The sequence below is a fragment of the Muricoprocola aceti genome, assembly GCF_025567005.1.
Lineage (GTDB): Bacteria > Bacillota > Clostridia > Lachnospirales > Lachnospiraceae > Marvinbryantia > Marvinbryantia aceti.
In genome coordinates, this window is the sequence record NZ_JAOQKE010000009.1 from 2,972 (window position 1) to 95,001 (window position 92,030).

Consider the following 92,030-nt stretch of genomic DNA (forward strand, 5'->3'; position numbering starts at 1 on the left):
AGCGACCTGCTCATAGCCGTCAAGGTCTGTCTTTGGCACACTGACACGCACCAGGTCTTCCGGTTCCCACTGGGTATTATCCAGAAGATCCATCAGAGAAATATCCGTCAGATTCAATAGTTCTCCCCGGCCTTTCAGCGCCTGGCTTACCTGCTCTGCCTGACTGCTTTCCACATTCAGACTGCTTGCTTCCACCTGCACATACCATGGTAGGATCTCTTCTTCATTATCACGCAGATCAATGTCTGCTGCTTTATCATAATGGTTCGTCTCTTTGAAACTCTCTACCGCCTTTTCATAATCTTTATAATGGCTGCTTGCTTCTACTTCTTTTTTCTGTGCGTCCGTCAGTTCCGAATAAGTCCGGTAAATATCCAGAATCTGTTCTTTCTGCGCATCCGTATAGTCCTCCGCATCATCTGGCAGTTTCTCAGAAGCCTTTGTCTTACGGAACAGACTGTTCAGTTCTGTAATCAGGCTGGTGACTTCTTTTTCCGTCTTTGTGCCACCCTTTTTTTCTGTCGTTTTTGTGGCATTCTTGTCTGTTTCTTTTTCCGATTCTTTTTCTTTTGTATCCGCTGTAGTCTTGCCAGATGCTGTTTTACCAGCTGCTGTACCGCCTTTCTTACCGGAAGATCCTGATACCAGATTTACCTTTTTGGTGCTTCCTGTGGTCTTTTTGTTTGTCGTATTAGTCTTATTATCGCTTCCGGAACCACTGCCGGAACCGCTTTCACTGCCGGAACCGCTGGATTTTTCCAGCTCCTGCAGCTTCTTCATGGATGCTTCCAGCTTACTGTAATTGGTCACCAGGGATTTCTGTACTGTTGTCAGGCTGTCATACATGGCTTTTGCCGCTTCAATCTGGTTCTTGTCCGCCAGCTTGATATTGTCCGGGATTGCTGCAATCAGCTTCTGCACCGTTTCTGCTTTTTCTTTATCTGATGGGAGCTCCACATCTGTCATATCATAGAGACGGGTTTTTCCACCGGTAAACCGCTCATAGGCTGTCAGTGCATAATAAGCCTGTTCGGTAGCCATCTGGTTGGCATCCCCGTCCAGCACATGGCGGAAGGAGCCGTCCGCATTGGCGTACGTCAGGAGTGCATCTACTACAGACTTACCATTCTTGACAAAACGACTGTCAGTATTCGGGTCAATCCCCATGGCTGTCAAGGCTACAATTACCTGAGAACAGCTCTCTGAGGTCTCGGAACCATAAGTGGCATAAGAGCCATTGCTCTTCTGCATAGCAGAAAGCTTATTCAGCCCTCTGTCTACTGCCGCTTTTACCTGAGCATTGGTACTGTAATATGGTGCCAGTGCCTGAATGGCCATAGCAGTCACATCCGGATCTGCACTCCGTCCGGACAGATCCCATCCTCCTCCGGATACCTCCTGATCCAGAATATTCTGGATCAGCTTGTCTCTGGAATTCTGTGTTTTTCCTGATGCTGCCTGAGGGATCTCATAATCATGACTGTCAAAGGCGATCAATGCCCAGGTCGCTCCATTTACTCTCTGCCATACCGTCTGGTCATAATCTGACAGCGGCTGAAGCAGGTTGTAGCCGCCCACGTTGGTAACATCTATCCCCAGAGAAGTCAGAGCCAGTACCACTCTGGAATAGTCTGTATAACGCTTGTCATGAAGCTTTCCGTTGTTCTCTTTCAGCGTACTGATGACATTGGCCAGATATTTATTCAGCACATCATCCGTCAGTTTTCCACTTCTGGCCAATCCCAGGATCTGCCAGTCCCCGTTGATAGAGCCTACCGTAGGAGTAGACTTCTCTGCCGATGCTGACAGATTCTTTCCTGCTGCATTATATGCCGTATCCACCTGTCCGGCACTGGCTGACAGGGCAGCGATCTCAGCCGATTCCTCCGGTTCAGTCAGATTCTCTGTCGTTTCTTCTGTCGCTGCTTCGGTTTCTGCCTCTGGGGCTTCCTCTGTCATGGCTTCTGTGGCAAATTCCACCAATAACAGCTCTGATCTACCTTCTCCGGTAAGGAGAATTTCGGCATAAGTAATATCCTCTGCCAGATCTCCATAAACAGCCAGCTGTTCCCGGGTAATCTCTTCCATGGAAAGTGTGAATTTTTCCAGATCTATGGTATAGGTATTTCCCTGCGTCGTATATGCATCTTGGATCGGATCATCCGGGCAAAGATACCAATGTTTGTCTGATTCTGTCAGATAGCCACCCCATTTTGTAAAGCTCAGTTCTTCGTTCTCTTTCTGATCCGGCACAGTAATCTGCAGGGTTTTGCAGTTTGCCGGTACCATTACTTTCCAGACCCCCTGCCGATACTCCACCGGATAGGTCTCTGTTCCTGCTGTGAGGGTCTTTGGTAGATGGAAAGGTTCTTTTTTCAGGGCATTTCCTGCCTGATCTTTTACGAGCAGTTCCTCCAGATTCTCATCTGATTCTTCCTGTTCCTCTTCCCTCGTTGTTTCTTCTGTATCAGATTCTCCCGTTTTCGAATCTGCCGTCTTTTTCTGGGATGCATCTGTTTCTGATGTATGGCTTTCCGTCGTTTCGGTCTGCGTCTCTCCTGTAGATATCTTACTTTCTGTTGCTTCTGCCTGGCTCTCGCCATCGTATGAGCCTGCATGATCGGTCTGCGCTTCTGTCTGACTTTCCGTCTCAGGTGCCGTGCTTTCCGTTTCCTGCACCTGTGCAGTCTCTGGCTGTGTCTCATTCTCTCCAGTCTGTTCTTTGTCACTCTCTGCCGGCTTCTCATTGTCAGCAGACTGTGCTTCTGCTTTTGCATCAACTGTACTTTCCGCATAAGTATCTGGCTGTGTTGCTTCTGCATTTACCGGCTCACACTGTGCATACAGTGTTCCGGTGCACAGTGTTGCCGTCATAAACAAGATGGATAATCGTTTCATTCTGTCTTTCATTACTTTTCCCCTTCTTCATCCAACGTCTGATTTCAATAAGTCGGTCCGCCTACATCGGCTCCCAGTCCGTTGCAGGTATAGCACCATACAATATCGTCTCCGTTCTCCAGGGTATAGCTGGAGCATCCGTAATTCGGGAACCAGCCGTTTACCTTGTACATCCATCCGGATTCATTTCCACAGTCAAATTCATACAGATTGTTGATTCCTTCTACATAATAGCTGCTGTACAACGGCGTCCAGGAATATTCCAGCTGGATTCCGGCATACTCGCATACACGGTTCAGTACATCGAATACGGTTTCCCCATCCTCGAATTCCACACTGCTGGTAGCCAGGATCACACCGTTCGATGGCACATAGGCTTCTTTTCCGGCATCCAGATTATCCAGGTTGTCCAGAATCGTGTCACAGCGGATGGTGATGGTACAGATATTGGAGCTTTCACCAGAACTGCTGTCTCCCGCCTCCTCCGGCGTGTACTCTTCCATACTGTTCTGATCATCTGCTTCACTGCCGTCCGTCTCTGCTTCAGACTGTGCTTCGCTTTCCTGTTCGTTCTTATCAGATTTCATATCTTTTTTATTGTCTGCCGGAATCTTTTCTGCATTTAAAGCATTTTCCAGAGCAGTCTGTTTCTCTGCTGCACGGTCATCCAGTACCTTCTGCAATTCTTCCGGTGTGAAACACAAATCTTTGCTGCTGGCACAGCTCTGTGCCTGACTGATCAGGAATTCATTCAGTGATGCTGGCTGCATTTTCTGAATCTGACAAGAAGAAGTACCGTCACTGCTATTCGTTACAGAAAGATACTCTCCTGCTTCTACTCGTTCCTGGGTACCATCCGCCAATAATATACTGATATCTCCCGCATAAAGATTCAGGCTACTGCTGCCGGACTGTACACTAACAGAGAAAACTGCACCTGACAGTTGTGCCGTATTTCCAGCAAACGCCACATCAAAAGTACCTTTTTGCTGCTGCATGTCGCCAAATACTTCTCCGGCAGATACCTGCAGTTCATTTTTGTCTGCATCGCAGGCGGTCAGTGTCACTTCTGACTTCTCATTTAAAATCAGTTTTTCCTGATCCTTCCAGATCAGTTCAGCCTGCGCTCCCTTCTTGGTCTCAATCAGATCCCCAGTCTGCAGACGAGAATCCGCATTCAATGTGTAACCAATACCATTTCGCTGAATGTTTACTACGCCCTTTGTCTGTCCGCTGGTTACACAGATATCCTCCGGCTTATCAAACCATCCCTGAATCTTTCCCACTGTCAGCACTCCGCTTGCTGCAATGACCAGGATCAGAAGTACCATGATGATATTCAGCAACCTCTTTTTCCCTTTTGTTTCCATGTTTTTCCTCCTTCGCTCTTTACCTGTATTCACAGATTATAAATAAAAAAGGTAACGGAAAAAAGATCCCCTCTCGGGGACTTCCGTTACCTGATAGATGTCATTTTGCGTATACACCGCTACCTTATTTACTTATAGAACGCATCCACCCGCCGACTCTACGGCAGCACATTTTCCTGTACGGCACCTGCATCCGTTTGCGGAATACGATTCCTGTTGCTCTTTGTCATTTCTTTTATTATAAAGTGCCGTCAAATATTTGTCAACGAGCTATTCCTTCAATGCTCTGCACTGCTCCACCAATTCCTGATTATGTCCTATGTTGATATTTAATGTCAAAACTTTTAGCTCCAGATCAGGCTCCCCGGTCAGATTCTCAAATGCAGCCGACAGATATTCCGTCCGGCTGTCCTCCATCTCTCCTGTTCCGTTATAAAATACCAGAAATTTCGGAGCCGGAATCTTCTGAAGTTTTGATGAGTACAGCGACTTTTTATCTACCAGCTTCTAATATTCACTGGCTATATAGAACAAATCTCGCAGCGGCATATTCGCACTATAGGTAGACTGATGTTCATACAAGAACAAATTCGTGTCAATAATAAATGCCAAATCATTCTTCATTCCCATATAAACTGCATTTTCCAGTGTCACAATCTGTAACTGTTCTGGATCTGTGTATGTCTTACCGGAAACTGCATTGTACAATGACAACAAATGTTCCTTATCCGAAAACAATATCCGAAATACAGTGTCCTTGTACTTCCGATTGGCTCTCACCCGGTTCACTTTAACCTGTTTTGTCTTCAGCTTATATCGCATTCTCTTCTTTTTTGCCATAGGCTCCTCCTCTTCTTTGCGCACAGGAGATCTATGGCCGTATCTGAGTGTTACCACCATTTCCTTAGCTCCTGCTTCTTCCTAAATTGTCAATTGAATAGAACGAAAAGCATAAGATCTCTGAAATGGCGTTGATACTCTGACAGTGCAATGCACTGAGAATGATAAAATATGCTTTTGTGAACTTATACTATCATATATCGGTGCGTTTATCAAGTATCTTTTTATGTGTTTATTTGCATCTTTTTGTTTCTATATGTTCTATAACTTTATGTTGCTTTTTCAAATATGTTTCATAAAATGATGTCGGGATCAAAAGCCATAAACACTGTCACCAATAGCAAAAAGACCATAGGATCTCATTTCTGAAATCCTACAGTCTTTTCTAAAAGCTTTATTGCCAAAAGGGACGGTCATAAAGCCACAAAACACCGTCACCAATGGCTTATTTTGTTACGAGCACCGTCACGGTGTATTTCTTCTTACCGGATTTGACTGTGATCTTTGCCTTTCCTGTCTTCTTGCCTTTGATCACGCCCTTGCTGCTTACGGTCGCAATCTTCTTGTTGGAAGATTTATAAGTAAACTTCTGGGTGGATGTGATCGGGGTTCTGGATGGCTTCAGGGTCAGCTTCTTGCCTTTCTTCAGTGTAACCTTCTTCTGAAGTCCGGTGATCTTGCTGGTAGCTACCGTCTTCTTTTGTACCTTGACGGTGACTTTTTTCTGAAGGCCGCTTGCCAGGGTAATGGTCAGGGTTGCTTTGCCGGTCTTCTTACCTGCTTTCAGCACACCACTCTTGGTTACAGTGAAGATCTTGGTGTTGCTGGACTTGTAGGACTGTACGCTGTCACCGTTTGCCAGACCGGTTACTTTAAATGCACTGGTCTTCTGCTTTACTTTCAGAGGTACAGTGGTTGCATTGACCTTGATGGTAGCCTTCAAAGCACTGCCGTAATCTCTGGTTTCTTTTGCTCCACAGCTGCAGGTACGCTCCTGTTTTTCCGGGGCAAATACCGTTGCATCAGAGATCTTTGTCCATTCGCCATATGCATGAACATGAGATGGTGTCTCCGGCTTCGCATTTTTCTCCAGTTCTGCGATCTTGCTTTCTGCATCCGTCAGCTTCTTCAATGTTTCTGCCGGTACCAGTGCTTTCTGTGCATCTGTCAGCTGATTGTATTCTGCTCTTGCTGCTTCCACTGCTGCCTTGTCTGCCAGAGTCAGATTGTCTGTTCCAGCAAGGGCGTTAATAGATGCAATTGCATTGTCTGCTGCCTGCTGGTCGTACATCTTACTTTCTTCCCTGGTGTAGTCATCGGTATAATGGAAGATAATGACATCACCATCATTCAGGGTCTGTTCGGCTATACCTACCTCTGGATGTGTGCCATTGATTACATCCATCCATCCGGCTCTTGATCCGTTATCCATTTCGCTTAATGTAAGACCATTCATGGTGATACCTTTGACATAGATTGTTCCATACTGATTATCAGCATCTGCAACCAATTCAAATCCATAGTCTTCTGCTGCTTCTTTCAGCACATCATATACTGTCGTATCTGAATTTACGCAATATACAGTTTCCGGAACCCATACAGTCAGATTATTATCAGCCAGTGTATGAATTTCACCGTCTTTGTCACTTTCATGTTTCTTATCACCTAACAGGCTGAATGTTACTTTGATACCTTTCCCGGCTATTTTTTCTGCATCTGCACCAAATGGATCGTCAGTACGCTGATAATTGGTTTTCCATTGGCACCATTTTACCGTCGGGCAGCCGGAAGTATCATTTTCTGTATTAAAGCAGATGGTTCCTTCCGGTATCGTTGGATTTGCATAATTCGTATCTAAATATGCAACAAATCCAATCCCCTTTTCTGCTCCACAATTTTCTGAATATTTGTTACCGCCGATATCATCCAGCTTATTTAAACTTCTATAATATCCGATAATACCACCGACATAAGTTCCTTCTGTTGCTTTTACGGTTCCGGTAAAAGTATTATTTTTAAATGTATACGCATTCCATGCCTGAGCAACGATGGAATCACCACCAAGAATACCGCCCACTTTGTCTTTTCCGATGATCACACCATCAGAGCTGCAGTTATTTACAGAAATATGGATTCCATTCGGAGCAGAATCATCCGAATATCCTCCTCCAACAATTCCTCCTGCATGCTCTCCCGATGCTGTTATGGTTCCCATAAACCGGCTTCCAGATACACTGCATTCTCCCGTAGCATTATCTCTGGTTCCGATGATGCCACCCACATAATTCTTTCCATAGACATCTGCATAGCTGACACAGTTTTCTACTGTTCCGTTCAATCTTCCTGCAATCGATCCGATCATATCCTGCTCTTTGTCATATCCTATTACAACACCTTTTTCTATTGTACAATTGCGAATCGTTGCTGTGAAAGTGCCACTTGCTCCTGCATATTGGTTTGTTGTAAGGTTTGCTCCAATCAATCCAGATTTTAAAGTACTGGATCCTTCTTTCAGTGTTACATGATCAATGATAATTGCACTGCCTTTTAAACCAACACCCTCAAAATTATTTACCAGTCCATACCCGGTAATTTTCTTGCCATAGATATTCAGATTTTTCACTTCCGCCCCTTTTACATATCCCAAAAGCGGCAGTCCGTTCTCCGGAATGATAATGGTCTGATTGTTACCGTCAATGCTTCCACTGAACGCATTCAGATTCTTTCCGCTGTTAATATTATTGCTTCCGTCTTTGGTAACACCAATTGGTTTCCAGTCTTCTGGAAGTGTAATATCTACCATCTGTTTCAGGTACTGGCCTTCAAAGCTCTGTCCGTCAGCAACCATATTGTAAACTGTCTGGTAATCTTCTGCGGTTGCAATCTGCCACGGATCTTCCTGTGTACCGGAACCTTTTAATGTCTGTGTATCTGGACTGCTCTTCAGTTTTAACAGATAAATAATCGGTTCTTTTTCTCCATTCTGCACAATGATACGAACCAGTTTCTGTGTATCTGTGCTTAACCGGAACTCAGCAGATGCTGTTCCTGATGCAACTCTCTGATTGTTGATATAAATGTTATCATCGTCTGAGGTACCGTTCACCAGAATGGTAGCTGCATCCATTCCAGGTACATCTATTTCATAAACCTGTTTTCCATCCTCAAATGATATGGTAGCTTCTTTTGAACCATTTGCGAAGGTTACACCTGTCGGTGCTGCCGTCTTTCCAACAGCTGCGCTCTGCTCTGTTGCACGAACTACTTTTCCTACTTCTGTAGATTTTTCATTTGCTGATCCTGCAATAATATTAGAAGCTGTCACAATCTTTACGTAATGGAAAGATTTGCCACTGACATTTACCGGATTGCCGGCTGTATCTACCGCCCATTCCAGGTCAAATCCACTGCTTGCATTACTGTAATCAGAGTTGTCCAGATATGGGTTGGCTCTTCCGTTGACCAGAGTATCCACATATCCAAAACGAGCCCCCTTCGAAAAAGAGGTAAATTCTCCGTTACCGGTAATCGTTCCGTCAATACACGGGATTACAATTCCGCGTAATGTAAAAGAATTCAAAGTTGGCAGAGTATTCATGGTATAAATATCAGCCTTCGGCCATTCAAAGGTTCTCTTGCTGTTATTTCCCTGATTATCTGTCCAGGTCGTTCCTCCTGTCTCTGTTTTTGCATAATGTACTTCATAGTTCCACAGTGTGCTGTCTTCATAATGTTCTGATCCAGCCAGTGCATACCAGGTTGATCCATCTTCGGATACCCATACCTGTCCCGGCTCCATCGAACCTACGCCAGAACCTGTGGTGGTATCTTTAAATGCATTACCGTCTACATAGAAGTCCACACCATATGCATGGCTCGGATCATCTGTCAATCCATTCTTATAATAGAAAGTAACATATCCGCCAAAATTACCAAGAGACAATAACCCATTTCCTGTCAGAGTCTGTTCCGGATTTACTCCGTAGCCTCCGCTATTTCCATTGGTATACTGGCTGTTTACAGACAAATAATCTACTACCTTATCCGGTACCAGTTCTGACTCTCTCGCTCTGTATCCGATAGAGTAGGTCTTTTCTGTCATATGATTGCTTGCTGCAATGACAATGTTCTGAGATTCATTAGTCAGTTCTAATGTATAATAACCATCCTCATCTGGTGTCTGTGTTTCGTTATTTACGGTAACAGTCGCACCTTCCGAAACTGTGTAGGTCAGCTTTGGTACATCTGCTCCCGGTGCAGTAATGATGCGGTAATCTGTTCTTGCAGAATCAAATTCCGGATACCAGTCTCCTCGGTCTGTTGTGGCAGTTAACATATCACACGCTTCACTGATCACTGGAATCTGTTCTACCCAGACGGTATAGGTGGTAGCTTTATCACCGTCATATCCATCCTTTTCTTCTGCAATATTTTTCACATAAGTTGCATCATCAAGAATCTGGATCGTTACCTTTGTAACCAGATTACCCTCTGTCTGATCATCCTTGTTGAAGGTAATGCTGTTTGTTGCGACACCTGCTGTACCACTCTGTCCAAGATCCGTCCAGCTTGTACCGTCATCCGTAGAATAACGGATGTGCGTATAAGCCGTGGTTCCCTTTAATATCAGTTTAAAGGATTCCAGTGCATTCATGGCATAGGTACGATAATAATAACTTGATGCAGAGACACCAGAATACTGACCAAGGCTTCCATCTTCATTGGCCACATACATGGTGCCTTCTTTTTTTCCGTCATACAGATCTTTCCATAATTCACGGCCTTCCGGAGTAAAAGTAATACCGGCATTTCCTATTGTCTTGACTGTGTCCCTTGGACGGGTTACTTCAAATGTATAAACCGTCTGCTTACTGCTGTCTGTTCTGTCTGTCAGTGTTATCGTAATGGTGCTGGTTTCAAATGGAATACCTGGTAAAATTGTCTGTGCACCAGAGTTAATCTCGATTTCCTGTTTTTCACCATTATCGTCTGTATAAGATGCTACTGCCAGATCATGCTCTGCATTGTATTCGGTTGTTTTATCTAACGTAAGGCTGTTTTTAGATGCTGCTCTTATTTTGATACCTGTATAGTTCAGGGTATCTGGTTTAAATGTTGTTGTTGTCCAGCCGTCAATTCCATTTGGTCCCCAGCCTGAAGCAAAATTTATTCTTTCAAAATATGGTTTATCCGCATTGGTTACTACTAATTTGATACCACCGGTATAAGTGCCATCATTTGCAGAAATAATGACGGATCCCACCCCCTGTGCAGTTACCACACCATTTTCATCTACCGTTGCTACAGAATCGTCTGCACTGCTCCATGCAAATGCTGCATTTTCGGTGGAAGAAAATGCATGAAGCTGCATGGTCGGATTCGGGTTGGCTGTGCTGGTTTCCAGATATGTTTTGGTAAGCTTTCCATATGCATCTTCTACAGCAATACCATTGATGGTCAGTGTTGCACTATCTGTCTGTCCATTTCCATCTGCAATGCCGTCTCCATTCAGATCCAGATCAAAGGAAGCTTCAATGGTTCCAGGATGTTTTGCCTTAAAAGATAAACTACTCGGCTTAATCGTTAAGTCGCTGGACAGATCAGCAATGCCATTTTCTGACATTTTGTAAGTCCAGATCGTATATCCATTTACACCGCCCTGTGTGCTTATTTCTGATACAGTCTGTCCATCATTAGACAGGGTAACTGATTTATTTTTCTGATACTGATTTATGGTGTAATCTTTGATCTGAATGCATTTTTCTTCCGATTGAATACTGGAATCAAAGAGAGACACAGCTTTCAGATAACTGTTACTATTGCCTGTGACGGTATATAATCCGGTTGCTGAATCCAGTGTTCCACCATAAAGTCCTGCATCTTTCCAGACTACCGGTGTCTCTTCCCCATTCTCATCTACTGCTTTCAGTTGTAAAGTATCTCCTGTTTTTACCACATAGTCTTTACCATCCAGTGCTTTCACCCAGTCATCTGGTATCGTATATGGATAGTCACACTTAAGTGTCACAGATGCCGGTGCTTTCTTATCTGAAACCGTCACTTTGATTATCTGACTGGTAATGCTGTCCAGTCCCGTACAGGATGCGGCTGCATAATAATATGTGGTTCCAAGCGCAGAAACATCTGGCTTATAAACAGCATCCGTTGCCCCGTCAATAACCGTAGCCCCATCTGTGCTGTTTTCTGTATTTTTATACCACTGATAAGTAATTACATCCTCGTTCTTCAGTGGTCTGTTTTTATATTCCGCTTCTACACTTAAAGCCGCATTTTCTGCATTCTGTGTAAAATAAACAGCGTTATTTAAATTCGTCTTCCATGCCAGGCTCTTATTGCTGACATCCGGATTCATTGGAAGTTCTACCATATAGGTCTTATCGTTCTCTCCCTCTTTGGATGCCGTGATAGTCAGTTTATTAAACTTGTCTGGCTGCAGAGAACCAACCTGTACCACTTTCTGATCCCACCAGTTGCCCTCTGTTTTTTCTGTATAGAGCATGGTCCACTCACCATTTGCCAGCGTGGCAGACTCGGAATCTTCACATTTTGCTGTCATGGTAACACCTTCCGGAGCAGAAGCCTTTACCCATACAAAACGCTGATTTCTATCACTCTGATAATCAAGAATATCTGTGGAATAATCCGTTACTTTTCCATCAAATGCCGGTGTAAACGCCTGTACGTTCTTACTGTCTTCGGTATTTCCACCAATGGCAATCTCCAGAGAACTGAGCGTTATAGCCTCGCTGACCGGAGCTGTATCTACCTGTACTTTTGCCAGTGACATGATGGTTTCACTGCCTTTGGCTGTCAGCCAGTAAGTTCCCTGCCAGTCTTTTGGAATCTGTACACTGATTTTTCCACTTGCATCGGATACGGCTTCAACTGCTGTACAGGAGCCGGTTTTCACATCTACCAGCTGAAGAGCTGCCGATGCAATTCCTGCCGTATGTTCCTTAATGACAGACTCTTCTTCCATTCCATAGTTAAAAGGGCTGTATCCTTTGACATAAAGTTCCAATGCAGTTCCTGCTGTAACTGTCTGACCATCCAGTTTGTTCCCGCTGGCATCCTCCAGCCAGATATAATTGTCACTCCAGCTGGTTGTATCCTGATATACATAAAAATCAATCTCATCCCCATCGGTCACTTTGACCTGATTTACAGCACCGCCAACTCCACCTGTATGAGGCATTACTCCATTAACCAGAATACCTACATCACCTGTTTTTGTTCCCCATATGGTGCTGATAAAATTACCAGATAAACTTAAATAGTCGGATGCATCTTCTTTATTAAAATTCGTTCCAAATATATCCTGATGTGCTGCTACCAGGACATCCAACGTGGAAACCCCTTCATTTACCGGCACCTCGTCCGTATAACCATAGCTCTCCGCCAGATCGCTGGATACATTCGCATCCATCTGTGGTGCCATTAAAAATGCGCCATCTGCCTGTGCTGCATAAGACACTTTTGCTGACACCGATGTCACATCTGCTGCTTCTCCGCCTTCATCAGACAATGTCATTATTGGTTCTGCCTCTTCACTGTCACCAATAATTACTTCCTCTTCCGGGTCGCTATCATACTCCCCTGTTTCATCAGAAATGAGTTCTTCGTCAGTTGAAATGTCCTCATCCTGAACTTCTTCTACGTTTTCTTCTGTCAGATCATCGCTTTCACTCAAATCCTCTACACCCTCTGAAGAAATCTGGACTTCGCCCTGATCTACATTCTGCCGAACTTCCACATCCGTGGCCAATGCACTTATTGGTGTGGATATCAGCATCGTTGCAGACATCAGGATACTCATGATCTTGTTTGCAAGTTTCTTTCTTCGCATATTTTCCCTTCCTTTCTTTGATGATAAAGTGATTATTTTGTGGACGTTTTACATATTGCTGAAATAGGCCACCGCTTATGATACATAAATCATACGGAAGAATAAAAAAACTGAGCAATCAGAGACCCATATCTCTATGGATCCCCGATTACTCAGTAGATGCTCTTTGCATATCATTTTCTACTCTATATAGAAAGAATACAGCTCCCGACTCTACGATAGTGCATTCTGTGCAGGAGTCCCACCTGCTGACCGATTATTCTTTCTATGTACTCTATTGTTCACTCACGGTTGCATATTATAGGCATATATGCCCGTCCGCTTTATCTGTTAAAAATTATACAGAGTATGGGACATTTTGTCAATTGACGATTTGGACAATCTTATTTCTCTGTTATCCATTCTCTGATAACGTTCACTTCCATACCTACGATCTTTGCTATTTTTTCTATCTCCATTCCTTCTTCCAGAAGAGCCTCAGCGACATCATGTGCTTTCTGCACTTCGCCTTCTTTCCTGCCTTCTATTCTTCCTTTTTCCAGACTTGTTCTCATGGAACTCTGCCAGTCCATCTGATAGCGTTCTCTGGCCTCGCACTGCAGGCGAATCTTTTCGTCTTCTGATAATTCCCGTAAGGTTACAACTGCTTTTTTTATGGATTCTGACTGTTCTGCCATTGCAAGAACCTCCTTCCATGTCTTTGCTTTGAATACACAGGCCCAGTAGTATAATGAACTGTTTCGTTCTTCTTTCGGTACCTGATCCAGACAAGATAAGTCTAACACGTGAAGGGCGATTTTTCCAGTGAATTCATAGCCTGTTCTGCGGTTTTTCAATGCATATTCATTATAAAATGCTGCATCTTCCGGTACCGGGGATTTCATCATAATCCCGATATGGATGGACGGCTTTGTCTGCGTATAATCCAGACCTTTTTTCATATCTGTAAACATTCTGCACAGATAGAACACAGAACGATCTGTCCAGTTCTCTACCGAGCCCATCTGCATTTCCAGATTGATCTGTTTGTTGCCATTTAATAACACCCGAATGTCAAGAATACAGGTCTTCTCATCAATCGCATCTCCCAGTATGATGGGATTACAGATCACACAGGACAGAATCTCTTCCTCTGGTATGTACAACAACGCACTGAGCAATCCTTTCAATGCCTCTTCGGAAGTCTGGAATACTGCCCGGAACATATAATCATTGATCAGGCCATACTCTACTTCTTCCTCCCCATTAATCTCCTGCAAAATCTCATTCTCCTGCTTCTGCCGCAATTCTTCTTTCTCTGTCATAAGCAAATGCTCCTTCTTATATTATTTTTAGTAAACTGTTCAGTGCCTTCACAGTGGGTTCTGAATAGTTACCATTTTTACATTTTGTGGAATAAATGCCGAATGGCAAGATCTTTGGAATTCCTCGAAATGTGATTTTACCTTAACACAGGAGAATTACTTTTTCAAACAGAATCGTTCGACAAATTTTGCATGATTTCGCCAGAAGGAACAGAAAAAGCCAAATAGAATCCCCAGGCTGGAAGCGTGGATTCCTGCCCGGGGATACTTAACAATAAATATAGATATATCGTAACTATTCAGAACCCACTGTCCTGCAAGGTATTTTGGATAGTTACCTAAAAGCCAGAAAACACCGTCCCCAATGGTTAAGGAATCTGGATTTAACGTCGAATATCTGGATTAGATTCTATCTGATACAGCCGCTGCGCTCTGCCGCATGCGGCTTTTCAGTTCTTTTGCAGCCGCACTTAAGGGATGCTGTCGGTCATATACCATACAGACACTCCTTTGTGGCACATTTTCCCGCAGGGACAATTCTACGATCTCCCCTTTTTCGATGGCCTCTCTGGCCATGGCTTCCGGCAGGAATGCCATCCCAAGTTCATTTTTCACCAGTGGCAGAATCTGGTCAGTAGTGGCCACCTCTGTATCCGGTGACAATTCCAGTCCATACTTTTCAAATATCTGCTGATAGAACCTCCAGGTCTGGGTCTCCCGTCCCAGGCAAATAAAAGGATAATTCTGTACTTCTGCCAACGACAGTTCCTGACTTCCCAGCGCAGTGAACGTCTTTCCTCCCACCAGAATCTCCCGGAATGGATACAGATCCACCTTCTTTAACGGTGCCTCTGCATCTGTCGGTGTAGTCACCACTGCAAAATCGATTTCCCCATTTTTTACAGACTGAACCGCCTGTGGGGTAGAGTGATTGTAGATCTTCAGACGAATCCCCGGATATTCCATATGGAACGTGCGCAGCTTTTCCAGCAGGTAAATATTCAGTGCCGTTTCACTGGCTCCGATGGCGATGCTTCCATGCTCCAGCCCGCTGCTGTCACGCAGTTCTTCTTCTGCGTTCTGCAGCTGCTCCATGGCTGCTGAGACTCGAATATACAATTTTTCTCCTTCCGGTGTCAGCCGTACCCCGCGGTTAGTCCGAATGAACAGGGTACAGTGTATCTCCTGTTCCAGCAGATTCATGGCACGGGTGACATTGGGCTGACTATTTCCCAGCGCACGGGCTGCCCTGGTAAAGTTCTGATATTTCGCCACATAATAAAAGATTCGATAATATTCCAAGTTTACATTCATAAAAGTCTCCTGTTATATCATTTCCTGATATCTAATATATCAATAATACTTTTTACACATCTCTATATTCCAAGTATAATAGCACTCGGTAAAAAAACAAAGAACAACTTTTTATAAAGGAGCGAAAAAATGTTAACAGCAGTAACAGGTATCAACTGGGGAGACGAAGGTAAGGGTCGTGTCATCGACCTTCTTGCAGAAACGGCGGACGTAGTAGTTCGCTACCAGGGTGGCAATAATGCCGGTCATACGGTCGTCACCGATCAGGGCAAGTTCATTCTGAACCTTCTTCCTTCCGGTATTTTACATAAAAATGTAGTTTGTGTTCTGGGGGATGGCATGGTCGTCGATCTGGAACATCTGACCGGTGAGATCGCCCAGATCAGGGAAAAAGGCGTCTCTGTCGGACCGGAGAATCTGAAGCTGTCCACCAGAGCTACGATCTCCATGCCATGGCATCGAATCCAGGATGTACTGGAAGAAGACCGTCTGGCAAAGAGTGGATCGGCCTTCGGTTCTACCAGACGAGGCATTGCCTACGCCTACAGTGATAAATATCGCAAGAAAACCCTGCGTCTTGGTGATCTGCTTCATCTGGAGGAAGAATCTGTTCAGTCCCGTCTGAAAGTGATGCTGGATGCCAAAAATATGGAGCTGGCCGGATGCTATCATCAGGAACGGATGTCCTTCCCGGCGCTTCTGCTCTGGTGCAGAAAACAGGCGGAAGCTTTCGCTCCTTATATCTGCGATACCGGAAGCTATCTGGCCGCATCTCTGGCAGCCGGCAAGAGGGTCGTACTGGAAGCACAGCTGGGTGCTATGCGTGATATCGATTACGGTATTTTTCCATATACCTCCAGCTCTTCCACGATTTCTGCCTACGGTCCGATCGGTGCAGGCATCCCAGGGCATCACCTGGATCATGTGGTCGGCGTTCTGAAAGCTTACTCCACCTGCGTAGGCGCCGGTCCGTTTGCTGCCGAAAAAGCCATGCCCGAAGACTGGATGGAACATCTGCGTAAAGAAGGCGGAGAATATGGTGCTGCCACCGGACGTCCACGCCGTGTGGGACCGTTTGATGCTGTAGCCAGTCTCTATGGCCTGAAATGCCAGAATGCCGACAAGATTGCTCTGACCAAACTGGATGTATTGAGCACTCTGTCCGAGATTCCGATCATCACCGGATACCGCTATGAAAACAAGCAGATGGATGCCTTTGATCCATTTGAGAATCTGGATGCAGTCACACCGATTGTCCAGACCGTACCTGGATGGCAGAAAGATATCTCCGGCATCCGCCGCTATGAAGATCTGCCTTATGGGGCAAGAAAATATATCGAAACACTGGAAAAACTTCTGCACGCAGAGATTCAGTTTATTTCTGTGGGTGCGAAGCGGGAAGAATATCTGCTGAGAGGAGCCTGGTTATGAGACATCTGATAGATCCACTGGATTTTACACTGGAAGAAACCAATGATATTCTGGACTTTGCAGACCGGATCGGTCAAAACCGTTCTGCTTATGCACATATTGCAGATGGCAAAAAGCTGGCTACCCTGTTTTATGAGCCAAGTACCCGTACCAGGCTGTCCTTCGAATCTGCTATGCTGAGCCTGGGCGGTCAGACTCTGGGATTTGCCGGAGCAGAACAGTCCAGCGCTACAAAGGGCGAAACCGTTGCCGATACGGCACGGGTAATCAGCTGCTATGCAGATATTATCGCCATGCGCCACCCAAAGGAAGGTGCACCTCTTCGTGCCTCTATGTATGCCACCGTCCCTGTGATCAATGCAGGAGACGGTGGACACAACCATCCTTCCCAGACACTGATCGACCTGCTGACGATCCGCCAGCGAAAAGGACGTCTGGATCATCTGACCGTAGGCTTCTGTGGTGATCTGAAGTTTGGACGTACTGTACATTCTCTGGTAAACAGTCTGGTGCGTTATCCGGGCAATCAATTTTACTTTATTTCACCGGAAGAACTGCGCGTTCCAGGCTATCTCATTGATGATACCCTGAAGCCGTCCCAGACGCCATATCACGAGGTAACCAGCCTGGAAGAGACTCTTCCAAAGCTGGATGTACTGTATATGACCCGTGTGCAGAAGGAACGCTTCTTTAATGAAGAAGATTATATTCGTCTGAAAGGAACCTATATCCTGACCAGAGAAAAGCTGCAGGCCGCCAAACCGGATATGCCGGTGCTTCATCCACTTCCAAGGGTGGATGAAATCACTGCGGATGTGGATAACGACAGCCGTGCCGCTTATTTCCAGCAGGTACAGAACGGTGTCTATATCCGTATGGCTCTGATTGCATCTCTGTTAGGTCTGGAGGATCCTCTGACCGGAAAGAAGGTATTGCCATGTTAAAAGTAGAATCGATTCAAAATGGTGTGGTCATAGACCACATCACAGAAGGACAGGGAATGAACATCTATCAGCTGCTGCATCTGGAAGACCAAAAACAGTCCGTTGCCTTGCTCCAGTCTGTCCGCAGCCAGAAATACGGGCATAAAGACCTGATCAAAATAGAAGGCGATACCATGCCGGAACGTCTGGATATCCTAGGCTATCTGGATGATAAGATTACCCTGATCGTGATCCAGGATGGACAGGTGGTGCGCAAGTATCATCCGGTGCCACCAGCTTATTTAAAAAATGTCATCAAATGTAAAAATCCAAGATGCATCACCAGTATTGAGACCAACTGTGACCATATCTTCAGGCTGTCACCATCTGGTACGTATCGTTGTATTTACTGTAATCAGAAGATATCGGTCCATTAAAAGGTACAAAAAACGGGGCGTCAAATCATACGATCTGACGCTCCGCTATGTTCTGCAATTCCTGGTTCATTATGATACATCCATCTTTCTGTTGATATTACGTTTTCTGGCTGCCATACGAAATGCTTCTTCCATTTTTGGTGTCATTTCCGGTGAATCTTCATCAAAGACGATTTTTCTTTTTGCTGCTGCATGAATGGATCTAATCTGTTCCTGTGTTGGTTTTTGGTCTCTATCCAATATAACAGTTTTCATCATAATAAAACATCCTCCGCTCTTATGATATGAGACTCTGATTACTTTTATCATATCACATATCATGTAATTTTGACATTATTTTTATTATGATTCATCAGTTCCCATCTTGAGTTATATACCTGCAGGTGTTATACTTTTATTAGTATAATTGAACAGAAGTCGGATGCAAGTTTCGATCTTACGCCCTCCAGTTTTACGAAAGGAGGGTGATGCCCTATGAACACGATGGAAATTCTTACTCTGTTGTTAGTAATATTTACGGCATTGACTTACTTAGATAACCACAAAAAGAAATAAGCATCCCACTGTCCCAAAAGTTAGATGCTTAAGTCTTCTTGATTTTTCATTTTCCGAGGGCAACCGGATCTCTGCGTCCGGTCATCTTCTAATTAGATTATACAACGGGACTCTTGTTTCTACAAGAGTCCTTTTTTATATTTTTCCTGTTGCTTTTTCCTCTTATTTCCTGTAGAATGGAAACAATGAATTGAATATTATTTAACAATGATAACCGGTTTTAAGTTCCACCGCACACATTTTGCGGATGGCTAAGAGGGAATCGGGTGTGAACCCCGAACAGTCGTGCTGCTGTATACGTGCAGCCGTATTTCGTATCCATTGCTCGTAACAGAGTGAGAAGGGAGATGCGGCGTTACTGCGTGAGTCAGAATACCTGCTTAGAGCTGCTGCCATCAACTACACGCAATAGGAGATCGGGAGGTAGTTTTATTTTTTGTGCCCTTTTTCTAAGAAGGTGCAGTAGATGGACTCCCTCTCAGATTATTTTCCTGCTGCGGTATGTTGTGTGATTGATTTTACCATACTCCGTTGTGGGAAGATGATTCTCCATCACAAAGGAGTATTTTTTATGCCAAATTACACAACTAGTTTTTCAAATGATCGGATTATTACCAGAAAAAATGCCTGTCGGTATATTCATACGAATACGCTGATTCCATCTTATGTCAGAGGGATTGCATCGGAGGCTTTTCAGAGTAAAAGTATGATTAAGACGATACAGTTTCCGGCTGAACTTTCTCATATTGGAGCGAGAGCCTTTCGTAACTGCAATGGTCTGACGGATCTCCGTCTGCCGAATCAGATGCGAGGAATCGGCTCCGGCGCTTTTGCTGACTGCTCTTCTATGAGGCGGGTCACGCTGCCGGCTTCGATATCGGAACTTCCGAAGGATTTGTTTTCTGAAAATACGAAGCTGAAGTCTGTGGAATTCCATGGACAGGATCAGTTGCATACGATTCGTAAGAATGCCTTTTTCCGATGTCAGTCTCTGACTTCTCTGGTACTGCCAGAGAGTGTGACTACGATTGATGATCGTGCTTTTTATCGTTGTAAATCTCTGGATCACATTTCCCTTCCGGGGGGGGGTGAAAGAAATTGGCAGCGAAGCGTTTTATTTCTGTGGAATTCACAGTCTAGAACTTCCAGATTCTCTGGAAGTTCTAGACCAGAGTGCATTTTTTAAGTGCAATAATCTGGAATATGTGCGCCTTCCGCAAAATGTCCGTTATATCGGAAAATGGGTTTTCCACGGATGTAACCGGCTGAAGGTGCTGGAGATCCGCCACGATCCTGAATTTGTCGGGGACTGGATCATTAACCGTTCTGCGGCGATCCGCTGTTATCGTGGTTCTAAGATGGACCGATACTGTCAGAATAATGGTTTTAACGTAGAATACCTGGATTAGGAGCTATGATGAAGATTACAATGAATTTTTCTATTTCTGATGATGATACCGGTCGCTATCGCAACTCTGCGGATCTGCGGGGATTCTACCGGCAGTTTTGGCTGTCCGGGCTGGAAGTGATGCCGCTGTGTGAGGACAGTCAGGGACTGATCAAACCGGATATGACGGTGGGCGTTCATGCCTGCTGTCTTACGGACTGGATGCATCTGGATCAGGAATGGCTGCTTTCGCATTATCGGAAGGATCTGGAGTATGCAAAAGCGACGCAGGCGGAATATGTGGTTTTTCATGTTACGCAGGCTGGCTATGCGGAATCGCTGACTTATCAGAAAACGCACAGTGATGAAGAAGTCGTAGATACCGCTGCTGCTTTTATCAACCGACTTCTGGATGGATGCGATGATGAATTCTATTTTTTGATGGAGAATCTGTGGTATCCGGGATTGACATTTGAAGATCCGGCGATTACCAGACATCTCCTGGATCAGATCCACTATTCGAAGAAGGGACTAATGCTGGATACCGGACATTTTATGAATACGAATCCGGATCTGAGAACGCCTGAGGATGCTCTGGTTTTTCTGAATCGGATGCTGGATGCACATGAAGATTTGATTCCGATGATAAAGGGGATTCATCTGAACCAGTCTCTGAGTGGTTCTTATGTAAGAGAATTTCAAAAACATCTGCAGACTCCGGCAGAAGATCCAAATGAACTGGCAACGCAGGCATTTCTGCATATTTTTCAGGTGGATCAGCACCGACCGTTTGTCACAGACGGTGTCCGGGAGCTGGTTCGTCGGATTGATCCGCTTTTTGTCACGCTGGAGTATATCTCGCAGGATCGGGAGGAACATACCCGGCTTTTGCGCGAGGGTGTGGCTGCGCTGGATTAAAGTTTGATGAATTTTTTCTTAAAAAACCCGCCTAGCTCTTGCCAGAACGGGTTTTTCGTGCTATAAAGATACTCGATATCCCGTAGGTCATATCACTTATGAATAGAGGTGTATCTTATGTCATATATGCGAACTTTTTATCGAAAATATAAGCATCTGTTTCCACTTGCCATATTTTTGATTTTTTATTTAACTGTATTTGTTTATGTTGAGAACCGGCCGGCTTACCATATGCATCTGCTGGCATCCAGGTTCGACCATCTGATTCCGTTCTGCGAGCTGTTTGTGGTTCCTTATATTATGTGGTTTTTCTATATCACGTTCGGTGTTCTGTTTTTCGGAATCGTGGAGAAGGACCGGGATCAGTGCTATCAGCTTTCCACGAATCTGATGATCGGGATGGCGCTGTTCCTGCTGATTTCCCTGATCTGGCCGAATGGACACACACTGCGGCCGGCAGTTCTTCCAAGGGACAATGTCTTTACCAGACTGGTGATCATGATTTACTCCTCGGATACTTCTACGAATGTATTTCCGAGTATTCATGTATTTAATACGATTGCCATGCATACTGCGGTACGACATTCCACCACTTTGAAGAAGCATCCGTGGGCGGTACGGATCTCCGGCATCATTGCCGTATCTATTGTACTTTCTACGATGTTCATTAAACAGCACACCGTGATCGATGTGGTCGGTGCGATGGGATTGAATCTCGTGACTTGGTATGTGCTGTATCGACAGCCACAGTTTTTGACAAATTTACGGGAGAAACTGGTACGGGAGAAATAAATGGGCACAGATGTGCTGAACTGGGTGATATCTTTCTTAGGTATCACCCAGTTTTATTGTGTTTGGGCGTGATGAAACATCGGTATTGACAACTTGCTCTAATTTTATTTCATCATTATGTTGCATCAATTATTCTTGTGTTGTATTATGATATTATATTTAACCGGGTAGTCGGGGACGTGCCATCATCTGATCTGAGCCTTACAGAGAGGGTGATTATTATGAGTACATACGAAGAATTGCAAATTATTCTTACTACTGCTTTACTGATCGTTGCAATTTTAAGTTATACAAATAAGAAATAGCCGTCCTGTCACCGGAAATGTTAGGAACGGCTATCTCTTATGATAACTAAGTATTAATTTTTCCGGGTCAGGTGACCAGCACTCACCTTCCGACTGCCTTGTTAAGTATAATATAGACGCTTTTCTGATTTTTGTCAAGGCACTACCCGTCCTGCCCTACATTTCTCTTCCTTTTTTTACGCATGCTTTGGATGCTTCGATGACGGCACTGCGCATGCCTTTTTCTTCCAGCACCCGCACAGCTTCAATGGTGGTTCCTCCCGGGGAGCAGACCATGTCTTTTAACTCTCCCGGATGTTTGCCGGTCTCCAATACCATTTTTGCGCTTCCAAGTACGGACTGTGCTGCAAATTTGTATGCCTGTGCTCTTGGCATTCCATCTGCCACTGCCGCATCTGCCATGGCTTCGATAAACATGAAGACATAGGCTGGTGAGCTTCCGGATACGCCTACCACTACATCAATAAGAGATTCCGGTACCACTTCTGCTTTTCCGAAGCTTTCACAGATCTCTTTGACCTGCTGCAGCTCTTCGTCTGTGACCAATTCATTCTTGCACATTCCCATCATGCCTTCCTTAACCATGGCCGGCGTATTTGGCATGGTGCGGATGATCTTGACCTCTGAGCCCAGACGCTCTGACAGCCAGGTCAGTGTCTTGCCCGGTGCAATCGTTACAATGACCTGGTTTTTCTGAATATCATCTTTGATCTCGCTGATGACTTCTTCGTAGTACTGTGGCTTCACAGCCAAAAAAACCACATCTGCAAAATCTACTACTTCCACATTTGTCTTTGCTGCAGCAATCCCCAACTCGCTGCTGATCTTCTCTCTGGTCTGATCCGATTTGGCAGAAGCAATCATCTGCTCTGCAGTCACTTTTCCACTGTCTAATATTCCTTTGATCATGGCTGTTGCCATATTTCCACATCCGATAAAACCGATTTTCATACTGTCTGACTCCTTTCTCCATGTCGCATTGCCTTTAGAATAAACTCTTATCTACTCTCCCGTCAGCTTCACCACAGTCATATCATGATGAACTGCCGGCAAAAATGTCTCCACAATATCTTTTGTCCGTATCTTCAGACTGGAAGTGTTCACACATGGATGGCATCCGATGTATTCCCCCTTCAGTACATCCTCATCAATCAACAACCGCACATGATTGTCAGTATCGTTCATCAGCCCCATGACACTGACTGCGCCCGGATGAATATCCAGATATTCTACCATGAATTCTTCCGATGCGAAGGACAATCTGGCACTGCCGATCTGAGCTGGCAGTTCTTTTGTCTTAAATGGCTTGTTTCCCGGCATCATCAACAGATAGAAGTCTGTCTTCTGCCGGTTGCATAAAAATAAGTTCTTACATATCAGTACATTCAGCACTTCATCGATCTCATTGCAGGCTTCCATGGTATCTGCATGTTCATGATCCGTTCTTTCATATTCGATTCCCAGCTTGTCCAGGCAGTCATAGACCCGTATCTCCCGTTCTTGGCGTCCATCTGTATTTTCTGGTCTTCCTTTATATAATTCCATCTATGTATCCTCTTTTTCTACTCTATATCTGTGTTATTTTGTTTTAAGCTGTTACCTTCTCTGCGTCTGTTTTTACCAGTCTTTTTCTCAGCACCATTGGCTTTCTGCCTGCTGCTATCCTGCATCTTTTGCTCTTTTTCTTTCATCTCTTCTTCCTGAGCTTTCTCCATGGCTTCCAGTTCCCGCCGCAGGATCCGCTCATCCAACTTCTGTTCCAGATGCTCTCCTGGAGATAGTCTTGCTGGCTTTGTTTCCGTCACTTCTTCTCCGATTCTGTTCTCATCTTCCAGAAGTTCTGCTTTATGATGCCGCTGAAGGCCACGTCTGACCAGCTTGCGAATCAGATCATAGATCACAGCAAATACCGGCACACCAATAAGCACGCCCACGAATCCGAAGAATCCACCAAATACCGTAATGGAAAACAGTACCCAGAATCCGGATAATCCCACGCTGCCAGCCAGCAGCTTTGGTCCCAGTACATTTCCATCAAACTGCTGCAGAATGATGATAAAGATCAGGAAAATCACTGCTCCGATTGGATCGGACATCAAAATCATCAAGGTCGTCGGAACGGCACCGATAAAAGGTCCAAAGTATGGGATGATGTTGGTCACACCAATAATCAGGCTGATCAGTATTCCATTAGAAAATCCTCTGGTAAATGCCATGATCAGACAAAAGCCGTAGCAGATCAATCCCACAATCGCACTGTCCAGGATCTTTCCACTTAAAAATCCATCAAAGGTCTTATCTGCAAATCTCAGTTCGTTCATAAATGAATCTGCATATTTGGGATTTAAAATGCTGTAAACCACTGCTTTTCCCTGACGCGCAAACTTCTTACGGGCACAAAGGGCATACACACATACGATAAATCCAATACCCAGATTGGATACAATTCCAACCAGAGAATTCAAAGTGTTCGCCACAATATTCTGCAAATATGGAAGCAGATCTGTGTTCGCCCAGTCCACCATCTTCGTACTGAGATCTTCCGCAATCGGTCTGACGTAATTCTGAACGACTCCTTCACTATTTAAATAAGAAGAAACCCAGTCAAAAAAATGGTTCACCTGCTCAGGTACCATACCCGCCAGTACCGTAATACTGGATACCACCTGCGGGATCACCGTGCGAAGCAAGGTATATAAGATCAAAAATACCAGAATCAATACTGTCAGTACAGAAATCCCTGTTTTATGTTTTTTCCACTTCTCCGGGAGAAACGCTTCCCAGAACTTATCAAAGAAGTTGCACGGTGTCTTAAGCAGGTAGGCCATAACTCCTCCATAAATAAACGGCATCAAAATATTGATCACCGATCTGATACTTCTCTTAAAGGAATAAAAGCGCAAAAGAAAGAAGTAAAATGCGATGGCCAGTGCCAACGCAAGGAACAACTCCAGCGCCTGTTTCCATGTTTTCTTCCATTCGTCCCAGTTCATGAATGATGTAGTCCTCCCCAGTGTGGTTAGTATGTTTTTGTATCATCATACTCTGTTTTATTGGAAAAAGCAATGTGAAGATTTTTGTTCAAAAGCCACATAAAAACTGCTAATTTTTTAGTAACTATTTCCGTCTTAAATACGCTTGACAGATACCCATATCGGTATTATATTAACATATGAACAGATATTCATATGTTTTTAACTTTTAAATTTAATGACTTCTATTATAATAAGGAGGATTTTATCATGAGTGAACACGAACACCTTCACGAGGAAGATCATTGTGGCTGCGGATGTGGCCACGATCACGAACATGAGCATAGCCACGAAGGGCATGAACATCACCATCACGACCATGATGACGAATGCGGCTGTGGACATGAACATCATCACGATCACGGCGATTCCTGCGGTTGCGGACATGATCACCACGATCATGACCATCATGAACACGAAGCTCACGAACATCATGCAGCCGGACCGGAAAAGCAGGTTTTCATTCTGGAGAATCTGGGATGCGCCAACTGTGCTGCTAAGATGGAACGCCGCATTAATGAATTAGATGATGTAGCAGATGCTACTATCACATTTTCCACCAAGCAGCTTCGCATTACCGGAAAACGTCTGGATTCCCTGCTTCCTCAGATTCAGGAAATTTGTGCTTCTATCGAATCTGAAGTGAAGGTTGTTCCGAAGGATCCGGCTCCAAAGGCAGCTGCTAAGGCAGAAAATAGAAAAGATGAAAAGGCCGAACAGAAAAAGACGCTTACCATGATCGCTGCCGGTGCTGTTTTATTTGTTATTGGCGAAGTCATGGAACATATGGGCGTAAACGGTTATGCACCGGCAATTGTCAATGTCATTGCTTACCTGATTCTTGGTCTGGAAATCGTAATTACCGCTGTAAAGAACCTGACACACGGACAGGTATTTGATGAGAACTTCCTGATGAGTATCGCTACTCTGGGTGCTTTCGCTGTCGGTGATTTCTCTGAGGCAGTCGGCGTTATGCTGTTCTACCGCATCGGTGAATTCTTCGAAGATGTTGCAGTAGAACGAAGCCGTACACAGATCATGGACGCTGTAGACCTTCGTCCGGAAACTGTCAATCTGGTATCTGGCAATGATATCCGCGTGATCCCGGCTGAAGAGACAGAAGTCGGTGACGTACTTCTGGTTCGTCCTGGTGACCGTATTCCTCTGGACGGAACTATTCTGGAGGGCGACAGCCGTCTGGATACGTCTGCTATCACAGGCGAACCGGTTCCGGTTACTGTGAAAAAAGGTGACGAAATTGTTTCCGGTTGTGTCAATGTCTCCGGTCAGCTGAAGATCCGTGTTGACAAACCGTTATCCGAATCCATGGTTACCCGTATTTTGGATTCTGTGGAAAATGCCGCTGCAAGTAAGCCAAAGATCGACCGTTTTATTACCAGATTCGCCAGAGTCTACACACCATTTGTCGTTATTCTGGCACTGGCAACTGCGATCATTCCGTCACTGGTATCTGGCAACTGGTACTACTGGGTACACACCGCACTGACCTTCCTGGTTATCAGCTGTCCTTGCGCTCTGGTACTTAGCGTTCCGCTGGCATTCTTCTCCGGAATCGGTGCAGGTTCCAAGAAAGGTATCCTGTTCAAGGGTGGCATTTCCCTGGAACAGCTTCACAATGTAAAAGCCGTTGTTATGGATAAAACAGGTACCATCACAGAAGGTAACTTCGTAGTACAGGAAGTGGTATCCGCCGGATCCCTTTCTTCTGATGAATTATTAGCTCTGGCAGCCGGATGCGAGCAGATCTCTACTCATCCGATTGCCACCAGTATTGTAACTGCCGCACAGGAAAAAGGACTTTCCCTTGTGAAACCGGCCAAACTGGAAGAGATCGCAGGTCACGGTATTTCTGCTGAGACTGGTAAAGGTACTCTTCTGGTTGGCAACCGCAAGCTGATGGATCAGTTCCATATCGATCTGTCTGCTTACCAGAAAAAAAGCTTTGGCAGTGAAGTTCTGATTGCCTTAAATGGCAAGTTTGAAGGTCACATCGTGATCTCCGATACCATCAAGACAGAAGCAAAATCTGCCATCGCCGCACTGAAGAAACTTGGTATTACCACAGCGATGTTGACCGGTGATACACAGGAAAGTGCAGATGCTGTTGCTGCTGAGACTGGAATTGATGAAGTGCATGCAAAACTTCTTCCTCAGGACAAATTAACGGAACTTCAGAAAATCCGTGCACAGCACACCAGCGTCATGTTCGTTGGTGACGGTATCAATGATGCCCCGGTTCTGGCCGGTGCCGATGTAGGAGCCGCTATGGGAAGTGGTGCAGATGCAGCCATCGAAGCTGCAGATGTGGTCTTCATGAACTCCAATATGGATGCCATTCCACAGGCGATCCGTATTGCCAACGCAACCAGCGCCATCTCCTGGCAGAATGTAGTATTCGCCCTGGCCATCAAAGCCATCGTTATGATCCTTGGCCTGACAGGACACGCATCCATGTGGTTCGCAGTATTCGCAGATACCGGCGTGGCTATGCTATGTATCCTGAACTCTGTTCGAATTTTGTATAAAAAATAAATGCAAAGCATAAAAGAATACCGCCGACACTTCCAGCCTGAAGTATCGACGGTATTACTCTGTAAAGAGGTTTTCTGTTATGCGATTGCTGCACCCAGTTCTTTCAGAGAAGCAGTTGCTTCATCATCTGGTGCATCGTTGCAAATTACGCTGTCACATGCCAGTGTAATTCCAGCGCCTTTTGCATCTTCTTCCCAGTTTCTCATCCATTCGCCATCGCCCCATCCGTAAGAACCGAACAGTGCTACTTTCTTGCCAGCGAGCTTGCTCTTGCATGCATCGTATAGTGGCTCGAATTCGTCTTCTTCCAGAACTTCATCTCCCATAGCCGGGCATCCCAGTGCAATTCCATCATACTGATCTACCATATCTGCATTGAAATCTGCACAGTTGATCATTTCTGCATCCGCACCTGCTCCCTTTGCGCCTTCCAGAACTGCCTCTGCCATTGTCTCTGTATTTCCTGAACTGCTCCAGAATACAACTGCTACTTTACTCATTTTAAAATCCTCCTGCTATTTTTCATTTTTAATCAGATTGTGAGAGTGTAACTCACAGAATCATTTATATGAGAAAAAAGCCATTTGACTTTCTTCGGACCACATCAGGCTGCCACAGTCAGTTTCATGACACTGCGTCCCTGCTGCCACAGCCGCATATACACATCTTTGCACTTTTTGTATTTTGCGAAAGTGCGTACCGCTTCACATTCATTGCAATATACCTTCCAGCACCCAGTGCATTTACAATTGTGTCCGGCATTCTTGATAAAGCCAATCACATCACCCAGCGGATATCCCAGGAAAATGCCAATCTCATGAGGGAATTCTTCCCGCGCCTGAAGCTTATTCTGCAGAAGCTTCAGAGCATCTTCCGGTTCCAGACTGGTGTAACCATACTTCTTCATAAATTGCGCAACCCCTGGTTTCTTCAGATCTCGTTCCAGGAAAGACTTCCGACACACGTAGATCAATGCCGCCTTCTCGCTCCTTCGCAGCTCCATCACAAAAATTCCTTTCTTCCTCATGGATGCATTCCAGTGATCGATCTGCTCCTGCACTTCCTCTTCGGAAGAAAATGCATACGTAAACAAATTCGCTGTTTTAATCGAAGCAAGCGTAGGCGAACAATGCTCCACCAGATACCGTTCCAACATACCCCAATACTCCTTCTCCGTAATAAAAATTCTCTTCCTGATTTCCGAGTAAGTTTTTTATCACTTTCGTTAGATATTTCTAACTTCAAGAATTACTATAATTCATATGCCAATTCCTGTCAAGATAATTTTTTTCATCATCTACAAATTTGTTTCTTCTTTTCCGGGGACATTGCACTCATCCATCAGACAGTTTATAATAAAGATATGATTAAGAATTCACCAAAGGAGCCTATTTTATGCAATCATCTACTGATTTACAGCAATTATTACGTTCTATTGATCATAAAAGTTATCCAGCCTATAAGTCTCTGAAAGGGGTATATCGTTTCCCGGCTTATACGCTTTCTATTGACCATGTGCAGGGCGATCCATTTGCATCTCCTTCACACATCACTGTTCAGATTCCGCTGAAACATGCAGGCTTTCCAGAGCGCTGTCTGGTCAGCCATCTGACCCGCACAGCTCTGGCTGATTATCTGACCCGTCAGTTTGCCGGACAGGTAAATCGCTTTTCTTTTCGTGCCAAGGGATCCGGCAAGAGTGGACTGATCTCTGTCAGCCAGTGTGGTCCGGAGATTTTGCAGCGGACTGCCTGCCAGATAGATGCACAGAACGGATCTCTTACCGCCCGCTTCTTCATCGGCTTTCCTGCCAACGGCCGCACTATCAATGCAAAAGAGCTGGAAAAGATCTTCTTTGATTTTCTGCCTGTCTGTGTGGAAAAATCCTTTTATTATCGGAACCTGAATGCTTCTGAAGTGGCTCAGACAATTGACCTGTGTGAAGATCAGGATGCGATCCGTAAAGAAATGAAAAAAAGAAATCTGGCAGCCTTTGTTGCTGATGGGGCAATCCTGCCAAGAGAAAGCGGCGTATCCTCTCGCCCAATGAAAGGAGCAAAGGCGTTTTCCTCCCCGGAATCACTGCGTATTTCCATGCAACTGCCGCATAAAGGCACTATCACTGGCATGGGCATTCCTGAAGGAATTACTCTGATTGTTGGCGGTGGATATCACGGGAAATCGACTTTACTGAATGCACTGGATCTCGGTGTTTACAACCATATTGCCGGAGATGGCCGGGAATATGTTCTGACAGATGATACCGCTCTGAAGCTTCGTTCCGAAGACGGCCGCTTTATCAAAGATGTGGATATTTCTATGTTCATCAATGACTTGCCAAATGGCAAAGACACCCATAGTTTTTCCACAGAAGATGCCAGTGGCAGCACCTCCCAGGCGGCAGGTATCGTAGAAGGCATCGAATCTGGAAGTCATGTATTTCTTCTGGATGAAGACACCTCCGCTACCAACTTCATGGTGCGGGATGCCTTTATGCAGCGCCTGATCGCTCCAGATAAAGAGCCGATTACCCCATTCCTGGAGCGTGCCCGGGATCTTTATACACAGGCCGGTATCTCTACCATTCTGGTAGCCGGAAGCTCAGGTGCATTTTTCCACGTTGCAGATACCGTGATCCAGATGGACAGCTATGTACCAGTAGACATCACTTCCCAGGCAAAGATGCTTTGTCAGGAATTTCCGCTTCCAGAGACTTCTGTGCGTCCTTTCCAGATGCCTGCCAGCCATCGGATTATGACCACAGATCCAAAGGCCGTCGGCAAAAAACGTGACTATCGCATGGGTGCTGTACGAGGAGAAGAAAGTCTGAAGGTAAAATTACAGGGCAAAGATGGATTTGCACTTGGAAAACAGAACGTGGATCTTCGCTATATTGAGCAGTTGATTGACAGTGAGCAAACCGCCACTTTAGGGCTGCTCCTGAAATATGCCGTAGAAAAACTTATGGATTCTAAAAAGACACTGCCGGAGATCGTCCAATATCTCCAGTCTCAGATCCATAAAAAAGGCCTGGAAGCTTTCACAGACGGAAAGTATCTTCCAGGCGGCTATGCCATTCCAAGGGTGCAGGAAATCTATTCCTGCTTCAACCGATATCGCAGAGCGTGATTACATCAGTGGACTGAACATGCGCAAAATGCATTCCCATCCCCGAAGTGCCAGCGAACGCTTCTTGCTGTATTTCTCTGTCACTTCCCGGCAGATCGGGAACATCTTTTCAAAGTCATGCCGCACTTCCGCTACAGCCCTGCATCCGGCAAACCAGCATGCATTTTCAAAATGCAGATACAGGCTGCGGAAGTCCAGATTGATGGTTCCTACTACGGCCACTTCATCATCACAGACCATCTGCTTAGAATGGATGAAACCAGGTGTATATTCATAGATCCTCACCCCTTCTGCTGCCAGTCCTGCATAATAGCTTCTGGTCACCTTATAGATCAGAGGTTTGTCTGGAATCCCCGGCGTAATAATTCTTACATCTACCCCGCTTTTCGCTGCCAGCGTCAACGTACGCTGCATCTCATCACTGATGATCAAGTATGGTGTGGTGATATACACATATTTTTTTGCCCCTTTGATCATATTCAGGTAGACATTCTCTCCGGTACGTTCCCCATCCAGCGGGCTGTCTGCATACGGCTGCACAAATCCAGCTTCAGCAGAACGATAGGCAGACTTCAGCAGGTAAGGGATCGGATCTTCCTGCTCCCTTTGCGTTGCATTCCACATCTCCAGGAAGATCAGTGTCAGACTGCGTACACCATCCCCGGTCAGCTTGATTCCGGAATCTTTCCATTCTCCATAGGGATGAGTCAGGTTAAAATATTCATTGGCCAGATTATATCCACCGGTAAATCCCACTTTTCCATCAATCACTGTGATCTTACGGTGATCCCGGTTATTCATGAATACATTCAGAATTGGAATCAATGGATTAAACACCTTGCACTGGATTCCTTTTCGTCTCAGCTTTTCCATAAATTCTTTGCTGATAAAGCCAATGCTGCCCATATCATCATAAAAAACCCGCACATCCAGTCCTGCGGCCGCTTTTTCTTCCAGAATCTCCTCAATTCCTTTCCAGGCAACTGAATCTTCGATGGCATGATATTCCATAAAAATAAACTTTTTGGCTTTTCGCAGCTCCTCTTTTTGTGCTTCCAGCGCCCTTGTTGTATCTCCATAGAATTCCACATCCGTATTCTGGTAAACCGGATAACCGGCGCCCCTTCGCAGATATCCGGACTGTCTGGCCAGTGTGCCGTCAGCCATTTCCAGCTTATCCACAATTTGCTCATCCTGTGGCAACAAATGTACATAAGCTGCATGCACTTTATCAAACCACTTCCGCATACTTCCCAGCGCTCCGGTCCGGCCAAACATCAGATACAGACAGGCTCCCATGATCGGAAACATCAGAATCAGAATAATCCAGGATATCTTGTAGGCAGAATTGATCTGAAGCCCATATACACGGAATACCAGCAGCAATCCCAGAATACTCGCCAGAGTAGAAATCGCTGCATAATAATTGGTCAGCCACACTGCCAGCCCAATGATCCATGCTACCTGCAGCAAGATACTGATCACCACCATAATCAGCCTCCTGACACTGTTTTTTGTATTTTCTTCTGCTTCCTTTGTCTGTCCCTTTCTGTCCTTCATATTACTCCTCTTTACTTTCTTCTCCGCTCTCAATCGGTGATAAAACAGAAAACATTGCTTCCATCATATCGTTGTAAAAGACATATCGGCCTCTTCCACTTCTCTTAGCCGTATAAAGTGCCTTATCTGCCCGTTTAAAAAGCATCTCGTATTCTCTGTCGCAGTCTTTGGTCGTGCTGACTCCCATACTGAGGGAAATCGGAAAATGTTCATAAGTTCCGCTGAGATTTTCAAAAATACGCTCCACCACAGATTCAATCTCCTGGTGATATTCCACCACCACCATGAATTCATCTCCACCGATCCTCACTGCCAGATCTTCTTTACGCAGTATACTGCGCAGCTTTTCCGCAATATAGATCAGCACCTTGTCACCAAACTGATGCCCATAGGTATCATTGGCCAGTTTAAAATAATCCAGATCAAAAATGAGAAATGCGAACTCACTTTCCCTGTTGTAGTACATACGCTGTTTCACTTTTTCCCGCGCTGTAGCATGATTCAACAGACCGGTCAGCGGATCCAGTGAAGCTTTTCGCTCCAGCCTTCTCAGCTGCGCAGAATAAACTTCACTTTGTCCGCTCATATCCTGATAGGTATCTGGCCACATGACACAAAAATCTACACCATGCTCTTTCAACAATTCTGCTGCTTCTCTTTCGTTCTCAGCCTCCAGAATCTGAAATCCATTCCGAAGGATATCTCTTAGTATTATCCGTTTTTCTTCGGACTTTTCCACAATCAATACCCTTGGTTTTTCACCTTTCATTTTGACATCCCCCGTTTCTGTTATCCAATCATCCTTTGCTGTCGTTCCTCAGATGTCTGCAGAGCCAGAAAACTCCGTCCCCAATGGCTTAGTCATTTACGATTTTTCTTGCCACGTATACACCGCTGGCTGAAGCATGTGACAGGGAGTGTGTCACACCGCTGCCGTCACCGATTACATACAGGCCTTTATGTTTGCTCTCCAGGTTCTCATCCAGTTCTACTTCCATGTTGTAGAACTTGACTTCTACACCGTAGAGCAGTGTATCATCGTTTGCTGTACCCGGTGCGATCTTATCCAATGCATAAATCATCTCTATAATACCATCCAGAATACGTTTCGGTAATACCAGGCTCAGATCGCCAGGTGTGGCAGACAGAGTCGGTGTCACCAGGCCTTCCTCGATTCTCTTGGTATTGCTTCGTCTTCCTCTTACCAGGTCACCGAATCTCTGTACAATAACACCGCCGCCCAGCATATTGGACAGTCTGGCAATACTTTCACCATATCCATTGCTGTCTTTGAACGGTTCCGAGAAATGTTTGGCAACCAAAAGTGCAAAGTTGGTGTTTTCGGTTCGTTTCTCCGGATCTTCAAAACTGTGTCCATTTACCGTTACGATTCCATTCGTATTTTCATTTACTACGATTCCATATGGATTCATACAGAAGGTACGCACATTATCCTCGAACTTCTCTGTACGATATACAATCTTGCTCTCGTACAGTTCATCCGTCAGATCTGAGAAGATCACTGCCGGAAGTTCTACACGGACACCGATGTCCACACGGTTGGATTTGGTCGGGATATCCAGCTCCTTACATACGGTCTCCATCCACTTACTTCCGCTTCTTCCTACAGAAATAATACATTTCTCACAGTCGTAGCTTTCTCCTTCTGTCACCACACGATATCCACCATCGATCACCTCCACGCTGGTCACCGGCGTATGAAAATGAAAATCGACTTTGTCCTTCAACTCTGCATACAGGTTCTCCAGCACCACATAGTTGATATCAGTTCCCAGATGACGCACAGAAGCATCCAGAAGCTTTAACTTATTCTGCATACAGACCTTCTTCAGTCCGGTTCCTGCAGTCGAGTACATCTTTGTTCCTTCTCCGCCGTGAGTGACATTGATCTCATCTACGTACTTCATCAGATCCATAGCTTCTTTTCTGCCGATATACTCATACAGTGTACCGCCAAAATCATTGGTAATATTGTATTTTCCATCAGAAAATGCTCCTGCTCCGCCAAATCCACTCATGATGGCACAGGTCTTACACTTGATACAGCTTTTCACCTTGTCCCCATCAATCGGACAATGACGTTTCTCCAGGGAATATCCTGACTCAAATACCCCAATCTTCAGATTTGGATTTAACTTTACCAGCTCATAGGAAGAAAAGATTCCTCCTGGACCGGCGCCTACAATAATCACATCATATTTCATACTTTGTTTCTCCTTTTCTTACCCTGTATGATTTGAAAATCCGCCGGCCTGATGCAAACAATGAACTGTTCTCTTTTGTCATCATGCCGGCGGACCGTTTTCTTACTGTGCACTCAACAGTGCCAGATCACTATTTTATCTTTGTCCCTTATCGTACGGGATACCTTCTGCCTTCGGTGCCCTGGACTTCTGGGATGTAAAGGCCAGCACAACCAGGGAAATAATATATGGCAGCATATTATAAACCGTACTTGGGATATGCAGTGCAACCAGAGCACCAAATCCAGTGTACACATTGGATAATGCACGGAACAGTCCAAACAGCAGCGCTGCTAGTCCGATATTCACCGGCTTCCACTGTCCGAAAATCATAACCGCCAAAGCCAGGAATCCGAAGCCTGCCACGCCATTCTCGAACTTCCACTCACTTACACCTGCTGTGATATAAACGATTCCGCCCAGTCCACCTAACAGACCGGAAATCAGAACGCCGGCATAACGCATCTTCTGCACATTGATACCTACAGAATCAGCTGCCTGTGGATGCTCACCACAAGCCATAAGACGCAGACCAAATCTTGTCTTATATAATACCACATAAGAAATGATCAGTGCCAGCAATGCTACCAACATGAACCAGTTGAATTCAAATCCGCCGATTCTTACCAGCAGTGCCTTTTTGGTTGCGATATAAGAAACGGTAGAAGACACATTATTCGGGTCGGAAGCCATGTTGATGGCTCTGACTACCACCACTGCTGCTGCAGTTCCCAGCAGATTCAGTGCCGTACCAACCAGTGTCTGGTCTGCCTTGAAGTTGATCGCTGCCACAGCCAGAAGCAGGGAATATATCATTCCACATGCGATACTGGCCAGCATCACCAGCAAAATAATCAGGATCGCCGGTGTATCCGGGGAAAGAAATCTCAGCATTAAAGCACCACCCAGGGCTCCCATAACCATGATACCTTCCAGCCCGATGTTGATGACCCCACTGTGTTCGGAGAAGCATCCGCCCAGAGCTACCAGAATCAAAACGGAAGCAAATATTAATGTATATTGGATTAAAAGTAACATTATGCTTCGCCTCCTTTCTCTTCTTTCATGACACGTTTTTCTTCTCTCTTATCCAGCATGTGATTCATCCACAGCTTGAAGAAAAATACGAAGCCACACAGGTAAATAATCAGTGCAGAAATAAAGTCTGATATCTGAGAGCAATACATGGATTTGTCCACATAGGCTCCTCCACTGGTAATATGCTGAATAAAATAGGATGAAAAGATTGCTCCGATCGGATGCAGACCACCCAGGAAGGCGGCTGCGATTCCGTTAAATCCCATTCCAGGAATACTGGTCTGTGTCACTGCCCACTGTTCTACGCCTGTCAGATAATAGAAGGCAGCGCCCAGTCCGGACAGGGCACCTGCGATGACCATGGTAAGGATAATGTTGTATTTTTCCTTCATACCACAATACTTGGCTGCCTGCTTGTTCAATCCGGTTGCTTTCAGTTCATAACCCAGCTTCGTCTTTTCCAGAAGTATCCACACCAGAATCGCCACAAGAACTGATAACGGAAGGGCGATGGATACGTATTTATTATTTGCAAATAATTTTTCCAGCCCCAATGTCGGCAGTGCTGCCGCTGCATTGGTCGATCCCAGTGCCAGGGAATATGGGCTGGATGGATCCTTTACAGTGGATAACAGCATATTCACCACATACAGTGCGATCCAGTTCAGCATAATACAGGAAATAACTTCGTTCACATTGCAATATGCTTTCAGAATACCAGAGATCGCTGCCAGCGCTGCTGCAACCACAACTGCTGCCAGTACACACACATACCATGGCATCTTAAAACCAAGGGCAAAATACAGACAGGCTCCTGCACCTGCCACATACTGTCCTGCCGCTCCGATATTAAACAGCCCAACCTTGTAGGCAAATAATACGGACAGGGAACACAGCAGCAATGGGCACGCTTTTACCAGGGTACTTCCAAAGTACTGTGTCGCCTTCACAGCTGACGGATAATACATAAAGTTCTTCAGAATGGCAACAATGGCTCCTGCTGCACCTGCCGGATTGATGATGAGCAGCACCACATATCCGATCAGCAATCCAATAATAATGCAGACTATCGATGCCAGCAGGGACTGTACTGCTCCATTTCTTAAAAGGCTTCCTTTGGACTTCTTCTCGTTATTCATCCCCTAGGCCTCCTTTCTCTTAGCGCCTGCCATGTACAGACCCAGTTCTTCTACAGTTACTTTCTTCGGATCGAATTCTCCAACGATCTCACCTTCATACATGACCAGAATGCGGTCAGAAACATTCATAACTTCATCCAGCTCCAGGCTGACCAGAAGCACACCTTTTCCGGCGTCTCTCTGTGCCACCAGCTGACTGTGGATATATTCAATCGCACCCACATCCAGTCCACGGGTCGGCTGTACTGCCACCAGCAGTTCCGGATTCTTATCAATCTCACGGGCAATGATCGCTTTCTGCTGATTACCACCGGACATGGATCTGGCGATCGTCACCGGTCCCTGACCGGAACGTACATCATACTGATCAATCAGCCGCTTTGCATAAGAACGGATGGCTCCCTTCTTCAGGAATCCTCCCTTTCCGGTAAATTCCGGTTCAAAGTATCTCTGCAATACCATATTGTATTCCAGGCTGTAATCCAGCACCAGACCATGCTTGTGACGGTCTTCCGGGATATGGCTCATTCCCTTCAGAGAACGTTCCCGGATGGAGGCATGGGTGATATCCTCTCCATTTAAGGTAATCTTGCCCTCTTTTAACGGCTCCAGCCCGGTCAGTCCATAGACAAACTCCGTCTGGCCGTTTCCATCAATACCGGCGATACAGACAATCTCCCCACGATGCACCTGAAGAGATACGTTATTTACCGCATTGTTCTTATGACGCCTGGACGCTACCGTCATGTTCTGTACATCCAGCACCACATCTCCCGGCTTGCATTCTTCCTTCTTTACTGCAAAGTTGACATCACGGCCAACCATCATCGCAGACAACTTCTCCGGTGTGGTATCCTTTGTCTCTACGGTACCCACATATTTTCCCTTGCGGAGTACGGTACAACGGTCAGCAACCTGCATAATCTCTGACAGCTTGTGCGTGATAAACAGAATACTCTTGCCCTCTGCCGACAGATTCTTCATGATCTTCATCAGTTCCTGAATCTCCTGCGGAGTCAGTACTGCAGTCGGTTCATCAAAAATCAGGATCTCATTGTCACGATACAGCATCTTCAGGATCTCGGTTCTCTGCTGCATACCAACCGTGATATCCTCAATCAAAGCATCTGGCTCTACCTGAAGTCCATACTTCTCAGATAAGGCCATAACCTTCTTTCGCGCCTCTTCCTTCTGCAGAAATCCGTGCTTCGTAGTCTCTACACCAAGAATAATATTATCCAGAACACTGAAACATTCCACCAGCTTAAAGTGCTGATGCACCATTCCAATTCCCAGATCATTGGCATCATTCGGATCCTTGATCTCTACCTTCTTTCCATCCTTGCGGATCTCTCCCTCTTCTGGCTGATAAAGACCAAATAATACACTCATCAGGGTAGACTTTCCTGCGCCATTCTCTCCCAGCAGCGCATGAATCTCGCCTTTTTTTAACTGCAGTGTAATATTGTCATTGGCAATAATGCCCGGAAAACACTTGGTAATATTCAGCATCTCAATGGCATAATTTTCCAATTTCCCTGCCTCCTTCCGTATATGTTTTTACGCATAAATCTAAAGCAAGTATAACATAAAACAGGGCATCCGACAATGCCAGATGCCCTGTGAAACTTTTACATTTTTGTTACTTACCATCTCTGAAAAGGCAGGCTGCTTCTTTTATTCTTTTTGCTTCTTCTTCTGCCTCCTTTATTATCTGCGCCTTGAGTTCTTCTGCTTCTTTCATTTTTTGCGCCTTGAGTTCTTCTGCTTCTTTCACTGTCTGTGCCTTGATCTCTTCATATTCTTCTTTAAATAAATTTTTTATCGTTTCATACATAATCGTTCCCCCTTTCACTTTTTCATAAACTTCTTGATTTGCTGCAACACTTACATGCAGCACAGAATCAATCAGTTCTCTGCCACCCGGTTCTGTAAGAACCTCCATCTTTTTCAGGAAATTTCTTGCATCTTCTTCTATCAGCTTCTGAGATAGCACCCGCAGACTCTCATGCTTCTGCTGGTTTAACTGATTCGTTACAATAATCTGTGTCCGAAATGGAACTTTTCCCTTTATGTAATATATTCCATCCTGATATAGTTCTACTACCATACCAAAAGTTCTGATATCCTGAAACAATTCTCTTGGATATCGCTCCCGGAACATGGAAATTGTTATCTCCTCTGCCTTAATATCATCTGCCTGTCTGCCTTTCGTTGCTTTATATAAACAGGCATATGCTATTGTTTTATAAAAATCATCAATCGACATGCTATCATTTGGACTTTTATATTCGATTATATTATGTTCTGTGAACTACTCGGCAACTAAGTTGCCAGAGCATCTGAAATATGGCGGGATACCGCCTTTTTTCAGGGTGCGTCCATGACACCAATACTGCTTAGCTTTCGGCTATACAGCTACTTTTATTATTTCTGGATTTTTCAGTCCGGTTACGGACAGTTTCTTCTGCTTTCCGGATACGGAAAGATATTTCCGCAGGATATTAAATGCGCCTACTGTATCTGCGTTAAATCTTACTCCGCCAGTTATATACATACCCCGCTCTTTTCGATTTGACGCTTCTGCATATCTTTTTGATACTTCCGGTGATAACGGACTGCACTGACTGGTATAGCTTTCTTCCTGTTTTATCAATTGTATTCCATACAGTTTCAGTTTATATTCCAGCATGATGTACAGCCTGTTATATGGCAGTCCGTGAAACTTCTGGTTGGTCTTATGTCCCATATCTTTTTCTTTACGGATATTCCGGATGTCTCCCACAACCACACAGCGGATATCTTCTTTTCTGCAATATTCTGCAATCCATCTAGTCACTTTGTGAAGGTAATCCTTTACTGTATTCTGCTTTTTCCTGTAAAGTCTCTGAATATGTTTCGATGATTTTGGATATTTTATTCCTCTTTCCGATTGCTGCGCATACCATACAGACTGTACTCTGGCTATCTCTTTATGAAAATATCTTTCCAGAAAAAGATATTTTCTTCCCAGGATAAAAGTCCTGCCATTTCCAGAATCATAGCAGGTCATCAGATTATGAAGTCCCAGATCAATAGATAAATAATGTCCATTCTGGGAAAGCTGTTCCGGCTCTTCAATCTCATAGATAACAATAAGATCGCATGTTCCGTTTTCCGGTGGATAGATCTGCAGCTGTTTTATACGATCCATGTCCCTGAAAATCTTATTTTCAAGATATAGAAATTTTTCACAGATCCCGTATGTTTCTTCCATATAGCTTTTCAGATCCTTTGGCAGAGACAGCCGCAGCTGGTCTGAACCTTTCTCATGCCGGATTCCCATCTGCATGTATGTAACAGATATATTGTCCTGTTTAAAACGGGGCGGATTTGGTTCTTTGATCCCTCCGGTCTTTTTCAGGACATAAAAAGATTTCCATGCCTTGTCCAACTGTTTGCAGGTCTCCTGCGCCGTCTGTGATGGAAGCTGTCTGTACCACAAATTTCCTTTATGTGCTTTTTTCTGATAATACCAGTCAGGATACTTTTCCAGTCCCAGTTCTTTATAATGATGACGTTCATAGTTACAGATATTCCAGAGTTTGGAAGCCGCATAACACATATGCCCTATGATATTGGAATATTCCGGCTGGATTTTTACAGATGTTCTATGTGACAGCAGCATTCCTCTCCCCCCTTCAGACAGTCACGCAAACCGGTATTCACAGTCCGCTTTAAATTAATACGACTTGCTCTGATGTTCAATATAACGACGGATATTTTCCTCAGATACAGATCCGATCGTTTCCACATAATAGGAATGGTTCCACAGCTCTCCCTTCCATAGCTGGTTTCTTATTTCCGGAAAATGTTCGAACAGTTTTCTGCCGGTGATTCCCTTCAGATACTTAACGATTGCTGTTATGGACAGCTTCGGTGGAGCTGATACAAAGCAGTGGACATGATCACCTTCGCCACATTCGAACAGATGAACGGTAAAACCCTTATCCTCAGCAATCTGCTGCACCAGTTCCTGAAGATATTCTTCGATTTCTGGTTTTAATATCTTCCTCCGGTATTTCACTGACCATACCATATGGTAGTTGATATTACACACGCAAGTCCTGTAATATATTAGATTTTCTTTCATACATATAGTATAACATAATGAGTAGAAACATGTAACAAATGTTCGAACGTATTTTCGATCGTTTATATGTCGGTTACGGCATTCATATCAAGAGTTGGGAGATTATTATATTATTTTCAATGTGCAGATATGCACAATCCTGCGCTTTCATCTCGGTAATTGAATTGCCGAGGATTCCCGCTTATTGTCCTAAATATATGTCCGATTTCATTTATTAACGAGATATCTGCCAGCTTTTTAATAATCAGTAAATCCATCTGCAATGGTTTCCTGCTTAAATTTACTTCTCTGTGAAACTCCAGGTTTTTTCGATTCTCTAAAAATTCCAACTCTGTGGCACTACAAAATGCCGGATGCCACTGTATCACATCTCTTTCTTTTTTGATAGTTATCTCCTCCTTTATTTTAGCAAATCTGTCTCCTCGTTGCAATTCATTGAATGGATCATTCAGGTGATAACCTGCAGAAATGATCTTCTATTGATTCTTTTAGATATAAGATTTCAGAAATGTGTCAGGAAATCTTACTGTGCACTTGCACTTTGAAATGAAAATATATTTTTACTATACTCTTGCAGGTTGCATATGTCAATATGATATTCTCTTTTTATTTTTAATAATGCAACTTTCTGTTTTTTCATCAATAAAACAAGGCGCCCAGATCTCTCCGGGCGCCCCGCTGTTACACTAGCTTATTTGTTTTTTCTTTTGCGCAGGAATACGATCAGTGCAATCAGTACTGCCGCAGCTGCCAGCAGTCCTACATACAGTGCGATTGGTGTGGTATCACCAGTCTTTACTGTAGTGGTCTTCTTGGTCTTTGTCTCTGTCTCGACTTCAGATTCTTTTTCTGTTTCTTCCTCAGACTCTACTGTTTCCTTCTCTTTGTTTACCAGTTTAACATCAGTATTTTCATCAGATTTAATCTGGAATTCCTGACCATTTCCGGTAATCTCGAATGCGAAATCAGCTTCGTTGATTCTGTCACCCTGTTTGGTGGTCTCGAACAGATAGTATGTACCAACTGTCAGATCCTTGATCGTTACTTTTCCATTCTGCTCCAGTGTTGCACTCTTCACAAGTGTGTAAGTGCCGTCCTGATTCTTGGAGAAGACACCTGCGTAGAAAGTGGTTCCGTCTGCTGTGATGGTCTTGCCTGCAGCATTCAAAACAGATTTTTCAATCGTTACACTTCCCAGATCGATATCTCCACCTTCTCCCGGTGTAATGGTATCATTCTCGATCAGTCCAAGATCAATATCCACACCAACTGTGGCTTCTGCCTTGCCAGCCTGGATGGTGAATGGATACTGTTTTGCGGTACCATCGTCATTCATCTTGATAACATATCCATCCGGTGCGGTAGTCTCTACGAAGTAGTAGTTTCCTTCCGGAAGTCCATCTACCTTGATGTTACCATTGACATCTGTCACATATTCTGTCTCAGCGTATGCCTTGTAATCGGTACTTGGCTGCTGCTGATACAGCATGAACTTCGCACCGGCCAGCTTCTGCTGCTGTGGACCAACCTTTACAAGAGAAACACTTCCTGCAAATGTATTGGTGAAGTTCATCGCATCTGCTGCTTTGCCATCTGCATCTGTATAAGAAACTTCTGCGGTCATCTTTCCTTCGGTATCGGCTTTGGAGATCACAACCTTCACAGTGTAGGCTTCCTTGCTGTAAGTAATGCCAGTTTTCTGTGTATCTGTTTCTTTCACTACATAGGTAAATGTCTTTCCTTCTGCTTTATAATCATAGGTCAGATCATCAAATGCTACCTTTCCAGCTGCATCGTTGGTCTTGGTCTGAAGAAGTTCGGTAGTACCGTCTTCTTTTACTTCTTCCAGTGTGAAGGAGAAATCATCACCGGTCAGTGCTGCTCCGGTCAGCGTCTTGGTAGCTGAGAGAGGAACTTTCTGTTCTCCAATCAGCGCATCCTTCACAAGAATTGTTCCATCTTCTGCCTGAAGTTCTTTATCTACGGTAACAGTACCATCCTCATTCAGTGTAAATGGAATGTTGTTGGTAAATGCGTATCCTTCCGGTGCACTGGTCTCTACCAGGACATATGCTTCGCCACGGATCAGTTTTTCACTGATATCGTTTGCGCCACCATTAGATTCAAATGCTGTTATCTTTTCAGCGTTCTCTTTTACAGTACCATCTTCATTTATATCAGATGCTTTGTAAACTGTAATTGTTGCGCCTTTCACTTCATTCACTCCGGTAAGATCTGTCTTCTTAACATTTACTGCATACCTGGTATTGCTAAATGCTGCTGTAAATACCGTGCCATCCAGTGGTGCATATTCCTTGTCAGCCTGCTTCTTACTCATTACCGTAATCTTCTTGACACCATCTGCTTTTCCGCCATCTTCTACTTTGATCTGTACATCATATACAGTCTTATCATAGATGACATTCGGAAGCATTCCGGCATTTTCTTCTACGGTGTAGTTATAAGTACCATTTGTGTCGAATGTAATATCACCAAAGGATACTGCATTTGCATCTGTTACTTTAATGGTAGTCTGCTTTGGCAGAGGACTTTCTGTAGTACCTTCTTCGTTCTGAGCAGCTTTCAGAGTAAAGGTAAATGCATCATCTCCTGTTGGATACTCATCTGCATTGAACTCTTTTGCAACCTGAATTCTTGCAGTGCCTTTTTCGACATATGTGTTATGGAATGTTACTGCAAATGCATCATTTGCATCATTCCACTGAGTATAAGTTTCATCAGTTGATTTCTTATACTGGATTGCAACATTCTTCACACCATTCTGGCCATTGCTTACTATTACCCGAACATTCCAAACAATTCCGTCATAAGTAATGCCGGCCTGTTCATCATTCACTTCATGGATCTGATAATTGTAAGTTCCATTGTTTACATAAACAATAGTGCCAAATTCAGCTGTCTTGCTATCCTTGGTAACAGTAACTGTCTTGCTTCCATCAACTGTACCTTCTGGCATTGGGCTGGCTGCTTCGCTACCTTCAGCTTTACCTGCGGTCAGTACAAACTGGAATGTTTCATCCTTCCATGTAGTACCAGAGAAATCCTTGGTAGCTCTCAGGTTCGCAGAGCCTTTTTCGTAGTAGGTGTTGGTGAATGTGATATCTGCCCTCTTCTCTTCATCGCTGTCTTTAATCGTCTTGTCTATCTGAAGCGTACCATCGCCATTATCACTTACGACTACTTCCACTGTGTAGACATTATTGTCATACATAATTCCATTTGTATCTTCTGGGATACCTTCAGATACAGTATAAACATGTTCACCTACATCATCTAACGTATATGCAATCTTATCAAATTTTACATTACCAAATGCATCATTTTTCTTTGTCTGTAGAACAGTTCCTTCTTTATTTTTCAGTTCAAAACTAAATTCCTCAGATGTCAATTCTTTTCCTGTCAAAACCTTGGTTGCTTCCAACTCAAGTTCTCCAGTTGCTGTATACGTAATGTTGTTGAATGCAATTCCACCCACACCTGCTACCTTGTTTGCTTCTGTGCAGTCTTCCACGCTGCTTCCCTTGTAGTAGCTTGCTCTGCTGCTGTATCTGGTTATACGTGTGCTTCCTTCCAGTGCTGTCTCAGATGTTACTTCCACTTTCACTACATAGCTTGTGCCGTCAAGGATATATTTATCGGATGTTCCCGTCTCACTAATCTTATAATAGTAGGTTCCATTCTTGCTGTAGCTGATGCTTCCGAAGTCTACTGTCTCTCCATGGTTCTCTGTGGCCTTCTCTTCCAGCTTTTTGCTTCCTTCCGGCACATCACCGATCTGCTCCAGCTTGAAGGTGAAGGTCTGGTTTTCTGATGGCGTTTCCCCATCTACTTTCTTCACTGCCGTGAATCTTTCGCTGGTCGGCACCTCAGACTCACCTATCGTTGTGTTGTTGAAAGTGATTCCTGCCACACCTGCTACCTTGTTTGCTTCTGTGCAGTCTTCCACGCTGCTTCCCTTGTAGTAGCTTGCTCTGCTGCTGTATCTGGTTACACGTGTGCTTCCTTCCAGTGCTGTCTCAGATGTTACTTCCACTTTCACTACATAGCTTGTGCCGTCAAGGATGTACTTTTCGGATGTTCCCGTCTCACTAATCTTATAATAGTAGGTTCCATTCTTGCTGTAGCTGATGCTTCCGAAGTCTACTGTCTCTCCATGGTTCTCTGTGGCCTTCTCTTCCAGCTTTTTGCTTCCTTCCGGCACATCACCGATCTGCTCCAGCTTGAAGGTAAAGGTCTGGTTTCCTGACGGTGTTTCTCCATCTACTTTCTTCACTGCCGTGAAGCTTTCGCTGGCCGGTACCTCTTCCTCACCTATTGTCGTATTGTTGAAAGTGATTCCTTCCACGCTCTCTACCTTGTTTGCTTCTGTGCAGTCTTCCACACCGCTTCCCTTGTAGTAGCTTGCTCTGCTGCTGTACCGGGTCACGCGTGTGCTTCCTTCCATGGCTGTCTCGGATGTTACTTCCACTTTCACTACATAACTTGTGCTGTCAAGGATATACTCCTCGGATGTTCCCGTCTCGGTAATCTTATAATAGTAGGTTCCATTCTTGCTGTAGCTGATGCTTCCGAAGTCTACGTTCTCTCAGTTATTGTTTTCTTCCCTGGCTTGAAGCTTCTCACTTCCTTCCGGCACCTCACCGATCTGCTCCAGCTTGAAGGTAAAGGTCTGGTTTCCTGACGGTGTTTCTCCATCTACTTTCTTCACTGCCGTGAAGCTTTCGCTGGCCGGTACCTCAGACTCACCTATCGTTGTGTTGTTGAAGGTGATTTCAGTCTCATTACTAATTTTTACTAACTGATTTTCATCTGGCACTGAATCATTCGCTAGTACATTATTTCCTCTGTAATAAGAAACTGTTTTATTATATACCGTTTCAGATCCATTCACCTGTTTTGCAACAGATACTTTTACTACGTACTGCTCTGTTGATAAAGTATAACCTGTTACATCCTGATTCTGCGATTCTGAAATACAGTACCAGTGATCTCCTACCTGCGCATTTGAGGAATAGCTAATATCATCAAAAACAATGTTACTTCCTGCATTTTGTTTTGTCTGAATTGTATCCCACTTCCATGCATCTCCATCTTTCTTTAATTCGCTTAAATTAAAATTGAATACCTGTTCAGCTGTTGGTTCTGTATTATCGACTGTTTTAGTAGCCTTAAATCCATTTGACGCAGGTCTAATTTTTGATCCATTATATGGCCACATATGGCTCTCCGATCCATTCGTCTGTAAGGATTTAGCAATAATACATCCTGCATAGTTCATTGTTCCTTCAAATCTGACATCTGCATTTGGCGCAATAATATGTCCTAAATGCTGAGATGCATTTGAAATTACAACTTCTGTTGCATTTGGGAAAATATACACAATGCCCATTCCAGATGCATTATATTCTGTTTGATTACCAAAGACAGAAGCATCCGCATAAAATCGAATAGTACCATTGCTATCATCATATACCACTGAATCAGAACTAGTTCCATTTTCCCCTGTTTCCCATTTGAGTTGTCCGCCCAAATCATTTATATGTATATTGTAACTTTCACCTGCAATCAATTTATTTCCAGAAGGCGTACTATAACTTATAGATGATGCTACACTTTTCGCCTCTTGTGCTATACTGGCAAATGCTTTATTAAAATCAATATAATCGTCATTTTTTATATAACGAATCTGATTTTCCCAGCTCGGTTTACGGTCATTTTCTTTTCCCAAATATAAATACTTTGATGTTGTTCTTGGATCATATCCTCCGAAGTTTGCTTTTCCCTTAATATATGAATCAACTTTATGGACATATCCATTTCCAGATATCCACTGGCCATCATAATTACCGCCAACTGCAACAGGTCCAACTGAATGTCCCATACCTACATTAGTTTTTACAAATGTATTATAATTATTCAAAATATTATATAATGAATAATCTGTCATGGGCTCGACTTCTATTTCATCACCTGTATTTGCTATAACAATAATACTAAACGAATCTGTAATTAAACTAACTTCTTTCAGTTTACCCTTCTCATCAACATTAACACTATCTGTTACGTCTTCCATTACATCTTTCTCTTCATCCAGATGCAATACCTGTATACTATCTTCTGATGCTTCTTCCGACAGTCTTCTTGCTCTTTTATAAGAAACATTTACAGAAACCTGTCCTTCTTCCGGCTCTATTTCATTACCATCTTTATCTTCAAAATGCATATCATATACTAAATAATCACTATATGATACATTTTCCTCTTCTTGATACTCTTGCAGTTTCTGTTCTGCATAAGCATAATCTTCCCCATGAGACACTTCATTCAATTTTGTTACTATAAATGTTGCATCATCCGGTACTGCATCAGCTTTCTGAAGTGTCGCAGTTACCTTAACATTTCCGTCTTCATAAGTATAAACTGTTTTGGTAGCTTCCGTTGCTACTGCCCCGGTTCTCACCACGGCCACGTCACCCAGTTCTTTCGTACTCAATGATACAGCTTCCACTGCGCCGTTTTCGCTGGTCTGGATGTCTGCTGTTGCACCTGCCTGGTTCACGTAGGCACCTACGCTGCTGTCTTCCTGTCCTTCTGCCACTGCCAGCACCGCATCTTTATAGTCGATCTGTACCTGATAGTCGATATCAGACGGGATCTGTGCTTCACCGTCTGTGGTGAAAGCCAGATGGAACGCACTGATCCCCAGGACTTCCTGTGCTTCATTTGTCAGGGCATTTTTGATCTCATCATAAGTCACAGAGTTTTCTACCACTGGCTGTACCTCCAGCTCAGTGCCTGCCGGCATCTGCGCCTCATCCGGTACGGTTACGGTCACTGTGGCCTGATCTCCTTCACAGGTAAATACTTTCTGATCTGTGTATGCTGCTTCACTGCCCGTCTCACTCTCGGATTCTGATTCCTGTTCAGTGCCTGTTTCTGATTCGCTCTCAGACTCAGCCGGAGTCTCATCCTTCTTATCCTCTCCGCTTGTAATACCACCTACTACGATGGATGTGCTCGCCAGAACATCCATTCCGGTGTTGGTAAATACCATAGCACCTGCTGTCAATAATGCCAGGACCCTTTTCGTTCTCTCTCCCATTCTCATAGTTCAGCATCCTTTCCATTCTTTTTCATGCGTTTTCTCATATGTTTTTGCTTCTTATTCTCACTGCTCCGCCTGTACTGTTTCGACCATTGATATCTGTCTGTCATGCACATTGCCCTGAAACAGCTATTCTTATTTCACATTACCATCATTATACACCATAAATTGTTTCTTGAACTATTTCGGGTAACTTTTTTTCTTTCGAATTCTACGAAACATTTTCGTGATTTCCCCGGGTTTTCAGGAATGTTGCATAAATGAAGCATGATACATCTCTATTTCCATTCAACTGTCTCTTTCACGCCTGTGAACTGTCACAACAGCTTCATTTTTCCTTCAATAAAGTTTGACTCTGCATGTTTTTCATCCAGCAGCCGCATCTTCTCACATCGGGTGATCAGTTCATTCATAGTCTCTTTATCAATTTTGTTATAGTAGACAGCTCCTATGGAAAATGACATCGGCAGATTTTCTTCTTCACTGCTTTTGCGGAATGTTTCCTTCAGCTCATATACATAGTTCTCCAGCTACACCGGCTCAGTCCGCCAAAAATAATAGCATAGAGCTGTTCCATATCTGCCTTTTCTTTTTCCTGTTCAAAGTAGTTTCGGTTGTATACACCGGTTACCAGATCCCGATAAGCCAGTCTGGCGATCTCTTCTTCTTTCTTTTGCTGGAATCTCAAATGATAATGCTTCTTAATGCTGTTTTCCCGTGCCCAGAGAATCACCAGATACAGCAGTATCAGAAAGGACAGTATGCACAGCAGCAGCACCATTCGTACTTTTGGTTCTTCCTGAAACCGATATTCTTTTGTCACCGGCACTGACATGCTGGCCAGTTCCTCCCCGGAATTGCCATCAAACACTTTATAATTGCAGAGATAGCTGCAGTAGACATAGTTGTTCTCCAGTTCGTAGACTCCATAGCCATCCGTAGCTGCAAACACTCTTCCTTCGCTGTCCTCTCGTACATCCAGGATTCTCCGGTACGCATGATCTCTTTATCCTGTTCATAATACATCTGCCCCTGTTCTTCGCAGGACAGCATCAGCGGTGCAAAGAATCGTTTTGCATAATAATGCAGTGCTTTCAATCTACCGGATCATCACTGATCTGTTCGATGGCTTCCATCACTTCTTTTTCACAGTCGAAGGTCGCACGATACTCATAGTCCTCATCCATTAATTTCAATGCTCTATCTTCGTTATCCTTGAAAAATGGATCTTCCATCTGGCCGTTTCTCAACAGATCGGTATAGACCGTTCCCGGTACCACAGCTGTCTGGAAGTCTTCATCTCCCATGCGGCGCATGTTCCAGTTCTTATTTAATTTCTGTGTGTACATGCTGTTTTCCTCTCTCAATGGTATATTCTGTCTTTTCTGTACCCATATACAGAGTCAGTTTCATCAGTGGCATTGGTTTTTCAGAAGTCAGTTCAATGGTTCGGCCAGTTCTCTTCGCACGGATCACATTCACAATATGACCATCCACATCCGGTACTCTGCAGACTGCCTCAGCGCCATCCTGCAGCTGATACAGACGCAGATCCATCTGATTCTCATAGTCATAATCTGGCTTGTGATTTTCCCGTCCCACAGCCAGCAGTGTATTTTCTTTTACATACAATGGCAGAGAGAAGTAATCATAGGTATCTTCCTGCCAGCATCCGCCTCTTCTGGCTTCTCCGCTGAGCAGGTGAGTCCATACTCCTTTTGGCAGATAATACTGGCATACGCTGTCTTCCCGCAGGATCGGAGCAACCAGCAGTGCATCGCCCAGCATATACTGGCTGTCCAGATAAGCTACAGCCGGATCATTCCTATATTCAAATACCATCGGCCGCATCATTGGTGTTCCCTCTTCATGTGCTTCGATCGCTTTTGCATACAGATACGGCATCAGTGTACATTTCAGTTTGGAGAAATGTACAACTACATCACAGGCTTCTTCATCAAACAGCCACGGCACACGATAGCTTCCGGAACCATGCAGACGGCTGTGACTGGAAAGCAGTCCAAATGCAGCCCATCTCTTATACAGATCCGGTGTCGCAGTACTCTCAAATCCAGAGATATCGTGACTCCAGAAGGAGAATCCACTCATGGCAAAGGACAGACCGCCTCTTATAGTTTCTGCCATAGATGGATAATTTGCAAAACAGTCACCGCCCCAGTGAACCGGGAACTGCTGGCTTCCTGCTGTGGCACTTCTGGCAAACAGCACTGCCTCCCGTTCTCCTTTTTCTTCTTTTAACAGTTGAAATACTGCCCTATTATATAAGAAGGTATAGTAATTATGCATTGCATGTGGATCACTGCCATCATGGTAAACCACATTTACCGGGATACGTTCACCAAAGTCTGTCTTGAAGCAGTCTACCCCGGCATCCAGCAGAGTGCGCAGCTTATCCGTGTACCATTTCACTGCATCCGGATTGGTAAAATCTACCAGTCCCATTCCGGCCTGCCAGTTATCGGTCTGCCATACGCCCTTTCCATCTGCACGCTTCAGCAGATAGCCTTTTTCTGCGCCCTCTTTGAAGAACGGTGTGCCCTGTGCAATATAAGAATTGATCCATACACAGATCTTCAGTCCCTTGTCATGATATCTCTGAATCGTTCCTTTGATATCCGGGAAGCAGTCTTTATCCCATTCAAAGTCACACCAGTGGAATGCTTTCATCCAGAAGCAGTCAAAATGGAATACCCGCATCGGAATATCCCGTTCAAACATACCGTTAATAAAAGAGCTGGTGGTCTCTTCATCATAATTGGTAGTAAAGGATGTAGACAGCCACAGTCCAAAGGACCATGCCGGCGGAAGCGCCGGTCTGCCCAGCATAGCCGTATACAGCTTCAATATCTCTTTTGGTGACGGGCCATAGAAAAAAACATATTTCATCTTTTCACCCGGCACGGAGAATCCCACATATTCTACTTTCTCACTGGCTACTTCAAAAGATACCTGATCCGTGCAGTCTACGAAAACACCGTAACCTTTATTCGTCATATAGAATGGAATGCTCTTGTATGCGATCTGAGAAACGGTTCCACCATCTTCATTCCAGGTATCCACTGTCTGACCATTTTTTACAAACGCCGTAAAACGTTCTCCAAGACCATAGACACATTCTCCCACGGACAGAGACAGTTCGTTCATCATATATGGCTGATACTTTTCTGTCAGGTAATTGGCTTCGCCAAACATGGTACTTGGCTGGCGATCCCAGCGGATCAGTCCCAGATTACGCAGATTGCAGGAGGTCAGCACCTTGCCGTCCGCTTCAAATGCATAGGAGAACTGCTTCCGGTTCACACGGACCTGAAGTACACCAGTGTCCATCAGTGCCTCGTCCTCTGTAATGATAACTTTTGCTTCGCAGATCTCTTCTGTATGGTAATCGTCGGCATATTCAAGGTGCCGCCCCTGTCATTGGTATGTGCTGTCGGTGCAACGATGCGCATTCCTCCTGGAATCTCATCCACATAATAGCCTTCTGTTGCAAACAGCCCGTTGCTTCGTTCACTTCTTAACCAATATCCTTCTGTAAATTTCACGTTTTTTGCCCTCCTGTTTCTTATCCTATTACTTTCAAGAATGCCATTGATTATATTCATTGACAAGTTCCATTATTTTAAGAAAGGGTAATTTTTTCTGTCTCCACTAAAAAACGCTGCCTCATGTTTTCCCATTCAGCAGCGTTTCCATTTTTAGCCTTTTACCGCACCTGCGGAGACACCTTCTACAATAAATTTTGATAACAAGATATAGACAATAATAACCGGGAAGATAGAAAATGCAATCATCACATATACCTGCCCCATATCAAACTTCAGGAAGTCTGCACTTCGCAGCTGAGCAATCAATATTGGCAGTGTTTTCTTTTTATCCGTATGAAGTACCAATGCCGGAACAAAATAGTTGTTCCAACTCTGTACAAAGGTAAAGATTGCCTGCACTGCAATTGCCGGTTTCATCAAAGGAAGCGAAATAGTATTGAAAGTCCTAAATTCTCCAGATCCATCAATACGTGCTGCTTCTACCAATTCCAATGGAAGATTGCTCTCCATATACTGTTTCATATAGAAGAACGTAACCGGTGCCGCTATACTTGGAACAATCAGTGGAATAAAAGAGTCATCCAGATGCATTTTTCCAAGAAGCTGAATAAATCCGAGTGCAGTTACCTGTGTTGGGATCATCATAACAGCCAGAATAAAGGTAAACATAAATTTTCTTCCTTTAAAATCATAGGCGTGCAAAGCATAGGCAGTCATAGTAGAAAAATAAGTACACAAAACCGCTGAACTGGCTGCAATTATGATACTGTTAAACATTCCATGCCATACCGGAAGTGTCCCTGCCAGAAGATTTTTCCAGTTCGTAATCAGAAAACTTCCCGGAATTGCCGTAAATCCACGTTTCAATGCTCCATTAGATCTGGTCGCATTAATAAATAATACATAGAACCAGAACAGGCAGAGGAAAGATAGCAGAACCAGTACAATATATGCCAGGGTACGCTGACCTTTCATACTCATTCCTTTTTTCATTTTTTTGTTATTCATGATCTCTCCCCCTGTCAGTCTTTGGTTTTATTAAATCGGAATACAATCAGACTGAGTACACCGGTAATAATAAACAGGCATACTGATAAAGCACCGCCCATACCAAAGTTCTTACTGTACAAATGCTTATTCAGGAACATAATCAGTGTCATGGTAGATCTCATCGGATCACCGGTTCCATTTGTCAGAATCTGTGGTACATCAAACATCTGGATTCCTCCGATCAGTGATGTAATCATAACATAGATCAAAATCGGACGAAGCAGTGGCAATGTGATTCTGAAGAAAATCTGTGTGGCAGTAGCGCCATCTACTTCTGCTGCTTCATAGAGTGATGCATCAATTCCCATCATACCTGCCATAAGAAGGATCGTTGTATTACCAAACCACATCAGGAAGTTCAGTAATGCAACCAGCGTTCTTGTACTCCAGACATGGCTGAAGAAGCTATATGCTGATTTCAGTATTCCTGCATGAAGCAACATGGCATTGATTGGTCCTCCATCAGAGAACAGTGTAAAAAATAACATGGCAAATGCTGATGCCATAATCAGGTTTGGCAGATAAATAACCGTTTTGAAAAATCGTTTTCCTTTCAGTCTCAGACTTGGATTGGAGAACCATGCTCCAAGCAACAAAGATACCAGAATCTGTGGCACAAATCCCATAATCCACATAATCATGGTGTTTTTTAAATATACCCAAATATCACCATCCTGAAAGAGTTTTACATAATTATCAAACCCCACAAATCGCGGTCCTATCTGCATCAGACCAGACCGATAATTTTCAAAAAAACTGTTATATATTGTACTGACAAGTGGCACAAACTGAAATATGAGGTATACCACTACAAACGGTATCAAAAACAGATACCCCCATTTGTTATAGCGAACTGCCTTATGGTTTTGATTCTTTGGCATTTTCATTCTCCTTTCAGGCACGCTTTGGTTTTAAATATGCCTGCCCGATGATCAGGCAGGCATATTTCATCTTTTTACTTATTGAATGATTCGCTGCAATATCAGATTAGTATGTTAATTCTGGATATTTTTCTACAACTGCTTTATTAAACAGATCCAGTGCTTCTTCATAAGTTGCATTACCCTCGAAGTAGTTCTTCATGGCATTCTGGAATTCTTCGTTGCATCCCTGATCGTAAATGCTCATATTGCTCAAGTCAATCTTATCAGCTCCTGCACAGAACATAGCCAGTGGATTCTGTCCACCCAGAACTGCATCACCATAACTTTCATCAGCTGCCATAGCTTCCATAGCTGGTTTGTTGTTTACGAAATCGTTATCTGCTTTTACGATTTCTTCCATTACATCAACATTAGTTGTCATAGTTCTCATAATATCTGCTACCAATGTTGGGTTGTCTGTTCCTGTAGCTGCTGTAATCCATGTTCCACCCCAGTAGAAGCCCTGTGGTCCTTCTGTTGCAGCCCAGCCACCATCTTTACCTACGGATCCGTCCTGATCTGCACTCATAGAGAAATCAATGAACCATGCTGGTCCGAAGTATGCAAATACATTGCTGTCTGTGAAGAAGCCCTTGCTCCAGTCATCACTCCACAATTCTGCTGTGCCAGTCTCGCTTGCATCTACCATTTCTTTAGACATATCAACCCAATTCTTGATATTGTCGTCTACTGTAATCTTTCCATCTACTACCCATGGACTGCTTACATTGTTGGAGAATACACGATAGGTATCATTTACGGAAGAAGTCATCTGATAGCCTTTACCTGCCAGTTCTTCAGCAGTCGCTTTGAAAGAATCCCAGTCAGCAACTTTCTTCTGTACTTCTGCCGGATCATCTGTTCCAAATACTTCTTTGGCAATATCACGTCTGTAGATCATAGTTCCCGGGCATCCCTGCCAGGAAAGTCCTTTCAAATTACCGTCTGAATCCGTCATAACATCTTTTGTATACTGATACTGATCTTTGATTTCATCATCTGTAATACCAAGGTCTTTGATTGGCATTGCATAATCTGTATTCACGTATTTCAATGCATAGTCAGCTTCTACCAGGAACAGGTCGATCTTGTCATCATCTGCTGCATCAGCCTGTTTTAATAATGTTTCATCCAGATTATTCTGATATGCATTGTCATCTGAAGGTGTGATATTCCATACTACGTCTACATCACCGATCTTGCCATGTGTTCCGTCAACCTCTTCATATCCTGGATAGTGATCTGTCAGACGAGATTTAAATTCTTCATTCCAGCAGTAAATGTTTAATACTTTGCCTTCATCGGATGAAGCTGCGTCCTCAGCCATTACAGCAGTTGCACCCATCATAGTTCCGATCATTGCTGTTGTCAGAGTAATTGCCATCATTTTCTTGTTCATAATACTACATCCTCCTTAAAAAATAATATAAAATATGTATTTACCCTCTATCTGTTGCGCAGACCCCTCTGCGTTAACATTCTCGGTTACGTCCTACCGAACCTCCCTTGAACAGCACCCCGTCTACGGAGAACTTGTCCACCAGTGTGGTCTTTGGGTGTTCGATTAGGCTGATCAGCTTCTCTGCTGCCATTCTTCCGATCTTCCTGGTATCCTGACAGAGTGTGGTAAGTTTCGGTTCCATCATTCGTACCAGATCGATTCCGTCATATCCGGTAATGGATATGTCTTCCGGAATCCGAAGTCCCCGTTCCCTGATCTCATTCATGCCACCCACGGCTGCATAATCATCCGGGTACATGATGCAGGTCGGCGGATTTGGAAGATCCAACAGTTCGCCGGTTGCTTTTGCGGCCATCTCCAGATCGCGATAAGAAGAAGCCTTGACATATTCATCCGGGATCTCCAGTCCATATCTCTGTGTGGTCCGGTAGAATCCGCTGAGCCGGTTCCTCGTCACCGGGGTATCGTCTCCATGGATGTATGCAATCTTTTTGTGTCCCATACTGTATATATAGGAAACAAGTTCTTCCATTCCCTGAACATTATTGGAAACAACTGCAATTTTTCCTTCAAAGGTGTGGTCAATGGTGACCACCGGAAGTTCTGAGCGGATCAGATCCTGAATATCTTCTTCATAATACTTGAAGCAGGCTACTAATACTCCATCCACCCCCCGGTATCTGCATCGTTCGTAGAAGCTCATCTTCTGTCCCGCTGTGTTGCCGGCTATGAATGTGATGTCGTATCCTTTTTCCTCTGCTCTGTACTTGAAGCTTTCTAATACATGATTGAAATATTCATGTGTCAGTCCGTTCATGGCGGCGTCTACAAAGAGAACGCCAAGATTATAACTTTTCTTTGTCTTTAGTGCCCTTGCAGAAGAATTCGGAAGGTATCCCATCTCATGTGCTGTCGTAATAATCAGGTTCCTGGTCTCTTCTCCGATATCCGAATATCCATTCAGCGCTTTGCTGACACTGGCTACGGATACATGGCACTGTTTAGCGATGTCTTTCATCGAAACCATAGCGCCGTGTCCTCAATTCTTTGTTAGTCAAATTCAAATCCCTTAATCGTTTTCGTGACTGTATTGTATATCTTTTTGCACAAAAGTTCAATAGTTTTTCGAATCTTTTTGTATATTTCGCCATCTTCGTCTGGTTGCACAAAGAATCTCCCATTTATATTGTATATAAACTGGTACAAAGCACAACAAAACGCATACATGTTGCGAAACTTTTCGTAGCATATTTTCGAAAACGCAGAAAACCCAGAAAAACAGTTGCTTTTCCATTTCCTTTCCGCTATACTGAACTAAAGTCATAGATCACTTTCGTTTTCGCTTCATCGTTTTCGTATTATTTTTCAACTGTTTCCTTTACAAATTTTTGGATACTTACTATTTTATACCAATATTTTTTACGGAGGTTTTTGTTATGAAATTTGGTCATTTTGATGATGAAGCCAGAGAATATGTGATTACCACCCCGGATACTCCGCTTCCATGGATCAACTATCTGGGTACAGACGGATTCTTTTCTTTGATTTCCAACACCTGTGGTGGTTATAGTTTCTATAAAGATGCGAAGCTGCTTCGTATCACCCGTTACCGTTACAACACGCTTCCGATCGACTCTAACGGAAAGTATTACTACATTAAAGATGGGGATGTCATCTGGAATCCTGGCACTATGCCTTCCAGGACACCGGTTGATTCCTATGAATGCCGCCATGGCATGGGCTACAGCCGTTTCATTTCTTCTAAAAATGGTCTGGAAGCCAATCTGCTGGCTTTCGTTCCGGTGGATGCATCCTGTGAGATCAACAAGCTGGTTCTGACGAACCATTCCAATCAGGAAAAACCGATTTCTCTTTTTTCTTATGTAGAATTCTGTTTATGGAATGCAGTAGATGATATGACAAACTTCCAGAGAAACTTAAGTACCGGAGAGGTCGAGATCGAAGGTAGTACTATTTACCACAAGACCGAATACAGAGAACGCCGCAATCATTACAGCTTCTTTACCGTCAATGCGGATATCAATGGTTTTGACACCAGCCGCGATGATTTCCTCGGCAGAGGCAATGGCAATGCCATTCCGGATGCAGTAAAGGCAGGAGCATGTACCGGTTCCGTAGCCAGCGGATGGTATCCGATTGCCAGTCACCAGATTGATCTGACCCTTCAGCCGGGAGAATCCAGAGAGCTGATTTTCCTGCTGGGCTACTGTGAGAATCCGGAAGAGGAGAAATGGGAAGCTCCGAATGTGATCAATAAAGCTCCTGCTCACAAATTGATGGAACGTTTTGCCACTGACGAACAGGTTCGCAAAGCTTTCGATGATCTGCATGCTTACTGGGATCAGCTTCTGGCACGCTACACAGTAAAGAGCCAGGATCCACATGTAAACCGCATGGCCAATATCTGGAACCAGTACCAGTGTATGATTACGTTCAATATGTCCCGTTCCGCTTCTTACTATGAATCCGGAACTGGCCGTGGTATGGGATTCCGTGATTCCTGTCAGGATCTTCTGGGCTTCGTACACCTGATCCCGGAACGTGCCAGAGAACGTATTCTGGATATTGCTGCCACTCAGTTTGAAGACGGAAGCGCTTATCACCAGTATCAGCCATTGACCAAGAAAGGTAATCTGGACATCGGAAGTGGATTTAACGATGACCCGCTGTGGCTGATCGCCGCTGTATCCGCTTATCTGAAAGAGACCGGTGACTTCTCTATTCTGAATGAAATGGTCGATTTTGATAATCAGAAAGAAAAAGCAGATACCCTTTACGAGCACCTGCGTCGTTCCTTTACTTATACCCGTACACATCTCGGCCCGCATGATCTGCCGCTGATCGGCCGTGCTGACTGGAATGACTGTCTGAACCTGAACTGTTTCTCCAAAGAACCAGGTGAATCCTTCCAGACCACCGGACCATCTGAGGGACCTGTAGCAGAATCTGTATTTATCGCAGGTATGTTTGTAAAATACGGAAAAGAGTTTGCTGACATCAGCCACCTCTCCGGGCACGAAGATCTGGCAAAAGAAGCAGAAAAAGCAGTTTCTGAAATGTACGATGCCGTACTGGCTGCCGGCTGGGATGGCGAATGGTTCCTGCGTGCTTACGATGCAGAGAGCCAGAAAGTAGGATCCCATGAATGCGAAGAAGGAAAGATCTTCATCGAACCACAGGGCTTCTGTGTCATGGCCGGTATCGGCGTAAAAGAAGGTCTGGCCGAAAAAGCTCTGGATTCTGTAAAAGAACATCTGGATACCAAATATGGTATCATGCTTCTTCAGCCAGCCTATACACATTACTATCTGAACCTCGGTGAGATCTCTTCCTATCCACCAGGATATAAGGAAAATGCCGGTATCTTCTGTCACAACAATCCGTGGGTATCCATTGCAGAAACTGTGATCGGCAGAGGAAAACGTGCTTTTGAAATCTACAAGAAGACCTGTCCATCCTATATCGAAGAGATCAGCGAGATCCATCGCACGGAACCGTATGTATACTCACAGATGGTAGCCGGTGCTGATGCCAGGTTCCACGGAGAAGCCAAGAACAGCTGGCTGACCGGAACCGCTGCATGGACCTTCTGCAACCTGTCCCAGGCTATTCTGGGCGTACAGCCTTCCTACGAAGGACTGACCATCGATCCGTGTATCCCTGAAGATTTCGGTGACTTCCAGCTGACCCGCCGTTTCCGTGATGCAATGTACTACATCGATGTAGTCAATCCAGATCACGTTCAGAAAGGAGTACAGAAAGTCACCGTTGACGGAAAAGATTATGATGGATGCCTGATTCCATTTGAAGACGGCAAAAAAGAATATCACGCTACCGTACATATGGGCTAACCATTGGGGACGGTGTTTTCTGGCTCTCTCCAAACGAAAGGAGGCAAAGAAAAGTGGCTCTAAACCGCCACTTTTCTTCTGTCTCCTTTATTTTTGTTTCCCGTTGATTTATAATTCTTCTTTCGCCCATCCATAGGCATATTTTACTGCTTTGTTCCAGCCTTTGATCCGCTTTGCACGATCTTCTTCTGTGATCTCTGGATAAAATACCCGATCAATGGCCTGATTCTTGCGCACTTCTTCTTTATTCTTCCAATAGCCCACTGCCAGTCCGGCCAGATACGCTGCTCCCATCGCTGTAGTCTCCACACACCCCGGACGTTTCACCGGCGCATTGATCACATCAGCCTGTGTCTGCATCAGGAAATTATTGGCACTGGCTCCGCCATCCACTTTCATAGAAGATAATTCCATACCAGAATCTGCTTTCATGGCTTCCAGTACATCATTCACCTGATAGGCGATGGATTCCAATGTGGCACGTATGATATGGTATTTGTTCACACCACGGGTGATTCCCACAATGGTTCCCCGTGCATATTGATCCCAGTGCGGAGCCCCCAGTCCGGTGAACGCCGGGACTACATAGCATCCGTTGGTATCTGGCACTTTTTTGGCCATATATTCGGAATCCTGTGCAGAATCAATCATCCGCATCTCATCCCGCAGCCACTGGATCGAAGCACCTGCTACAAAGATCGATCCCTCCAGTGCATAATTTACTTTGCCGTCCAGCCCCCATGCAATGGTTGTGACCAGCCCATTCTGAGAAAATACTGGTTTTTCACCGGTATTCATCAGCATAAAGCATCCGGTACCGTATGTATTCTTTGCCTCACCGGCTTCGAAACAGGTCTGTCCAAACAGTGCCGCCTGCTGGTCTCCCGCTGCCCCGGCAATCGGGATTGCACCACCCAGATAGGAAGGATCTGTGGTGCCATAGACGCAGCTGGAAGGCTTCACTTCCGGCAATATACATTTTGGAATATTCAGTTCCTGCAGGATCTCATCATCCCACTGCAATGTATTGATATTAAAGAGCATGGTGCGGGATGCATTGCTGTAATCTGTCACATGCACCTTTCCCTTTGTCAGCTTCCAGATCAGCCAGGTCTCCACCGTTCCAAAGAGAAGTTCACCTTTTTCTGCCCGCTCCCTGGCTCCCGGCACATGCTCCAGGATCCAGCGAATCTTTGTCGCTGAAAAATAAGCATCGATCACCAGCCCGGTCTTCTGGCGAAACATCTCGGTCAGCCCCTTTTCCTTCAGAGAATCACAGTATTCCGAAGTTCTGCGGCACTGCCACACAATGGCATGATAGATCGGCTCTCCCGTCTCATTATCCCAGATAATGACCGTTTCTCTCTGATTGGTAATGCCGATTGCTGCAATATCCTGTGCCGTGGCACCAATCATGTTCATCGCTTCGACTGCCACTCCCAGCTGACTGGCCCAGATCTCATCTGCATCATGCTCCACCCATCCCGGTTTGGGGAAATACTGTCTGAACTCCCGCTGTGCCACACTGCACATATTCCCCTTTTCATCAAACAAAATACAACGATTGCTGGTTGTCCCTGCATCCAGCGCCATAATATAGTTCGCCATATCTGCATCCTCCTATATGCCCAGACTACTCTGCTTTTTCCCATCCGGCATCCATCTTTTTCTTCAGTTCTTCAAAAGACTTCAACCCACTTAATGCATCGTAAGCTGCCACACAGGAAGCTCCGGTTCCTGCCGCCAGATGCAGGGCATCTTCCGGTGTATAGCCATCTGTCATGGCTGTCAGAAAAGCAGCAATTGATGTATCCCCTGCTCCGGTACCAGACAATACTTTCTCCGGTACATAGCTTTTCTCAAAATATTCTTTACCTGCCCAGGCCTCCACATCCAGCTCCAGGCGGTCTGTAATCTGGGACAATACCTCCTTTGATGCACTGCAAAAATACATGCCCGGCGCGCCACATTTTAAGAGAAGAACCTTCACGCCCATCTTCATGCACTCATCTGCCAGTGGTTTCACATCTTTCTCAATATCCAGGATTTCCGTGACATCTCTTCCGGCTGCTCTCTCCTGCCATTCCTGGAATCGTTCCTTATCCAGCATATAGCAAAGTTCCTCCACACTTGGAACAAAAATATCCACATATGGCATGACACGCTCCAGCACATGATGCCAGTCTACCTGTCCGGCCTCAGAAGCTTCATCTACCGCAGCCAGATCCATCGATGTGGCTACTCCTGCCTCTTTCACCATCTTCATCATCTTCACCAGTTCTTCTCCATCATTCACATACATGGATCGCATGATAGGCGGATATCCAAAATGGAATAACGCTGCATCCTTTAATTCTTCTTCCGGAATGTCATCAGCATAAAATGCGTTATTTGCTCCCGGATTATGCAAAAAGATCCGGTCAATACCAGGTACTGCCACCACTACTGTATAAGAGGTTGCTGCGGTATCCGAAATCAAAAGGCCATCTTCCAGCCCATATTTCTTCAGCACATTCTTTACAATTCCGCCAAAAGCATCATTTCCGATTTTTCCCATAAGGGAAACATTTCCACCCAGAATCTTCATTGCAAGACCGGTATTTGCCACAGCCCCTCCCGTACTGACTGTCGCATCTCCCACTTCAATCAGCTTGCCGGGAATAAGCAGTTCGTTGATCTTCGCTCCTTTTTTCCCAGGGATTGCCGGTGTGATATCAACGCAAATATGGCCTGCTGCGATCATCTTCTTTTTCATGTTATGTAAACCTCCCATATATCGTTTTACGTAAAAAATGGATATAACGGAACTTTTTCACGCTCCTTTATATCCATTTTACACAATTACCACACTCTATTCAAGTGGACATCTGTCACATTTGCTATGAAACAGGTTACTGTTCACTCCGTAACCAGCTACACGCTCAGTTTTTTCTCCATGATCCATCCACTGAGCAGATATACCGCCGCTGATGCGGCCATAGCAGCCACAATATACAAAACAAACTGCAGATCATCATTGTGAAGTACCGGCAAATGATCCAGCCCCAGTCCCATCAGCCAGGACAGAACCATAAAGATCACAAATGCGACCAGTCCGCTGGCCTTCTTTCCTGCCAGTACTGTTGCAGAAAGGATCACCGCCAGATCTGCATTCACGATATAGACCATCCAGCTGGCCAGTGTCGTGAAAAATACAAACGCAGCATCTTTTGCGCTGATATTCATATTCATACTGACATCCAGAAAATTCTTCACCATATTCATCATCTCTTTTACGCCGCCAATGTACAGGGTTGCTATCAGTACATCCAACGCAGCCACCAGTGCGAAAAAGATACCGGTTATCAGAATGGAGATCCCATTTTCCAGCACCTTAGCTCCAAGAATTTCATAGCTGCTGTGCGGTGTCAGGAACAACATATAACTCTGCTTCGTATTCAGATCACGATGCAGCGCCAGCACGCTTTCCAATCCGATATAAGCAATGCCAATCACAGCGCAGAGAAACAGCATCATAATACCTGTTGCCAGAAGTCGGTCTTTTTCCAGAAATACCCCCAACAGAAATGCCAGTTCCGCTACCAGTGTAACCACCAGCAGTATCAGTTTGGAAAATCCTGTTTTCCGAAATTCATATTTCATTAGCTTTAACATTGTCCTTCTCCCCCATGTCCATAGATTTCACGATATAAGTCTACCACTGACTTATTCTGATTCATGCGCAGATCCTCGATCATGCACTGTTCGACCAGGTGTCCGTCTTTCATAAAAAGTGCCGCATCTGCTACCCGCTCCAGTTCATCTACCAGATGGCTGGAAACCACCAGCGTCACATCTTTATCCATCGCTTCCAGAATGCTGGTCATGATCTGATCTCTGGCCAGAAGATCAATCCCATTCAGTGGCTCATCCAGCAGATATACTTTTGCTTTTCGTGCCATGGTAACTGCAATCTTCAGCTTTGCCATCATACCGGAAGAAAGCTTCTTTGCCTTCATATCCTCTGTCAGTTCCATCCGTTCCAGCATCTGATGATACTTCTCCATAGAGAAATCCTCAAAAAAGTCCTCATAGTACTTTCCCACATCTCCCACGGACATCCAGCTATAAAAATACGGTTCGGTGGACATATAGGCAATCTCTTTCTTGCTCTCTTTTCCCACCTGGTTGCCCTCATAAAGGATCTCACCCATACTTGGCTTCACCAGTCCTGCCGCCATCTTCATCCAGGTAGTCTTACCGCTGCCGTTCGGTCCCAGCATGGCATATACCAGTCCAGGCTCCAGCTTCAACGATACTCCATTCACTGCGGTCTTACTTCCATAATTCTTCGTAACTTCCCTGCTCTCTAAGATCATCTCTGTCATCTCCTCATTTTGCTTCCTGCTCTACTTTTCTTCTTTCTCCTGGAACTCGCTCTGCTCCAGAACCTTTATCGCCTCTTCCTGGGTGAAGCCAAGCTGCTTCATCCCCTCCAGGAATTCATAAATCAGTGTTCCCGCCATCTCTCTCTTCATATTCTTCACCTTCTCCGGATCCTGTGTCACAAATGTCCCCATGCCTCGTCTGGTAAAACAGACATCTTCCATCTCCAGTTCCTTGTATACTCTGCTGACGGTATTCGGATTAATCGTATAGGCCACCGCCAGATCCCGCACAGATGGAAGCCTGGCTCCAAGCTCCAGCCTGCCTGTCACGATATCCCGCTTAATGGAATTCGCCACCTGCAGATAAATCGGTAATGCCGGATTATATTCCATGGTGCCCTCCTTTTCATTTTTGTATTACTGTCATAGTTGAATAGTACACTAGTATTTTAGTTTTGTCAACACTTTTTTACTCCATAAAAAAGACAGCCTGTTTTTCATCGAAACAAACTGTCTTTCATTTTCTATTTTTCATTGATATATTCCATATCTTACTATCTGCTAACCGCCTTTGGCATAACACCATTTCCTTCTGCAGAAGGACTCTCTGATGCCCTCTCCGCCTCCAGCAATTCCTGATTTACCATAAAGTTCAGAACCGTGTCTACGATCACATATTCATTAAAATAAGAATATCCATTGTAAAAATCAAAAGCCTCCTGTCTGACACTACTGTTCAACACATAGTCTGCCAGCTTGGCTACTTCGCTTTTCAGACTCGCTGTGATCGCAATCACCTTCATATCCTTTCCCTTTGCAATGGTCATACCATCAATCACTCTTTTGGAGATTCCTGACTTGGAGATCCCTACTACTACTTCATCTTTATTGGCCAGATTGATATGACTGATGCTGTATTCCGGAAGTTCCGAATAGGTGCAGCGAATACCCAGACGTTCCAGACGAAATCCCATATAACGAGATACATTGGTGGCATTGCCACAGGCAATCAGATGTACCATCGGCGCATTCTTCAGTACTTCCAGCACTTCTCTCAACTGACCCAGATCCAGGCGTTTTCCTATCGCCAGTACACTGTCCGCCAGTTCTTCCACGTAACTTCCAAATGCATCGCCGCTTTTCTTCACCCTATGCTGTTTTTTCCCCAGATCTCTGGACAACAGAAGCCGGAACTGATAATATCCTTCATATCCCAGATGATGGCACAAACGCACAATCGTCGCCACACTGACATCACTTTTCTTGGCCAGATCTGCCACATTATAGTTCACTACGTTCTGTGGCTTTTTTAAAATAGCATCCACAACCTTCTTCTCAGCCGGGAACAACTCCATATATTTTTCATTAATAACTTCCAGGACTTCTTCATCCTCTATATTTTTTTTCATCGTTTTGATCCTTTCAGGGAAATATGTTATACGTCCGTCACCGCCTGTCTATATTTATGTACCAGTAATTATAACAAAAACCGGAAGAAATCATAAGTAACTTTCTTCCAGTTTTCGTGTTTTACCTTATGAATTTTTCAAGATTTTTCTACAATTATTAGTACAATACAGCTTTTCCTGTTGTCTGGAAGAGGTCAAGTTTATGTTTTACAACTTCTTTCATAGCTTCCATACATGGAGGTTCGATATCACCTGGCTCTCTTAATCCTTTGTCCAGAAGCACTTCACGCATCTTTGTGAAGTAAGCAGCTTTGATATCAGAAGAAATATTAATCTTGCAGATACCAAGTGTTACAGATTCGCCAATTTCTTTATCTGGGTTGTTAGATCCACCATGAAGAACCAGAGGTACATTTACTTTTGCTTCGATCTCTTTCAGGATATCCAGTTTCAGTTCTGGTTTCATGCCTGCCGGATACAGTCCGTGGCAAGTTCCGATTGCAACTGCAAGAGTATCTACGCCGGTAGCTTCTACGAATTTTACTGCATCATCAGGATCTGTGTAGATGATCTGAGCTGCTCCACCTTCCAGATCAGCAGGGTTTGTAGAACCGATGGTTCCCAGTTCTGCTTCTACAGATACGTTAACCGGATGAGCTGCTTCTACCACTTTCTTAGCGCCTGCGATGTTTTCTTCAAATGGAAGAGATGCTCCATCAAACATAACAGATGTAAAACCACACTGGATTGCTTCGATAATGGTTCCAAAGTTGCTGCAGTGATCCAGATGGATACAAACAGGTACTTTAGATTTCAGAGCACGCTGTCTGATAGCGCCTACCATGTCAGGACCTTCAAATGCCAGTTCATCTGGATGAATTTCAATGATTACAGGTGAATTGGTAGCTTCACATTCATCCATGATTCCCAGGAACATGGACCAGTCTGCTACGTTAAATGCAGGAATTGCGAATTTGTGCTCCTTTGCTACTGCTAAGATTTCTTTCATGTTGTATAACATTTTTCTTTTCCTCCTCAATAGAAAAAAGTTTATATTGTCGTTACCGTAAAGTGAGATGTATTAAAAACACATCTGCACACCTCCGGTAAACGAATCTCCTAATCCAATGGTGTATTTTGGTTTGTCAATGTATCTTGTTGGAACCAAAATCACACGGTCGCGATATTCGCTGTTACGAATCTTTTCGCGATATTCACATCCTTTCGGACTGAGATCCAGTTTTAATACATCCTGAATCTGCTCTGCTGTTCCATATCCTCCGGCTGATGCTTTTGCTGTTGCCAGGATATTGCCATACATCAGGCCGCTTTCGATGTCAGCCTTCAGTGGCTTGCCAACGTACATTGCATAATCTTTGGTATGTACGATGATACCATAAGTAACATCAAACTTCTGGATCAGATACTCTACCCCCCAGATGCAGGACTCAATATCATCAATATCAATCTTCATACCATACATCTCGTTCAGGGTATACTGGAGTTCCTCTTCGTTCATGCTTAAAATATCCACAAATGGATAGACCGTCTCAATACACAGTTTGCGGATTGCATAGCTGTGATAATGTGCATCTTCAAAATAAACAATTCCTTCCGGATTGTTTTTATGATAACGCTCTACATGACCTTTCAGATACTTCAGGCGTTCTTTTAAGATCTCAATGTCCAGAATGCTGTTGAAGCTGGATAACACATTTGTGCTGACCTGATCTGCGTGATTTTCGATCCATTCAAAATACGGTGTCCAGAACGGAAGCGTCTCGTTGACGGTATTCTTTGTAAGAATCAGTCGGTTAGAACATGGAATCGGAATAGCCTGATCGCCAAGTCTAATCACATCTCCTTTTTTAAACTGAATAATAAAGTGGCACTCCTGTGGGTTCTTACCCGGCATTTTCTCTGCACCACCCAGTGTGCCATCTTCCAGTGCAACACGTACATACGGTGATACCAGCTGATCGCACACTTCTTTGGAATCATCTGTCAGATGTACGATGGACGGTCCGCCGATCATAGCAAGTGCCAGAGCAGCCTGTACGGCTGTACCTCCCATGCCATTCTTATAGGCAAATGTTTCTTTTACCAACTCTGGATCCTGAATATCTACCTCACCGCCGATTCCATTGATGCAGTAATATACGACAGATTCCAGCAGTTCTTTCTGACTGGTGATCATAGCTGCCACTTTCATCTTGGTCAGGTCTGCGCCCTGCATCGTCGCTGCCAGCAGCTCATTCAGTTTTTCTACCTGAAAATCGCAGAGAATATCCAGATTGCTGGTATAACCCATTGCAGTGTAAATACCTTTTTCAGAACGTTTTTTGATCTGTTTTGTCAGAGATTCAAATGCCTGATCATATTTTTGTCTGAATTCCATTGTCTGTTCCCTCTTCTGAATCTTTGATAAACTGAAGTACTGTTTCATAATCCGGAACTGCTGTACTCGGTCCGACAGCAGAGATACCGAATGCAGATACCGCACTTCCAAATTTTCCACATTCTTCCATGGATAATCCATTCGAAAATGCGTATAAAAATCCACCCATAAAGCAATCTCCTGCTCCGGTTGTATCGACTACCGGCTTGCCCTTATACGGCTTCCTGTAAATTGTTTCTTTAAAATCTGTCAGTACACAACCTTCTGCGCCCAGCTTAATCCCGAATACTTTCAACGGAAACTGGCGGAATGCTTCGATAATATCTTCTACTTTTTCTTTCTGTGCAAGATAACTTGCCTCTTCATAACTTGGTATGAATATATCTGTATGCTGCAACGTCTGTCTGAGCAGGTTCATCTTGCAGCTTTCGCTGTCCGTAACCGCCACAGACGCATCCATTGCAGTGATTTTTCCTTCTTTGTGTGCTCTCTGGAATAATGCGCTGATCTCCTGATCATTCATTCCTTCCATTGCCAGAGCACTTCCCATAAATATAATATCCGCTTTCTGAATCTGTTCATCCGTCACATCCGTATTTTTTAGCAGTTTATTGATTTCACTGTCTACCAGAAAATGACGCTGACCATTCTCTTCAATCAGCTGATAGGATGTGGCCGTTGCATAATTCTCTTCCACCGTGACCGCCTCTGCGCAAACTCCGTTTTTCTCCAGTTCGCTTAAGACAAACTTCCCACCTGCATCATTTCCTACTTTTGCATTCAGCTCCACTTCTGCGCCCATCTTCGCCAGCACCACTGCTACCGTCAGCGCATCGCCACCGGTATGCATCTCTACTTTACGAATCTGGTAATTATCCAGTTCCATAATATTGGCCGGACAGGGACGTAATGGGATATCACAGAATGCCATTCCAACTGATAAAATACTCATAGTGACTCCTTTTCTAGTTCTTTACAGAACCTGCAGTCATACCTGCGATGAAATATCTCTGGAAGAACAGGAATAAGAACAGGATCGGCAGAGAACCAAGTACGCTCATTGCCATCATCTGATTCCATTCATAAGCATGCTGTCCCATCAGGAGGTTGATTCCAACAGGTACGGTACGCATCTCATTGGTCTTGGTCAATGCCAACGCAAACAGGTATTCATTCCAAGACTGCATGAATGTGTACATTCCTACAGATACCAGTCCAGGTACTGCGGTCGGCACCAGAATCTTCCACAGTGCGGTCCATCTGGAACCGCCATCTATCATAACGGCTTCATCCAGATCCTTTGGCAGAGTGTTCATATATCCGGTTACCATCAGAATACAATACGGAAGTGTAAATACCATATAGGTAAGTACCAGTGCCCAGTATGTATTGTATAATTTCAGTGTTACGATCAGGCTCAGGTACGGGATCAGCAGTGTGATTGGCGGTACTGCCTGAATCGCTACAATAACAGTGTTGATTAATTTTTTTCCAGGGAAATTGAAACGGCTGAATGCATAAGAAGCCATGATTCCTATGATCAGTGTAACAATTACCACTAATGCTGCGATTACATAACTGTTAAGGAAGAACCTTAACTGTTCCGGATTTGTCAGAATTTTGCCATATGCAGAAAGGCTGAAACTCTTTGAAATCCATGTAGGAGGCCATGTGAAAATCTCTGCATTTCCCTTAAATGAGTTCGAGAACATCCACAATACCGGAAAGCCGGCCCATATGGCTCCTATAATAAGAACAATAAATACCAGAATCTGTACAGATTTCTTTTTCTTTCCAACCATGTCTAGTCCTCCGATCTCTGTTGTCTGACATACAGCACACCAACGATAGAGCAGACAATCAGTAACAATACTGCACCGGTAGATGCTGTGGAATACTGATATTTTGTAAATGCCTGTTTATAAATATAGGTGCTGACTGTCTCTGTTGCGTTTACAGGACCGCCTCCTGTGGTCATCCAGATCAATGCGAACTGCTGCAGTGTCCAGACGAAGTCCAGCATAAGAAGACTGATCAGAATCGGTTTTAACTGAGGCAGTGTGATTCTCAGGTATGTCTGGATGGTATTGGCACCGTCCAGTGAAGATGCCTCATAGAGATCTGTGGAGATACCCTGTAATCCGGCAAGAATACTGATCATGTAGAATGGATATCCAGACCAGATATTAATCAGAGTAACAGCCTGTAATGCAATACTTCTGGTTGCCAAAAAAGAAACCTTGTCACTCGTGATATGAAGCGTCATCATCAAGTAGTTCAGAACACCACTCGGATCCAACATCATTCTCCAGAGAATTGCTATAACGGATGCAGTAAACATCCACGGTAATGCATAAATCACACGGAAAATACCTTTTGTCTTATTTCCAAGATATCTGGTATTTAATACCAGTGCGAATACCATACCGATTACCAGATGTGCCACCATACTGACAATAACAAAAAATAATGTATTACTGATTGCATTCCAGAAGTTCTTATCGTGAAGTACGGTTGCATAATTTTTCAACCCTACGAATACCGGGTTCTTATTCACAATTACGTTGTCAAAAAAAGAATATCCGATAACCATAATGACCGGTATTACCAGCAAAATAAACAGAAGGATAATTGTTGGAAGAAGATAACCGTATGGAGTCAGTTTCTTTTTTAACACTTGTTTGTCATTACAGACATTTGCCAATTTTTTCACTCCTTTTCAAGAACAGGGCTGTACTTTTCGTACAGCCCTGTTATCAAATTCTTACTGATTGTAAGCTGCTTCCCATGCTTCCTGTGTAGCACTGAGCATTTCATCAACAGATGCTGTATCACCATCAATGTAGAGAACAAGCTGTTCGTTCATGCTTCTCATCAGGTCTTCTGCTGTAGGTGCGCCTGTGAATTCATTGATTGCATAACCTTCACCGAAGATTTCGAATGCTTTCTGGAACAGTTCATCATTGGATGAGTAATCTGGTTCAGCTGTGGAGTTACCTGGGAATGCATTAGCAAGCTGAGCAAGTTTTGCATTTACTTCAGGGCTCATCAGATATTCTACAAACTGCATTGCTGCTTCTTTGTTTTCGCAGTTCTCTGCAATACCGATACCCCAGTTAGCTACGTCCATACCGCTCTTGTCTGTATAATCATCCATAACTGGCATCTTTGCAAATGTGAAGTTCAGATCCGGGCTTTCTGTCTTGATGGTTGTCAGGTGAGAAATACCATCTACCATGAATGCAAGGCGTCCGTTTTCGAACTCATTTACCATATCCTGTTCTTTCATTGCTTCAGCACCATCGGACAGATATCCTTTATCTTTCATGGTCTTAACCATGTCTACTAACTGAGCAAGCTTGTCATTATCTGTCAGAGCCGGTTTGCCATCCTGAAGGAGATTTCCGCCTGAAGCCCACAGCCATGAGCTGAACTGGTTCTGGATACCATTCGGTGCTTCTGTAGAAAGTGGAATAGCATATGCTGCTTTATCTGTATTTGTTGTGATCTTATCGCATGCATCCAGGAACTCTGACCATGTAGTAGGAATTTCTTCTACTCCGGCTTCTTCCAGGATATCTGTATTTACAAACAGTGGATATGCAAAGTTAACAACTGGGATCATATATGTATTTCCTTCATATTTGATCTGGTCAGATAACTGAGAATCATCATATCCGTCTGCTTCCATCAGCTCTGTCAGGTTTGCGATAGATCCCTGTTTTGCAAAGTCATATACCCAGGATCCGTCAAGACCAACAACGTCTGCCATAGTGCCTGCTGCTGCACCTGCTGCGATCTGTGTCTTGGTATCTGCGTATGGGTTGCTCAGAAGATCAATCTTCACGCCTGTCTCTTCTGTAAATCCATCACAGATTTCCTGTAATGCACCATCTGGAAGTTCTACTCCCCACCACTGCTGGAACTCTAATGTAGTATCATCTGCTGATACTGCTGCTCCAAGAGCCATAGCTGCGATTGCTGATAAGATAATGCCTCGTGTAACTAAATTACTTCGTCTCATGTTCTTTGCCCTCCATACATTTAAATTTTTTAAACATTTCGACCATTTTTTGTATAAATAGCTTCTTTTTTCTTAAGCATTTATACCAGTTCTTTGTTGTAATTACATTATAAAATAAAATTTTATTTTGTCAATATGTATGTAATATAATTTCATGAATCATCATTTTGTACAATTTAACACAATATTTTTTGTTTACTTTTTCATGCCTTGTTTTCTTGCACTATTCTATATACTGGTTCATTCTGATTCTCCCCCGGAAATACTGATTCTTGTTATTTCCGGGGTACCATAGTGAGAATCGGCGACAGATAAAATATTTTGCATCTGCACTTTCTTTGTAGTATAATGATACGAATATTGAGCAGAAGCCTGCCTCCCGGAGACATTCTTCTGATTCACCATAAGATTATATGGAGGTTTACAGATATGTGGAAACGTTCTAATTTAAAAAGAAATGCCAAAGCAGCTCTGAAGGCCAATTATCTGAAATGTATGCTGGCAGCTATTATCCTGTTGTTTGCGGCAGGCAGTCAGACTTTTGGCGGTTCCTCGACATCCACCGTACAGGATGCCAGTGATGCTTATTATGAAAGTCTTGCCATGATGGAAATGACTCAAACTCCGGATATCACAGCTACTCTCACCAATACCGACAGTGCGCTGACAGAAAGTACTTATGAAACTATTTACAGCCGCGCACAAGAGCTGGCACAGGATCCTTCTCTGAGCATGTTGCGTCGTTTTGTAATGGGACCGATGCAGGTTATCTGGGATTATATTTCCGATTTTCTCGGCAGTGCCAGTTCTTTTCTGCTGATGCTGCTTGGCATTCTGGTACTGGAACCGATCTGCGTGGGAGGCGCCAGATTCTTTCTGGATAATGCCAAAAAGCCAGAGGAACAGACCAGCCTGAACCGGCTGACCATGGCTTTTCGTGACCGCAATTATATGAATATTGTCCTGAATCTTTTATGGAGAGACATTATGATTACGCTGTGGTCTCTTCTGCTGGTGATCCCGGGCATTATCAAGTCCTATGAATACCGCATGGTGCCATATCTGCTGGCCGAATATCCTGAGATGCGGCACAAAGAGGTATTTCAGAAGAGCAAAGAAATGATGCGCGGCCAGAAGTGGCGTGCTTTTGTACTGGACTGGTCCTTCTTCCTGTGGGATTATGTCAGTATTCTGACCTTTGGACTTGCCGGAATCTTTTTCGTATATCCTTATGAACATGCGGTAAATGCCGAATTATATCTGGAACTGAAGCGTCAGGAATACCGCAACGAATATGGTTCCGGAAGCTGGAACCAATAGGGGAGAATTTATGAGATATTATATTTCTGACTGCCATTTTTTTCACGGAGAACTGAATGACAAGATGGATTGCCGCGGATTTGGTTCCACGGAAGAGATGAATGCTTATATGCTAAAAAAATGGAACGCCAAAGTGCGTCCCAATGATGAAGTAGTGATCCTGGGAGATCTCTCCTGGGGGAAACCCGATGAGACCAAAGCGCTTCTGAACCGGCTGAACGGCCGGTTATATCTCATCATCGGCAACCATGACCGTTTTCATGAAAATAATGCTTATCGTACCGATCGATTCGTATGGATGAAGCATTACGAGGAATTAAAAGATAACAAACGAAAAATCATTCTCAGCCATTATCCGATCATGTGTTATAACGGTCAGTATTACCGCAATGAAAAAGGGGAGGAAAAGACTTACATGCTCTACGGACATGTGCATGACACCATGGATCAACGCCTGATTGAACGGTTTCAGGATATCACAAGAAATACCCGCCGTACTGACCGCAACGGGAAAGAAGTCCATATTCCATGCAATATGATCAACTGCTTCTGCATGTATTCGGATTATACGCCGCTGACGCTGGATGAGTGGATTATCTGTGACCGGGAGCGACGAAAAGCCAGTGGAGGCTGAGCCTCCAGCTGGCTTCAAAATTCATTATCTATAATCTTTAACAATTCCAGCATACTGAAAAATTCCTGTGTCTCACCCGTCTCTACACATAAAATTTTCCCCTGCCAGGTCGCATTCTGTCTGTACTGCACATGAATCACCATTGTCCCTCTGACTCCCCGTTCCTGCAGCATCTCTTCACAGCCCCACACCTTCTCCGGCTGGTCTGCCTGCTTTTCCCGCTCTGCTTTCTGATAACTGCGGGTCTTCATAGAACTCTGCGGATAATCCAGCCAGTCCATCAGTTCTTCCATCTTTCGCATCAGCTGCAGTTCATTCTGAAACCGAAACGGTTCCCGGCTGTAGCAGTCATACATCCTTCCCTGCTTCTCCGTCTCCGTGATCTGATCTATGCACACATTTACAATATTCGGTGCCGAAATATTCATTCTATATTCCGTCATGTTTTCTGTCTCCTGTCCTATTCTTCCGACATATCCAGTGCACCGTCAATCAGGCGGATCAGCTCCAGCGCACTGCGGAAACTTTCTTTTTTATTCTCCTCGGCCCAGGTAACATCACCCTGCCAGGTCGCATTTTCACAACATTTGATATGAACCACAAAGGTTCCAGATTTCTTTTTATTTTCCACGTATTTTTCCTCTTCCAGACTACACCTGATGTTACGCTTTTATTATATCAGAACTTCTATTTCATGAACTATTTCGTATCTGTTCAGTTCCTTCACAGTTACACTATTTCCACATGTTCTTTTTTTCTTTGAATTTTTTCTCTGGCTTTGGCTTCTCCTCTTCGCAGATCTCAGCAATGGATGCCACATAAAAATCAATGTAATAACCTGTTGTTTCTTCCATTTTCTGAAAGTTCTGGTCAATACGATGTGATACGACGGAGCAATTCTCCTGCTGAATCTCCGACAGCATGATCAGATACTGTGAATAATTGTATCTGGTATAAAAATCTCCGCTGCGAAGAGAAATGCGGATCGCCTCAGACAACTGATGGGAAACTTCCCGGTCTTTTCCCATCTCATCTCCGCACACCTGGTTCTTCTGATTCTTCAGAGTACAGAGCATGATAAATACCGAGATTCCCTTTCGCTCCATGATTCTGCTGAATACATGATAAATATCCACAAAGCTCGGAAACGTACAGAAATATGCGCCTCTTTTCTTTTCTTTTTCTACCAGTCTATGGCGGATATCATCAATCGCACCTGCCGCCTGAGACATTCGCTCTCCCATGATCCGAAAACGCTTCAGCATTTCCGGAGATGGTGCCAGCCCAAATTCATCCAGCGTCTTTTTCGTTGTCCGCTCATATACTTCCATGGCCTCTTTGAATCGCGCCAGAGCAATCAGGCCGTCGATCTCCCACTCCTGCCATTCTTCAAACGGATAAATCTCAGCTGCTGCATGAGCCAGTTCCACCAGTTCCTCATACCGTTCCCTGCTCATCAGTTCACGGCATGCTTCATTCATACAGTAAAAATATTGCTCTCTGCAGGCTGCGTTACGCACGGATACCCAGTCTTCTCCAATCATACTCGGCAGGAATTCTCCGGTATACATCCGACAGGCTGCCACACAATCACGCAGCTGCTCCTCCAGCGTATCTGCCAGTCTGGCCTGACGGGCTTTTTCGCTGAATTCCAGTGCATCCACGCTCACCGGGATTCTCTCATCCCAATAACACATACCGCTTTTAATCACAACAAAATTGCTCTCTGGCAGTCCGGCTGCTTTCAACTGCTTTCTCATACGAAAAATGGTATTGTTCAGACTGCCATTCTTGTTCTCCACACTGTCATCCCGGCCATAAAGTGCATCAATCAGGCTGGTCTTGGCCACGCCCTCTTTTCCAGCCAGAAGCAATATCTGGAGCAGCTGTGTTGTCTTGGACAATGTATTCCGATCCAGCACAATCTCACGATTCTGGTACTGAAGAGAAAAACCACCCAACATCTTTGCAGTCAATACATTATCAGGTGACAGCTTTCCCGCATCTTCTGTTTTCTTCTTTTCTTCTGCCATTTTTCTTTTCCTCTCGGATTTTTCAGCATATTCATTTCACATCTTCACAGATACTTTTATTTTTGAACAGCTAATTATAATGTACCATTCCTGCCAGTTTCTGACAAGTTTCTGCAAATTATTTTTTCAAAAAATGAGTCTTGATTCTATGATGATCTGTGCTAAAATGATTACTGTTCAGATTGGTCATACCAACCCGAATTTCTAACATCTGATCTATGAGAGGAATTGATATTATGGCAAAAGAAGTAAAGACAAATGCTATGCGCATTCTTGACAAGAATAAAATCCCATATGAACTGCTTTCCTATGAATGTGATGAATTCATAGACGGTCTGCATACCGCAGAAAAGACCGGTGCCCCGGTCGAACAGTCCTTTAAGACTCTGGTCGCCCAGGGTAAGAGCAAAGCCTACTACGTATTTGTAGTGCCCATTGCTGAAGAAGTAGACCTGAAACTGGCAGCCAAAGTAGCCGGTGAAAAATCCATCGAGATGATCCATGTAAAAGATATCACTGCTGTGACCGGATACGTAAGAGGTGGTTGTACTCCGATTGGCATGAAGAAGCAGTTTCCGACTTTTATTCAGGAAAGTGCACAGAAATACGATCAGATCTATGTCAGTGGCGGCCGTATCGGCTATACCCTGAAGCTTTCTCCGCAGGATCTGGCTGGTCTGGTGCATGCTGTCTTCGCAGATTTTATCGTGAAATAAGCCATTGGAGGCCATTGGGGACGGAGTTTTCTGGCTCTTGAGGCCATTGGGGACGGAGTTTTCTGGCTCTTTAGAGCCAGAAAACTCCGTCCCCAGTGGCTTTCCTATGATCGATAATCCCCGTTGATCTTTACATAATCATAAGTCAGGTCACAGCCCCAGGCTTTGGCCTGTGCTTTGCCCTGTTTGAGTTCCACCAGAATATGGATCTCTTCTGCGGAAAGGATCTTTGCTGCTTCTTCTTCTGAGAATTCCACACCGGATCCATCTCTGCACACTGCAATTTTTCCAAATTCAGATTCAAAATCTACGTCTACTTTATCAATATCAAATTCTGCTTCTGCATATCCGATGGCACACAGCACACGTCCCCAGTTGGCATCTTCACCGAACATCGCGCATTTTAACAATGGGGAACGGATCACGCTCTTGGCAATGATAATAGCAGTCTCCTGAGCCGGTGCACCAGTTACGCTGCATTCCAGAAGTTTGCTTGCACCCTCACCATCTGCTGCCAGCATACGGGTCATGTTCATCATGACGATATACAGCGCCTGGCGGAAAATCTCGTACGCTTCATCTTCTTTGTCAATCAGCTTGTTTCCGGCCAGTCCATTTGCCATAACCGTTACCGTATCATTAGTGGAAGTATCTCCATCTACACTGAGACAATTGTAGGTAACTTTTACCACATCACTTAACGCTTTCTGAATCAATTCCGGTGTGATAGCCACATCAGAAGTAAGGAAATTCAGAGTAGTAGCCATATTCGGATGAATCATGCCACTTCCCTTTGCCATGCCGCCCATACGACAGAGGGCATCCCCTATTTTAAATTCTACTGCCACCTGCTTCATCACCGTATCAGTGGTCATAATCGCATAAGCTGCACGGTCATTGCCATCTGCAGTCATTCCTTCTGCCAGTGGTTTCATATATTCTTCAAACGGCTGAATAGAAAGTCTCTGTCCAATGACACCGGTAGACCCGATGATGACTTCTTCCGGCTTGATTCCCAGCTGATCTGCTGCCAGCCGGCAAGCCTTTTCTGCAATCTCGATACCATCAAAGTTACAGGTATTGGCATTCTTGGAATTGGCCAGTATCGCATGTGCGATGCCGTGGCTCTTTTTCAGATTCTCACGGGTCACAATGACTGGAGCGCCCTTCACTTTGTTCTGTGTATACACACCTGCTGCACTGCAAGGCTCCTGACTGTATACCAGACACATATCGTTTTTCTTTTTATCTGGGTTGATGCCTGCATTTAAACCGTTAGCTACAAATCCTCTGGCAGCACAGACACCACCATCTACATAGGTATAGCCTTCAAAATTCTCTAACTTCATTCTTTCATCCTCCTGTAAGCAAATACTGCTCGGTTAATTTCTATTATAAACAAAATCATAGGTTTGCAAAGAATAAAATTGGAAACAAAATGGATTTCTAACCAAACTTGTGATATGATGTGAAAAAGACATTTGTCCGTTCACAGGAGACTATACTTATGATTACATTAAATGATTACCTGTATTCCGGGAATACCATCCCGAAAATACTGTTAACATATATCACCGATCTACGAAAGGATGCCAAACGCACTCATAATGAGATCGACCTGGTGCACTGCAACTTTCTTCTGCAGATCAAAGAACTGCTGGAACACAACGACTTCCTTACCGCACAGTCTCAGCAGATCCGGGAATTTTATAAATATATGGCGAAAGAATACCCATTCCTGGCCTTTACTTTCAAAGGACGTATTAAATCCCTGATTCGCGCCGAAGAAAAATTCAACGGCTATATCGTGGAGTACATTTCGGATTATTACAGTGAACATGGCACTTACCCACCAGTGGCAGAACTGAAAAACAAATTAAACTGCTTTCGGGATCTGATTGCCTATCGCATCGTCATTTCCATTCCGAAATGCCATCTGAAACCAGGGCAGGACCGGGAAACGGAGGAACTAAAGTATCTGTATCAGATCGCCAACGTACTTCCGGAATTTCTGGAGGAACGGGGATTTACCACAGAATCAGCCAATGGGATAAAATGCAGCACTTCCCCTCTTATGAATGAGGATGTGAAGCCGTATTACCGGGATTATATCTGCGACCAGAACGTCTATGGTTACCGCTCCCTGCATATTACGTTTTACGATAACAGTTCCAGATCCTACATGGAGATGCAACTCCGCACCAAAACCATGGATGATATCGCTGAGATTGGTTCTGCCAACCACATGAATTATGAAAAACATCAGGAAACCGAACGGTCCAAACGGGATCTTATCCCGCGGGGTGAAAACCTCTACTTCGATGAAGCCTATGCCAGAGGCATGCGCCTGCTGCAGTTAGATCTTTCGGAACTGGATGTGAATATGTTCGCCGCTATCAACAACAACCTCATCAATGATGGATGCGGCTTATACCGGGGGCGACTGATTCTGCCATATGAACACCTGTCCAGGTTTCAGAATGATTTGATTGATTGAAAAATCTTCTTGACATTCCACTTTTTCTATGCTACTTTGTAAGTCCAAAACTCATGTGAATTTTTCTAAACAGCAATGTTTATTTTTCGTCACATCACCATACTGGTGATGTGGCGTTTTTTTGCTTATTCAGAGCCATGCAGTCACATAATACATCAATATTTTACAGGAAAAGGAGAACTTATGAATCAGACGTTTATGAAAGAAAAGAAGATTTTGCCACTGGTACTGTCCATGTCTCTTCCAATGGTCTTATCCATGCTGGTGAATTCTCTTTACAACATTATTGACAGTTATTTTGTAGCTAAAATCAGTGAGAATGCCATGACAGCCCTCTCTCTGGTGTATCCTTTGCAGATTTTAATTAACGCTGTGGCCGTTGGTCTTGGCATTGGTCTGAATACTGCCGCTTCTTTTTATCTTGGAGCCCAGAACCACGAAAAAGCCGATGATGCCGCCTCCCTTGGTATGGTCTTAAGTGTGATTCATGGATTGGTACTGACCTTTATCTGCATCCTGATTGTGCCATCTTTCCTGCATCTGTTTACTCAGGATGAAGCCATAATCTCTTATGCTCTGACCTACTCCTATATTGTGTTTGCCTTTACCACCCCAATTACCATCAGTATCGCTATGGAGAAAGTATTCCAGGCAGAGGGACAGATGGTAATCACCATGACCACCATGCTTTGTGGATGTATTACCAATATTATCCTGGATCCGATCTTTATCTTTGGTCTGGGACCGGTGCCTGAAATGGGCATTGCCGGTGCTGCCTGGGCTACCGGAATCGGTCAAATCGTTCCGATGGTGTTGTATTTTATCATTTATCTGAAAAAGCCTCTGCCACTTCGCCTTCGTATACGAAAAGGTATGTTTGACCGGAAATTGTACGGACGTATCTATGGTGTTGGAATTCCTGCTGCACTGAATATGGCATTACCCTCTTTGATGATCACTGCACTCAATGGCATTCTGGCTTCTTTTTCTGCGGTATATGTACTGGTGCTGGGTATTTATTACAAGCTGCAAACCTTTATCTATCTGACAGCTAATGGTATTGTCCAGGGTATTCGTCCGATTGTCGGATACAATTACGGAGCCGGTGAATACAAGAGAGTCAAAAAAGTATTTCAAACCGCACTGGTTCTGACTGCCGGTGTGATGCTGGCCGGAACCATCATCTGCATGATCTTTGCATCCTGGCTGATGGGGCTGTTCACATCCAATCTGGAGACCATCTCCGCAGGATGTACTGCTCTTCGTATTATCAGCATCGGATTCCTTGTTTCATCCATATCCGTTACCGCCAGCGGACTGCTGGAGGGGCTGGGACAGGGCACTCTGTCTTTGATTATCTCTTTTATGAGATATCTTCTGGTTATTGTACCGGCTGCATTTCTGCTGAGTAAAGCATTCGGTGCTGTCGGTGTATGGCATGCCTTCTGGATTGCAGAAGCCGTATCCGCATTTACCTCTTATCTCATTTACCGTAAAAAAATAGTTCAGGGATTGCTTCGATAAGCAATCCCTGAATTTTAATAGATAACCACTCTTGTTCTCTTTGGACAATTCTTATAAATATACATCAACGCATCCATCTGCAGTCTGACACATCCGTTCGAAACAGCCTTACTGATATTTTTGTCCACTACGTGATGGAATGCACATCCTTCCGGTACCTCCGGTGTACCTTCACCAGATGAGAAAATAATGACTGGTCCGCCATATTTTTGTGACCCGTATCCCAGAATTTCTTTTACACCGCTGGCCGTTCTGGTGCTCCATTTTCCAATACAGCACGGATAGGACTTCTGCAGCTTCCATTTGCCCTGGCTTCCCTTGTAGACATTTACCTTAAGGGTACTTTCTGATACCCAGATCAGCCAGTTGGTATTGCTGGAATACAGCTTCAAATTTACAAAATCTTCCTTAACATTCCTGGAATAGTCCTTCTTGCTGGAAACATCCAGACCGGTATACTTTAGATAACTCCTCTTAATGGAAATCTGATGTCCGTTTTTCAGATATCCATTTACGACCTTTCCATTCTTAGATGTAACGGTAAGACTGGTTCCCTTGGCCAGTGTTACTTTTTTCTTAGTTGTCTTGTCTGTTACCGTCACTTTTTTCTTCGTCTTTACCGTATACCTTGGCCTGCGGATCGCCTTGACATCTTCTGAAAGTGTCTTCGCTTTAAACTGAACATCGGCTCCTGCACTGTATACTATCTTTCCCTTGACCTTTTTGTAAGCTTTCAGTCTGTACTTATAAGTTTTTCCTGCTGTCAGCCTGGTCAATGTATGCATATATGTAGTTCTGGAAAACTTCTTTACTGCTTTGTATTTATTCGTTGTTGTGTCATACAGATATAACATGTATCCGGACACATTCGTCCTAGGTGACCACCTTATCGTTGCACTTCGATCTCCCTGTGATTGCACTCGAAAATACTTTGGTGTGTCCACCTTCGTCTTCGCTGATACCGGCACCGCCATTGCCATCATCATCAGAATACTCAGTAACAGTATCCTGAAACACGATCTTCTTCTTCTCATAAATTTATCTTCCTCCACCTCTTACTGTTCTGTCATATTCAGTATAGCATGAAATTATGTGAAAAATGTGTGAAGTTTTCCTTAATTTTGAAAACTCATTTTCCATAGTTTCCTGCAATGTCATTCCTTCATTTTCCATATTTAAATCTGAATTTTTTAGTGTCCTATTGTTTCTAACGTATCATATTTCCCCAGACAGAACAATTTCATAGTTAATTCCCAGCCTTTTCAGTATGCGATCACGAAAATATCCAAATCCCATTTTCATGATCGCATCTTCGTGTTTTATATTTATCATCTTATTCTCTCTTCGGCTGTGTTTTCAATCTCTTTTTATCTTTTGTAAGCTATAATCTCGTAGCCCTCCTTAAAATCATTATAACAAAAATGATATTGGTATCCCATTATAATTTTATGAAATTTGTTTCTAAGGTTTATGATTTACACTTTACAATTTTTCAGAAAATACTTGCTTTTTTCAACCATCGGTGTTATTATACTAAAGATAGTTCAAAAACATCGATGCGTGGCTCAGCTTGGTAGAGCGCTGCGTTCGGGACGCAGAGGTCGCAAGTTCAAATCTTGTCGCATCGACTAATAAAAAAGAGAATCGTTCGTAAGAATGGTTCTCTTTTTTATTATTTGGTACAAAAAGTATCTACCTTCAATCTCTTCCGGCACTAACGCTGTTCGGGACGCAGAGGGTGCTGCGTGCCTGTGGCACGCGTTTAGCACCGACCGAGCCGGAGGCGAGACCGCAAGTTCAAATCTTGTCGCATCGACTAATAAAAAAGAGAATCGTTCGTAAGAATGGTTCTCTTTTTTATTATTTGGTACAAAAAGTATCTACCTTCAATCTCTTCCGGCACGCGTTTAGCACCATCCGAGCCGGACACCATATATGAAGATCTGATTAAAAATGGCTTAGCTTTCTTTTAGGATTGCCCGTTTCTACTGGCTTTTCCCCATTACTTATGTTAGACTGTAGATATCAATCACGAAAAGGAGTGCACTGCCATTGAATACCAACAAGTCGTCCACTTATGGCAATAAAATCATCTGGTTCGTGGCAGCACTTCTGCTGGCAGTTTTGACTATCACAGCCGTACTGAAAGGTGGCGGTGTATCACCTGGAGAATTGGCCACAGATATTCGGAATCTATCGATTCCGGGACTTCTGCTTGCTGTCTCGGGTATGTTTGGTTTTATATTTTTTGAAGGAATGGCACTGACCGTTATTGTCCACAGTTTAGGATATCCGGCAAAACACAGACAGGGTTTTGTATATTCAGCAGCAGATATTTATTTTTCTGCTATTACTCCCTCTGCTTCCGGCGGGCAACCGGCCAGCGCCCTTTTTATGATCCGTGATGGAATTCCCACCACTGCAGTGATGGCAGCACTTCTGTTGAATCTGATCATGTATACTATGGTGATTATCACCATTGGCCTGTTCACCATTTTGCTATTTCCGAAGATCTTTTTCAGATTTTCCCTTCCTGGCAGACTGTTTATTCTCATCGGAATCCTGACTCTGGCCGGTCTGGCAGTCGTCTTCTATCTTCTTTTGCGCAGGCAGAAGCTGCTGAAAGGGTTGGCTCTTGGTATGGCATCCCTTCTGGACAGATTGCATTGTCACCAGCTCGCTGACAGAATACGCCACAAGCTGGATCATGCATTGGATGAATACGGGCAGTGTGTGGATCTGTTATTTGATAAAAAACATATGCTGCTAAAAGCCTATCTGCTGAATCTCTGTCAGCGATTGTCTCAGCTTCTGGTGACTCTGGCTGTATTCTGTGCCATGGGCGGAAGCCGATCCGTACTTCCAGAGTTATTTGCCACTCAGGTTTATGTGGTTCTTGGTTCCAACAGTATGCCGGTACCCGGCGCTATGGGCGTGGCCGATTACCTTATGTTAAACGGCTATATGGCACTGATGACGAAGACAAACGCCTATCAACTGGAGATTCTCAGCCGTGGAATTTCTTTTTATGTCTGTATGATTTTCAGTATGATCACTACTGGCATCGGTTATCTTTTATTACGAAAACAAAATCGAAGGAGAAAATAATTATTATGATTGGATTTTATGACTATACTGTAATTTTAACTTATTTATCATTGCTGTCCGGTATCTCCGGCGTCCTGGTATGTCTGAAGGGTATTGGACACCCATATCTGGGTATGTTTTTCCTTCTCTTTTCCGGACTCTGCGACACATTTGACGGAAAAGTTGCCAGAAGCAAAAAAGACCGTACCGAGCAGGCCAAACGTTTTGGTATTCAGATCGATTCCCTGTCCGATCTGGTGGCTTTTGGTGTTCTTCCAGCCTGTATCGGCATTGCCATGCTGCGCTGCAGTCTGGAATATACCACACTGCCAAACATTCATTTTATCCGGCTTCAGGAAAAACCAGTATTTGTTCAGGTGGTTCTGACTGCAATCGCCGCACTCTATGTCCTTGCTGCCATGATCCGTCTTGCTTACTTTAACGTTCTGGAGGAAGAGGATCAGAACCGGGATGACAATGGAGAAAAGATCTATCTGGGGCTCCCTGTCACCAGCGCCGCCCTGGTCTTTCCAGCCGTACTGCTGCTCCATGTATTTGTCAGCGCAGATCTGACATTACTGTATTTCTGTGTTCTGATTGTAATGGGTTTCTTATTTTTGTCCAAAATACATATTAAAAAACCACAGAACAGGGAAATTGCACTGATGCTCACTTTTGGTGTATTTGAATTCGCCATTCTGGCTATGATATTAGTATTTACGAAACTTTAGGAGGCGGTAACCAATGACTTCTCTGGAATTCCTTTATGATACCGTGCCGGGCCGTATACTTTTAAAGTGTCTGATTCATCCTTGTGTATCACAGGCCTGCGGCCATTTTCTGGACAGTTCCCTGTCTGGTTTTCTGATCACACCATTTGCGAGGAAGAATCAGATCATCCTGTCCGACTATCAGCTGGATAATATCCACAGTTTTAATGATTTCTTTTCCCGCAAAATTAAGCCGTCTCTGCGACCGGTGGATATGGATCCGAAGTCTCTGATCGCACCATGCGATGGCCTGCTCTCCGTATGGAAGATACAAAAAGATACTGTTCTTCCCATCAAGCAGAGCAGTTATACTCTGACAGATCTGCTGCGCGATCATCGGCTGGCTGCCCGTTATGAAGACGGCTATTGCTTCGTGTTCCGTCTCTGTGTGGATCACTATCACCGCTATAGCTATGTGGATTCCGGCAGAAAAAGTGGGAACCGTCATATTCCCGGAGTGCTTCATACGGTACGTCCCATTGCGCTGCGTACACTCCCTGTTTTCACTGAAAACAGCCGGGAATACACACTGATTCAGACATCGCACCTGGGGACTCTGCTACAAATGGAAGTAGGCGCTATGCTGGTAGGGCGGATCGTGAATCATCATGGTACCTGCACCGTTACCCGTGGTGAGGAAAAGGGCTTTTTCCAGTATGGAGGATCTACTGTCATTGTTCTCGTGGAAAAGGATCGCATTACTGTGCGGGAAGATCTTCTTACTCATTCCACAAACGACACAGAGACGCCGGTAAAACTTGGAGAGGTACTTGCTTATGAAAAAATGGATACAGAAGCTTCTGCCTGATTACGCCATCCGGTCTCTGATTCTGGCACTGGCTGCTAATTTTATTATTTACTTTGGGGTATCACAGCTGCGTGATCATTTGACATTTCATTCTCTGGCCCTGCCTGTGGATGACCGGATTCCATTCTTTGCGCCATTTATTATTTTCTATATTTTGGCTTATGTGCAATGGATCATTAACTATCTGCTGATTGCCAGGGAGGGAAAAGCGTTCTGTTATCATTTCATCTATGGTGATGTGATCTCCAAGCTGTTCTGCCTGGTCTTTTTCCTGTTTTTTCCAACTACACTGGTTCGTCCGGAAGTCACCGGGCACAGCATCTGTGATCAGCTGGTTCGTCTGGTCTACCAGATAGATGCACCGGTAAATCTGTTTCCTTCCATTCATTGTCTGGAAAGCTGGTGCTGCATTCACGCAGCCCTGCGCATGAAAAAGACACCACGCTGGTACCTTCCGATCACCATAGTGATGTCTTTCTGTGTATTTGCTTCCACCCTGCTGGTGAAGCAACATGTATTCGTTGATATCTTTGGCGGTATTCTGGTATTCGAAGCAGGATATTATCTCGCCAGAAAGATAAAGTTCCGCGGACTGTGACAACAGTTTTGCGGAACTTTTTATCATCCGGCTCTCCATTTAGTACGGAATAACACTATGGAGAAAATAGCTGTGGTACAGATCCAGGTCAACGGATAGGCCCAGCAGATCACCCGGAAGTCAGGGATGACACGAAGTGCAATCGTCACATATAGGATACGTCCTACACACCAGAACCCAAACATGCCCAGCATCGGTATCACAGACATTCCCAGGCCACGGAGAATGCCTGTGGCTTCGTGGGAAAACGTCAGAAACAAATAGAAGATTGTTACTGTCCGCATGAATACTACGCCATATTCTACTGATTGTGGTTCTGAGGTGAAGATTCGAATCAACTGCGGTGCCAGCAGATACATACCCATCCCCATGACTACCGCCATTCCCATACTGACCACAGTTCCAAGAAATGCCCCTTTTTTGGCACGCTCCACTTCACCTGCTCCCAGATTCTGACTTACAAAAGTAGAAAGCGCATTGGAGATGCTGATGATTGGAATAAAAACGAAGCCTTCGATCTTGGAATGTGCTCCCATTCCCGACATGGCAAATTCCCCAAAGGCATTGATATTGGCCTGCACTACGATATTTCCAATACTCAGAGCCGAATTCTGAATACCGGCCGGCAATCCCTGATACAGCACCCGCTTCATCATTGGTCCATCATATCTTAGCTTACTCAGATGAATCTTCATATATCCTCCGATTCGCTGCATACGTATCAGACACAGGATTGCTGAGAGCCCCTGTGATACCACCGTAGCCAGTGCTGCTCCTGTAACGCCCATATGCATACCAGCTACCAGCACCAGATCCAGAATTACATTCACCACAGAAGAAATGCACAGATAATACAGTGGGTGCACACTGTCTCCCACAGCTCTCATAATGGCCATAAAGATATTATATAAAATGATCATAGAGATCCCGGCAAAATAAATGCGAAAATATGTAATAGAATAAGGCAGTACATTCTCCGGAGTCTGCATCCATACCAGAATCGCCGGTGTGAAGATCACCGTGACAATCGTAGCCAGAATACTGGCTGCCACCCCAAAAAGCACATTCGTATGGATCGCCTTTGACACATTTTGATGATCTTCAGCTCCAAAATACCGTGAAATCACCACACCTCCTCCGATAGAGATTCCATTAAAAAATCCAACTACCAGAAATGTCAGACTGCCACCGGCACTGACTGCCGCAAAAGAGGCATTATCCGCATAATTTCCAATTACCCAGGCATCTGCCACATTATAGAGCTGCTGTAAAAGCTGTCCCAGCATCAACGGAAGGGTAAATGCCCACAATCCTCCTGCCACAGAGCCCTCCGTCAGATTCACTGTTTTCTCCTTCGTTTTACCCATTCCTTTCCTCCATCATACCTAAAAGGTATCATATAACCTTCAATTTAAATATTTCACAAAAAATCTGTTCTATGCTATGGTTAGAGACAGATGAGGTGTTGCAATCCTCTCAAAAATAGAAAATACACTCTCCGGGGCCATCGAAAGATGGCTCTACTTATTTTCAGAACAACCAAAGCGTGATAAAACAGCATGACCATACACTTTCTTCTGGGTATGATCATGCTGTTCTTTCCTCAGATCCATCCTCGGATATCTCTCATTTGCCTTAATAAAACATCTGACGATGCTTATACTGTGTCAGCTTGATAATTCCAATCAATGGGATCCAACCGGACAGGTATCCCAGCACCTTCACTTCATCAGGGCTGCGATTCTCAAACTTACTGTATATCGTAGTAAAACTGCTTCCCAGGCAAAGAATCGTCAACAATGTCTCCAGGATTCCTCCAATATTGCTGATCCTGGAAACTACCAGTGTCAGTATTGGCCAGAATCGGAACAGATCTGTGGAAATATCTTGTCCAATCAGATACAATCTGGTCATTCCGGCAGCATCTCCTGTCACTTCTGCCAGTGCATAATATCTCAGAATCGGGATCCAGGCCATCCATGCATTGCGATAATTGCACATCTGATATAACCAGTACAGTTCCAATGACTGCCAGACATACCAGGCCAGTGCAAACACTCCACATATCAACCCAACCATCAATGATGTGATCCCTGCCAATAATGTTATAAATAATGTAATCATCTTCTCACTCCAGTCTCACGTTGCTGTTTGTCTCACGCAGGGCAACCTTTTTTCTGTCTGCTTTCATTCTAACACAAGATAGCATAAAATCACAGTACTGTACACGATTTTATTCTTTCAAAGATATTCCATTCTTTTCCAGCAATTCTCTTAATTTCTTTTCTCGTTTTTCCGCTTCATCTGCTCTCTTTTTTTCGTATTCGGTATTTTTCCGTTCTTCTTCGCGTCCCTGCATGAGTCCCTCTGCAATTCCTTCTGCCCGAGTTGTTTTTATGGTGCTTTGCAGATCCATCCGGTAACGTTCACGTGCCTCACACTGCAGACGTACCGTTTCTTTTTGGGTTAATTCGTGAAGTTTTAAAACTGCTTTTTTTATCGATTCAGACTGCTCAGCCAATTTCATTAACTCCTTCCATGTTTGGGCTTTAAAGACGCTGGCCCAGTAATATAATGATGTGTGTGTTTCTTCTTCGCTTACTTTATCAAGATAAGATAAATCTAGCACGCGCAGAATGAATTTACCAGTGAATTCATAACCGCTCTTTCGATTCAGCAGAGCATATTCATTATAAAATGCTGCATCTGCCGGAAGTGGCGTTTTATTTAAGATTCCGATATGGATCGATGGCTTTATATTCGTATAGTCTTCTCCCTGCTTCAGATCGGTAAACATCTTACAGAGGTAAAATACGGATCGATCTGTCCAGTTACTGATGTCTCCCATCTGCATTTCAATATTGATCTGGCGATCCCCATTTAATATTACCCGGATATCCAGGATGCATGTCTTTTCTGTGATGGCATCGCCAAGAATGATGGGATTGATCACTTCGCAGGACAGTATCTCGGATTCCGGAATATCCAGTAATGCGCTAAGCAGTCCCTGCAATGCCTCTGCGCTGCTCTGCAGTACTGCGTGAAACATATAGTCATTTGCAAGACCATATGGTATCGTATCTCCAGCTGCAACTGATGCCAGAAATTCTTTCTCGTGCGCTACATCCTGATCCTGCGTTATCTCTTTTTCCAAGTTTATTCCTCTCCCCGGTGCGGTTTCTTTCCTGTTTTTCTCCATAGGCGCCTCCTTCTACTCCTGAGAAGTACGGCTGTCTGGATGGTCTGTATCCGGCTTCTGCTACACTTCTCTTATTCTCTGGTTTTACTGTTTCTTGAAAGCATAAGATTTCTGAAATGTAATAGAAACTCAGATAGTGCGATACACTTTGAACTGAAAAAATATGCTTTTTCTTATTGTATTTCTTTTGCATCTTTTTGTCAATATGTATCTTCTCTTTTTATTTCATAATGTCATATTTTTATAATTCACAAGGTCTATATTTACAAAATTGTATTACCGCAACACCTACCGTTTTACCGAATCAGGCAAGTCCCCTGCTTTCAATGCGCAGAACAAAAGCAAGTAGGCTGGAAGTACCTTGACCGGCCTTTCACCGGAAAGAGTGATCATCTTTGCCGAATGTACTGTATCGCTACTGTACACAAAAAGAGACCGCTCTGCCACGGTCTCATGGTTTTGCGGTCTCTTCTTTCACTTATTCACTTTTTCGGGAACGCCTGTGATTAACGTTCTTTTCTTTTTCTGTAAACAACTGCTGTGCAGCCTGCCAGAACGGCCATTCCCAGAAGCAGCCAGTAGATCATCATGTTGGTGTCATCACCGGTCTTTGCTGCGGTAGATGACTTGGTGGATGTGGAGGAATCAGATGTCGTAGATGACTTTTCAGTCGTCTTTTCTGTTGTATCTTCTGTCTCCTCTAATCCTCCTTCTGGAACAGATAATGCTTCCAGAGGGTTGATGATGGTTGCTGCTGTGTCCGTAGCTGTAGTCGGATTGATACCGTTCTTACAGTTGTCGGAATATGCTGGTGCGCCATATCCTTCCAGATGTGCATTTGCTGCAACGATCGGCTGGTTATTGGCATCCAGTTCTGCTACGTAGTACGTAGTATTGGCTGTGTTATCCAATTCATTAAATACGGTATTTCCAGATGTTGCATTGGAAATTGTAATCGTATTAACTGCAATCGGTGTGCCGCTGAATGATGCATTGTCATACAGACCTACCTTGATTGCTGCATTAACACCAGATGTCGGTGTCTTGCCATCGCTGGTAGTGATCATCTTGGTTACGGTAATGGAACCTTCCATTGCTCCGTTTCCATCGTCTGGTTCCGGTTCGATCGGCACCGGATCAGTCTTGCTGCTGTCACCAGGCTGTGGGTTGTTCGGATCTTCACTGGTTCCTGTTGCAAATGCGGTGTTGAACAGTTTGTTTCCTTTCACTGTTCCGTCACCAGCCATTACCAGGTAGGAAGCCTTGATATCCACAGAGGCCTTTGGTGCCAGTGTTGCGATCGTAGCTGTGCTGCCATCTACAGTGTACTTGCCATCGGCAGATGCTGCAATGGTGATGCTGCCCTTCGGTGAACCAGCGTCCAGAGTAGGTACATCATTTACTACGATGTTGTTTAGTGTGATGTTACCTGTGTTTTCCACATGAATGTTGAATTCAATTGTGTCACCCACACGGTATCCGTTTACATCCTTGCCATCAATGGTGATGGTGGAGCCCTTGGAAGTTACGGTCTTAGTAACCTTAAGAGCGGAGGATGGTTTCACAGTAGGATCTGTTACTGATGCAGAATCTGTTACTGTATTATCATGTACTACTTCTTCGAATGCCTGTGCAGCTACTTCTGCTTCTTTCTCTGCCCGAGCAGGTGTACCAACTACTACTGCTTTATTCTCTACTTCGCCAACCAGAATGTCAGCCTGTGTTACCTTATAAGATGCCTTGTAAACATCTGTAGATGCATTCGGTGCCAGTGTTCCCACATTCCAGGTGTCACCAGTCTTCTCATCGGTAATCACTACATCATGCAGTGTTACATTACCGGTATTGGTTGCCTGAATATCGTAAGTAATAGTTTCATCCTCTGCATAGCCAACAGCGTCTGCTGATGTGCTGGTAGTTGTCTTCGTGATGGCAACTGCAGGTGCAGGATCTTCTGTCGGAACTTCTACAGATGGCTTCTTGGTATCCAGATCCTTGCCATCTGGATCCTTTGCATTTACTGTTGCAGTATTCACCAGATCTGCATTATCCACATCTTTCTGCTGTACTGTATATTTTGCATATACTGTCACAATCGCCTTCGGTGCCAGTGTCTTAATGGTTGCTACATTATTATCTACTGTGTAGCCTGCTTCAATTTTGATTGTTGCATCTTTCAGATCTTCACCAACCGTTACATTATTCAGCGTTACATTTCCTGTGTTTTCTACAATAATCTTAAACAATACTGTATCATCCACTCCAAATGTTGCATTCTGCTGTTCTTCTGTAATTACTTTGGTTGCTGTAAATGCTGGTTTTGCTTCTTCTACTGTTGCATCATCTTCACCATTGAAGGACTTTCCACCAGAGAAGCTTGCTGTTGCAGTATTGTGGAATTTCTGTTCCAAAATATCCTGTTCTCTTACAACATATTTTGCTGTTGTTTTAACCTCTTCACCTGGTTCCACATTTTCAAATACAGATTCTCCGGTAATTGTTACACCTTCCTGCTCTGTAATAGTGATAGTCTTCACTTCATCGTAAATATTCTTTACTTTGATTGTGAATGTAATGGTATCACCAAGAGCAAATTCGCTACCTTCATGAGTCTTCGTAATTACCTTACCTGGTTCTACATCATCATCTGTAACAGTCAAAGTTCCTTCTGTCTTAGTGATTGTGTAGTTCTCAGCCTTGGTATTTTTCTTTAACTCATAAGAGAACTTGTTGTTGCTGCTTCCTACCAGTGTCTGAGTTCCATCGAAAGTATAAGTTGCGCCTTCTCCGTCTACCCAGCCTTCTTCTACAAGAAGTTTATTCTCATTAATGGTTACACCAAGACTTGGTGCATCAGCATTTACAAGAGCGGTACCATCGTAAGTCTTCTCAAGAGTTGCACTTGTTAAGGTCACCTTTCTAGGGGTGATCACAAGGTTTCCGTTCTCTGTATTGACTGTGAACTGGTCGGTTACAGTATTTCCTGACTCATCCGTTACCACCGGGGTTCCGGTGATGTTGTTGGTCCATCTTCCCGCATCCTTCTGGCTCGGGTCCTCTGTTGTCAGTCCGCTTACCGTATACTTCACTCCGTCAATCGTGAATTCGTATGTCTCCACTCCCTTGGCTTCATGCTCTTTTCCGTCATAGGTCGCGGTTGTGCTCTTTGCCACTACCGTTACTTCATATTTCGTGTCACGGTTGGTGACTGTCAGGGTTCCCTCTGCCTGGGTGATCTCGTAGTTTCCTTCCTTCGTTCCGGCTGTCAGGCTGTAGCTGAAGGTATTCTTGCTGCTTCCCACTGCCGTCTGGCTTCCGGTTACCGTGTAGTCTGCACCCTCGCCTTCCACGAAGCCGTCTCCGCCTACTGTGATCTCCTTGTTGGTCAGCGGTTTTCCATCGTACTGCTTCTTATCCGTCGCACTTGTTAAGGTCACCTTTCTAGGGTTGATCACAAGG

The 92,030-nt window shown here is 44.2% G+C and carries 71 protein-coding genes, 1 tRNA gene, 1 pseudogene and 1 riboswitch; of the genes and pseudogenes, 20 read left to right on the forward strand and 53 right to left on the reverse strand.

Going from position 1 to position 92,030, the window contains the following annotated elements:
* From OCV47_RS08555 to OCV47_RS08580, 6 genes and pseudogenes are all read right to left on the reverse strand, one after another.
* Positions 1-2,910: prenyltransferase/squalene oxidase repeat-containing protein (locus OCV47_RS08555; RefSeq protein WP_262654693.1), on the reverse strand; the 2,910-nt coding region annotated here is incomplete at its 3' end.
* A 32-nt stretch (positions 2,911-2,942) separates the two neighbouring features.
* On the reverse strand, positions 2,943-4,268 hold the full coding sequence (locus OCV47_RS08560) for a DUF4430 domain-containing protein (RefSeq protein ID WP_262654694.1): 1,326 nt from the start codon (positions 4,266-4,268) through the stop codon (positions 2,943-2,945).
* Between the two features lie 273 nt (positions 4,269-4,541).
* Positions 4,542-5,108, reverse strand: a pseudogene (locus tag OCV47_RS16045) (hypothetical protein); the annotation flags it as partial.
* A 445-nt stretch (positions 5,109-5,553) separates the two neighbouring features.
* Positions 5,554-12,975, reverse strand: a complete 7,422-nt coding sequence (locus tag OCV47_RS08570) for an Ig-like domain-containing protein (protein WP_262654695.1) — start codon at positions 12,973-12,975, stop codon at positions 5,554-5,556.
* A 383-nt stretch (positions 12,976-13,358) separates the two neighbouring features.
* Complete coding sequence (locus tag OCV47_RS08575; RefSeq protein WP_262654696.1) at positions 13,359-14,279, reverse strand: Rpn family recombination-promoting nuclease/putative transposase; 921 nt, start codon at positions 14,277-14,279, stop codon at positions 13,359-13,361.
* Between the two features lie 402 nt (positions 14,280-14,681).
* Positions 14,682-15,593 (reverse strand): LysR family transcriptional regulator, encoded by a 912-nt coding sequence (locus tag OCV47_RS08580; protein WP_262654697.1) that lies wholly within the window; start codon positions 15,591-15,593, stop codon positions 14,682-14,684.
* A 129-nt stretch (positions 15,594-15,722) separates the two neighbouring features.
* On the opposite strand from OCV47_RS08580, the gene OCV47_RS08585 reads away from it, so the two are divergent.
* The 3 genes from OCV47_RS08585 to OCV47_RS08595 are packed head-to-tail and all read left to right on the forward strand — an operon-like array spanning position 15,723 to position 18,384.
* Positions 15,723-17,024, forward strand: a complete 1,302-nt coding sequence (locus tag OCV47_RS08585) for an adenylosuccinate synthase (RefSeq protein ID WP_117448844.1) — start codon at positions 15,723-15,725, stop codon at positions 17,022-17,024.
* Complete coding sequence (gene pyrB, locus OCV47_RS08590) at positions 17,021-17,968, forward strand: aspartate carbamoyltransferase (protein WP_262654698.1); 948 nt, start codon at positions 17,021-17,023, stop codon at positions 17,966-17,968. The genes OCV47_RS08585 and pyrB overlap by 4 nt, the downstream gene beginning before the upstream one ends.
* Complete coding sequence (locus OCV47_RS08595; RefSeq protein ID WP_262654699.1) at positions 17,962-18,384, forward strand: aspartate carbamoyltransferase regulatory subunit; 423 nt, start codon at positions 17,962-17,964, stop codon at positions 18,382-18,384. The genes pyrB and OCV47_RS08595 overlap by 7 nt, the downstream gene beginning before the upstream one ends.
* A 69-nt stretch (positions 18,385-18,453) precedes the next feature.
* On the opposite strand, the gene OCV47_RS08600 is transcribed toward OCV47_RS08595, so the two are convergent.
* Positions 18,454-18,642 (reverse strand): hypothetical protein, encoded by a 189-nt coding sequence (locus OCV47_RS08600; RefSeq protein ID WP_262654700.1) that lies wholly within the window; start codon positions 18,640-18,642, stop codon positions 18,454-18,456.
* 502 nt (positions 18,643-19,144) lie between these two features.
* Positions 19,145-19,337: riboswitch (cobalamin riboswitch) on the forward strand.
* Between the two features lie 308 nt (positions 19,338-19,645).
* On the opposite strand from OCV47_RS08600, the gene OCV47_RS16175 reads away from it, so the two are divergent.
* The 4 genes from OCV47_RS16175 (at position 19,646) to OCV47_RS08620 (ending at position 22,036) form a co-directional block, all read left to right on the forward strand.
* On the forward strand, positions 19,646-20,125 hold the full coding sequence (locus OCV47_RS16175) for a leucine-rich repeat domain-containing protein (protein ID WP_416888011.1): 480 nt from the start codon (positions 19,646-19,648) through the stop codon (positions 20,123-20,125).
* Positions 20,028-20,348, forward strand: coding sequence for a leucine-rich repeat domain-containing protein (locus tag OCV47_RS08610; protein ID WP_262654702.1), 321 nt, complete (start codon positions 20,028-20,030; stop codon positions 20,346-20,348). The genes OCV47_RS16175 and OCV47_RS08610 overlap by 98 nt, the downstream gene beginning before the upstream one ends.
* Before the next feature lie 5 nt (positions 20,349-20,353).
* Positions 20,354-21,244 (forward strand): TIM barrel protein, encoded by an 891-nt coding sequence (locus tag OCV47_RS08615; protein WP_262654703.1) that lies wholly within the window; start codon positions 20,354-20,356, stop codon positions 21,242-21,244.
* Between the two features lie 117 nt (positions 21,245-21,361).
* Positions 21,362-22,036 (forward strand): phosphatase PAP2 family protein, encoded by a 675-nt coding sequence (locus OCV47_RS08620; protein WP_262654704.1) that lies wholly within the window; start codon positions 21,362-21,364, stop codon positions 22,034-22,036.
* A gap of 461 nt (positions 22,037-22,497) precedes the next feature.
* Here the strand turns inward: OCV47_RS08620 and proC are convergent, their stop codons facing one another.
* From proC to OCV47_RS08635, 3 genes are read right to left on the reverse strand one after another with little or no spacing between them, the layout of a single operon-like run.
* On the reverse strand, positions 22,498-23,292 hold the full coding sequence (gene proC, locus OCV47_RS08625; RefSeq protein WP_262654705.1) for a pyrroline-5-carboxylate reductase: 795 nt from the start codon (positions 23,290-23,292) through the stop codon (positions 22,498-22,500).
* A 51-nt stretch (positions 23,293-23,343) separates the two neighbouring features.
* Complete coding sequence (locus tag OCV47_RS08630; RefSeq protein WP_262654706.1) at positions 23,344-23,886, reverse strand: prolyl-tRNA synthetase associated domain-containing protein; 543 nt, start codon at positions 23,884-23,886, stop codon at positions 23,344-23,346.
* Between the two features lie 17 nt (positions 23,887-23,903).
* Positions 23,904-25,334 carry an AI-2E family transporter gene (locus OCV47_RS08635; protein ID WP_262654707.1) on the reverse strand — a complete coding sequence of 477 codons (1,431 nt, stop codon included), beginning with the start codon at positions 25,332-25,334 and terminating at the stop codon, positions 23,904-23,906.
* A gap of 249 nt (positions 25,335-25,583) precedes the next feature.
* Here OCV47_RS08635 and OCV47_RS08640 point away from each other — a divergent pair, with 249 nt between their 5' ends.
* On the forward strand, positions 25,584-27,926 hold the full coding sequence (locus tag OCV47_RS08640) for a heavy metal translocating P-type ATPase (protein ID WP_262654708.1): 2,343 nt from the start codon (positions 25,584-25,586) through the stop codon (positions 27,924-27,926).
* Positions 27,927-28,003: 77 nt separating this feature from the next.
* Here OCV47_RS08640 and OCV47_RS08645 read toward each other — a convergent pair whose 3' ends face one another.
* Both OCV47_RS08645 and OCV47_RS08650 read right to left on the reverse strand, forming a co-directional pair.
* Complete coding sequence (locus OCV47_RS08645) at positions 28,004-28,426, reverse strand: flavodoxin (RefSeq protein WP_256298063.1); 423 nt, start codon at positions 28,424-28,426, stop codon at positions 28,004-28,006.
* 104 nt (positions 28,427-28,530) lie between these two features.
* Positions 28,531-29,082 (reverse strand): DUF3793 family protein, encoded by a 552-nt coding sequence (locus OCV47_RS08650; protein ID WP_256298065.1) that lies wholly within the window; start codon positions 29,080-29,082, stop codon positions 28,531-28,533.
* A 239-nt stretch (positions 29,083-29,321) separates the two neighbouring features.
* Between OCV47_RS08650 and OCV47_RS08655 the strand changes: the two genes are divergently transcribed.
* Positions 29,322-31,055, forward strand: a complete 1,734-nt coding sequence (locus tag OCV47_RS08655) for an ABC-ATPase domain-containing protein (protein WP_262654709.1) — start codon at positions 29,322-29,324, stop codon at positions 31,053-31,055.
* On the opposite strand, the gene cls is transcribed toward OCV47_RS08655, so the two are convergent.
* The 20 genes from cls to OCV47_RS08755 form a co-directional block, all read right to left on the reverse strand.
* Complete coding sequence (gene cls / locus OCV47_RS08660) at positions 31,056-32,615, reverse strand: cardiolipin synthase (protein ID WP_262654710.1); 1,560 nt, start codon at positions 32,613-32,615, stop codon at positions 31,056-31,058.
* 1 nt (position 32,616) lies between these two features.
* Positions 32,617-33,384 (reverse strand): GGDEF domain-containing protein, encoded by a 768-nt coding sequence (locus tag OCV47_RS08665; RefSeq protein WP_262654711.1) that lies wholly within the window; start codon positions 33,382-33,384, stop codon positions 32,617-32,619.
* Positions 33,385-33,472: 88 nt separating this feature from the next.
* Positions 33,473-34,840, reverse strand: a complete 1,368-nt coding sequence (locus tag OCV47_RS08670) for an NAD(P)/FAD-dependent oxidoreductase (protein WP_117449737.1) — start codon at positions 34,838-34,840, stop codon at positions 33,473-33,475.
* Positions 34,841-34,975: 135 nt separating this feature from the next.
* Positions 34,976-35,917 (reverse strand): ABC transporter permease, encoded by a 942-nt coding sequence (locus OCV47_RS08675; protein ID WP_256298074.1) that lies wholly within the window; start codon positions 35,915-35,917, stop codon positions 34,976-34,978.
* Complete coding sequence (locus OCV47_RS08680) at positions 35,917-37,056, reverse strand: ABC transporter permease (protein WP_256298076.1); 1,140 nt, start codon at positions 37,054-37,056, stop codon at positions 35,917-35,919. Before OCV47_RS08680 ends, OCV47_RS08675 begins: the two co-directional genes overlap by 1 nt.
* 3 nt (positions 37,057-37,059) lie before the next feature.
* Complete coding sequence (locus OCV47_RS08685; protein ID WP_262654743.1) at positions 37,060-38,568, reverse strand: ABC transporter ATP-binding protein; 1,509 nt, start codon at positions 38,566-38,568, stop codon at positions 37,060-37,062.
* Positions 38,569-38,698: 130 nt separating this feature from the next.
* Complete coding sequence (locus OCV47_RS08690) at positions 38,699-39,325, reverse strand: ATP synthase F0 subunit B (protein ID WP_262654712.1); 627 nt, start codon at positions 39,323-39,325, stop codon at positions 38,699-38,701.
* Between the two features lie 141 nt (positions 39,326-39,466).
* A complete protein-coding gene (locus tag OCV47_RS08695; protein WP_262654713.1) occupies positions 39,467-40,723 on the reverse strand; it encodes an RNA-guided endonuclease InsQ/TnpB family protein in 1,257 nt (418 codons plus the stop codon).
* A 54-nt stretch (positions 40,724-40,777) separates the two neighbouring features.
* A complete protein-coding gene (gene tnpA / locus OCV47_RS08700) occupies positions 40,778-41,188 on the reverse strand; it encodes an IS200/IS605 family transposase (RefSeq protein ID WP_416888010.1) in 411 nt (136 codons plus the stop codon).
* Between the two features lie 691 nt (positions 41,189-41,879).
* Entirely contained in the window at positions 41,880-45,773 is a 3,894-nt protein-coding gene (locus OCV47_RS08705) for a Spy0128 family protein (RefSeq protein WP_262654745.1), read from the reverse strand.
* Between the two features lie 21 nt (positions 45,774-45,794).
* Positions 45,795-48,317, reverse strand: a complete 2,523-nt coding sequence (locus tag OCV47_RS08710) for a collagen-binding domain-containing protein (protein ID WP_262654714.1) — start codon at positions 48,315-48,317, stop codon at positions 45,795-45,797.
* Between the two features lie 314 nt (positions 48,318-48,631).
* Complete coding sequence (locus OCV47_RS08715) at positions 48,632-48,778, reverse strand: hypothetical protein (protein ID WP_262654715.1); 147 nt, start codon at positions 48,776-48,778, stop codon at positions 48,632-48,634.
* 41 nt (positions 48,779-48,819) lie between these two features.
* Positions 48,820-49,266: a GGDEF domain-containing protein gene (locus OCV47_RS08720; RefSeq protein ID WP_262654716.1), complete on the reverse strand. Its 447-nt coding sequence runs from the start codon at positions 49,264-49,266 to the stop codon at positions 48,820-48,822.
* A 142-nt stretch (positions 49,267-49,408) separates the two neighbouring features.
* Positions 49,409-49,663 (reverse strand): glycosyl hydrolase 2 galactose-binding domain-containing protein, encoded by a 255-nt coding sequence (locus OCV47_RS08725; protein WP_262654717.1) that lies wholly within the window; start codon positions 49,661-49,663, stop codon positions 49,409-49,411.
* Positions 49,641-51,662, reverse strand: a complete 2,022-nt coding sequence (yicI, locus tag OCV47_RS08730) for an alpha-xylosidase (protein ID WP_262654718.1) — start codon at positions 51,660-51,662, stop codon at positions 49,641-49,643. The genes OCV47_RS08725 and yicI overlap by 23 nt, the downstream gene beginning before the upstream one ends.
* Entirely contained in the window at positions 51,662-51,877 is a 216-nt protein-coding gene (locus tag OCV47_RS08735; RefSeq protein ID WP_262654719.1) for a hypothetical protein, read from the reverse strand. Before OCV47_RS08735 ends, yicI begins: the two co-directional genes overlap by 1 nt.
* A 153-nt stretch (positions 51,878-52,030) precedes the next feature.
* Positions 52,031-52,888, reverse strand: coding sequence for a carbohydrate ABC transporter permease (locus OCV47_RS08740; protein WP_256301371.1), 858 nt, complete (start codon positions 52,886-52,888; stop codon positions 52,031-52,033).
* A gap of 14 nt (positions 52,889-52,902) precedes the next feature.
* On the reverse strand, positions 52,903-53,811 hold the full coding sequence (locus OCV47_RS08745) for a carbohydrate ABC transporter permease (protein ID WP_262654720.1): 909 nt from the start codon (positions 53,809-53,811) through the stop codon (positions 52,903-52,905).
* A gap of 106 nt (positions 53,812-53,917) precedes the next feature.
* The gene (locus tag OCV47_RS08750) at positions 53,918-55,252 is read right to left on the reverse strand and encodes a type 2 periplasmic-binding domain-containing protein (protein WP_256301375.1); all 1,335 of its coding nucleotides are present in this window, start codon (positions 55,250-55,252) and stop codon (positions 53,918-53,920) included.
* A gap of 73 nt (positions 55,253-55,325) precedes the next feature.
* Complete coding sequence (locus OCV47_RS08755; protein WP_256301377.1) at positions 55,326-56,342, reverse strand: LacI family DNA-binding transcriptional regulator; 1,017 nt, start codon at positions 56,340-56,342, stop codon at positions 55,326-55,328.
* Between the two features lie 409 nt (positions 56,343-56,751).
* Here OCV47_RS08755 and OCV47_RS08760 point away from each other — a divergent pair, with 409 nt between their 5' ends.
* Positions 56,752-59,187: a glycoside hydrolase family 94 protein gene (locus OCV47_RS08760; protein ID WP_262654721.1), complete on the forward strand. Its 2,436-nt coding sequence runs from the start codon at positions 56,752-56,754 to the stop codon at positions 59,185-59,187.
* 108 nt (positions 59,188-59,295) lie between these two features.
* On the opposite strand, the gene glpK is transcribed toward OCV47_RS08760, so the two are convergent.
* The 12 genes from glpK to OCV47_RS08820 form a co-directional block, all read right to left on the reverse strand.
* Positions 59,296-60,795, reverse strand: a complete 1,500-nt coding sequence (gene glpK, locus OCV47_RS08765) for a glycerol kinase GlpK (protein ID WP_262654722.1) — start codon at positions 60,793-60,795, stop codon at positions 59,296-59,298.
* A gap of 25 nt (positions 60,796-60,820) precedes the next feature.
* Positions 60,821-61,942: a carbohydrate kinase family protein gene (locus tag OCV47_RS08770; RefSeq protein WP_262654723.1), complete on the reverse strand. Its 1,122-nt coding sequence runs from the start codon at positions 61,940-61,942 to the stop codon at positions 60,821-60,823.
* Positions 61,943-62,100: 158 nt separating this feature from the next.
* Complete coding sequence (locus OCV47_RS08775) at positions 62,101-62,841, reverse strand: hypothetical protein (RefSeq protein WP_262654724.1); 741 nt, start codon at positions 62,839-62,841, stop codon at positions 62,101-62,103.
* Positions 62,835-63,545 (reverse strand): ABC transporter ATP-binding protein, encoded by a 711-nt coding sequence (locus OCV47_RS08780; protein WP_317244206.1) that lies wholly within the window; start codon positions 63,543-63,545, stop codon positions 62,835-62,837. The genes OCV47_RS08775 and OCV47_RS08780 overlap by 7 nt, the downstream gene beginning before the upstream one ends.
* 30 nt (positions 63,546-63,575) lie before the next feature.
* Positions 63,576-63,947, reverse strand: coding sequence for a GntR family transcriptional regulator (locus OCV47_RS08785; protein ID WP_117448464.1), 372 nt, complete (start codon positions 63,945-63,947; stop codon positions 63,576-63,578).
* A gap of 161 nt (positions 63,948-64,108) precedes the next feature.
* Complete coding sequence (locus OCV47_RS08790; RefSeq protein ID WP_262654725.1) at positions 64,109-64,963, reverse strand: MurR/RpiR family transcriptional regulator; 855 nt, start codon at positions 64,961-64,963, stop codon at positions 64,109-64,111.
* A gap of 157 nt (positions 64,964-65,120) precedes the next feature.
* A complete protein-coding gene (locus tag OCV47_RS08795) occupies positions 65,121-65,984 on the reverse strand; it encodes a ketose-bisphosphate aldolase (protein WP_117448466.1) in 864 nt (287 codons plus the stop codon).
* 60 nt (positions 65,985-66,044) lie between these two features.
* The gene (locus OCV47_RS08800) at positions 66,045-67,361 is read right to left on the reverse strand and encodes an ADP-dependent glucokinase/phosphofructokinase (RefSeq protein ID WP_262654726.1); all 1,317 of its coding nucleotides are present in this window, start codon (positions 67,359-67,361) and stop codon (positions 66,045-66,047) included.
* Positions 67,339-68,313 carry a carbohydrate kinase family protein gene (locus OCV47_RS08805; protein WP_262654727.1) on the reverse strand — a complete coding sequence of 325 codons (975 nt, stop codon included), beginning with the start codon at positions 68,311-68,313 and terminating at the stop codon, positions 67,339-67,341. Before OCV47_RS08805 ends, OCV47_RS08800 begins: the two co-directional genes overlap by 23 nt.
* A gap of 13 nt (positions 68,314-68,326) precedes the next feature.
* Positions 68,327-69,163, reverse strand: coding sequence for a carbohydrate ABC transporter permease (locus OCV47_RS08810; protein WP_262654728.1), 837 nt, complete (start codon positions 69,161-69,163; stop codon positions 68,327-68,329).
* A 2-nt stretch (positions 69,164-69,165) separates the two neighbouring features.
* Positions 69,166-70,065 carry a carbohydrate ABC transporter permease gene (locus OCV47_RS08815; protein WP_256301401.1) on the reverse strand — a complete coding sequence of 300 codons (900 nt, stop codon included), beginning with the start codon at positions 70,063-70,065 and terminating at the stop codon, positions 69,166-69,168.
* A 60-nt stretch (positions 70,066-70,125) separates the two neighbouring features.
* Complete coding sequence (locus OCV47_RS08820; protein WP_262654729.1) at positions 70,126-71,385, reverse strand: ABC transporter substrate-binding protein; 1,260 nt, start codon at positions 71,383-71,385, stop codon at positions 70,126-70,128.
* Between the two features lie 429 nt (positions 71,386-71,814).
* Between OCV47_RS08820 and OCV47_RS08825 the strand changes: the two genes are divergently transcribed.
* Together OCV47_RS08825 and OCV47_RS08830 are read left to right on the forward strand one after the other, a co-directional pair.
* On the forward strand, positions 71,815-72,705 hold the full coding sequence (locus tag OCV47_RS08825) for a DUF975 family protein (RefSeq protein WP_262654730.1): 891 nt from the start codon (positions 71,815-71,817) through the stop codon (positions 72,703-72,705).
* A 10-nt stretch (positions 72,706-72,715) separates the two neighbouring features.
* Entirely contained in the window at positions 72,716-73,339 is a 624-nt protein-coding gene (locus tag OCV47_RS08830) for a metallophosphoesterase (protein WP_262654731.1), read from the forward strand.
* 14 nt (positions 73,340-73,353) lie between these two features.
* Here OCV47_RS08830 and OCV47_RS08835 read toward each other — a convergent pair whose 3' ends face one another.
* From OCV47_RS08835 to OCV47_RS08845, 3 genes are all read right to left on the reverse strand, one after another.
* Positions 73,354-73,782 (reverse strand): hypothetical protein, encoded by a 429-nt coding sequence (locus OCV47_RS08835; protein ID WP_117448476.1) that lies wholly within the window; start codon positions 73,780-73,782, stop codon positions 73,354-73,356.
* Positions 73,783-73,799: 17 nt separating this feature from the next.
* A complete protein-coding gene (locus OCV47_RS08840) occupies positions 73,800-73,970 on the reverse strand; it encodes a hypothetical protein (protein WP_256301409.1) in 171 nt (56 codons plus the stop codon).
* Positions 73,971-74,073: 103 nt separating this feature from the next.
* Positions 74,074-75,372: an AfsR/SARP family transcriptional regulator gene (locus OCV47_RS08845; protein ID WP_262654732.1), complete on the reverse strand. Its 1,299-nt coding sequence runs from the start codon at positions 75,370-75,372 to the stop codon at positions 74,074-74,076.
* 236 nt (positions 75,373-75,608) lie between these two features.
* Between OCV47_RS08845 and ybaK the strand changes: the two genes are divergently transcribed.
* Positions 75,609-76,088, forward strand: a complete 480-nt coding sequence (gene ybaK, locus OCV47_RS08850; protein ID WP_256301448.1) for a Cys-tRNA(Pro) deacylase — start codon at positions 75,609-75,611, stop codon at positions 76,086-76,088.
* A 104-nt stretch (positions 76,089-76,192) separates the two neighbouring features.
* Here ybaK and argJ read toward each other — a convergent pair whose 3' ends face one another.
* Entirely contained in the window at positions 76,193-77,437 is a 1,245-nt protein-coding gene (gene argJ / locus OCV47_RS08855) for a bifunctional glutamate N-acetyltransferase/amino-acid acetyltransferase ArgJ (protein WP_262654733.1), read from the reverse strand.
* Positions 77,438-77,595: 158 nt separating this feature from the next.
* On the opposite strand from argJ, the gene OCV47_RS08860 reads away from it, so the two are divergent.
* Complete coding sequence (locus OCV47_RS08860) at positions 77,596-78,585, forward strand: nucleotidyltransferase family protein (protein ID WP_262654734.1); 990 nt, start codon at positions 77,596-77,598, stop codon at positions 78,583-78,585.
* A gap of 183 nt (positions 78,586-78,768) precedes the next feature.
* The gene (locus OCV47_RS08865) at positions 78,769-80,109 is read left to right on the forward strand and encodes an MATE family efflux transporter (protein WP_262654735.1); all 1,341 of its coding nucleotides are present in this window, start codon (positions 78,769-78,771) and stop codon (positions 80,107-80,109) included.
* A 14-nt stretch (positions 80,110-80,123) separates the two neighbouring features.
* Here the strand turns inward: OCV47_RS08865 and OCV47_RS08870 are convergent, their stop codons facing one another.
* The gene (locus tag OCV47_RS08870) at positions 80,124-81,143 is read right to left on the reverse strand and encodes a L,D-transpeptidase family protein (protein WP_262654736.1); all 1,020 of its coding nucleotides are present in this window, start codon (positions 81,141-81,143) and stop codon (positions 80,124-80,126) included.
* A 520-nt stretch (positions 81,144-81,663) separates the two neighbouring features.
* Here OCV47_RS08870 and OCV47_RS08875 point away from each other — a divergent pair.
* From OCV47_RS08875 to OCV47_RS08895, 5 genes are all read left to right on the forward strand, one after another.
* Positions 81,664-81,737 (forward strand) — tRNA-Pro (locus tag OCV47_RS08875).
* Between the two features lie 424 nt (positions 81,738-82,161).
* Positions 82,162-83,217: a lysylphosphatidylglycerol synthase transmembrane domain-containing protein gene (locus OCV47_RS08880; RefSeq protein WP_262654737.1), complete on the forward strand. Its 1,056-nt coding sequence runs from the start codon at positions 82,162-82,164 to the stop codon at positions 83,215-83,217.
* A 5-nt stretch (positions 83,218-83,222) separates the two neighbouring features.
* Positions 83,223-83,927: a CDP-alcohol phosphatidyltransferase family protein gene (locus OCV47_RS08885; protein WP_256301783.1), complete on the forward strand. Its 705-nt coding sequence runs from the start codon at positions 83,223-83,225 to the stop codon at positions 83,925-83,927.
* Positions 83,928-83,940: 13 nt separating this feature from the next.
* Positions 83,941-84,774 (forward strand): phosphatidylserine decarboxylase, encoded by an 834-nt coding sequence (locus OCV47_RS08890; RefSeq protein ID WP_256301785.1) that lies wholly within the window; start codon positions 83,941-83,943, stop codon positions 84,772-84,774.
* Positions 84,743-85,372, forward strand: a complete 630-nt coding sequence (locus OCV47_RS08895; RefSeq protein WP_262654738.1) for a phosphatase PAP2 family protein — start codon at positions 84,743-84,745, stop codon at positions 85,370-85,372. Before OCV47_RS08890 ends, OCV47_RS08895 begins: the two co-directional genes overlap by 32 nt.
* 23 nt (positions 85,373-85,395) lie before the next feature.
* Here OCV47_RS08895 and OCV47_RS08900 read toward each other — a convergent pair whose 3' ends face one another.
* From OCV47_RS08900 to OCV47_RS08915, 4 genes are all read right to left on the reverse strand, one after another.
* On the reverse strand, positions 85,396-86,739 hold the full coding sequence (locus tag OCV47_RS08900; RefSeq protein WP_262654739.1) for an MATE family efflux transporter: 1,344 nt from the start codon (positions 86,737-86,739) through the stop codon (positions 85,396-85,398).
* A gap of 268 nt (positions 86,740-87,007) precedes the next feature.
* Complete coding sequence (locus OCV47_RS08905) at positions 87,008-87,496, reverse strand: hypothetical protein (protein WP_262654740.1); 489 nt, start codon at positions 87,494-87,496, stop codon at positions 87,008-87,010.
* 109 nt (positions 87,497-87,605) lie between these two features.
* Entirely contained in the window at positions 87,606-88,526 is a 921-nt protein-coding gene (locus tag OCV47_RS08910) for an Rpn family recombination-promoting nuclease/putative transposase (protein WP_262654741.1), read from the reverse strand.
* Positions 88,527-89,077: 551 nt separating this feature from the next.
* Positions 89,078-92,030 (reverse strand): DUF11 domain-containing protein (locus OCV47_RS08915; RefSeq protein WP_262654742.1); only part of this gene is annotated, 2,953 nt, incomplete at its 5' end.

Bases quoted from the DNA above. Each gene is read 5' to 3' on its own strand.
- OCV47_RS08560 (WP_262654694.1), bottom strand. From the start codon at position 4,268: ATGGAAACAAAAGGGAAAAAGAGGTTGCTGAATATCATCATGGTACTT.
- OCV47_RS08570 (WP_262654695.1), bottom strand. From the start codon at position 12,975: ATGCGAAGAAAGAAACTTGCAAACAAGATCATGAGTATCCTGATGTCT.
- OCV47_RS08575 (WP_262654696.1), bottom strand. From the start codon at position 14,279: ATGACAGAGAAAGAAGAATTGCGGCAGAAGCAGGAGAATGAGATTTTG.
- OCV47_RS08580 (WP_262654697.1), bottom strand. From the start codon at position 15,593: ATGAATGTAAACTTGGAATATTATCGAATCTTTTATTATGTGGCGAAA.
- OCV47_RS08585 (WP_117448844.1), top strand. From the start codon at position 15,723: ATGTTAACAGCAGTAACAGGTATCAACTGGGGAGACGAAGGTAAGGGT.
- pyrB (WP_262654698.1), top strand. From the start codon at position 17,021: ATGAGACATCTGATAGATCCACTGGATTTTACACTGGAAGAAACCAAT.
- OCV47_RS08595 (WP_262654699.1), top strand. From the start codon at position 17,962: ATGTTAAAAGTAGAATCGATTCAAAATGGTGTGGTCATAGACCACATC.
- OCV47_RS08600 (WP_262654700.1), bottom strand. From the start codon at position 18,642: ATGATGAAAACTGTTATATTGGATAGAGACCAAAAACCAACACAGGAA.
- OCV47_RS16175 (WP_416888011.1), top strand. From the start codon at position 19,646: ATGATTAAGACGATACAGTTTCCGGCTGAACTTTCTCATATTGGAGCG.
- OCV47_RS08615 (WP_262654703.1), top strand. From the start codon at position 20,354: ATGATGAAGATTACAATGAATTTTTCTATTTCTGATGATGATACCGGT.
- OCV47_RS08620 (WP_262654704.1), top strand. From the start codon at position 21,362: ATGTCATATATGCGAACTTTTTATCGAAAATATAAGCATCTGTTTCCA.
- proC (WP_262654705.1), bottom strand. From the start codon at position 23,292: ATGAAAATCGGTTTTATCGGATGTGGAAATATGGCAACAGCCATGATC.
- OCV47_RS08630 (WP_262654706.1), bottom strand. From the start codon at position 23,886: ATGGAATTATATAAAGGAAGACCAGAAAATACAGATGGACGCCAAGAA.
- OCV47_RS08635 (WP_262654707.1), bottom strand. From the start codon at position 25,334: ATGAACTGGGACGAATGGAAGAAAACATGGAAACAGGCGCTGGAGTTG.
- OCV47_RS08640 (WP_262654708.1), top strand. From the start codon at position 25,584: ATGAGTGAACACGAACACCTTCACGAGGAAGATCATTGTGGCTGCGGA.
- OCV47_RS08645 (WP_256298063.1), bottom strand. From the start codon at position 28,426: ATGAGTAAAGTAGCAGTTGTATTCTGGAGCAGTTCAGGAAATACAGAG.
- OCV47_RS08650 (WP_256298065.1), bottom strand. From the start codon at position 29,082: ATGTTGGAACGGTATCTGGTGGAGCATTGTTCGCCTACGCTTGCTTCG.
- OCV47_RS08655 (WP_262654709.1), top strand. From the start codon at position 29,322: ATGCAATCATCTACTGATTTACAGCAATTATTACGTTCTATTGATCAT.
- cls (WP_262654710.1), bottom strand. From the start codon at position 32,615: ATGAAGGACAGAAAGGGACAGACAAAGGAAGCAGAAGAAAATACAAAA.
- OCV47_RS08665 (WP_262654711.1), bottom strand. From the start codon at position 33,384: ATGAAAGGTGAAAAACCAAGGGTATTGATTGTGGAAAAGTCCGAAGAA.
- OCV47_RS08670 (WP_117449737.1), bottom strand. From the start codon at position 34,840: ATGAAATATGATGTGATTATTGTAGGCGCCGGTCCAGGAGGAATCTTT.
- OCV47_RS08675 (WP_256298074.1), bottom strand. From the start codon at position 35,917: ATGTTACTTTTAATCCAATATACATTAATATTTGCTTCCGTTTTGATT.
- OCV47_RS08680 (WP_256298076.1), bottom strand. From the start codon at position 37,056: ATGAATAACGAGAAGAAGTCCAAAGGAAGCCTTTTAAGAAATGGAGCA.
- OCV47_RS08685 (WP_262654743.1), bottom strand. From the start codon at position 38,568: ATGCTGAATATTACCAAGTGTTTTCCGGGCATTATTGCCAATGACAAT.
- OCV47_RS08690 (WP_262654712.1), bottom strand. From the start codon at position 39,325: ATGTCGATTGATGATTTTTATAAAACAATAGCATATGCCTGTTTATAT.
- OCV47_RS08695 (WP_262654713.1), bottom strand. From the start codon at position 40,723: ATGCTGCTGTCACATAGAACATCTGTAAAAATCCAGCCGGAATATTCC.
- tnpA (WP_416888010.1), bottom strand. From the start codon at position 41,188: ATGAAAGAAAATCTAATATATTACAGGACTTGCGTGTGTAATATCAAC.
- OCV47_RS08710 (WP_262654714.1), bottom strand. From the start codon at position 48,317: ATGAGAATGGGAGAGAGAACGAAAAGGGTCCTGGCATTATTGACAGCA.
- OCV47_RS08715 (WP_262654715.1), bottom strand. From the start codon at position 48,778: ATGTCATTTTCCATAGGAGCTGTCTACTATAACAAAATTGATAAAGAG.
- OCV47_RS08725 (WP_262654717.1), bottom strand. From the start codon at position 49,663: ATGTACACACAGAAATTAAATAAGAACTGGAACATGCGCCGCATGGGA.
- yicI (WP_262654718.1), bottom strand. From the start codon at position 51,662: ATGGACACTGGTGTACTTCAGGTCCGTGTGAACCGGAAGCAGTTCTCC.
- OCV47_RS08740 (WP_256301371.1), bottom strand. From the start codon at position 52,888: ATGAATAACAAAAAAATGAAAAAAGGAATGAGTATGAAAGGTCAGCGT.
- OCV47_RS08745 (WP_262654720.1), bottom strand. From the start codon at position 53,811: ATGCCAAAGAATCAAAACCATAAGGCAGTTCGCTATAACAAATGGGGG.
- OCV47_RS08750 (WP_256301375.1), bottom strand. From the start codon at position 55,252: ATGAACAAGAAAATGATGGCAATTACTCTGACAACAGCAATGATCGGA.
- OCV47_RS08755 (WP_256301377.1), bottom strand. From the start codon at position 56,342: ATGGTTTCGATGAAAGACATCGCTAAACAGTGCCATGTATCCGTAGCC.
- OCV47_RS08760 (WP_262654721.1), top strand. From the start codon at position 56,752: ATGAAATTTGGTCATTTTGATGATGAAGCCAGAGAATATGTGATTACC.
- glpK (WP_262654722.1), bottom strand. From the start codon at position 60,795: ATGGCGAACTATATTATGGCGCTGGATGCAGGGACAACCAGCAATCGT.
- OCV47_RS08770 (WP_262654723.1), bottom strand. From the start codon at position 61,942: ATGAAAAAGAAGATGATCGCAGCAGGCCATATTTGCGTTGATATCACA.
- OCV47_RS08775 (WP_262654724.1), bottom strand. From the start codon at position 62,841: ATGTTAAAGCTAATGAAATATGAATTTCGGAAAACAGGATTTTCCAAA.
- OCV47_RS08780 (WP_317244206.1), bottom strand. From the start codon at position 63,545: ATGATCTTAGAGAGCAGGGAAGTTACGAAGAATTATGGAAGTAAGACC.
- OCV47_RS08785 (WP_117448464.1), bottom strand. From the start codon at position 63,947: ATGGAATATAATCCGGCATTACCGATTTATCTGCAGGTGGCGAATTCC.
- OCV47_RS08790 (WP_262654725.1), bottom strand. From the start codon at position 64,963: ATGAAAAAAAATATAGAGGATGAAGAAGTCCTGGAAGTTATTAATGAA.
- OCV47_RS08795 (WP_117448466.1), bottom strand. From the start codon at position 65,984: ATGTTATACAACATGAAAGAAATCTTAGCAGTAGCAAAGGAGCACAAA.
- OCV47_RS08800 (WP_262654726.1), bottom strand. From the start codon at position 67,361: ATGGAATTCAGACAAAAATATGATCAGGCATTTGAATCTCTGACAAAA.
- OCV47_RS08805 (WP_262654727.1), bottom strand. From the start codon at position 68,313: ATGAGTATTTTATCAGTTGGAATGGCATTCTGTGATATCCCATTACGT.
- OCV47_RS08810 (WP_262654728.1), bottom strand. From the start codon at position 69,163: ATGGTTGGAAAGAAAAAGAAATCTGTACAGATTCTGGTATTTATTGTT.
- OCV47_RS08820 (WP_262654729.1), bottom strand. From the start codon at position 71,385: ATGAGACGAAGTAATTTAGTTACACGAGGCATTATCTTATCAGCAATC.
- OCV47_RS08825 (WP_262654730.1), top strand. From the start codon at position 71,815: ATGTGGAAACGTTCTAATTTAAAAAGAAATGCCAAAGCAGCTCTGAAG.
- OCV47_RS08830 (WP_262654731.1), top strand. From the start codon at position 72,716: ATGAGATATTATATTTCTGACTGCCATTTTTTTCACGGAGAACTGAAT.
- OCV47_RS08835 (WP_117448476.1), bottom strand. From the start codon at position 73,782: ATGACGGAATATAGAATGAATATTTCGGCACCGAATATTGTAAATGTG.
- OCV47_RS08845 (WP_262654732.1), bottom strand. From the start codon at position 75,372: ATGGCAGAAGAAAAGAAGAAAACAGAAGATGCGGGAAAGCTGTCACCT.
- ybaK (WP_256301448.1), top strand. From the start codon at position 75,609: ATGGCAAAAGAAGTAAAGACAAATGCTATGCGCATTCTTGACAAGAAT.
- argJ (WP_262654733.1), bottom strand. From the start codon at position 77,437: ATGAAGTTAGAGAATTTTGAAGGCTATACCTATGTAGATGGTGGTGTC.
- OCV47_RS08860 (WP_262654734.1), top strand. From the start codon at position 77,596: ATGATTACATTAAATGATTACCTGTATTCCGGGAATACCATCCCGAAA.
- OCV47_RS08865 (WP_262654735.1), top strand. From the start codon at position 78,769: ATGAATCAGACGTTTATGAAAGAAAAGAAGATTTTGCCACTGGTACTG.
- OCV47_RS08870 (WP_262654736.1), bottom strand. From the start codon at position 81,143: ATGAGAAGAAGAAGATCGTGTTTCAGGATACTGTTACTGAGTATTCTG.
- OCV47_RS08885 (WP_256301783.1), top strand. From the start codon at position 83,223: ATGATTGGATTTTATGACTATACTGTAATTTTAACTTATTTATCATTG.
- OCV47_RS08890 (WP_256301785.1), top strand. From the start codon at position 83,941: ATGACTTCTCTGGAATTCCTTTATGATACCGTGCCGGGCCGTATACTT.
- OCV47_RS08895 (WP_262654738.1), top strand. From the start codon at position 84,743: ATGAAAAAATGGATACAGAAGCTTCTGCCTGATTACGCCATCCGGTCT.
- OCV47_RS08900 (WP_262654739.1), bottom strand. From the start codon at position 86,739: ATGGGTAAAACGAAGGAGAAAACAGTGAATCTGACGGAGGGCTCTGTG.
- OCV47_RS08905 (WP_262654740.1), bottom strand. From the start codon at position 87,496: ATGATTACATTATTTATAACATTATTGGCAGGGATCACATCATTGATG.